Source organism: Wolbachia endosymbiont (group A) of Yponomeuta plumbellus (assembly GCF_947251575.1).
Lineage (GTDB): Bacteria > Pseudomonadota > Alphaproteobacteria > Rickettsiales > Anaplasmataceae > Wolbachia > Wolbachia pipientis.
Genome location: NZ_OX366353.1, coordinates 865,072 through 980,414 on the forward strand (window position 1 = coordinate 865,072; position 115,343 = coordinate 980,414).

A 115,343-nucleotide genomic window follows, 5' to 3' on the forward strand; every position below is an offset into this window, starting at 1 on the left:
GGAATTTACCCTAACATTATAGCTGCGGTAATGGTGGGAATAGTTGCGCTCATAGCTGCAATAATAATGAGTAATTTAATTCAGAAGTATATAGAAGAAGCACTTGAAAAGAAAATGTTTATTGAACTCGAAAGTGAGAAAACAAGTGAGTGCAGTTCTATTTTAAGTGATGTTGAAGTATCATCTAATGATGGTGAAGAGCTAGCAATATGATATACGCTACATCTTTTTCTGAAGGTTTAAAACCAGATCCAGAGCTTAAAGTATCAGAGTGGGCGAATGAGTATCGAGTTTTAGCGCCAACTGCAGCATCAGAGCCAGGTAAATGGAGAACAGAAAGAACTCCTTATTTAAAAGAAATCATGGATTCACTATCTCCTTCTTCACAGGCTGAAAAAGTAGTATTCATGAAAGGAGCGCAGATTGGAGGAACAGAAGCTGGTAACAATTGGATTGGCTATATTATCGATCAAACACCAGGACCAATGCTAGTAGTACAGCCAACAGTTGAAATGGGAAAGCGTTGGTCAAAAGGAAGATTTGCACCGTTAATAGAGAGTACGCCATGTTTAAAGAGTAAAGTAAAAGACCCAAGATCAAGAGATTCAGGGAATACTGTACAAAGTAAGGAATTTCCAGGTGGAATAGTTGTGATTACTGGAGCAAACAGCAGTGTAGGTCTCAGGTCTATGCCAGTAAAGTATCTCTTTCTTGATGAGATTGATGCTTATCCAGGAGATTCAGGAGGAGAAGGAGATCCAGTACTGCTTAGTATTGCTCGAACTAATACCTTTGCAAGGCGAAAGATTTTTTTAGTGTCAACACCAACGATTCATGGAATAAGCAGAATTGAGAAAGAATTTGAAGTAACAGATAAGAGATATTTTTTTGTACCATGTCCGCATTGTAATTATTACCAAATATTAAAATGGTCACAAATAAAATGGGAAGATAAAAATCCAAATACAGCACACTATATATGTATAGAATGTGGTAAAAAGATAGAAAATCATCAAAAGACAGGAATTCTTGAGCGTGGAGAATGGAGAGCTACAAATCCAATAAAAGGTGAGAAAAAAGGATTTCATCTTTCAAGTCTTTATAGCCCAGTTGGCTGGTATAGTTGGACTCAAGCAGTAGAGGATTTTCTCCATGCGAAAGAAAGTGAACAATTACTGAAAGTTTGGATAAATACTACGCTTGGAGAAACCTGGGTAGATAAAGGAGAAGTACCGGACTGGAAGCAATTATTTAACAGGAGAGAATTTTTTCAGATTGGCACAGTACCAAAAGGCGAAGTAGTTCTCACAGCAGGAGTAGATGTTCAAAAAGATCGCTTGGAAGCAGAAGTTGTAGCCTGGGGAAAAGGCAGAGAAAATTGGTCAATAGACTACCGAGTATTTGAAGGAGATACAGGAAGTGGAGAAGTATGGGGAAAGCTTTCGGAGCTCCTCAATCATCATTTTATCGGTGAAAATGGGCTTGAGTATATGATAAGCATGATGGCAGTAGATGCAGGATATGCGACACAAGAAGTATACAATTGGGTGAGAAGTCATCAAGGCTCTGGAAGAGTAATGGCAGTAAAAGGTGTAAATAAAGCACTAGTGCCACTTAGCAGCCCAAGTAGAGTAGATATAACAGTTGGTGGTCAAAAGCTAAAGAGAGGAATAAAGCTATGGCCAGTAGGAGTATCGATATTAAAGTCAGAGCTTTTTCAATTACTTAATGTTTTAAAAGAAGGTGAAGAAGCTCCAGCAGGATATTGTCATTTTCCCGAATATGCACCTGAATATTTTAAGCAGCTAACAGCAGAGCAATTAGTCAGCAAAGTGGTAAAAGGATACACCAAACAAGAGTGGCAGAAGGTAAGAGAAAGAAATGAAGTATTAGACTGTAGGATTTATGCAAGAGCAGCATCGATAGCACTGGGAATAGATAGATGGCCAGAGAGTAAATGGAATAGTTTAAGTGAAAAACCAGAAAGTAAAAAATCAAAGAAAATAGTGAAAAGCAAATGGATCAGCGAGTAGTAAATGTATAACGAAGATTATCTAATTCAAGTCGAAGAAGCGATAAAGAAACTGCAAAATGGAGAGAGAGTAGTATCAATTGCATATGGTGACCATATTGTAAGATATGCTGAAGTAGATATAAATGATTTACTAAGCTTAAGACAACGAATTAAAGTTGAGCTAAAGATTGCTGGAAAGAGGAAAATTGTTTTTTCAACGAGTAAAGGAATTTTATAAATGCTGCTAAAAACCTTCAAGCAATTATTTAACAAACCAAAAATCAAAAGTTCTGCTTGGGATGGAGCAGGTTCAGGAAGAAGATTTTTTCACTTTCAACCAGAGTTAGGAAGTATAAACAATTTGCTGTCTCAAAGCCTTGAAACTTTACGTAGTAGGTCACGTGATATGGTGAGAAAAAATCCATATGCAGCAAATATTATTGATACAATAGTAAGTAACTCTATTGGAACAGGAATAAAGCCGCAATCAAAAGCAAGAGATGCAAAATTTAGGAAAAAAGTGCAAGAATTATGGCTAAGATGGACAGATGAAGCAGATAGCTGTGGAATAAGTGATTTTTATGGATTACAAGCTCTAGTATGCAGAAGTATGATAGAGGGTGGAGAATGTTTTGTACGTTTAAGAACGAGAAAGCTGGAAGATAGATTTTCTGTGCCATTACAACTGCAAGTACTTGAGTCTGAACATTTAGACAATAAAACAAATCAAACTTTAGCAAATGGTAATGTAATAAGAAACGGGATTGAGTTTAACAAGCTTGGGCAAAGAGAAGCTTATTACTTATTTAAAGAACACCCTGGTGAAAATACCTTTGGAGAGTCAGTAAGAGTCCCAGCAAACGATGTTTTACATATCTATAAACCACTGAGACCTGGACAAATTAGAGGGGAACCTTGGCTTTCTAACGTGCTTTTAAAACTTTACGAACTTGACCAGTATGATGATGCAGAATTAGTGAGAAAAAAGACAGCAGCAATGTTTGCTGGATTTATTACAAGACTCGATCCAGAAGCAAATATCATGGGAGAAGGTGAAGCAAGTGAGCAAGGAGTAGCACTATCTGGCCTAGAACCTGGTACTATGCAACTACTTGATCCAGGTGAGGATATAAAGTTTTCAGAGCCATCTGATGTAGGAGGAAGCTATGAAGCATTTATGAGACAGCAACTGAGGGCAATAGCAATAGGCACAGGGATAACATACGAACAACTAACAGGAGATTTAACCGGTGTTAATTATTCATCAATCAGAGCAGGACTGATAGAGTTTCGTCGTCGATGCGCTATGCTGCAACATAACATTATGGTATTCCAATTTTGTAGACCAGTATGGAGTAGATGGCTAGAGTTAGCAGTACTTTGTGGAGAACTCCGTATAGATGAAAAAGTGGCAAAAGCAGCGAAAGAAGAAGTAAAATGGATACCACAGGGATTTGATTGGGTGGATCCACTGAAAGATCAACAAGCACAACAGATGGCAGTAAGAAATGGATTCAAGAGTCGAGCGGAAGTAGTATCAGAAATGGGTTATGATGTAGAAGAAATTGACCAAGAAATAGCAGAAGATCAAAGACGTGCAAGTGAACTGGGCTTAAGTTTTGATTCTGACGTTACGGCCAATCAAGAGGTGATATGAAACAACAATGGCTAAACAGATGTAATGGTAGAACCAAGGAGTTTTGAGTTACTGTCACTACAAACAGGAAAGCAGCCTATCTTTAAAAATATAAAACATGCAGTAAGAAATAGTGAAAGAGGAATAATACCGATACATGGCATTTTAACTAAAAAACCTGGTGCATTTGATGAAATGCTCGGAATGACATCATATGAGCAAATAGAAGAACAAATTACACAAGCATTAGCAGATAGTAGCATAGAGACAATTATACTGGAAATAGATAGCCCCGGAGGAGAGGTAAACGGTATATTTGACCTAGCTGACTTTATTTATGAATCAAGAGGAAAAAAGAGGATAATAGCGATAGCAAATGATGATGCATATTCTGCTGCGTACGCTATAGCTTCTAGCGCTGAAAAGATTTTTCTCACCCGCACTTCAGGAGTTGGGAGTATAGGAGTAATAGCAAGTCATATAGATCAAAGTGGATTTGATGAAAAATGTGGAATAAAATATACCACAGTGTTTGCAGGAAGTAGAAAAAATGATTTAAATCCACATGAGCCAATAACTTCTGAGAGTTTAGAAAATCTAAAAAGCGAAGTGAATCGTTTATATGAAATGCTGGTTGAGCTAATAGCACGCAATAGAAACCTTTCTGTAGAGGCAATCAAATCAACAGAAGCAGGGCTATATTTTGGCGAGAAAGCAGTAGAAATAGGTCTTGCAGATGGAATTACAATTCTTTCAGAGTTTAAATATATTAATAAAAACAGGAGTATTACTATGAACGAACAAACTATAACTGACCTAAAAGAAGAAACTAATAATTTAACTAAGTATCGTACTGAAGTTCTTGAATTAATACGTTTATGTAATATATCAAAGATGCCAGAAAAGATAGGAGAATTTATTGAGCAGGGTGTAAGTGTTGAGCAAGCAAGGGAGGTTTTAATGGAATTACTTGCAGAAAGAACAAAGAAGACAGAGATAATAAGTACAATACCACAGAATTCAGGAGAAGAGTTGATGATGCAGGTAGCGAAAAGTCGTAGGCATTTAAAATATATAACAAAAGGAGAAAAGCAAAATGAGTACTATAACCGAACAAAATAATCTGAGTGACTTATTAAAGTATGAGGCATCAAGCCTGTATTCAAGAGATCAAATAACAGTAGCAAAAGGGCAGAACCTAAAGCTTGGTACAGTAGTGGCTCTCGATAAAGATAGCATGGTTAAGATAATAAATCCAACTGCCACAGATGGTACACAAACAGCGATAGGTGCAATAGTAAGTGATGTAAATGCGACAGAAAATGCCAAAGCAGTAATCATTACACGTATAGCAATGCTAGCAGATCATGCAGTTGTATGGCCAGCAAATATCACTGAAGAGCAGAAAGCTGCAGCAATAAAGCAACTTGAAGGACGAGGGATCATTGTCCGCAAGGGAGTGTAACTTAAATTAATAAGGGGGAAAAAGAATGCAAAATCCATTTACAAATACAGCATTTAGTATGACGGCACTAACAAATGCGATGAATATATTGCCGGTAAATTATGGACGAGTTGAAAATTTAAATTTGTTTCCAAGTAGGTCAGTAAGATTTAGACATATTACCATAGAAGAGCAAAACGGAGTATTAAGTTTACTACCAACGCAGTTACCCGGAGCACCAGCAACAGTAGGAAAAAGAGGAAAAAGAAAGGTAAGAACATTTACGATTCCACATATTCCACATGATGATGTAGTGTTACCAGAGGAAGTACAGGGAATAAGGGCATTTGGATCAGAGAGTGAACTTAAAGCGCTGGCAGATGTAATAACCGATCATTTGCAATTGATGAGGAACAAACATGCAATAACATTAGAGCATTTGCGAATGGGAGCGCTGAAAGGAATAATTTTAGATGCTGATGGGTCAGAATTATTAAATCTGTACAACGAATTTGAAATCACGCCAAAAGTAGTAAATTTTGCACTGGGAACAGCAACAACAGATGTAAAACGTAAGTGTCTGGAAGTATTGCGGCACATAGAAGATAATCTAAGTGGTGAATATATGACCGGAATTCATGCCTTGGTAAGCCCTGAGTTTTTTGATGCACTAACTTCACATACTAAAGTGAAAGAAGCATACGAGAGATGGCAAGAAGGAGCAGCGCTTCGAAATGATATGAGATCAGGATTTACGTTCTGTGGAATTACATTTGAGGAATATAGAGGGCAAGCAACTGACCCTGAAGGAACCGTAAGAAGATTTATTGAGAAAGATACAGGGCACTGTTTTCCACTAGGAACAGCAAGCACATTTACAACATATTTTGCACCAGCAGATTTTAATGAGACAGTGAATACTCTTGGACAGCCACTATATGCAAAGCAAGAACCAAGGAGGTTTGATAGAGGGACTGATTTACATACGCAGTCAAATCCTCTGCCAATGTGCCATCGTCCGGCCGTTTTAGCGAAAATAGTAACAACATGGTAGGGTCCCCACATAGAAAACTCTATTTATGACCTTAAAAATATACCATAAAAATATAAGATATGCAATATGTTTAAAATAATATGTAAAGACTTTTAGAAAAAATGGTATGCAGAAAAATATAAAGAGATTATTTAAAGATTGTTTTGCCCATTTAGGAGAGTTAGCTTTGTATGAGTCGAAAAATAAGGCGTACATGGTACAAGTATTAAAGCAAGAGCCAGATAAATTATACGAGATTGGTGAAGGGCAATTTGTAGGAGAAACTTTAGCGTTAGAAGTAAGTGCGTTTGATGTGTTAAGGCCAATTGTAGGAGATATTTTTGTTATAGGTGACCGTAAATATAAAGTATATTCTCCACCGCTGCAAGATAATTCAGGAATGGTATGGAAAATTCGAGCGTCAGGAGTATAAATGCGTATTAACACCGGTAGTATTATACAAAGTATAGATGCTGAAAGGAAAAAAGTGGAAAAAGCGACAGTGAGTGCATTAAACAAAACAGCAATATGGCTAAAATCAAAAGCAGCTAAGGAAATCAGTGAGGAAAAGCAGATAAAATTAAGTTTGATAAGAAAGAGATTAAGAATTTTTAAGGCAAAAACTAGCAGATTAGAAGTGTTAATTAGAGCAAATCTCTATGACATTAGAGCATCGACAATTGGCAAGATACAAAAAACAAGAAGAGGATCGAAAGTAGGAAAGCATGAGTTTATAGGAGGATTTGCAGCAGTTATGCCAAAAGGAAATAGCGGTATTTTTAAACGTGTAGGAAGAACAGCACTACCGATACAGGAGGTTAAACTACCACTTGAACCTGAGGCTTCAAGGATAATAGAAAATCTTGTTAATTATGAAGTTAAAAGGATATTTGAAAAATATTTTACACATAAGTTATTTTATGACGGCATTTTGGACTAATTTACATGAGGCAATCTGTAATACGCTAAAGGCAGAGATACCAGCAATTCAAACTTGTGAGGTTTATCCAGCAATAAGGAAAGAGTTAGCAGCTCCAGCGGTATTTATAGAATTGTCAAGTCTAGAGCAAGGAAAAGATCCAGGAACAGAGGAGCTAGCGCTGAGAGCAAAATTTGAGGCACGAATAGTGATCGATAGCACAATAGAAAATGCCCCTATTATTGTCAGATCATTAGCTGCTGAGGTTGCCAGAGTAGTAAATAAAAATACTTGGAACGTGAAAAATGTTTCACCAGGAGAATTTATATCAGGAGGAGGAGATGATTTTAGGCCAGAGCTCGATGCATATTTAGTGTGGATGGTAGACTGGGCGCACGAATTGCATGTAGGGCGATCGATTTGGGAAGTGAGTAAAATAAAACCTCATTTAATCGATGTGAATGTTGGAAAGTAATTTTGCAATTTCAGAATTGCGGAGGAAATTGGCCAACATTGTCCGTATAGGCATTGTCGAAAAAATAGATTATGAAAAAGCTAAAGTAAAAGTTAGAATAGGTGAACTTGTAACAGATTTTCTTCCATGGATAACAAATAGAGCTGAAAGTTGGTCACCACCAAATATTGATGAACAGGTAATAGTATTATCACCATTGGGAGAATTGTCTTTGGGGGTGGTGTTACCGGCAATATATCAGGAAAAATACCCTCCTCCAGAGAATAAAAAGGAAGTAAATAATGTAAAATTTCAAGATGGGACAAGATTTACATATGATAAAGAGAAACATCATTTAGAGATTGAAGTAGTAGACAAGATAACACTGAATGTTGGGGAATCAAGTGTAGAGATAACAAAGAGCGAAATAAAACTAAAAGCAAAAAGAGTAAATCTAAATTAGGGAAAGGAATGAATAAATCAGTTATACGCCTAGGAGATCACTGTGAAGGAGCGTTGCTGCATTTTTGTATAAGTGGAAGCAGAGATGTATTTATAAACGGAAGACCTGTCTGTAGGCAAGGAGATAATTTTAGTGAAGGAAAAGTAATGACACAAGGGTCGAAAGCAGTGTTTGTAAATGGGTTTGGAGCGGGAAGAGTAGGAGATATAGTTTCATGTGGGTTTAAAGTAATAAAAGGCAGTGAAAACGTGTTTGCAGGCTAAAAATGGAAGGGATGGACTCCAAAACAGGAAAAGAATTAGAAGGAATAGAACATCTGAAACAATCAATAATTGATATACTGACCACTCCTATTAACAGTAGGATAATGAGAAGGGATTATGGGTCAAGATTATTTGAATTAGTAGATAAGCCAATAAATAGAGATTTAACTTTGGAAATCTATTCAGCAGTAGCAGAAGCTCTACAAAGGTGGGAGGAAAGATTTAAGCTAGAAAAAGTAAAAATGACAGAGGTGAAAGAAGGAAAAGTAACGCTTGACCTAGAAGGATTATACTTACCAAGCGGGAAAAACATTCATTTTGATGAAATTGTAGTTTAAAGATGCAGCAGCTAAATATTGTAGAAAAGCCAAATTTCGAGGAAATATTTTCAAGAATGAAAGAAGAGTTAGTCCGTAGAGATGAAACCTTTTCAGGATTAGTAGAATCGGATCCAGCAATGAAAGTTCTGGAAGTAGCAGCCTGGCGTGAACTTTTACTCAGACAAAGGATAAACGAAGCTGTAAAGGGTAATTTACTTAAATTTGCAACGGGAGAAGATCTTGATAACTTAGCTGAATTTTATGGAGTAGAGAGAGAAAAAGAAGAAGAGGATGAAAGATTTAGAAAGAGGGTAAAAGCAAAAATAGCAGGTTGGTCAACAGGAGGAAGTAAGGAATATTATAAATATCATGCACTGTCAGCAGATAGTAGAGTAAAAGATGCACTAGTGGAATCACCTATACCAGGGAAAGTACAAATTTCAATCTTATCAACACAATTATCCACAACTGGCATAGTGTCAGAAGAACTACTAGAAATTGTAAAAAAGCAGGTTACTAGAGATGATACAAGGGTTTTAACAGATACGATAACAGTAATTGGTTGCAATATTACGGAAATAGATATTCACAGCAGAATGAGCATGAGTCCTGTAATATCAGAGGAAGAAATCAAGAAGCAGTTTATTAAGAAGTTTGAATTAGCAAAAAGATTAGGATGGAATGTTACAAGATCTTGGATAATAGCAAACCTATTTGTAGAGGGTGTAGAAAACGTAGAATTAATCGAGCCAAAAGAGGATGTTGTAGTATTGGGGAATGAGTGTGCAGTGCTTGGCCACGTCAAGTTAGATAGGATTTAAAACGTATTTTTTTGTTTTGTGGAATCGTACCAGTGAGGGGATTGCGTTCAATAAGTGGTTTAAGGTTTACTGGATAAAAATGCCCAATGTTAGGGAGACGAAAGTATTGATTTTCTTCCAGAAGTTGTAACTTGTTTTTTAAAGTATGGATAGTATGGTCAAATATTATGGAAAGTGTTTTCGATATTAAGAACATCTTTATTTTTGATCAGTTCTGAAATGATCTCTTGCTTACTCATAAGCTACCTAAATAAAGGAAATTAAAGCAACTTGAAAGAAAAGACAAATGAAAAGTTTATTACCGCCAAACGCAACAAAACAGGAAAAAGCGCTAGTAGATGCGATAGATTATAAGGTTGATCCAAGCTGTATTAGAGGATTTAAATTTAGATTGGAAGAAGAAACATTGCCGTGGATAATAGAAGAATATGGTTTAGAAGAAATACTATGCTGGGTAAAAGATAGAAGAAAAGCAGTAGTAGAAGGAGTAAAATTTCAAAGACTGAGAGGAACTCCAGCATCACTAAAAATAGCACTAAAATGGGCAAATATAGAAGATATTACAATTATTGAAGAGCCACCCGGTAAACACTTTTTGAGTTGCAAGTAGGGATAAAAGAGGTACCAAATGACTTCTTCGTAGATGCAGTAGTAGAGCTGGCAAAACTATCACTGCCTGTAAGATCCAGATTAATGAGGATTTTTAACGATTATTATAATGTGCAGAGATTTATATTGGATGAGAGTTTATTTGGAGATCTTCTGTCTGATTATTCAGGGGTAAAAATAGAAAAAGATGGACCAGTGTTATCATTTGGAAGAGTAAATTTTTTCAGGTCTAGTGGTCCAGTTATTAAGATTATAGAAAACTATCTACGCGATCATTATGAACGAGCTTTAAGCAATGATATATATCGCCTAGATGTAGCAATACTTGGAGAAACCGAGCCTCACACAAAGAATTATAACGGTATTTATGAAAGAAATCATTTGTGGTACAACTTAAAAGCACTATATCCATTACCACAGAGTTTATTACCATCGATTAAATTTGCAAAAGCGCAGATAGTATTATCAGACAGTTGGGATTTAGGAGACATAAATACGTGCTTTCCAGTTAGTAGCGTAGAAGAAAGAGGAAATAAATTTGTATTGGGAAGCGATAAACTTTCAGGGCAATATTGGAATTTAAAACACAAGCCAATTTTAGAAAGATTTAGCGTTACTCACAACTATAAAGCAAAAAATTATACAGATCAGAAGGTCAGAAAATATGTTTTAGCAGAACACAACGTTTACTATAAAAATGATTTAGAGCAAAAAGACTCAATACACGAATTAGAAAATTACATTTTAGTATTTTACCCAGGAGTACTAAAGTGGCATGAACATCGACATTTGCACAGAAGTTGGAAAAATAGTCAAGTAATATCTCTAATAAGTTAAGTACTTATATTTAGATCCTCATATATTATATTAACAATAGTTTAAAGTGTATGAAATAAAAAGAAAAGGACTTGCTTTCTTATGCTAAAAAGGACATGAATTAAATAGCAGCAGGTAAACATAAGAAATTTATCTGGCGCTAGAAAAGCTAATTTTGTGAGGTAAGTATGAAGTTTAGCGAAGAAAAGAGAGAATCTTTTAGTAAGTTTTTTAAAGAAGTATCAAGTAACGGGTTTAAAAACATTAATAAAAGAAATGAAGAAGGAGAGACGATATTGCACCAAGCAGTAGAAATCTCTGATTACAAAACAGCGAGGTTATTAATAAAAAAAGGGGCAGAGGTAAATGCAAGAGATAAAAATGGTTATACACCACTACACTGTGCAGTATTTGCGAAAAGCTTAGAAAATGTAAAAGTGCTGCTAAGGGAAGGAGCAGAAGTAAATGCCACTCAATATGTCACTGGATGTACGCCACTACACTCTGCATGCAAAATAGGAGGAGCAGGAGTTGAAATAATAAAAGAGCTAGTAAAAGCAGGAGCTGAGGTTAATCAACTGAATAAATATGGTGCAACACCAATGTATTACATTTGGGAAAGTGAAAAGTATCGTCTATGTGATAGCAAAGAGAGTGAAAGGGCGAGTAAATTTCTGAGAGAAAAAGGAGGAATAACAAAAAGTAGAGAACTGACGTGCTATGGAATAGAGAGGATAGTGGAAGAAATAGCAGACATGCTGAATGGGAGCTATATGCCGGAGCTAAAAATAATAGAGATAGAAGAAATAAGAAAGAGAGACAAATCACTAATAAAGGAAGAATGTGAAAATTTAGCAAGCAAAATAATGAGCCAAGTAAATGAGATGATAGATGAGGTGGTGAAAAGGAGGGCTTAGAAAAGGGATTTAAATTCAAAGAAAAGGTGAGGTAAATTATGTTAAAGTTTGGCAAATTTAATAAGTCAGCAGAAGAATTATTAGAGAACTCACATGAAAATATTTATGCAAGAGACGAGAAGGAACTGCATTATGCGGTAGACGCAAAAACAGTGGAGTTATTAGTCGAAAAAGGAGCGAATGTGAATGCTAAAGATATAGAAGGATACACAGCACTGCACCTAGCGGTAACGGAGAAACGTCTAGAAATCGTGAGGGAATTGATAAAATCAGGAGGGAATGTAAATGCGGAAGAATATGGAAATAAATGCACACCGCTGCACCTTGCATGCATGATAGGCGAAAAAGAGATAGTGAAAGAATTAGTGAAGGCTGGAGGAGAAATAGAACAAGCGGATAAATTTGGAATGACAGCAATGGATTATAGTAAAGAAGTAACCGAGGTATTAAAGAAAGAAACAGACAGAATTGAAAAGTTATTTATGAAAGGCTAAAAATATGGAGAAAGAAGTAGAAAAGAAAGTAATGAATTTAGAGAGAAAACCTTTGAGTGAGCTGAGAAAAACGTGGAAGAAGGTATTTGGGGAAGAGGCACCTAAACATTCAAAGAAATATCTGATACCAAGATTAGCATATAGAATGCAGGAGGAAGCGTATGGAAAAATGTCAAGAAAAGGAGCAAAAAGACTAGAATATCTGGCAGATCGGCTAGAAAAGGGAAAAAGAATAAGTAGCGATAAATTACCAGTAGAAGGGACAGAATTAATACTAGAGAGAGGTGAGGAAACGCATGCAGTAATGGTAACAGATAAGGGTTTAATCTACAGAGAAGAGTTTTATACATCATTGTCAGGAGTAGCAGGAAAAATAATGGGAATGAGTTACAACGGACCTTTATTATTTGGAATGCGTGATAAAAGTGGAAATTGAGGAGAGAGAATGCTAAAAGAGGTAAGGTGTGCGATATATACAAGAAAATCAAATGAAGATGGTCTAGAGCAGAAGTTTAATAGCCTTGATGCGCAGCGAGTAGCATGTGAAAAGTACATAAAGAGCAAAGAAGGCTGGGTAGCATTGGCCAAAAGGTACGATGATGGAGGTTTCTCAGGAAAGAATTTAGAAAGACCAGCGATAAAGGAATTGTTTGAAGATGTAAAAAAAAGGAGAAGTAGATTGTGTAGTAGTATATACGCTAGATAGGCTATCAAGGGAAACAAAAGACAGCATAGAAGTAACATCATTTTTTAGAAGGCACCGAGTAAATTTTGTAGCAGTAACGCAGATATTTGACAATAATACGCCAATGGGAAAATTTGTACAAACGGTATTGTCAGGAGCAGCACAATTAGAAAGAGAGATGATAGTAGAGAGAGTAAAAAATAAAATAGCAACATCAAAAGAACAAGGACTATGGATGGGTGGAACTTTACCGCTAGGGTATGATGTAAAAGATAAGGAATTAATAATAAATGAAAAAGAAGCAAAGACGGTAAAACATATATTTGAGAGGTATATGGAGCTGAGATCAATGGCAGAACTGGCAAGGGAGTTAAACAGAGAAGGTTATAGAACAAAATCAGATATCTTTAAAAAAGCGACAGTAAGGAGAATAGTAACAAATCCAATATATGTGGGAAAAATCAGACATTATGAGAAAGAGTATGAAGGAAAGCATGAAGCAATAATAAAAGAGGAAAAATGGCAAAAAGCGCAGGAATTGATAAAGAATCAACCATATAGAAAAGCAAAATATGAGGAAGCGCTACTTAGGGGAATAATTAAGTGCAAGAGTTGTAATGTGAACATGACGCTGACATACTCAAAAAAAGAAAATAAAAGATATCGATATTACATATGTAACAATCACTTAAGGGGAAAAGGTTGTGAATCAATAAACAGAACTATAGTAGCGGGAGAAGTGGAAAAAGAAGTGATGAAGAAAGCTGAACAGCTATATGAAAAATGGGGAAAAAAAGCGGAAGAGTGGAAAAATTTAAGTTTTGGAAAACAGAAAGAAGTAGTGAAAAAGTTAATAAAAGGAGTAATGGTAAAAGAAGATGGAATAGAAATGGGTTCGGAGGATAAGGTGGAATTTATACCAATAATGAAGAAGAAAGGAAATAAATGTACAGTGATTGAGCCAGAAGGTAAAACAAACAATGCGTTACTGAAAGCAGTGGTAGGAGCCCACCTATGGAAACGTCAGCTAGAAGAGGGAAAATATGCAAGCGTAGGAGAGCTAAGTGCCAAAATTAATATAGGTACAAGACGCATACAACAAATTTTAAGGTTGAATTATTTAGCACCAAAGATCAAAGAAGACATAGTAAATGGGAGGCAGCCAAGGAGTTTGAAGTTAGCTGACTTGAGGGAAATACCGATGCTGTGGAGTGAGCAGATGAAGAAATTTTGCAAATTAGCGATTTAAAAATCACACGATTAATACTTTACTAATACAAATTAGCTACATAAGAGATACAAAGAAAAAAATAATATGAGAAAACTAATTACCGGAAAAACTAATGAAGCAGATATAACCTATGAGTTGCCATTTGATCAAGATCAGTTAACAAGCAAAGATAAAAAGGAGCTTTTTAAGCTATTAAAAAGGATACAAGAGGGTAAAAGTATCAGTGAAAAAATTAGTAAATCCTTTCATGATACACGAAAGATTCCGTGGATACTAATAGTTGATATATATGAACGTAGAAGAGACGTATTCACACTATTACATTATGCTAGATTTTGCAAGAATAAGCAAGCTGAGAATGATCTTTTAGAAGAAGCTAAAAAACATGGGCTTTTTAAGGAGTTTAATCGTACGAAAATAGTCTCGGACTACTTAGGAAGTCATGGAGAATTAATACGTACATATAGTACTGTTAAAGATGGTGTAGTAAGGGTAGAAGGTTTTGAGCCTTGGGATGATAAGGAAGTGATGAATCCAAATATGACAAGTGACAAAGAAGAAAAAAACTCGTTAATAGAAACTATTATGGAAGGATCAGTGGCTTATAATATTTCAGAAGATATTGAAGAAGTTTCGGATAAGAATAAAGAAAATTTTTATGGAGAACAACAAGAAGAAACCGCAGAAACTGGCACTCAGCCGTGCAAGAAGATTAATAATGGTGAAGATTATGAAAGGAATGAAGAAAATCAAGGGAATTTCGCTAACTCAGGAAGAACGGTGGTAAAAGAGCTGAATGCTTTAAGAATCTTTTCTTCTAACCCTTGTGTTAACGATAAATCTTTCAAAATTGCAGATGAAGAATCATCAACAAAAGCAATGCAACGGAGAGCGATTCTGACTGGTGCCGTTGGGGTGGTGCTACTGGTAAGTGGTATTGTATCACATATTATGAAAATGCCTACTATAGGAACAGTTGGAGTGATTGCTGGATTGGCATGCATAAGCTTTGCGTTGTACAGTACCCTAGAACCGAGTACAAAGCTAGAGAAGGTAGAAGAGCTCTTCCGATCCAACGCAAGAGAACATTCCTAAAAAACACAGATATTAAAATAATTTCCTAAGAAATACTTCTAATTTACTAACCAAGTACTAAACCTGCTGCTATTTTCCTCAAGGCAATCCATCAACTTAATAGGTATATTGTTTACACTACTCATCTTCGTAGTCAGGATATTGTGGAGGAGCCTCTCCTTGCTTTTTAGTAACTTTTGGATATCTTGTTCCAGCTTCTGCTTCAATAATGCCACAACATTCTACTAAAAATTCCCAATTATCGCCATAATCAAAAAGAAAAATCATTTTTTTATCTGGCTCAAAAACCTTGTAGATATAAGAATTTTTGACGCTTTTTTCATTAGGCATAAACTATAATCAGTATTATAAAATAAAGTGTATACTTCATTACTTTCATAAATATCGTTTATGTTACTATAAAAACCAAATTAATGATCTAACTCAAAACTAAAGACCTTTATGATAGTTTCTGCAAATTTATAAAGACAGCTTTCAATTCCATCTCACGGTAGATTTTTTTGTCTAGAGAAACTTTAAATAAGTATACTTTCTTTTTCTTATCCACTTAATTTATCTTTAACTTACATTAAATTAACCAATAGCAAAAAACAACACAAGTCAAACATAACCTTACCCACATATCTTACCCTATTCGGACTATTAGGAGAAATGCTATACTTTAGAAAAAGCTTAACTGAACTTTCATTCGTTCTGACAACACATACTTACTTTTAATGACCGATGATATGGTCGTTGCTGGAAATAGGCGTTCTTAGGCCTTGAAGATGACTGTTTACTTTCGGCAAATCGTCTAAATCATGCTCTATTTTTTGTGTTTCCATCTCAAATTTAAATCCCAATTTTTCACAGAATTTTTGAAAGTATTCTCTAATAATAGAGAGCAAGTTTCTATCTCCTTCTTTATAATTTTTTAATTCCTTGGGAACAGTGAGTGATAATTTACCGTCTTTATAGGTTACACCATCTTTTCCATCTTGAGACTCAAGTGTAAATTCCAGTGAGGTGGATAGATCACATATTTTTTCCCCTGGATTATCAAATTTGATTACAGGTATTTCCATATCAGACTTTACTCTTATGTTATTATGGTCAGTGTAATCAATATTCATTACTTTGTCAGGGTCTTGCGTTGTTAATCGATAATTGCTAAGTGCAGAGTGATATTCAATAAATATACCTGCTAAGTATCCTGCTTGATTACAATTAGTAACTAGTTCTTCTAAGATAGGGGCACTCGGAACTTCTGCTTCAGCATATTTAAACATTTCCTTAAAAACTTCCTTTACAAATGGTCGGTAGTTCTTATTCTCATCTCCTACTTTGAGTAATAGATGCATATGCTCTCTTCCAGCATTGTAAAATCTCTCAAAATCTCTACCGTACGAATTGGTTTTCTGATAATCAGGAATTTCAGGATTTTCACAATGACTTTCCCACAATTCACTTAACGCGTTATATGCAAGTTCTTTTTCAAGATCCTTAAGGACTGAATTAACAAAAGCCCTGCCATGATCTTTATCTATTTCTCTTTGTTTTTTGCTTGCGGCTTCAGCGCTATATATATCATAACTATTAAAAAGGTTGCTTTTGCGATATTTCGCTCCTTCCATTAACACAGAGGTTAAAACTGTATCTATAATCTTTCCATTAATAACAAAGTTCATTCTTGGAAGATCGAAATACATTGTTTCACCAGAGTGTGCTGATTTATTGCTCTCGCCAGCCTTTAATTTACTAAAGCTAAATTCTTTAATTTTAACCTTCAACGTAACTATTGGATTTGCTTCTGTCATAGTCCGTACTTATTAAAGCCCCTAAACTTGATTATAACATAAGAACCATTAATAGATTATTAACAACACCTAAACGCAACAAAGGCCTTACACCATCTGTACAACAAATACGCAAAGACAATAGAACTTTATTATATTCTATCTATAATGATTCAAAATAGCAAGCCTCAAACTAGAAGCCTGCTACCACTTACTGGTTACTTTACATCAATCTTCTTGATGTGTTTCTCTGACTTAGGTATGGTTACATGTAATACTCCATCTGAAAAACTAGCAGATACTTTATCTCGCTCCACATTTACTGGAAGCTGAATAGACCTATAGAAAGAGCCATAGTACCTTTCTCGATGATAAAACTGCTTATCTTTTGACTCGTTATCACATGTCTTTTCACCCTTCACTATTAAGCTATCGCCAGATATACTAATATCTATGCTTTCTTTGGAAATACCTGGTAACTCTAATGAGAGGCAATAGCTTTCCTTTGTTTCATAAAAGTCACAAGCTGGTAATAGACTGTTGCTTCTTCTGGAAAGCTCTGGATTCCATCCTGTAAAGAAGCTATCAAATATGTCATCAACGGCCCTTTGTAACCCTCTTACACTAAAGTTATCACGGTTATTGTTTTTATTTGAATGAACTATATTACTCATGTTGTACCTCCTTTCACTAATATGTGCATTATGTAATCATTCCACTTGTTAGTTTCAATACCTTATACCAAATATCATAAATAAGTAGGCAAATAACTCACAGAACAAATAGTTTTGATCGAACTTTCCGTAATATTACGAATGAATGCACATATAGTATCCTCCAATAAACTAATATCAATTCCTAAAAATAAATAGACAAATAAAGAAAAATTTCTAAAATAGAACAATTTAAGAATTAGTGAGGAGTTATGGCAGGAAAAAGTAAAGCAATAGGAGAAGAATGATATAATAAGTGTAACCTGGAATTAAAGAAGCACGGAATAAGAGGAGAGATAGGAAGAAGATTACAGGCAATAATATCTGGAAAAGAATATGGAATAACAAAAGTTGCTCAAATATACCGAATTACTAGAACTACATTGATGAAGTGGATTACAAGATTTAAGGAAGGAGGAGTCGATGCGTTTAAAATACAACCAGGACGTGGAGTAAAGCCGAAGTTGAGCTACAAGCAGCAAGAAGAAATTAAAAATGTCATAGCAGAAGAAGGAGCCAACCTAACGGCTAAGAAATTAAAAATCATAATTGAGAAAATGTTTTCTATTGAGGTAAGTAAGTCTACAGCACATGGACTGATGCAAAAGTTAGGTTTTTCGTATATTACTCCAAGGCCTGTGCACAATAAACAGGATAAAAATAAACAAGAAAAGTTTAAAAAAAAATCTTAATGAAACTATTGTCACGTATCCCGAAAAAGAGCTATTTTTCTTCGATGAATCGCGGTTTGGCACACATTCAAAGATTGGACACGGGTGGTTTAAAAAAGGCATTAGGACACAGGTTAAGGTGAAATTAGGTAGGCAAAACTTTTATCTCTATAGTGCAGTTAATCCTAGAAATGGAGAGACTTCTAGTTTATTCGCACCAAACGTCAATACTGATTGTATGAATATATTCCTTGAGCAGATGTCACAATATTTAGGAACAAGGGAGGCATTTCTTATTGTGGATTGTGCAGGATGGCATAGATCCAAAGGTTTAAAAATACCACAAAATATTACCTTAATCTACTTACCTCCATATTCACCAGAGTTAAATCCAGTAGAGCGTTTATGGCAATATTTGAAAGACAATCTCATTAAAAATAGAATATATGACTCTGTTAGTTTATTGGAGGATACTATATGTGCATTCATTCGTAATATTACGGAAAGTTCGATCAAAACTATTTGTTCTGTGAGTTATTTGCCTACTTATTTATGATATTTGGTATTATACCTAAATTTTGGATTAGTGATAAAAAAGCTAGAGGAAGAATGGACTATGGATTTGTCGAATTGGACTTTGAATACTTGATATCTTCTTTCCAGATAGATTGAAAACGAAGTTGTATAAAAAATGCTGCTTTGAATGGTTATTTTTGAAATATTTGAGCCTGATTTTTAAATTCCCCTTTCATTTACTAACTGATTGCAATAAGCTTCTTTCATAAAGCTAGATGGAACATATGATTTTTCTATTGTACAATCTGACTGTTTCATAGTTTTAGCTAGCTCTTCAGAAACGTCACTGTTTATTTCAAAATAACCATCTTCTATGCCTATAGAAACATTTTTTCCTCCTAAAAGACAGCTCCCCCCTAAACTTGATTTATCCTCCAACTTACTAAAACGTGCTATGCTTTCTTCGTTGGCGAGCTTTACTTCTATTTTATTATTATCTCTATCACTAGGAGATAAATAAACACTGACCTTCCCAAAGTAAGTAGTAAAAGACATTTCAATTCTACCCTCCGAAATGTCGGTGTAATTCCTAACTCCTTCTTCATTTTCAACTCTAACTATACTTTCTCCAACTTGAAGCATACCAATTTCCAGACCTAAATTTTTAGCTTTTTTATTGTTGAATATTCTTGCAACTTCGACAACACTATCTTTTGGATATTTTATACAAAAGTGTCCATTGTCCATCTCTAACTCAAAATCATGATCATCAGTTTTTACACTTACGTCTACGATACTTTTGTACACCAAGTCCTTAAGTTCTAAAAGTATTTTTTCTCGTTGATCTAGAGCGTATCTATCTGAGCAAATTATGTTCACGAAATCGCCATGTTCTTCATCGCTAAATCTATTTAAAGACGCACCTCTTGATACTATTTGCAATATCTTTTTCTCATCTAAAAATCCATAAATTCGGGTAGTATCGTAAGAAAAATATAGCTTTTGCAATGTATCAATTATGCGATCCACTAAAGATATATTAGCTTTATACGGAAGAGTGAACATTACTCTTTGTTTCAGCGCCTCGCTTACAATTTTATCAAGTCTTTTATTGCACTCTTCATAATCCTCTTCATTACCATAGTTACCCAAAGCATCCAATTCATCATGAATATTATCTATTTTTTGCCAAATACTTTCATATTTTTCTCTTTCTCTTTCTCTTAATTTTACTTTTGCTAAGGAAAAAGAATCTTTTTTACGTATTATGTTTGCATTGTAGACTAGTTGACCGTAGGTCCTACCAACAATTTCATCATAATCAAAGCAATAGCTAACATTATAGTCACTTTCACTAGTTGATTCCTGATCATTGCTACTTTCATCGTCATCTTTATTCCATACTTCAATATCGTAATCAGTGTTTTCAAGGTTTTTGTCTTCACTTGTTCGATAATCTTGATTGTTTTCTACTTTTTCGTACAGCCAGGTTGATTTTTGATCATCGCTACTTTCATCGTCATCTTCATTCCATACTCCAATGTCGTAGTTAGTATTTTTAGGTTTTTTATCTTCACCTGTTTGATAATCTTCTGCTTCTCTATATAGCCATATTGATTCCTGGTCATCATTATCATTGATACGCCTCATTTCCACTTTTGTTGTAGACTGAGGTCTTACTATTTCTTTTCTTACGTTTTCTTTGTTTAATTCATCTTCAAGAGACACTTCATTACTAATATAGAAGTTTTTCTGTTTTAAACTCTCATTTTCATTCTGCAATGAACTAAATTCTGCAAACAGTTCTTCACGCTCTGATAAATAAACATAGAGCTGGCCTATTACATCATTAAGTTCCTTATCTTTTTCTAATATCTGGTTTTCATAATTACTCTTCAAATCCTCTATACTGTCTACCAGCACTACACTTTCTTTTCTTAGTCTACTTGAGTTAGATTCAACCAAATTTAACCTTTGCTGTAACTCTTCATTTTTTTTGTCTATCATCTGTATTTCACTCTTCATATCTTCTAATTTGCTGTCCAAGTTTCCTATTATGTCATTTTTATTCTTCACGTCCAATAATACTTTTTCTATTTCTTGTTTTAGCTGTTCAATTTCTTGGCCATTTTTAGTTAATTCTCTTGTTTTTCTTTGTAATTGAGCTTCAAGCTCTTTAATTTTCTTTTCTAGGATCTGATTTTTCTTGCTGAGCTCACTCACTTCTTGATCATACTCTTCCGCTATACCTTTATAGCATTCCAAGAGCTTTTCATTTTTCTTGAGATCAAAGTTTTCTTGTTGCAGCCTTTCTATTTCACCATCTGAATTATCTATTACTTGGTTACCCTCACTACCAATCTCAAATATCTCTTCAGAAGTAATCGTAAAATCTTTAAATACGCAAGGCAAAGTAGTGTCTTCAAGGTTATTACTATCAAATGAGTTATATTGTACTACCTGCCTTGAACTAGGCATACTTATACCTTTCTATTAACAAAGGCACACAATGCATTATATTTACTATATACGCAACTGATTTAAACATAATTTATTTACTAATTCATATTGTGAATTTTTATAAAATAGGTTTATATGCAAAATATTATAATAACGTTAAAGCACGTAGCTAATACCATTATTAGTACAGTATAAAGGGCCTTTTTGCCTATAATTGAAGAGTTTAAGCAAATTCATAATATACCTCATTTATCTTCTAATAACGAAAATTTGTATCGAAACAGATAAGACCATAAGTATGAAATTCAAAGAGGAATGAATCAGTTAAATCAAGAATAGATGTTGTGTTATAGTAGTGATTATGCTAATTATTGGGTCGTTTGGTTAAAAGGTAATTGTGAAAAGGGGTAAGAATTTGACTGAAGATAAAAAATTAGCATCTGATATTCTAAAAGAGGTTGCAGGTACTGGTACTGCTGATAGTGATAAAGTGACATTGTTTGACATTAAAACAGCTTTACAAGAACGTGGTTTTGGTATTTTAATAATCATCTTCTCCTTGCCGCTATCGGTGCCTATACCGGTTCCACCTGGTTATACAACTATTCTTTCTATACCTTTAATCTTGTTTTCATTACAACTTCTGCTTGGGTTTCATTCTCCCTGGATGCCACGTTGGTTGGAAAGGAAATCCTTTAAACGTTCAACATTAGCCCTTGTGGTTAAAAAAACTTTACCTGCATTAAAAAAAATAGAAAAGTTCATGAAACCGAGAATGTCTTTTATCTTCTGTGGGCCAGGTGAAAAGATTTTGGCATTTATAATGCTGGTTTGCGTATTGGTGATAGCCAATCCGTTTCCGTTGACTCACTTCATTCCAGCAATCGGTACGACTCTTATTTCACTTGGTATTATGAATAAAGACGGGCTTGTCTCGATACTTGGAGTGTTGGTATCCTTGTGTGGAATATTATTTGCTCTTATTGTAATAGTAAAAGGTCCACAGCTTATAATTAGTGCGTTTTCTTTTCTCAAGAGTTTTGCATACGGTTAATCTTGAGCTATTAGCAAATTAGATATTCTATAGAAATACCATGGCAACCAGTGTGGAAGCAAATTCTTTTGTTTACTGTTTGTGTCTCAAAAGCATAAAAAAGTACGTACTGTTGTGAGAACAATTTAAACAAAAGCGGCGTTTTAAAAGTAAAAGCTTGGAATTTTTACAACAAAGTTAGGCAAAACAGTTCATATGTAGATTTAGCGAAAGTAAGGCAATATAGGTGATTTCAGCGTATAATAAAATCACCATATAAAAAAGTTCGTATGTATCGTTTGGAAGACCAACTGATCCCAAAAAAACTTGTTCTCACGCTTGTTATTTTAAGTTGCTGAAAGTGGTTGTATCGGTTAGGTTATTAGTAATATATTTTACTAAATTAATACCAATTCATTTGAGGATAAAAAGGAAAACTAAGGTAAATTTATAGCAAAAAAGGTTTGTGCTCATCTTATGACAAAGATGCAATAGAAACTCTCATGGAAAAGAGGCAAAGATTGTGGAAGTATATAGAAAAAGCTTTATGACGCTCAACGAAAAAAGGGAGGCGTTTGGCTTGCTGATGTTGCAGGTGATGATGAATTGAATTAAAAATTTTATATATAATGTAAGTGTAGTAATATTAATAAATATCAAATATTTATACTGCATTATCATCTAGCATACTAACAAATTAGAGGTAATTTATGAACGAAATACAACAAAGAGAGTTAAATGAACAACTTTTTAATGCTGTTGTACAGGGTAATATAGGGCAAATTGAGGAGTTAATAGTAGCTGGAGCAGAGGTTAATGCGGTAGATGAGGGTGAAAAAGCTTTTTCACGTCTTTCTGCTTTAAGTAATACAAGGGAAAGAGGGGTAGTAGAGGCAGCGAATATTCAGCAACTTAGACTCACTCCTTTACATTATGCTGTTTTAAGTGGCAGAGAGATGGTAGAGCTTTTAATCGGAGAGGGGGCGCATATTGATGCGATAGATGATAATGGCAATACTCCTTAAGTTGGGCTGCTGAACATAGCCAAAAAGGTGTGATAGAGTCTTTACTTGAAAAAGGAGCGAATATTGATGTGATAGATGGTGATGGCAATACTCCTTTAAATTGCGTTATTATCTCGAATAAAATAGACAATGCTGAGTTAATAGTAAATCACATAGCAAAACTGGAAGCTACTGGCTTATATGTCAGTCCAGAGAATATACAACTTAAAGCTCAGATAATGCCAGAAATAGAAAAAAAGAATATTTCTACATAATCATAAACCATTGATTGATGCTTTATCGACGCATTATGGAAGTAATTTTCAAGCAATGACATTTACTGGTATAAAGAACAGGAGTACGAAATAATACACTAATTTACTTTGTAGACTTCGAAGATGTTACAACAAGACATGTTCCTACACTGAAAGTCAAGACATTTGCAGAGATGGTTAAAAATAAAGATATAAATAGTAACCTTGAGTGCCCAAGCACTGAACAAACTCAAGGAGCTAGTCATTCTCTTAATTAAAGAAGGATACATGGAGACCTGCTGCGAAAACAAGAAGAGGTGTTCCTCGCTTGTATGAAGTATTTTTAAACGTGGTTTTTTTTAAGATCATAATTACCACAAAAACTGGGCTTTCCTTTTGCAGCAGGTCTTAAGCCTCCGCAGCGGACCTTCCGATTCCAAAGCAACTTCTTCTCTGTTGCATTTATTGGTTTGTGGAATAGTAGAAATATTGTTTTAATATCTACATAAAGACATACATATAATTAAGAAAAAGACAGAAGAAAAGAATATAAGAAATTAGAACTGACAAGCAAAAACTTGCTTTTTTATTAAATACGTGTACAATTTAGGCATGTGTTTTTAATTTTGAGGTATAGGTATGATAGACTTTATGAAGAATGAATTTGAAATAATATTGCAGGGGATAGAGGAAAATCCAAGTATATACAGCAATAACACAACTACAAGAATAGCAAATGAATTACAAGAATATAATTCAAGAAGGTCAAGCGAAATTAATGAATCTAGTGAATCTATTCACCACAAAATGCAGCTATTGGATGAAAACTATAACAGAGAGACACAGTTATTGAGTGAAAACTATGGCAGAAAGATACAGTCGTTAAACTACCAGTACAATAGTAAATTGTTACAGGAGCTGCATAACAATGCCAATAGTAGTAAATCCAATTATGATTCTAGACATGCTATACCTGATTATGATTGGGAATATGAAAGGTATAATAATAGTTTGAAAGATAGCGAAGCAAAATTTAATATGGAATTCAAGAAATATGAGAATGAGCTCAGAGAGTTAGAGCAGGAGCGTTGTAGTATAAAACATATAATGCATGAATGTAATCAGTGGAAAAAACATGGGTTTGATATAAATTACATTTTCAAAGTACAAGATGATTCTAACCATACAAAAGAATATACATTATTACATTTTGCTGCAAATTTTGGGGATATAAATGTTACAAAATTACTGTTAGAAGGAGGAGCAGGTGTTGATATAAAAGATCAAAACGGAAATACTTCTTTGCACTTATCCGCATCCAATGGCTATATAGACATAGTAGAACTTCTAGTGAAAGAAGGATCAGACCCTAATGTAGTGAATAAAGACGGAAATACTCCTTTACATAGTGCTTTCTATAATAATTGCACAAAGGTAGTTAAGTATTTAATAGGAAAAGAACCAAGTATGAAAGAAGTTGTAGAGCATCTAGTGAGGTGTGTAGTAGAAGATAGAGCACATACGTTACTAAAAGGTCGTACTCCTTTACATTTAGCTGCTATTTATGACTGCACAGAAGTAGCAGAGTCTTTACTGAAAAAGTGGGAAAATCCTTTGTTAAAAGACACTAATGGTAAAACTCCAAGAGAGTTAGCCACAGATGAAAGTTTAATACAGCTTTTCGGGGAAGCAGAAATAAAACAACAAGAATATAATGCAACCAAGTGGGGTCTTGTTAGTGGCGGATCAACAGCAGTATTAGGTATAGCTGCGACAACCATTTTTGCAACAGTATTTACAATTGGATTTCTGCCTATAGTAGGGGCGGTTGCTGCAGCCACAACACTTGCGTTAGCGGTTGGTGGGACTACATATATGATATTAAAGCCCAGTGCTAAAATAGAGAGAATCGAATGTGAAGAAACATACATCTGCAGAACTTAGGCTTGTTGAAGTTTAGCTCCTTGTGTATGGAATATGCAACTACTATCGGCTTGATGTGCATCCCCAAAGTGTAGTGGTATGGGCGGTATCTGACTCATAGACGTCGTTTCAATTATTAAATATGTTAAAGTACAAACATGAATGAGTTAGAAAAAGTTTGTTCAAGCTATATGAAAAAGTGAAAAATCTAGGGGTAGTGTGCTGCAAAACCTACCCATTCCAAGAAAAAATCTTCTCACGCTAGCTGATTTTTGTTGCTGGAAATGGTTGCATCATTTAAATTTATTAATGTTATACACTGCCAAATTAATAATTGCTCATTTCATAACCTCCTTCAACTTTACCCAACTCGACACATATACTTTTTGAAACATTGCTGCAAGTAGAAAAAACAGGTTACCCACCTTAACTTCTTTAAAATTGCTCACATCTCTACTTGATGCATAAGGTTTTTATTACACTCCTCTCATCTACCGATTAGCTCTACCTACCGCCTTTACCTTTGCTAAGGTCAGAAACACGACTAGCTTCAGGACCTTCTAAACTAGACTGTGGCAGGTCACCAAAATTACTGGAATCACTAACACCAAGCGATATAGGTGCTTCTACTAATCCATACCCTCCTCCCACTCTGTGATATCCTAATTCTAGATAAGTACGTAGTAATGGATCAATTTGTTCTCTATTTTGAATGTATGCTTGCAATTGCACACTTTGAAATCCCGGATCATTCCTGAATAATTGTGAAATGCCCACTCTTATGTTCTGAAAGTAATTTCTATCTCTGTTTGGGTGGCCTCTTCCAAGAAAATCGCGTATTATATTTATGATATTCTGCACTTGCCCAACAGGATTTTCGTTTAGAACTCGATTAATATCACTAGCATTTTCTAATGCCCATAAACCACAATTCCAACCATCTGTTTGCTGACTAACAGAAACATTATTAATCCTGATATTATTTCCTAAGTTATTTTGAATGATATCAGCAATACCACCTGGAACAGCAGTAGCAGTTGAATCAGCATAGTACCCAACATAGTTCCCATTTTGACGTTCAATCACTAGTGTAACCCAATGAGCATTATTTAAAGTAATGATTAAGGTTAAACGCTGTTGTTCTTCATTTTCCCTAAATTGATTTAATACTCTAACAATGTGCTCGTTACCGTCATTCCTTGCCAAATTAGCTACTTCAAAAGTGTGATTACCTTCAGTACGAAGCTGATATAGCAATCTTGCAGCACGGGCTATATCAATTTGTTGAAGCCAGTAATCATAATGTCCATTTCTCGTCGCAAATTCTAGCGTAAGTAGATCATTTACTTCTATCCGTTGATTTCTAAGAATATCTCTTATTTGTCTTCTTATCTCTTGTGCTGTAGGAATGGAATTATCACCTCTCCTTATTCTTGACTTTAATGTTTCTATTACCTGTGCTCTAGTACCTTGCAAGTAACTAAATGGAACGTGCAGATTATCATCTATATCAAGCAAAAAAATCGAGTTCTGTCCTGGTTTTCTTTCCGTGTAAAAGCGCCTGAAATTTTCACGAGCCTGATCTGATAATAGACCCTCTGGTGGATTTTCATCAATAACACTTTCAGGTCCCACTAATACTCCTGGTCTTGAGTCACGACCACCACGATCAAGTCTATGTACATACTCTTCTCTTCCTATTCCTTCTGGAATAGATATAAGACCTTCTACTCTCTCTGCACCTGCATTAAATATAAGAGGAAGTAAAACCACCTCATTTCCAGAAGTAATAGGCACATATCCTCTCTGCTTGTTTATAAGTTCTTTTATTTGATCTTTTGCGTTATTCTCCTTTTGTATTATTTCTTCTGCATTACCAGCAAATCTTAATATATATCCAATTGGATGAGTATCTGCTGTAGGTTGCCTTAATAATAAAAGGTCTAATCTCTGTTCTGTAATTCTTGTGAGTATTGCCCTTTCTCCTTCTTCTTCCTGACCCCTTTTCAAACTATATGTTTGACCAACTTTATACATAGCAAGCACTTTATAAGGATTATCACTAGCATAAAATGTACCATGTAGTATAGAACGAAACTTATCCTCACTATTAACATTTATTGCGTCCCTAAGTGGCATCAATGCTCCAGAGATCTCTTGAAATAGTTCTCTATGCTGACCTACATTTTTCCAGCCATCATTCATAACCCTTTCTGAAATACCATGTACATTTTCAGCATTAGGTACTTGTACAAGATCACCATCAAGAAAATTATTTGCATTATTATTTTGGTAATCGTGATATAAACCAAGGTCATTTGGTTGATCAATATCTAGCTCAAATTGGTCATTAAGTGTGCATGAAACTTCCCATACATGAACATTATTTCTATTAACATTAAGAGCTTGTAAATCGATAGCTTCTTGCTGTTGCGCATCGTAAGCTCTAATATGAAGTGTAACTATATTATAACCCTGAGCATAAGAGACCATAGTTAAAGTATGTCTTCTTAAATCTCCATCACCGTATCTAAATATATACTTTCTTACACGTACTCGATCTTCTCCTTCTTCCAGCTCTAAATACTCTCTATCAAAAGCACTACTTCCAAAAGCAAAACCAGTTATACAATCAAATATTCTGTTATAATTCTCTGCATTTCTTGGTATTTCACCAGGAAGATGTTGAGGCAAGAAATCTCTAATATTCTCTCCAACCTCTTCATCTTCTATATACTCAAACAATCTTTGTACTAAAGGAAACCTGCCCTGTTGAAGCCCTACTGTATCAACCCTAAAAGGAATTCGATTTAAATTAAAATTTAATCCAACACAGACAGTATTTCTTGATTCAGTATGGATAGGTATAAATGAAGAATTGTGTAACCTTCCAGCGTAGCCTATGGCACAGTTTAATGCAACATCTGACGGTGTGTCAAATATAGCAAGATTAATAACAATAGGAATATTTTCTCTTTCTGCTTGATGATGTATAAGAAATGCAACATGTGAGTTTCTAGGAGATAAGTCAAGATCGATGCCTATTGTGTAGCGATGACTAAAATTTGCTAAAAAACCTAATAAAAACCCGTGACTCTCAAATTTTTGATTGCGATTTTCAATATTATTTTCTAGCGCTTGTCTGCAATTATCATAGATGTCAGTTATATATGGCAAAACTTCCCTGTGCATTCTACGTTCTACATTTTGTCTTTGGTTATTTGCTAGTATTTCCATAAAGTTGTCAATCCTTTGTTGACCTTGTGCTACCTGTGCAAAATTGACTGATCTATCAAGTTGTCTGAGCTGATTTTGATTGAGTTGTCTTCCTTTTATTTCCTGAATTGTCAATCTGTGATCTCCTAAGAGTTGTCTAAGAAGACTAATCTCAGATGCTGAATATTTGGCAAATTTATCTCTACCCCTAAAATCCTTTTCACGAATCACCTCGAATACTGTTGCAATTGCCTCTCCCTGACTCTTGCCTTTTCCATGCATGCATACTTTATATTGCTCAAAATCTAGGTCTCCTTCCCTTAAATCTGGATTTTGCTGTATAATCTTTTGTATTAGAGCATTTCTCTCCCTTGTACTAAACCTTAACCCATCACTGTTAGGGCGATCAGAAATGCTGTAACACTTGACAACTCGCTGTCCGTCACGACTACGAGTTAAAACAGCAACCTTTAAGTTTCCTGTATTTCTATTCCTACCACCTGTATCAATACCATGATTATCAAAACGAAAATAGACTCTCTCATTTGCATCCAAGATATCAGCATCATGTGCAGTAGCAAACATGCTAAAAAAGAATACAGGAAGGAAACGACCTGCACTTACATGATACAAGAAAGATGGACATTGATCTAAAAAAGATTCAAATCCTTGTCTGAATCCTTCAAGATCTCCATCCACCAAACTCCTAATAAGTCCATCACCATTACTCATACAAAATACCCCTTATTTACTACGACCAGAAACACCAAGAGTTCATAAGTAGATTACTTATTACCACTAAGCGTAAAGACGCTTTTTTTCTTATAAGAAGAAACACCACTTACACTAGGAGTTCCAAGCTCAGACTGCGGACCATCATCAACTGGCAAAGTTGTTTCCTTACTACCATGAGCTTTAGATCGTGACCGTAAATTATTCCAAGGACCATCACCTACAGGACCAAGAGGTAGAGTTGTTTTCTCTAACTCAGAGAATAACTCTTCTGCAAACAAACCGTAATCTACGTAATCCTTCATTCCTTCCCTACCGCATAATCTAAGGTTTTTTATTATCTTTTCCTTAAAGAACTCAAACTTTTCAGGAAAGCAATCTTTAGCAAATAATATTACATCTAATATTTCTTTTTTCTCTACTTCTTTTTCCTCATCAGACTTATAAATGTCTTCTCGTTTCCAGTTAATTATTAACCCTGCAAGCATGTCCTGTATAGGAACTATACAATTAGAAATATTAACAGAAATCTTTCTGTATTCAATAAAGCAGTCACATTTCCAAATCTTCATAATAAGAGATCTAGCTTGAACATTTGATTCAGGATTTTTCAACATTACATTTGAAAGTGAGTAAAGAAGGAGGTCATACTCATCCTGTGAGAGTATTTCCTTTGAATGATCACCTCGTGCTGAAGCTTCCTCATAACACCAGCACTGTACCAAATCATGAACCGTATCAAAAAAACATGACTCTATTAATTCAGCAAAAAGGGAATATATTCCTTTATCTTTCTGCGATAATTTCTGTAAAAGAGTATCTTTATCAGCTATATTCCTTACACAAAAATCTAAAATAGGAGCATCTTTCTCAACAGATTGAGGACGAGAAAGAGCAATAATAGCTTCTGTAAGCTTCTTCTCTTTATCTTCTTCTTTTAAATGATTATAAAAATACTCTACTCCCTCACTCCACCTAAGTTTTACAGCACTGTCAAAGCCTTCTACTGCATCATACTTCTTTAATTCCCCAGATTCTCTATCGATCCAGAAATCAAATACAGGACCTTTCCTTCGAATGCCACCCAAAAGCGAGTTTCGTATGTACTCATCAGTTATAGGATTACCTCTACTATCAAGTTCATCAGAAGAAAATCCATTTTTGTAGGATTCAAATGCTTTTTGAAAGAGTGGATGAATTTTATCTACCACACAGTAACTACAAGCCATCTCATATTTGCGAAGTGGATTATCTATTCCACCTATTTTTTCTTCAGTAAACCTTTGACCTAAAGCAGCATTATCCAACCTTACACCTGACCAGCAACCTTCATCTTGGAATACATTGTGCAAAAACTTCAACTTATCACCCTTAAAGTATTTTATGTGCTCCATAAAGTTATCTTGAAGGACTCCCACCCATCTCTTGATAGCTGACTTCCTCCCGGCAGCAACTGCTGGATCTGGATGTTTAATAGCTTCCTGTAATTTTTTGGACATCGTAGCCCGAAGCTCTTTCTGTGTTGGCATTAACCCCTCCTATTAAGTATTTATATAAAAAAGGCATTGTACATACATTAGAATGGATTGCAACATAAAAATTACTAGAATAGAGGACTTAATAAAAAAACGTTATGGCTAAAACTTTTCTTCTTGAATGTCCTTAATGTAATCAATAGAAAGGCCGATCATTTTAGCTATAACATCTATAGAGACACCGGCCTTAAGTGAATTCTTTGCAACTTCGATTTTCTCTGCTTTTCTGCCTTCGGCTCTGCCTTTTTCATGTCCGATTTGGATGGCTTCTCTATTTATGAGCTGTATTAGCTGTGGTGTTGTGTAGCAGATTATCCAATCTGGTGCTTCTCTGCCATTTTCCCACTTAGCAAATCTCATCTTTTCCTTGAGATAATATCTCCTATAAGCTTCCACAGCACTGCTGCATTTATACTGATCCGGCAGTGCTTGTATAAAAGCTTGCATATCAGTTGATCGAAAAATGAGTAAATCCTTATTACTATCACACCAATTTATTACTTCCTCTGATTTATGCTTCCTTTTGTATCGCTGTGTATACTCTTTACACAATTCTTTTCCATACTCTATCAACCAACAAAAGTTTCCTTTCGATTGCCTAGCCCACAAAGAACAAGGATGATTGCTGTGAGTGAGTTTATATGGAACTTCTATATCCTGATCTATGACACTAACAAAAGGATTTGGCGCTTTTAATGCTATTGAAAAAACATTACTTAATAACTGAGCAGTTTCTAATGGCATTTTTACTATATGCTTATCACATAACATTTTTGCCGCAATCTCTGGGTTTTCATCTAGTACAAAGATGTTCATCTAAACATCCAAAGATAGAATCAGCTTAAGTCTTTAATTTCATTAGCTGTAAGACCAGTAGTTTGAGCTATAATATCAATAGAAACACCTGCTTTTAGTAGATTCTTTGCGACCTCAATTTTCTCTGCTTTTCTGCCTTTTTCATGTCCGATAAGGATGCCTTCTTCTCTACCTTTTTCAGTAGCATCATCAAGTTTTTGAGCGAGGACAGCCTGTTCATCAAGAATACGTTTTATTTCCTGTTCATAGGCAATAAATTCTTTCTCTGACCAGTTGAATCTATTTAGCTCTTCATAGGGCTTTTTAATTATTACATCACTACCTATTATTTTTTCCAGCTCTTCTTCACTAGTCTCATCTGCATATCGAAAAAAATAAACCCATTTTTCAACTATATTTTCCAACTGATCTTCCTTATTCTTTGGAAATTTTGGCAACTCAATAAATATAAAATAGAAATCTTTTAGATCATGCTCATTAGTGTCTTCATCTCGAATAGTATGCTTTGATTTATACTCAGACTTGTCCGGAAACAGGATACAATCTGCTATAGCAATGAAGATAATTTCCTTAAGGTCTTGGTATTGATCACCTTTATCGGCTTGTCTTGAATACGCTTTAGCTGCATAGTATTGGGCACGTTTTTCAAAGCCTTTAGTTTTAGCGACCTGCATCTCGACGATCACTTGCACCCCATCTTCATCTCTACAGAGAACGTCAATAATACTTTGCTTTTTAGCAGCAATATCAGGGTCTTGAATAGTACTTAGAAACTCTATATCCTTTATTGCACTTTTGTCAGTGAAGCCAAGGATATCATTGAGGAAGTGAATAAGAATATCTTTATTTTTTTCAGTACCGAAGATACGGCGAAAAGATATATCATTTTTGGGGTCGAGAAACTTCGAAAGAGCCATGAGAAAAAAACCTAAAAAGCATTAATAATTATACACAATTGTGAAGAAATGTTCAAGTTTTTTATTTTTTTAAGTTTTGAATGCGTTGATGAAGAAAACGGCTGTCAGAGATCATCTTAGAATAGCATCCTCTACTTTAGACGTCCTTTTGTACATCTTTTATCAACCATGCTGTAAAGCACCTTACAAGCCCAGGAAATGGATGACAATGAATTTGGAGCTGTAGGAGACATCAAAGATACGCTTTTTGGTGTATAAAAATACGAATCTACAACGACATCGTTTAAAGAAATTAGCAGCTATTAATATCTTATACTTTTTCATAAAAAAATAAACAAAAAAAAATTGAAAAATTGATTTGACTTCACCCGTAAGCTATGGCTTCATGCCAATACTGCTAAGAAAATAATAGTAAACATTTAAAAATAATTTATTATTAGTGAAGGGTGTATTATATGAATAATTAGAATAAAAGTAAAGAAGAAAATAAACGTAAAAAAGAAATAGAATTCAGAATCTTGGAAAGCAAAGGGAAGGCTCTGCTTGATCGTGAAATAATAGAAACATTTCTGAGTGCAGTGCATGATAGGGCCCAGGCTCAAGCAATTGCTAAAAACCTAGTGGATACTTGTACAGGGATAGGAAGGATTTTAGGTCGCGAAATGGATGAGCTGAAAAGTATAGAAGGTGTAGCAGACTCTACAGTTTCAATGATTTTTTGTGTCAAGGAAACTTTGACTAGGGTATTAAAGGAAGAGCTAAAAAAAGGGCCGATACTAGATAACCTAGATAAGCTTATAGAATATTTAAGGGTAAGTATCGGCTATTCAGATAAGGAGAATATTACAATAATGTATTTGAATCAAGGGTGCCATTTGATAGGGGAAGAAGTATTTGCTGGCAGGCGCCTGTCTATACAAGGGAAATAATAAAAAAAGCATTATTAAAAAATACAACATCAATCGTAATTTCACATAACCATCCCGGCGGAAGTGAAAAACCATCTGAAGCTGATAAAACCATGACTAAGAGTTTAGCTTTAGCGTGTCATAGTGTAGGTATCAAATTTCTTGATCATATTATCATTACAGGCGACGATTATTTTAGTTTTCGACAAAACGGATTGTTGTAGAGTTTTGGGCATCTGCTGTAAGCCTCTTTTTTATGTACATTTTTCTCGCAGTTGAGCTGCAATCTAACGAAAAGAAAATTGCTACTTGTTGATTTGAGGCTTTCAGTGATGAAGAAGGTATAGGAAATAATAGCGTTTATTTTTCTCTCATGATTAGTTTATTAAATTCCTCCTCACTTAAAATTTCAACACCTAGCTCCAAAGCTTTGTGATACTTTGACCCTGGATCTTTACCTATAACCACAAAATCCGTATTTTTGGACACACTAGAGCTAACTTTTACACCTAAAGATTCGGCTTTTGCTTGCGCTTCCTTTCTTTTCATTCCTGATAATTCTCCTGTGATGACCACTGTTTTGCCGCTAAGAGGGGAATTTAGCACTTACAGGCTCAATCTTTAGTTGAGAGGCGAGATTCTTTACCATTTCAACATTATCCTCATCAGAGAAAAATTCCTCCAAGGAAGTTATGGTCTCTTCGCCTACGCCTATTATCATTAATTTATCAGGAGCTTCTCTATCATAAGGTAATTGAGCCATCCAATTTTCATAAGATTGATAATGTTTTGCTAGTAATTTTGCTACGTGTGGTCCGACCAATTTAATTCCCAAAGAAGTTATAAACTTTTCAAGCGTTACAGTTCTTTTGCTGTTGATAGAGTGCAATAAATTAAATATGGATTGTTTATCCCATCCCCTTTGTTCACTTAAGTTGAAATTTTTGAGTTTTTCTTCGAGAGCAAAAATATCAGATATTTTCCTTATCAAACCAAGGTCATAAAGGAACTCCACTTGTTTACCGCCAAAACCTTTAATGTCAAGAACTTCCACAAAATGTTTTAACTTTCCTATTCGCTGTGCTGGGCAAACGTTTTCTCCGGTACATCTAATCGTAGCTTCCCAGTCATCAACTCTACTGCCACATTCCGGGCAAATATCAGGAAAAACAAACTTTGGTGCTTTTCGAGAACGAGCACTTTTATCTACATCTATAATTTTAGGAATCACATCTCCTGCCCTTTTGATTGTTACAATATCTCCTTCCCTTATGTCCTTACGCTTAATTTCATCCTTATTATGCAAATTTACCCTTGTAATGAGAACCCCTCCTATATTTATTGGAATTACTTTTGCAACCGGATTCAATTTACCCGTTTTGCCTACTTGTATTAATATTTTGACTATCTTAGTTTTTCCTTGAGCTGCAGGAAATTTATGAGCTATAGCTCCTCGAAGTAGTCTTTGCCAAACTTTTTCCCGTTTTTTAGTCGTTCACTATCTAAAGCAAATCCTTTGATAATAAAATCCTTCAAAACTTTTGTAGCCCATACTCTGAATAATGTTGCTTTTTTAGAATTAACTCGATAACCAACAGCTATAATTGTATCTAAATTGTAAAGTTGTGTTGGGTAATTTTTACCGTCTGCAGCGGTTACCTCAAAAGTGGAAACAACTTCTTTTTCCTGTAATTCACCAGATTCAAATATGTTCTTGATATGCTTACTAATAGCTGGCAGTTGTACATCAAATAATTCAGCCATCCTTTTTTGCGTAAGCCAAAGATTTTCATCTCTGCATAAAACTTCAATTTCTATATTTCCACCTGGAGTAGTATAAAATACAATCTTATTCTCATCCATTATCTATCTCCTATAACTTACAAACAAACCATTGATCATCAATAGGAATTTAACCAATTAATTGTCTCTACTGCAACTAAATTCTTTAAAACGTCTTTAGAGGGCTATTATAACTTATTAATGAGCTAGATAGAGGGGAAGTATCTGTTTTATCAAAAATTCATGTGACCTCTTCTCAGCTCCAGTAAACAGTTATTTCCAAAATGGAAACAACTCAAATAGTAAGGTGTCTAGGAGGTCGGACTTCCGTTTAGCGGGTTCTTAAAGTTTAGGCTCTTTTTAATTTCTTAGCTGCATTCAAATTATTTTAACTTTTTTTCAGAAAATCCCGGAAAAAGTGGTGAGAAATCCGGAGTATAGGGGCATTGAGTGTAGATGTGCTTCAAACACAAAAGCTTAAATTCGGCAAACAAGAAAAGATTGAAGAAAGCAAAAGAAATTTAGGTTTTTGGTAAGTTACGTAATTGAGAAGAAACAGCTTTATATTTTTTTAGATGAGGCAAAAACTTTGTTTTAAAGCTAGATGTAACTTTAGGGTACTAAAATACTACCATTACCAAAGAACGCATATAATGCCCCTTAGAACTCGAATAAATGGCATTCTTAGCAATTCTATTGCTGTATAGTAAACTCACAGGTGAGTTTAGCACGTTTTTTACGCTTTGCAAAGAAAAATTAAAAAAAAGTGAACAGTTTTTGTAAAATCGGTGAATATATATAATAGCAAGTCCTAACTAAGGTAGTAGCATAAGATTCTTGTCATTGGCCAATAAAAATCCATTCATAGCGTATTTTGAAGGAACCAAATGATATTTAGTGCTACTTGCAGTTTTAAATTATAGCAAATGTCAATCTTAACACTAGACCTCGGCAAACAAACCGGCTGGGCTATTCTTACAGATGGAGTAATTCAAAGTGGGAGCAAAAACTTTCATGGTAGCCGTTTCAGCGGAGGTGGAATGCACTTCTTAAATTTTCGTAGGTGGCTCAATGAGATGAGGGAAAGATTTTCAGATATTGAAGCAGTGTATTTTGAAGAAGTGAGAAGACATTTAGGTACTGACGCTGCACATTGTTATGGTGGTTTTTTTGCCATTTTAACTGCTTGGTGTGAAGAGCATCATATACCATACAAAGGTGTTCCGGTGAAGACGATAAAACGTTTCATAGCAGGCAAAGGCAATGCAAGTAAGGGTGAAGTTATTGAAGCTGTAAGGGGCAAAGGTTTTTTCCCTCAAGACGATAATGAAGCTGATGCTTTGGCATTGATGTTCTATGTTAATAATTTTAGTAAAGATTTTAATATGCTAGATAACACATAGGAAGTGGGTCCTTTCGGCCAGACTGGCGGACTTGGGAGCGAAACACCGGGCCCTCTCTAGCGTCAGACGTATTTTGATTATTAACTTTTTAACAAGTTATTAAGAATTTAAACATAGCAATTATATGAATTTAGCAATCCACTATTACCCCGTTGAAAATCTTGTCGAATACGATCGTAACCCTCGCAAGAATGACGATGTAGTAAACAGAATGTGTGCCTCTATTCGGGAATTTGGTTTTCGTATCCCAATAGTTGCAAAAAGCGATGGCACTGTGGTTGATGGTCATTTACGCCTCAAAGCAGCAAGAAAACTGGGTATGGAGAGTATTCCCGTAGTCCTCAGTGATAACTTAAGTGAAGCCCAAACCAAAGCTTTTCGTTTACTTGCCAATCAATCAGCTAACTGGGCAAAGTGGGACGATGATCTTTTAAAAGTGGAAATTCAAGAGTTAGAAGATTTGCAGTTTGACCTTAAAATGACCGGATTTGAGCTGGAAAAGGTTCAACGTTTTCTTGATGATTTAGATGGAGAAAACAGTGAAAAAGAAGATTTTTCCGACTTAGCCGGTGATAGCAAAAAGGTAAAAATAACAAAACCAGGGGATCTATGGATTTTAGGTGGTCATCGAATCTACTGTGGTGATAGTTGTCTGGTTGAATCATTTAAAGCGGTATTAGACGATAAAATGGCAGATATTACCGTGTGTGACCCTCCGTATAACTTAGCATATGGTGACAGTCAGGAAAGAGAAGACAAAAAAATACTAAACGATGATCAAGGTGAAAAATACGAACTTTTTCTGTATGACATTTGTTCTCACGTTTTAGCGTACACCAAAGGTGCAATTTACATCTGTGCATCATCATCCGAGCTGGCAACGCTGCAAAAGGTATTTGAAGAAGCAGGTGGTCGTTGGTCGACATTTATAATTTGGGCAAAGAATCATTTTACGCTAGGAAGATCTGATTATCAAAGACAATACGAAACAATATTCTACGGTTGGAAAAATGGCAATAAGCGTGAGTGGCATGGAGGACGTAATCAAAGTGATCTCTGGTTTTACGATAAGCCAACGTACAACTCACTGCACCCAACGATGAAACCAGTGGAGTTAATGGAGAGAGCGATAGTAAACAGCAGTAGACCAGGGGACATAGTTCTTGATCCATTTAGCGGGTCTGGGAGTACGTTGATTGCATGTGAGAGGACAGGAAGAATCTGTAGAACGATAGAGCTAGATCCTACGTTTGTAGATGTGACCATAAAACGTTGGCAAGTATACACGGGAAGAGAAGCGATACTTTCCAATACTGGCAAAACCTTTGCACAAATTCAAGAAGAAAAACGGTAAAAGAAAGGAGAAAAAAGTGGAAGGAGGAAAAATCACGCAGACGGAATGGGCAAGGGAACTGGGAGTTTCAAAGCAATACGTCTGTTATTTAGTAAAGAAAGGAATAGTTGAGCTGGAGGATGGTGTATTAAATAAGACTTGACCTGACACTTTAAAAAAGTAAGTTAAAAATAATAAAAATAAAGGAGTGTTAGATATGAGTACAATACAGACAAAAATATTAAAACCAAAGCTAGGATTATTAGAACTAGCAAAACAACTAGGAAATGTGTCTCAAGCATGCAAAGTGATGGGATACTCAAGAGATACATTTTATCGCTTTAAGGAGTTATATGAAAATGGAGGAGAGGAAGCATTACATGAAATAAGTAAGAAAAAAACCGCTATTAGCAAACAGAGTTTCCGACGATATAGAAAGAGCAGTGATTGGTATAGCAACAGAATTTCCAGCATATGGGCAAGAAAGAGCTGCAAATGAACTGAGAAAAAGAGGTATAATAATTTCTCAGGGAGGAGTAAGGTCTGTATGGCTAAGAAATGACCTTGAAACTCTCAAAAAGAGACTTAAAGCACTAGAGACAAAAGTAGCTCAAGACGGAATCATTTTAACTGAAGAACAACTTGCAGCTTTAGAAAAAGTGAAAGAACAAAGGGAAGCTCATGGTGAAATTGAGACGCAACATCCAGGTTATTTGGGTTCTCAAGATACCTATTATGTGGGCAATATCAAAGGTATAGGGCGCATTTATCAGCAAACTTTTGTTGATACTTATTCCAGAGTTGCAATGGTTAAACTTTACACGGACAGAACAGCTATTACAGCTGCAGATCTTCTCAACGATAGAGTTATTCCATTTTTTGATGAGCAGAAAATTCCATTATTACGCATTTTAACTGATAGGGGTACGGAGTACTGTGGCAAGCCCGAAAATCACGCTTATCAGCTTTATTTGGGCATAGAAAACATCGATCATTCTAGAACTAAAGCCAACTCTCCACAGACTAATGGCATATGTAAAAGGTTTCATAGAACCATGCAAGATGAGTGTTACAATATCATCTTTAGAAAGAAAATCTACAGTTCTTTGGAAGATCTACAGATTGATGTTGATCATTGGTTGCGTTCTTATAATGAGACAAGACCTCACTCGGGTAAATATTGCTATGGCAAAACGCCTATGCAAACTTTTCTTGATAGCAAATATATTGCTTTTCAGAAAAATATTAGTAGCATTACACAAGAGCCTGATATTAGTTTTGACTACCTCAATTCTTCTGTCAGTTAATTCTTGTCTGTCAGATCAAATCTTGTCTTTTACAGGCTGAACAGATACAAATAAGACAAATTTCTCAAAAAATCTTTTAAAATGTTAACTTAACATCACCATCACTTCATTATAGAGAACGGCCTACTGTTTCTTCAAGACTTGAAGCTTTTCTCATTTTTTCGCGCTTTGCCCAAGGGCCCACTTTTGTTGCATCAGATTGACTAATTGTTTCAGAACGAATCAACTCTCCAGATCTAGTAAAAAAACCTCGTTCAATAGCATCACGTACTGAACACCCACCAAGCAAACATTTTTCCCCTATTCGTTCCTCACAATTCTGTAATTTTTTCCACTTTTCTTGATCTTCTACTTCTACCTTTATTAGATTTTGCTTATCAGGGTATAATCTCACTTCCAACTCTCCCAAGCCAGTATCGAAAGTCAATACTATATTACTACCATCTGCTAGGCCTACATAATTCCTTATAGCGTTTTCCGTTATAATTTCTACCTCACTCTTACCTATCTTTATTATATTTCTTCCGTATTGTACACCTTCCTGAGTGATACCTAAACCCCTTGCTCCATTTGTAATCTTTGCAACATCTACTTTACTATCCTGTGAATATTCAAGACAGAGAGTAGAGTTGTCGATTTTTACGTCTCTTACCTTACCACTTGTTGCGCTTTGAACGATTGTTATGAAATCTAAAGCACGATTCTCATAATCTGCATAAGCGTTTTTCATATTAGCTTTGTGGCTTTCAAACTCTTCCAGTTCGTCAATTACATATATACTGCTTATGTTGTACAAAATTGCCCCTTTTGATATCAATTGACATACTATACCACTAGCAACCTCTATATTCCTTGAACCTTCGGAACTCTTTCTTAATTCACTAATCTTTCTTATCACAAAATCTGTAAAACTATATTCCTTTTCATATACCTTTCCGTATATACTACCCTGGTTAGGAAAGTTCAGCCTTACCCCAAGTTCTATAGCTTCGTTTACAACGCGTTTTAACTCATCTATATCTTTGGATTTATTTACCCTACCCAAAAATATTTTCAACTTTTCCGACTGATCTAATATTAAATCATCCCATAGAGTTCTAAGCTTAGGCAAACGTTTTTTGTCCTTCCACTCTTCGTAATCAATCGCTCCTGCTTCTAGCAGCAACTTTTTTGCTTCTTTGAAATGAGTTTCATTACCATAACAAGCCTCCCTAATCTTTTGAAAAACTCGAGACTTTCCTTCGCAATCACGGAGATTGAGAATCTCTTTAAGACCTTCATTTCCTTTGTGCTGATTGAAAAACTTTCTTAGTCGATTAGTGTTAAAGCTATGACCGCAAACACCTTCTAAATCATTTTTTGCTTCCAATTGCTCCTGAGTTAAAAAGATCTGTTCTAAAAGATTCACTTCAAAAGGTTTTTTGTTAATAATTACAATGTCTAGAGGAGTTTTTCCTTGTCTGTCAGGTTGACTACGTGCTCCTTTTTTCAGAAGCAAAGGTATATTTAAAGTATTATAATAAGCAGCATAGTGCAAAGGTGTTTGCCCTTCACTGTTAACTATGTTAGGATCAGCACCAGATTTTAAAAGTAAAGTCATAAATGCACTAACTGCACAACCTATGTCTTTTTCCACTGCTAAATACTCCATACCTTGTATTACATGTAGTATTGTCAATTTGGATTCTCCCCTTTGAAGATTGAGAACAGCTTTTAGATCATCACCTTTGTTATCGTGTAAAAAGTCCTCAAACCTTGTAATGTCACAAAATGGAAAGTCTGTAAGAAGATTTAACAGTGCCTTATTCAAATTTTTTTGGTTATCTTTTAAATCAGGTACGTTGAAAGACCAATCAGATATTAAATTTTTGAATTTTTCCCTTTTAATAATAGAGGTCAAAAGAGCTGTTATCACTAAGCAGCAACGAGTATTTAATTGACTCATACTTATCATCTACCCGCCCCTCCTTCTGTTCTACCTTTACCTCCTTTAAATACTCTGTATCATCATCTTTAATGCGTTTAGCTAGATCCTTTAAAAATTCAATATCTCTGTTTTCCAGTAAAGGGAATGCTCCCTTCTTCATGAGAATCGAGACCATTTGTGTACTTCGTCCAGCTAAGTATAATGGAGTGCGCCGTTTTTCATCTAACGCATTAACATCAGCCCCATTGTTTATAAGATACTCTACTATTTTTATTTTTTGGCTCAAGACAGCATGATGTAGAGGAGTGCTTCCGTCATTATACTTCTTATTAACACTTGCTCCATTTTTTATTAGGATCTCTACCATTCTTGTGTTCCCTTGTGAGATAGCATAATATAATGGATCACGATTGTACGCATCAATTGTGTTAACATCAGCTCCTCCTTTTATAAGGGTTTCTACCATTTGTTTGTTGTTTTTTAAAACAGCAAAACTTAATTGGCACAATGTACCTGGATCTACTTGTTTTAATCTCTCTTCTATTTTACTAACTACATTACTCTTACTTAAACCAACATCAGCGTTAGCAGTACTTAATACTTCCTGCAATTTATTCAATTCCATAACTCCACCTCGGTTAAAAATACTACGCACCATTTTTACACGCATGACATAAAATGCAAGAACTAATATGACATGCAACATTCGTCCTTAGGCATTTGAGGTAAGCTTTGCCTATTCACTTCACATTCATTTAGCCTACTACTAGGCTTTAATACTGCATATGTAATGCCACCAGCAATGGCCCCAACAATCAATGCAGCAGTAGCTGATATTGATAAACTAAGATGAATAGCAATACATCCAATAGCTACACTTGTCAACATGGTCATTATGCCTACACAGAAACTGGTCTTTATTGCTCTATTAGTTATAGTTAGGTGTTTATTTTCTGTCACTTTTTGATACTGTATCACATTTTTATTGTCAGCCAGACTTCCCGAGGTTTTGGGACACTCCCTTACTCGAAGACTAAGATACTTAACTATATCTTTGTAACCATTGGAATCCGCCAAATCGGAAGGAGTCTCACATCTAAAGTTTTTTACATCAATAGTAGCCTTTTCTTCCTCTACAAGATATTCAACTATATCGTAGCGATTCATTCTAGCAGCTTCATGTAATGGAGTATCGCCATTTTTTTTGCTTACTACATTAACATCAGATCCCTTTTCTAACAGAGCTTTAACTATGCCTAAATAGCCCACCTCACAAGCAATATGCAAAGCAGTGCATCCTTCTTCGTTTCGTGCTTCAAAACTAGCTCCTTTGTCTAACAAAAATTGAACTACTTTCAAACGACCACATCCAGCAGCTTCATTTAAAGCAGTATCGCCGTCATAGTTTGTTGCATTAATATCAGTACCTTTGTCTAATAGAGCTTTAACGATTTCTAAGTAACCCTTTCGAGCAGCAATATGCAAGACACATTTGAAACTATTCTTTCGTATGTCAGCATTATTCATTTTGCCCAATAAAAACTGAACTATTTTCAAGTTTCCCCCTATAGCAGCACAATGCAAAGCAGTGCAGTCTTGATAACCTCGTATCTCAAAACTAGCACCTCTTTTTAACAGAAATTGAACTACTTCTAATTTGCCTGCTTCAGCAGCAATATGTAAGGCAGTGTCACCATTATATTTTTGCGCATCAACATCAGTACCATTATCTAGCAGAAATTGAACTACGTTTAAGTGACCCATCTGAGCAGCAATATGCAGCGCAGTAGCGCCTTCATTGTTTTTTACCTCAACAGTAGCCCCTTTTTCTAACAGGGCTTCAACGATTACGAAGTGGCCCTTGCTAGCAGCAAAATGCAAAGGCGTGTTACCATCGTTGTCTTCTGTCTCAACGCTAGCTCCTTTGTTTAATAGATCTTGAACTTTCTCTAAGGAACCATGAAAAGCAAAATTAAGTAAGTCAGTATGTATATTACTTTCGTGTACACAATGCTCATCTGTTTTTAAGTGACTATCGAGCGTAGCTAAATATGAATACGTAATATTTTGATTAACTTGATAAATTGGTATTGTCTGTGTTGCATAAAAACCTTGTTCTTTTGACCGCTTTTCTATTCCATCAACCATACTGTTCTCTTCTAAATCTGCTTGAATATTTATTGGATTAGATACTTCTTCCAATTGATTACCCATAACACTACCTTAACTTAAAAACTTATGTTTTAATTATTACACAATTATTATAATTAGCAATAGTTTTATATTTTTTCAGAATTACAAATTTATTGTATTCAGATATAGGAAAATACCTTTTGTCTCTAAAAAACATTGCAACCAAGTATTACAAAGATTTCAATTATTTACTTCTTCAAAGATCCCAAAAAGATCGTATCTTTGTGAGAACAAGCTACGTAAAAGTAGGGTTATGAAAATAGGAACTTGCAATCTTTGCAACAAAGTCAGGGAAATTAGTTCGTATGTGGATTTAGCGAAAGTGAGCCAATGTAGCTGGTTTTGGCATATAATAAAATTATAATATAAAAAAGTTCGCACAGATCATTTGGTAGACCATCCCATCCCAAGAAAAACACTTCTCACCGCCCCTGGTTTTGGGTCTTGGAAATGGTTAATTTGCTTGAGATTTTAATAATATATTTTGCTGAATTAATATTGATTTACTTGCGGAAGAATAATTAAGGTAGACTTATAAAAAACAGAATTAAAAAGTGAACAAAAGACTGTATATTAAGCCTTTTACTGAAGACTACTTTAGGTTAGAAAATTTTTCTAAAATAGTAATTGACAAAGTTTTAAAGGTAGAGCAATATGCCTAAAATATATTAAATCTTGTTAGGGCGGTAAGTATGGATTACAAAAATGTACAAAAGGTATTACTAACATCTATCAAAGAAAACGATCCTCATAAAGGATTCAAGGAATTAGAAATTAAGAGGTATTGTATTACATATCAGACGTTATTGCGTGAATGGGATAGGACAATAATAACACCATTTATTAAGGAAATTTTAGAAAGCGAAATTTGTTGGAAAGCCGATGATACCTTAGGTTATATTAAACTCGATAGGTATGCACTAGGGAAAAAATTGTTAGACTTGAAAACTGAAGATGAACAGAAATCTCTTCTTGATTCCTTTGACCGTTACAGAATTGCCTGCTGGTGTTGTTTTGAAGACGAGATAAGAGCTATTTTTGAGGAATTTAAATTAACATTAGGTAATAAGCCAGTAGAGAGTTTAGTTAAGGGATGTGATAACGGGGCTTTAATGGTCTACTGGTCACATGCTATGAATAACCAGGAACATCAGTTAGAATTAAATAATGAGCATCCATACGTTTACGCTTTTAAATGTGCAATGCTGGAAAAGCATGTTGAAGCTTTGGAATTCTTCTGGAATAAGTTACAGTCAATTGGTTCTGTATCCCCAAAAAGGAAAGAAGATTTATTAATGGAGGTAGCATATAATAAAGGGCGTTTTTCCACTGACGATGTTGGTATGGTTGATTTCTGTCTACGTTACCTTCATGAAGATAAGTATCATGAGTTATTGAAAAGGGATTTTAAACAACATGGGTGTTATTATACTTTAAGTATATTAAGAAGAAACCATTCTTTCGAAAATGCTAGAAAGCTATTTGAACATTTAAAGCCAGAAGATTTATCTCCTGAAGCTTATAGTACATCAATGTTTTCGGCATTAAACTCGCTTGTTTCTGCACCAGATGATAATTTTATCAAATCTGGTAGTGATATGCTTACCTCTATGTGGAATAGTCCTGGCTTTGAGTCTCATAAACAACACTATTTAAATAAGCTAAGCGAACAACTCTCATCAACCAGAGATTTGGTTGCTTCTCTTATTAAGGGAAATAAAGCTGTTAAAATATTATCTGAAATTGTTAACTCCCTTAGCCAAGAGCAAATGTACTCTATTATGGAAGAAGATAAATCAGAATATGAGCTGTTTATGAGAGTTAGAAACACGCAATTGCATCGTGGGGCAGGTGATACTCAGTTACCAAGTTCATCATTAGATGTAGAAACTATACAGCAGAAGGTAAGTGGTGTTAGAGGCGGAGTGTAGAGTTTCTCTTTTGGAAAATTCAGTTACTTGGACTTATAATGAAAGCATGCAAAGAGTTTAAATAAGAGTAAAAATTGTAAAAGGTTAAAATCAGGAGGAGGTTATGGTTGATAACAATCAACAGCAAGAAAAACCACAAGGTTTCGAGTTAATTGAGTTGCTTTTGGGGAAAGTAGATTCTTCAACTTCTAATGCAGTAGATCAATCTTTTGAAGCAAGATATCAGTCGTTGGTTGATCAAATACAATCTTATTTACATTCTAGTGAAAAGCCTGGCTTTTTTCCTCATCGATTTTTAGGTTCTTTTTCCAGTGTATTAGATACTAAACTTAATGACAAGTTAGGCATAAAGAAATTGCACTTTCGTTTTGAGGGGGCGAGAACTTTAAAAGTTGTAGCAGAAACAGAATCCAAAATACATGTTTTTATTTTCACTGAAGATATAGAAGCTCAACATTCTAAACAAACAAATACTAAGAATTTCGAATTCACCACAGGTGAGTGGAAGAATGTGATGGGTAGAGATTATACTAAATCAGATGCGCATAAGCTTCAAATTGATGTAATAAAAATTTTAAAAGATAAGTATGAGTTAGTAAAAAGCAAGCCTAAATCAGACAAAGATGTTAAATCAAAGAAGTTATACTTATATCTGAAAAGGGATGGTGTGCTAGAGTATAAAGCTAAGAATGTATATGGTAATGTTAAAACAATCGAGGTTAGTCGTGACCAATTGAAAGGCAAGGTTTTCGATGAAGTCAAGCAGTTTCTAGGTAAGCAAGGTAAAGATCTTAGTGATGATGCCAGGAAGGAGTTATCAAGAATCACGTCAGCAAAAGGATATACCTTAAAGAGTGATGGAGAAGATGAAAAAATAAACATTAAGGTAGAAAGTAAAAAGAAGATTGTAGATCAACCCATCGAGCCTATAGTGAAGTTTCAGGAAGTGACAAAAAGGTTGGGTAAGTCTGTTTATTTAGAAAGTTATATTGAAAAGCTTGCTAACCCAGATGCAGAAATAGATCAAGTTCAGGAAAATCTTAAAGCCATTCTAAATTATATTAAAAAAATTCATACCAATTTAGACTTACAAGCTAATGTTTATGGCATTAAGGCTCGTGAAGCTGATCAACATGGTTTTGTAGCAGGAATATTCGATAATTTTCGATATCGTGATAATACCAAACTCTATTTGGAACAATTTGCTGGAGGGGGTTACGCTGATATTGTTTTGCTTGTTCGTGGGCCTAATCGTGCTGTTGATTCAGTTCCAATTCTTATTGAACTCAAGGCTGGAACTGAAGGACAAATTGATCCAAGTGATGCACTTGAGCAAGCTAAAGATTATATAAAAGGTTTTAGAGCAAATAAGATGAGGATTTTAACCAATGCAGATAATGCCATTGCTGTTGGGTTAAATTTAGATGACGCGGAACCGTTTAAAACTGAAGTACAACCTATTAAACAACCACCAGCTCCTTTGATGGAGGAATTTGTAAAATTAGCTCAAAGATGGAATAATCAACAAATTTCTGAAGAAGATTTTAAGCAGGAGATAGCAGGTTTGTTATCAAGTGAATACCATACTTTTCCAGCAAATAAAGAAACAAAAGATCATTACTATTTCAGTAGAGATATGTTAGGTCAATCAATTTTAATCAACAAGATTGGTCAAGATCGGGGTAACGTAAAAAAATATATATACTCATATGATGAGTACCCGCTCGAATGGTCTCGGGGAACAGAATACACTTTATCTAAAAGCCCGGTTATGACATTAATATTTGTTCAAGGTAATGAAGGGCAAGAGAAAACAGCATTTATTTTTCATATACGAGAGTCCAATACAAAAGAATTCTATGCTAATAAAAAAATTCCAGTGCTGGACATACCTGGAATAGGAATAGTAGGTAATGTCATAGAAATTAAAATGAGTCTCAAAAAACATGAGACAGGGTCAAATTTTGAAGAACTTTTTGAGATAAAGCAAATAAGTAACTATAGTCCAAGTGGCACCGTTCAGCAATTTAGAGGTAGTTTTCTTGAGATACCTCATGCTGATGAATTAAGGGCAAAACTTGATCAAGCAATCACTTCTCAACATGCTTCTGACGGTGAGGGTTCATTGCAAGCGTATAAAGTGTTGCTTACTGAAGTAGCAGATACGATTTACCCTATTAAAGATTTGATTACTAATGAAGCAAGGTTACAAGCTGTTCTTAATGGTTTACTTAGTAGTTACAGTGATTTGAAGCTAAAAGAGACTTCTACAAAACAACAAGATTCTGCAAAGACTGTAATTATACCTGAATTTCAAGTAGGAGCAGGTGGTCGTGTAGATATGGTAATTCAAGGTATTGGTCCTTCACCTCAGGGTACTAAAGAATACACTCCTATAGCGCTAGAATTTAAGCTTATAGATAAAAACTTAGATGAAGAAGGAATGAAAAAAGAAGTTGATAAATTAACAAAAGAACAAAATGTTAGATATGCTAAAGGGGCGGCACTGAAAGCAATTACAGATAGTGATAAAATGTTTTTCATGGGTGTGGTTGTTAATATGAAGGCTAAAGATAAAAATTCTTTAATATTAACGAGTGATGAGTTTGTTTCTGCTATAGTAGTTCATAGTTCTATTGACATAGCTAAGAGAAAACATTTAGAAGAAATACAAGAGGTAACTCAGAGACTCAAAAATATTGGTATACAAGAGGAGAATTTACGTACATTAGAATCTGCAACAGCAGAAAAAGATTATCATTATTGGCTTCAACAACATGATATAGCTGATATTGCAAGAATAAAATACGATTATGGAATTGATGGAGCTGACACATTGTTTGAAATAGTGGGATCACCAGAACATATAGTTAATCAATTGCAACAGTTTCAGAATAGCGTAACAACAAGAGGTGAAAGAAGGCCATTAACTTTAATTGTTAATTTAGATAATAATCACTGGGTTACGTTGGTCGTCTCCCATCAAAATGGGCAGTATAATGGATACTATGTAGACTCGTTGGGTAATAATGTTCCAGATAATATTCGTCAAGTTTTACAACAGGCTCAAATTACCGTTAATGATGTTTCTGTTATTCAACAAAGAGATGGTTATAATTGCGGCTTATGGGCGTTAGAAAACGCTAGAGATATTAATACTGTGTTGCAAGGAAATAGATTAAGTAATATTCCTGATGAAATACGTAACCATTTGCGAATTCAAAGAAGAGAAAATCATTTTATACGTATGAGAGAAGGTATTTCAAACACATTAAGTATAGATCCACAACGTATAGCTAACTTAGAGGCTGTACTTGCTGGGACACAACAACCAAAATTCGACCTAAATAGTTGCGTAGGAGGAGGTAGAAGTAGAAGAAGTATTAATCCTTGTTTATTTTCAAAGGGTGATGTAGAAAAGTTTAGTAAAGGCAAAGTGGATGAAAATAATGCAGACAAAATTATAATTGATAGCGAAAAATTTCTAACTTATGTTAAAAGTAGTCAAGATGAAGCGAAAAATGCTCAGTTAATAGAGTTTGTTGGGGACAAAAGTATTGAAGGGGATCATAAGTACTTACTTGATAAGGTAACTGAAGATCAAGGATATGAACGTTATATTCAGAATGAACGTGTTAAGAATTTGCATGGAGATATCTCACAGCAAGCTAGCAGCGCAACAAAAGGCTCAAAATTAAAAGGCAGGTTAATGAATGCTGCTGGTGGGATACAATTAATAAGAGGGATCCATGGTGCTATCGTATCTTGCAAGGAAGGGACAGCCACAGATTGTGGATTAAATCTAGGCGGAATAGGATGGTCTTTTGCGTCTCAACCAATTGAGAATGTAATGGTTAAAATTACTCCAAAAGTTGTAGCATCAGCTGAAAAGGTTGTAGGAAAAATTGTATCAGGCACTCTGGGTAAACAGACAAAATTTGCTATTCGGATTGCAGGTGTAAAGTTTGGAAGTACAATAGCAAAAGGTACGGCAGGAGCTATAGCTGGTGTTTTTGATATTGTTGATATAGGTATGTCAGCAAGTAATCTTGTTGATTGTAAAAAAAGAGAGGATAGTGATAATCCATGTGGAGAAAAGGAAATAAGAGATAATATAGCATCTATATCTTTTTCTGGTGTGTCATTTGTTTCTGGTGTTGCTCTTACAGCAGCAAGTATGCCGGTAGTTGGTATTGCAGTTGGGTTTGGGCTCATGGTAGGTTATGGAATTTATAGTGGTGTTAGCAATATCGTGGAGTACGAGAAAAAGTATGATACAACCCATGATGAAAATTGGCGTATTTTTTGGCATACATTTGTTTTTCAACCTGTACCACAAGATGTACAACATCTTGCAGCAAGAAAGGAAATGGTTAATAGTCTAGCTAAAGGAGCTTGGAAAGCTTTAAATAATGACCCTAGTAATGTTGTTGCTTATGGTATTGGTCTTGGAAAAATAAACGGTAATACTCTTCGTCCAGATTATGCAACGATTATGATGAATAGGAAAAATGCCAATACACAAGATCTTTCGCGTGTTATACCTGATTATATTGAAGGTGCTAGCATGATTTGTTTGCCACACAGTACTAGTCAAGATTATGAAAAGGGTATTAAAAGCTCAGTTCCATCGGCTAAGTACTGTTGTGATAATGCAATGGTTATTAGCCATGATAAGAGAGTAAATATGATGCAAAAGGACAAAACAATTATTTATGATTTAAGCAATGTGGACAGAGGTACCGTCGTTGGAAGTAACGAGTGGAACAATAATTTTCTAATTGGCTCAGGTACAGCAAACATAACTGGTGGTAGTAATAAGGTAGTAAATAGGTTTGTTGTAAATAACGTTGACTTCTCAGGTAAAATTATTGGTGAAAGTAACTCTGTTAATATACTTGATTTGAGCCAATTGAAAGATACAGTTATAGGAGTGAATGTTAACTATCGTTTTAAGCCTAGTGCCTCTGGGTCATTAAAGGCAAGAGTAAATGGTCGTTGGCTAATCAATGATCAAATTGATAATAATGGCATCTTTAATTACTACTATGTTGGAAGAAAGAACAAGGTGGATGAGATTTCGTGCATGGGTTACTCTGAACACTTTACAGGAATCGATGATCGTGACGTTATCATAGATAGTAGTGGTGGTTCTAATAAAAATGAGAAAGATGTAGTTGAAAATTGTAAAAAAGTAATTATTTCGCCGTATACTACAGTTAAGGGTGGAAAGAGCAACTATACTTTTTACGTAAAAGCTGCAGACTACAAAGGTAAGGGTTTATATTCAGAAATTGATGTAGATGGAACAGGAACTGTAATTTTTCCGGAAATTGATTTATTAGATGATTGTGATCAAATAACTTACTCTACAAATAGTAATACTTTATCTTTAAAAATAAATTTTGGTAAAAACAATCAAATTACTCTTGATGTAAAAAATTATGTCGAGCAAAGCAGTAATAAACCTCACTTTGCACTAATAGACAAAAATGGTAGTAATATTGTTCCTAAGATTGAAAGATCAGACTCATCAACTATAAAAATTACTTCATTTGAATTACATTCAGAACATTCCTTAGATAATTTTGACGATGTTGCAAGTCATTATAAGAAAATTCTAAACAATAACAAGGATTACAAAGTCTTTAGTGTTATCAGAGATAGAGTACAGAATCATGGTAATAGTGCAGTTCCACATATGGTTTTTGGTTCTCTGGAAGATGATGTAATAAACTTCGATCAAGGAACTATGTTTGCTAGGGGAGGAGGAGGAAGTGATGTGTATTTTATTAGCAATGATATAAATAGTAGAGAAGTTAAAATTGATAATAACTCAAGTGATAAAAAACTAGATACACTATTTATGTCGGCAGTTGAGAAAGATTTTTCAATCCAGCAATGTGATCTGTATTTAAAATACAATAATAGTAACATTCGAGTGAAAAATTACTTTCAAGATCCTAATTATAGGCATCTTATAGTTATGAACAAAAAAGGAGAAACTTTTATCCCCAATATACAATCAATGTTTTGTTCTCCCTCTTCTTCGGGAAAGGGTAAATTAGTTCCTTTTTTCCACTCTACACAAGCTCAAAACATGTTTGTGTTACCTAAAGATTTTCAAGGTGATCATGTAGTAATAGATTCCCGTCTTGAAGATATTGAAAAATATAAAGATAAAGATGACCTCTTATTAATAAGAGAAAGGAGAGAAAATGAAATTCCTTTTATTATTAGAATAGAAGGGTTTTATACTAACCGAAATAAATGGAAAAATATTTCTTATTCTTTATGGAATAATAATGACCTTTTCCTATCTTCTGGGTTGTTGGAGAACGTTGATAATGTAATGGAGTATAAGGATAAACTTAGAGATAATTATAAAAGAATTGTAAAAGAATACATTATGGATTTTAGTAATCCTACTAATGTTATCCAGCATAACCAAAGGTCGGAAAAAAGTATCTCTACTTTTATAGGAAAAGACGAAGAGCGCATAGGAGTAATGATATTAAAGAATATTACTCCTGGTCAAGTTGAAATTTTCAGCAATGGTGCAGATCTGATATTTCGCGATAAGATGTCTAATCACACGATCAATATAAAAGATTGGGATAATAATGAATTTCATAGAATTTCTACGTTGGAGTTTGATCTAGGTTTAGAACCAATAACGCTCCGTAGATTAGATAGGTTTAGTTTATCTGAGGTAAGAAAAATACAAGCTTTAATTAATAAAGCTTCAGAAAATTACCAAAATAGAAGTAAATATACTCCTAAAGTAGAAAATGACTTTAAATGTTTAATATCAGTTGACGATTTTGAAAGAGAAAATAGAGACCCAGCACATCAATGTCTTGGTTTTCCTTCACTGCAAGACCGGGTTAGCTTTACAGAAAGTTCCTGTAATTTAGAACAAATTGAGGAATTAAAAAATAAAACGCCAAGTAGTAATCAGATTTTAACATTGCTTGAAAAGTTAGAAAATGATCTTTTGCTGAATGGTTATGATTCAGACATAATAGATCAGTGCAATAAGCGGATGATAACTTCAGGATTGGGGGTATTAAAACCATTGGTAAGCACAGCAGTTTATGAAGGTAAAGAGGATGAAGTTAAAGTTCTTCTTGATAAAGCTGCTAAAAAAAGTACTGCTGATGTTGAACATAAAAATCAGTGTTCACAGAACTGGACAGCTTTGAATTATGCTGTTTACAACGGTAATGTGAAATTAAGCAAAAGTGTATTTAAATCATTTTTAGAGAAGAAAGGTGACATTAATGCCTTAACTAGTTGCAACGATGATAATTGGGCACTTTTACACTATGCTGTTCATTACAGCAACTTTGATATGGTTAGTTTTCTTGTAGATAAAGGTGCTAACATTGAAATTAGAAGTAAGGAGGGTCAGACACCCCTGCATTTGGCTGTTGAAGAAGCCAAGCAAAATATAATTAATCTTCTTCTTGATAGAGGTGCTGATATCGAGGCTAAAAACAACGATGGTAGAACACCTCTGTACTTAGCTGCTTACAATAATGACTCAGGTGTAATTGAACTTCTTTGTAACAGGATCAAGACTAAAAGTAATGACGCATCTAAAATGATAAAACAGGTTGGATTTTTAAAGAAGGAAGTTGTTAACCAAGCAAATATTCCATCTAATGCAAAAAGATTGGTAGAGTCTTGTATAAGTAGTTTAAGAGATTCAATAAAAAGTGCAGCCAAAAAGGTGCTAAAGGAGGGTATACTGCATAGTCGTAGTGCTTCGACTATTGAACTCATAGATAAGGTTTATAATTTCGATGAAAGGTTGTTTAATGAAGCAATTAAGGAAGCTGTAAATGACACATACGCGGGTGTAGGTATAGAAGGAATATTAAGGTTTATACGCAGTCACCATTATATTGGTCGGTTTATTCCAGGTTATATAGCTGCGTTTGACAAAATACCAAAGAATGATGGTGCAATGTTCAAATTAGCTTACTCTATTAGAGAGACCATGACAACGCCTAGCGTCAATTCAGAAGAGAAATCTGATCTTGAAAAGCTAAAAAACAAATTACCAGAATCAGTGAGAAATGCAGTATTTTCTTCAGAGATATGTATTAAAAATGTTGAGTATGGAAGGTACTTGTACTCACCTAATAATGATTGCATGTACCACTTAAACAAGTGTGACAGGGATAGGCGGTATGTGTTCACTTGGCCTTCAAATGGAAATAGTGATCAATTTAAGTGGAAGGTTGAGCTCAATGGCGATAATGTGTATTTAAAGAATGTTGAGTATGGAAGGTATTTGTATTCGCCCAATGATGATTGTACATACCACTTAAACGATTGTGACAGGGGTAGGCGGTATGCGTTTACCTGGCCTTCAAATAGCAATAGTGATAAATTTAAGTGGAAGGTTGAGCCTAATGGTGATAATGTGTATCTCAAGAATGTTGAGTATGGAAGGTACTTGTACTCACCTAATAATGATTGCATGTACCACTTAAACAAGTGTGACAGGGATAGGCGGTATGTGTTCACTTGGCCTTCAAATGAAGAGGGTGGTCAATTTAAGTGGAAAATTGAAAATTGTGGATCTACTCGCAAGAGACGTAGCATACGAGAATTAAATGGTTATAATCAAACTGCAGTGGACTATCAGTTAATATTAACTGAAGAAAATAGTCAGCAAATAGCAAGTAGAATATCTGCTATAGTGGAAGATGTTGAAAGGCATACCTTTTTAAATCAGTCAAAAAATAAGTTATATTTAGATAGTTATTTAAATAATAGAGGGAGAAGCAATGCTGCGGATTCTATGAGGAGAGATGTATGTAATGAACTCAATGCAAGTGAGAGAAGAAATATTGTTCTAAGCGGAAACGATGTATGTGTAATTACTTCAGGTTATGAAACACTTGATATTGAAAACTTCCCTATTCAAGAAGTAGTGATTAATGATGATGTCAATGGAAAGAAAAGTTTAAGAAGTACATTAGACCTACATCAGTTGGTGCAGCAGATAAATAGGGATTTGAGTATAAAACCGATACCAACAGTTATTAAAGGCAAAAGTGATTTATTAATTAAGTTATCTATATCAGCTACCGGCTTGCAGCAAGATGTAATAACAGTTAGGTTGAAAGATGCCCTTGTAAATAAGTGGTATAAAAAATTACAAATTATTTTTGATAATGCACCGATGGAAATCGATGATAGTTTAGGTTTAAAGTCTTCGTTCTTTATTTCTGATGAGAAAATTATTGTAGTAACACCTCAAGACGTGGAAGAAAAGAATAAACTAATCATATCTAAAAAAGCAGGGCAGTATACCTATCTTCATGATAAATATGATCTGATAGTTACCAATGCCTTTAATGCTGATATAGAAGCAAGTGAGTTGTGTATTATACATTTTAAAGATTTTTATAAAGAACTTAAAATGGAAACATTATCTATAAAATTTGCTGACAAAGAAATATTATTAAGTAACGAAATAGATAAAATACGTAATTCAGATAGTATTGATGAATTAAATAATGTGAGTTCTATTATTAATTCACAAAAGAATTCTATACCTTTAGAGGCTCCAAACAGTGGAGACATAAATGCTCAAGGTAAACTTGGTAGGACATCTTTGCATCTTGCTTCTGGAGCTGGTGAATGGGATAAGGCCAAACTTCTTCTTGACAGAGGTGCTAATACCGAAATTCAAGACGAGTTTGGTTACACACCAATATTTCTTGCTACTCAGTCAGGTAAATGTAGTATAGTAAAACTACTCCTTGATAGAGGTGCTAATATTGATGCTCAAGATAAGGAAGGTAAAACACTTTTACACTTTGCTGCATCAGGAAATAATTTGGATATGGTTCAATTCCTTCTTGACAGAGGTGCAAGTATCGAAGTTCAAGACGGGCGTGATTGGACACCGATACTTTATGCTGCTCAGTCAGGTAAATGGGGTGTGGTCAAGCTTCTTGTTAGTAACGGTGCAAAATTTAATAATGAGATAACGTATCAGGGAACGCCTTTACATTTTGCTGCTCAAGAGGGTAATCTGGATATAGCTCAATTTCTTCTTGATGAAGGTGCTGACATAGAGTCTCAAGACGACCATAATAGAAAACCTCTACATCTTGCTGTTGAAGCAGGAAGGTTGAACGTAGTAAAACTTCTTCTTGATAGAGGCGCTAGTGTCAATGCTAAAGATGAGAATAATAAAACACCTTTAGACTTAGCTACTAAAGGAGATATGATAGAAATTTTGAAGAAGGCGGAGTTGGATCAAGGGTTATTAATTAATGCAAGGGATGGTAATCTTGATAAAGTAAAAGATCTTATTGCTCAAGGTGCTAATTTAGAAGCTAAAGATAATAATGATAATACTCCTCTACATAATGCTTGTAATAATGGTCACTTTAACGTAGCAAAATATCTTATCGAAAAGGGAGCTAGTTTAAAGGCTAAAAATAAAGACAATAAAACACCTTTAGAGTTGGTTGAGCAAAAGGGTTACACAGATATAGTGGAAATTTTAAAACAAACACAATTAAATCTGGATAGAGAATTATTGATTGCTGTAGAAAAAGAAGATCTTGGTAAAGTTAGAGACAATATCAGACGAGGTGCTAATGTTAATGCTCAAAGTAGTCTGGGTTGGGTCTCTGTGTTCTGGGCAATTCAAAAGGATAATTTAAATATAGTTAAACTTCTCATAAATAACGGTGCTGATATTAATGCCAAAGATAATGAAAGTTGGATGCCTCTTCATTGGGCTGTTCAATTGGGTTCATTAGATGTAGTTAAGTATCTTGTTGAGAGAGGTGCTAATATTAATGCTTTAACTGCCGACGGTAGAACACCTTTAGACTTAGCTGCTCAAAAGAATCGCGTAAATGTAATAGAATTTTTGAAAAAAGCACAGTTAGATTTGGATAAAGAATTATTGACTGCAGTGCAAGATGGAGATCTCAATAAAGTGAAGAGTCTTATTAGTCGAAATGCTAATGTTAATAATAGAGATAAGTACAGTTGGACACCACTACATTGGGCTGCATACAAAGGTCATTTAGAAGTTGCAGAGTTTTTGGTAAAGAAAGGCGCTGATATTAATGCTGCAGATAAAGGCCCTTATGGTAAAAAGTCTATACATGTTGCTGCTGAGAATAATAGTAAAGATATCATAGAGTTTTTTCTTAGCAAGGGAGTAAGTATTAATGATACTGATAAACAAGGTTACACACCACTGCGCTATGCTGCATGGAGAGGACGTTTAGAGGTTGCAAAGTTTTTGATAGAAGAATACGCTAATTCAATATTTAAATACAATAATGGTAGCACTCTTCCATGTAATGCTTCTTTAGGTAATCATTTAGATATAATTAAATGTTCTATGGGTGAGAAAAATATTTTAGAAATCAGAGATAATGGCGGTAGAGTTCCCCTACACTATGCTGCTTACAATGGTAAGCTAGATGTGGTAAAGTATTTTGTAGATGAAGGAAAAGTTGATGTTAATCTAAGAGATAATGATGGGCAGGTACCATTGCATTCGGCTTCTTGGAGTGGTCATCTGGATGTAGTAGAGTATCTTATAAGTAAGGGAGCAGATATTAATGCTAAAGACAAGGACGGTAAAACACCTTTAGATGTTGCTACTGATCAAAAACACAATGATGTTGTAGGTTGTTTACAACAAATACTGAATGAACAATTGTTGGCTGCGGTACAAGATGGTGATTTTAATAAAGTAAAAGATCTTGTAAATCAAGGTGCTAATATTAATATTAAAGATAATGATGATAAAACTCCTCTACATTATGCTTCACAGTCTTTTCATCATTTAGATATTGTGAAGTATCTTATAAGTAAAGATGCTGATATCGATGCTAAAGATAATAATGATAGAACTCCTCTAGATGTTGCAGACTCAAGTATAATCAAGATTTTGAGGCAGGCATACTTAGATAAAGAATTGTTACTTACTGTGAAAAGTGAAGATGATCTAAAGACAATTAATAGTCTTATTGCTAAAGGTATTAATGGAGGCGAAGATAGGCATGGTGCATATTATTTTGCTTGGGAAGGTAATTTGGACACAGTTAAGCTTATTGTTGAGGGAGAAGGTAGCGTTAATGTTGCTGATAAATATGGCTGCACATTACTACACTGGTCTGCATTGAAAGGTCATTCAGATATTGCTAAGTTATTGGTTAATAAAGGAGCTAATGTGAATGCTAAGGATATACTTGGCAGGACTCCTATGCACTTTGCTGTTATGAATAATCATAAGGATATTCAAGATGTATATGGTAGAGGTTCTACATACACTACTGCTGAGAGCAATGATGAAGAGGTTATACAACTTTTTCTCATGAGAGGAGCAAGTATTAACGAAGCTGATAAAAATGGCGAGACGCCACTACACTTGGCTTCTTGGGGTGGTCATTTAGATACATTGCAGCATCTTATAAATAATGGTGCTAATATTGGTACTAAAGATAGTAGTGGTAAAACACCTCTAGATATTGCAAAAGACAAGGGGCACAATAATATTGTGGAATATTTAGAACAAAAGCTCAAGGAAGAAAGAGAAAAACCTGCACAACGTAAACGCCGTCATCACCATGGAGATCATGATCATCATCGTAGTCACTTATCACGTAATCTTCTTGCTATAGATTCAAGTGGTCAACCTGAAATAGCAGCAAGTAGTAGCACAAGACCATCTTCTTTGTTTGGTTCAGTAAAGAATTTTATAGGTGAATTGTTTTATTCTCAAGCTGAATTACCTGCGGGAACATCAAATACTACAAATTCAATCTCACAAGTTGATGCAAAAATGGATGTAAACGGTACGATAATGTTACTTGACTTATTAATTAGAAAGGTTAAAGGTCAAAAGTATATTTCTACAGCAGATCAGTCTATATCTCCACTAGAGGCACAGGGATATGCACTCAATATTACAAAGGGATTTGAGAAAGTAGTAGAGCAAGCTGCATTAAAAAGTGGCATATCAATGCACCGGTTAAATATTGATTATATGGGAATGCAGAAAGAGATTACTAGAAAAGTCATGAGTGGTAAATTTAATGAAATTTCAGGGATTTTAAAATTGTATGTAGAGAAAGCATGTCCTGGTAGGGAAGCAGGGTGCCCTGGTAAATTAAGTCCGAAGAAATTTGAAAAGTTTATAGCTCAATTTAATAAGGGTCTGCTAAATCAATCAATAGAGCAGATATTACACAACAGAGATAGTACATTAGAAGTTGATGGTACAAAAAAACAGCAGATGAGTTTAGAGCCTCAAAGTTATTTAAGTAATGCTTCAGTTCACAGCCATTCAGAAGTATCAACTTGTCTTTCTGAGATAGGAGTAACCAAACTTGGAGGTAATCTCAATAGGTAAGTTATAATATAAGGGGTGGAGCTATAATATGCCAAGTAGTGGAAAATTTAAAGTGAGGGTAGCCAAAATAATTAGGGAAACCAGTAGCAAGTTTGATGATCCTAATACTAAAATGGATGAAGTAGACATTAAATGCTAAATGTTTGATGTGTTTTCCATATTGAGCTTACAGCACGTAGCTTTGATGTAGAAGTTTGGGTAACGTTATGATAGTAATTTATATAATTCTGTGTGCTATCTTTATAGCTGTTTTAGACAGTTCATTAGACTCTTAATTATGGGGTATGTTTAACTTAGGAAAGATTTTCATAAATGTTGAAAAGTAAAATGAATAAGTTGTAGTATTTATGTTTTTTCCCTGAGTTGTAAAATTTCAGAATGAGAGAGACCGGTAATTTGTGATATGATATCAGTAGAGACACCGGCTTTAAGTAGGTTTTTTGCAACTTCAATATCCCTTTCTTTTCGACCTTCAATTTTACCTTTTTCATGGCCAATTTGTATGCCTTCTTGTCTACCTTCTTGTTTAGCATCATCAAGTTTTTGCTCGAGGATAGCCTTTTCTTTCTGTACACTCAATATTCTTTCCTCATATGCGATCAAATCCTTTTCATTCCAGCGGAACCTGTCTAATTCATCATATGCTAGCTTTATTATCGGAGCTTCTGCTGCTATCTTTTTCAGATCTTCTTCAGTTGTTTCTTCTGCGTATTTAAAAAAGAAACACCATCTCTCTGTAGTATTCTCTAATTGCTCTACCTTATTTTTTGTAAATTTAGGCAACTCAATAAAGACAAATTGTAAATCTTTCAAGTAATGCCCATTGGTTTTGATATCGCGTATATTATGAGTAGAAATATAGTCAACTTCTTCAGGCAGAAGGTTACAATTGGAAATAGCAATAAAGAAGACTTTCTGAAGATGAATGTAATTACCAGATTTATCTAATTGCCGAGAGTAAGCTTTAGCAGCATAAAGTTGAGCACGTTTCTCAAAGCCTTTATCACGAGCGAGTTGCATTTCGATAACAAATCTATTACCAATAGAGTCTTTGCAAAGAACATCAACAATGCTTTGTTTGTCAGAGGCAATTTCAGGATCCATAATGGTACTAAGGAATTCAATTTCCATTATTTGATCAGAAGTAGAAAAACCTAAGATATCGTTGAGGAAGTGAATTAAGATATTTTTATTCTTTTCAGAGCCAAAGATCTTTTTAAAGCTCAAGTCATTTTTGGGATCAAGAAATTTCGAAAGAGCCATGACGAATTAACCTAAAAAGCATTAGTAATTATACACAATTGTGAAGAAATATTCAACTAAAATTCAAACATAGAAAGAAGCATCCCTTTTGTATATCTTTATTTGGTAGTATTAAACTGTATAATATTTATGGCAAACATCTCAATAAGGTATCAGATAGCACAAAAAGTAAGGAACTGGAGGTTAAAGCGAGGATATACTCAAAAAGATTTAGCGAAGAAAGTCAGTGTAACGTATCAAGTAGTACTACAATATGAAAAAGGAATACGTAAAATTTCGATTGAAAAGTTGTATGCTATAGCAGAGATATTGTCGATTGGTATTGTAGACCTAATTCCTGTATCAAATGAGAAAGCCTGCTTTAAAAATGAGGAACTAAATCTAATAAGAAAATATAAAAAGATTAATGATCAAGGGTTACGTAAGATGTTTTGTTTACTAACCAATTTTGTTCAAGTTAGTGAAAAAAGTAGTAAAAAAGCAGAGAAAATAAAGATTGCAAAAGGTTTGGTAAAAGCAGGAGTTTCTGTTGATATTGTTGCAAAAACAATTGGTCTCTCTGCTGATGAATGCGTTGAAGAAAAAGGAGGTTCTATTTACTGCCAAATAGGAAAGAAGATAAAAGAATGGAGGGCAGTACGGGAATATACTCAGAAGGATTTAGCAGAGAAAATGACTACAACACGTGATGAAGTAAGTAACTATGAGCAAGGAAGGGTTGCTGTTCCACTTGATAAATTATATGAGATAGCAAAGGCATTATCGATTAATATCATGGACCTACTTGAGCTAACAGAAGATGCAGATGATAAAGTGGTACCTGATTTAATAAAAGAATACAAAAAGATTGAAAGCCAAGAGCTACGTAATGCACTAATAAAATCTCTGTTTGAAAGCATACAAATTTGTGAGGGGAAAATTAGAGAAGAAGAAAGAATCAAAATTGCAAAGGATTTAGTGAAAGGAGGAATTTCTATTGATATTATTTTGCAAGCGGTAGGCCTCTCTTTAGACGAAATTCAACAAGTTTAAAATAAAAAAATCATCATATATTAATATCTTCACCTATTCATGAAAAAATAAGTAAAAAAAGATTGAAAAATTGATTTGACTTCACTCGGAAGCTATGGCTCTATGCCAATGCTGATAAAAAACAGCAGTAAATATCTAAAAAAAGTTTGTTGTTAGTGAAGGGTAAATTATATGAATAAAAGTAAAGAAGAAATCGAATTCAGAATATTAGAAAGCAAAGGCAAAGCACTACTTGATCGTGAAATAATGGAAACGTTTCTAAGTGCAGTACATGAAAGACCACAGGCTCAAGAAATTGCTAAAAATCTGGTGAATACTTATACGGGAGTAGGAAGGATTTTAGGTAGAGAAATGGATGACCTGAAAGTTATAGAAGGAGTGACTGATTCTGCAGTAGCAATGATTATGTGTGTTAAGGAAACACTAGAAAGGGTGCTCAGAGAAAAGCTTAAGAGTGAGCCAATAATGGACTTACAAGGGCTAGTAGAGTACTTAAACGTAAGTATAGGCCACTCAGAAAGGGAATGTGTAAAAATACTGTACTTGAATAAAAGGCGTCAACTAATTGGAGAAGAATCCTATATTGGTGAAATGGAAAAAGCACCAGTATACATAAAGGAAATTACAAGAAAAGCATTAATAAAGAATGCAACATTAGTAATAATGTCACACAACCACCCTGGGGGAAGTTTAGAACCTTCAGAAGAAGATCAAGAAGTAACAAAGAGCTTAGCAGCAGCATGTAGTACTGTAAGCGTAAAATTGTTTGACCATATTATCATCACAAGTGGAGGCTATTTCAGCTTTCGAGAGAACGGATTGTTATAGTAGAAAGTATTTGCAAATCTACTCACTATAATTTATAATGAGTAATATAATGTATAATAATAAAGTTTATTGTACGCTTAAAAAGTATTTTTAATAGTGGAGGTAATATGGGTAATAAAATAATCGTACCTTTTGGTGATAAGGAAGGAGGTATCTACGAGTTAAACGTTGATCTTGATAAATTGTCAAAAGGTGAGATGTTAAATGCTATTGTAGGAATTGGTCGTACTAGCCAGCAGCCTACTTTTGTAAGCAAAATTAATAAGGCTAAAAAACCTGGAGAAGTGCCCTTCCCTAATAGAGACGTTCAAATCAACTACGGAAAGGGACTTGATTACATATATGGTACAAAACCTGTAAGTGATCAAGAAGATAAAAATCCATTTGCTTCAGCTTTGAAAAAAATAAAGCCAAGTGCAGAAAAGTTGAGCTGGTTTAAGAGTGCTGTGGTAAGAGCAAAAAGTCCAAATGAACTGCACAAGGTTGTAGACGAAGCACTAGCTGCTGGAGCAAGGCTAAATGCATGTAATGATGGAGAATGGAGATTTTGCTCTCCCTCTCAATAGGGTTAAAAGACTGAACAGTATCTTTGGAATTATATCCCGTATTTACAAGGTTAGTCTAAACTCTCAACCTAATTTATAGTCTTGGAGGCAATTTTATGCAAGCAAATGCTGTTTTAGGTGTGGACATTTCTAAAAAGAAATTTGATGTTTGTTTATTGGTAGGCAACAAAGAACGGTACAAAGTCTTTCAAAATAATCATGATGGTTTTGAAAAGCTTGTGGCTTGGTGCAATCATCATGGAGCAGAACTTATTCATCTGTGTCTCGAAGCAACCGGTTGTTATAGTGAAGATATAGTTAATTTTATGTATGACTTGGAGCATAATGTAAGTGTGGTAAACCCAGCCCAAATCAAAGCTTTTGGCAGAAGTGAGCTACTTAGAAACAAAACAGATAAGTCAGATGCTGCCATGATTGCTAGGTTTTGTATTGCTAACAAACCTAATCTTTGGAAACCTGCTCCTCCCGAAGTTAGGCGTTTAAGAGACCTTTATCGTTGTTTGCAAGCATTTAAAGATGACAAGCTACAACAGATGAATCGCTTGGAAAATAAAAATACGGATTCCCATTGTAAACAAGCAATACTTGAGGTCATTGCTACAATAGACACACAAACTGCTGCTCTAGAGAAAGAAATTAATGAACATGTTAATAACCATTTGCATCTAAAAAATATAACAGAAAAGATCAAGACTATAAAAGGCGTAGGACATCTTACAGCTGTTGCTGTTGTTGCAGAAATGCCATCAGTTGATAATTTTGATAATGCCAGACAATTCACAGCTTTTGCTGGTCTAAACCCAGAACATTATCAATCAGGATCATCCGTAAGTAAAAAAAGTCGAATATGTAAAATAGGATCTGAGCGTATTCGCAAAGCTCTTTATATGCCAGCTATAGTAGTCAAGAATCATAATTCTTACTTTCAAAAGTTTTGTCAGCGTTTAGCAAGTAAAGGAAAATGTCCAAAGGTTATAATTGTTGCTTTAATGAGAAAACTAATGCATGTATTTTTTGGTATTCTTAAAAATGATCAACCATTCAATGGTAATTTAGTGAGATAATTTTGACAGTAAAAGCTTGGATCTTATGCTCAACTGTTTAGGATGTAATTTAACATGTACTTTGAGTTATAATATGTATCATTTTGATTTTAACTGAGCTCTGTACTTTGTAAAACTATTCTCAGAAGATTAAGAAGATATGGTCCTATAACTGTGGATAAATACGTCCACACACACTTAAAGTATTTATCCACAGTTACACTAATTTATAGAAAATGCAGATAAATTTTTTGTTGTTTTATAGCTAAATAACTTGTTGACAATAAAGACAGTATCTCCACTACGGCCTTACTGGCATTAGCTTCGCTACGGCTTCACCCTCTCCTATAAGATATTTTAGCTCTAATACCTTACATTATAAAGATACAAGCTTCGCGGAATATGTGATACTGGGCACACATTTTCATAAATTTGATAAAGCTGATCGTAAAAAGCTAATACGAAAATTAATGCTAAGCGGTGCAGAGTTTCATGATACTCTACTACAGAATAAACTGATAGGTGAAATCTATGATGAGCTACAACCAGAAGTTCAACCACAGATAGATAAGCAACTAGAAGAACTAGAGAAGGCTGGCGAAAGTGCTGTGCAAGAAGGAGAATTAATAGATGTTGAGATAGATAATACAACATCGTATATAGAATTTTCTGGGAATAGTAAGGTAGAGGTAGCCAAAATACTGGAAGCAAACAGAAAGTTAGGAAGTAATATCTTAAAAATTGGTAATGATGCAGTTGAAGTTAAAAGTGAGAAGGGAGGTATAAGAAACTATACCGATATTTCAGATGGCAGCTCTGTCATGTTAGAATTTCCTACGAGCATTGGTAAGCTAAATATTGTGTTGTACCAAGAGGCAGATCAGGTGCAAGTGAGAGTAGAAAATAAGGAAATGTGGGCTGAGTTACAAAAAAAGAGACGAAGAAATAGGAAAAAACTGCCTTTTTGGGGGAGATGGTATGAATAAGTATTGCTTGGTTGGAAGCAAGAGAAGATAATGACTTCTCAGAGTGGATAGGTGGCAGGTTGGATGTTTTTCTGAAGCACTTTCTGCCCAGGGAGTAGAAAGAAGACTTCGTGGGGGAGATTAACTGCCCCTGCCACCGAAAATCATCGTGAGGCTCACAAAATGTGATGACCTCGTATAGGAGTTTGGAACAACCGGCAATATTCTACCCTGATATATTGAAATATGCAATTGGAGGAAAAAATATGCGTCACATTGGAGTCGATTTACATACCAATAGTTTTACTGTTTGTTACTTACAGGAAGGGAAACCTGAGCATATTCAAACGTTTCGCTTAAAAGACTTGGATAATTTCACCAAAGATCTTCAAGAAACAGATGAAGTAGCCATAGAGGCAACAGGTAACAGCTGTTTCTTTTATGATGCAGTTTCACCTTACGTTAAACGCATAGTAATAATTGCTCCTGGGCAGTTTGAAGTTGTTCGTCGCTCTGTGAACAAAACAGATAAGCATGATGCACGAGCTATTGCTTTCTTTCTCAGCAAAGATATGTTGCCTGAGGCAAGGTGCAAAAACAAACAATGCCAGCAGTTAGCTTCTCTTCTTCAAATGAGAGATCAGTTAGTAAAGTCACGGGTATCTTTAATCAATAAAGTTCATGGTCTTTTTAATTACCATGGAATAAAAATTAAAAAAGAAGTACTTACAACTAAAGTAGGATTTGAACGTGCTACTCAAAAGCATAATTGGGATCCTTTAGAAAAAGTTGAAATTGAAGTGATTAGCTATCATTTAGAAGCTATCCGAGAAAGCCTTAAAAAGCTTGAAAAGGAAATTATAGCTTTCGCTAAACAACTTCCTGGGTTCAGCAATCTTATCAGCATAAAAGGAATAGGTCCAATTTCTGCAGCTGTTTTTATTGTAACAATTGGAGACATTAATGATTTCCGTAGACCTGAGAAACTTACTGCATATTTTGGAGTTGTACCAAGAGTTTCTCAATCTAATCAGCAATGTACAATTGGAAGAATTACCAAACGAGGGTCAAAAATAGCGCGTACTTCTTTAGTTCAATGTACTTGGATTGCTGTACGTTACAGTCCTTACTTGAAAAGCTTTTATGAACATATAAAAAAGAAGCGTGGTTCTGCTAAGGCTATAACTGCTACTGCTAGAAAATTTCTTATAACTATTTTCTACACTCTTTAAAATAACTGGGTTTTTAAAGATTTTACAAAATTTGAAATTTCTACTGGACAATAATCATAGGAGTAAAACAAGCTAAAATAGCTGTGGCAAAAAACCTACTTAAAGCCGGTGTCTCTACTGATATCATATCACAAATTACCGGTCTCTCTCATTCTGAAATTTTACAACTCAGGGAAAAAACATAAATACTACAACTTATTCATTTTACTTTTCAACATTTATGAAAATCTTTCCTAAGTTAAACATACCCCATAATTAAGAGTCTAATGAACTGTCTAAAACAGCTATAAAGATAGCACACAGAATTATATAAATTACTATCATAACGTTACCCAAACTTCTACATCAAAGCTACGTGCTGTAAGCTCAATATGGAAAACACATCAAACATTTAGCATTTAATGTCTACTTCATCCATTTTAGTATTAGGATCATCAAACTTGCTACTGGTTTCCCTAATTATTTTGGCTACCCTCACTTTAAATTTTCCACTACTTGGCATATTATAGCTCCACCCCTTATATTATAACTTACCTATTGAGATTACCTCCAAGTTTGGTTACTCCTATCTCAGAAAGACAAGTTGATACTTCTGAATGGCTGTGAACTGAAGCATTACTTAAATAACTTTGAGGCTCTAAACTCATCTGCTGTTTTTTTGTACCATCAACTTCTAATGTACTATCTCTGTTGTGTAATATCTGCTCTATTGATTGATTTAGCAGACCCTTATTAAATTGAGCTATAAACTTTTCAAATTTCTTCGGACTTAATTTACCAGGGCACCCTGCTTCCCTACCAGGACATGCTTTCTCTACATACAATTTTAAAATCCCTGAAATTTCATTAAATTTACCACTCATGACTTTTCTAGTAATCTCTTTCTGCATTCCCATATAATCAATATTTAACCGGTGCATTGATATGCCACTTTTTAATGCAGCTTGCTCTACTACTTTCTCAAATCCCTTTGTAATATTGAGTGCATATCCCTGTGCCTCTAGTGGAGATATAGACTGATCTGCTGTAGAAATATACTTTTGACCTTTAACCTTTCTAATTAATAAGTCAAGTAACATTATCGTACCGTTTACATCCATTTTTGCATCAACTTGTGAGATTGAATTTGTAGTATTTGATGTTCCCGCAGGTAATTCAGCTTGAGAATAAAACAATTCACCTATAAAATTCTTTACTGAACCAAACAAAGAAGATGGTCTTGTGCTACTACTTGCTGCTATTTCAGGTTGACCACTTGAATCTATAGCAAGAAGATTACGTGATAAGTGACTACGATGATGATCATGATCTCCATGGTGATGACGGCGTTTACGTTGTGCAGGTTTTTCTCTTTCTTCCTTGAGCTTTTGTTCTAAATATTCCACAATATTATTGTGCCCCTTGTCTTTTGCAATATCTAGAGGTGTTTTACCACTACTATCTTTAGTACCAATATTAGCACCATTATTTATAAGATGCTGCAATGTATCTAAATGACCACCCCAAGAAGCCAAGTGTAGTGGCGTCTCGCCATTTTTATCAGCTTCGTTAATACTTGCTCCTCTCATGAGAAAAAGTTGTATAACCTCTTCATCATTGCTCTCAGCAGTAGTGTATGTAGAACCTCTACCATATACATCTTGAATATCCTTATGATTATTCATAACAGCAAAGTGCATAGGAGTCCTGCCAAGTATATCCTTAGCATTCACATTAGCTCCTTTATTAACCAATAACTTAGCAATATCTGAATGACCTTTCAATGCAGACCAGTGTAGTAATGTGCAGCCATATTTATCAGCAACATTAACGCTACCTTCTCCCTCAACAATAAGCTTAACTGTGTCCAAATTACCTTCCCAAGCAAAATAATATGCACCATGCCTATCTTCGCCTCCATTAATACCTTTAGCAATAAGACTATTAATTGTCTTTAGATCATCTTCACTTTTCACAGTAAGTAACAATTCTTTATCTAAGTATGCCTGCCTCAAAATCTTGATTATACTTGAGTCTGCAACATCTAGAGGAGTTCTATCATTATTATCTTTAGCATCGATATCAGCATCTTTACTTATAAGATACTTCACAATATCTAAATGATGAAAAGACTGTGAAGCATAATGTAGAGGAGTTTTATCATCATTATCTTTAATATTAATATTAGCACCTTGATTTACAAGATCTTTTACTTTATTAAAATCACCATCTTGTACCGCAGCCAACAATTGTTCATTCAGTATTTGTTGTAAACAACCTACAACATCATTGTGTTTTTGATCAGTAGCAACATCTAAAGGTGTTTTACCGTCCTTGTCTTTAGCATTAATATCTGCTCCCTTACTTATAAGATACTCTACTACATCCAGATGACCACTCCAAGAAGCCGAATGCAATGGTACCTGCCCATCATTATCTCTTAGATTAACATCAACTTTTCCTTCATCTACAAAATACTTTACCACATCTAGCTTACCATTGTAAGCAGCATAGTGTAGGGGAACTCTACCGCCATTATCTCTGATTTCTAAAATATTTTTTGCATTTGCTACAAAATACTTTACTATATCCAGATTACCACCATAAGCAGCAGAATGCACAACGGTCATCCCATCACTATACTTAACATTCAAGCTAGCCCCTTGATTTACAAGATCTCTAACCTCATCAAAATTACTATATTGTGCTGCGATCAGTAATTCTTGATCTAGTTGGACTTGTTTTAAATATTCTATAACATCATCGTGTTTTTGGTCAGTAGCGGCATCCAGCGATGTCTTACCACCTTTGTCCTGAGCATTAATGTCAGCTCCCTTTTCTACAAGATACTTTACTACACCCAAGTGACCATTCCAAGAAGCGCAGTATAGTGGTGTTCGACCATATCTATCAACATCATCGATGCTCATTCCCTTGCTGAGAAAAAATTCTATAATGTTTGTATTATTATTTTCAGCAGCAACATGTATAGGTTTCCTACCAAAAATATTCTCAGCATTAATATCAGCTCCCTTCTTGACTAATGATCTAGTATCATTTAACTGACCTTCCCATGCAGCTAAGTGTAGCAGTGTCCAACCATTTTCATCCTTAGAATTAACATCAACATTTTCTCCAAATGACTATTCACAGAAATATTGCAAATAGAAGGCTCTATTACGCTTTGATTAAAACTAAAAGCTCCGCCATTATTGTCTCTAGAGCCAGTACCTGTACTCTGGCTTCTACCTTTTCTTATAGTAGATCCACAATCTTCAATCTTCCATACACCTTGTGTAACCTCGCCCCCTGGAATCCAAGTGAATACGCTTCTTCTATCTTTGTCATGTTTAGCATAATCAGCAGCATATAAATATTCATTATGCTCAATATTCCTTATACTACATTTATCACCCTTAGGCTCAATCTTCCACACACCTTGTGTGACCTGCCCACCTGGAATCCAAGTAAATACCATTCGTCTATCATTATCATAATTAAAATAGTTACCAGCGGCATATAAATGTTCATAAAACTCAACATTTACTATACGAAAGCTATCACCATCAGGCTGAATCTTCCATACACCTTGTTTATCATTTTTCCCAGGAATCCAAGTAAACGCTCTCCTCCTTTCTGTGTCATAATTAAAACAATCAACAGCAGCATATAAATATTCATTGTGATAAGTATTTTTAATACATACTTTTGACGCAAATACTATATTCTTCACTGATTCTGGTAATTTACTTTTTAGCCTTTCAAGATCAGATCTTTTTTCTGAATCAAGATTAGCATAGTTATCAGAACTCACTATCTCTTTAATAGAGTAAGATAGCTTAAATATTCCACTATTATTTAAATCGTTATTTCTCTGCATTATGTTAAACACAGCCACATAACCTGATATACGCTGACTAATATCACCATGACTTTGTACACAACTTAATATTTTTTTTATGTCTAGTTTTCCATACACATCATTTATAACTCCTTTAATTATATCATCAAACAACTTCCCATCTGATCTATAAATTTCATCAGCAAGTTTATTAACTGAACTATATCCATTATGCAACATGCCATCCTTTAGCTTCTCTTTTGCTACACTTTTTATTGAATATCTTAACTTCTCTACAAAAAACTCTGCCCATCTTTTTACATTAGGTGCAGTATCTGCTTGGTTAATAATTTCGTTCTTTACGCCCTCAACTACTCCCATCACCTTATATGGATCATTATTTTTAACCTCAATATTCATGTTCCTATCAAAAAAAAATTTGACCATATCTAGGTCACCACTATAAGCGGCTACACGCAGAGGAGTTCTACCATTATTATCTTTAGCTCCAATATCAGCACCTTGATCCACAAGAAACTTAGCTATATTCAAATTGCCTTGCTGAGCGGCCCAGTGCAGGGGATGGATGTCTTTATCTTTAACACTAAATGCTTCCTATCAAAAAGAATTTCTACTATGTCCAGCCTACCTGCTTGAATAGCAACGTACAAAGGTGTTAATTCATGCCTACTTTCAATATTAATACTTTCAATTTTTCTAATTAAATCTTTAGCTTCATTAATATTATCTCGCACTATAGCATCAAAGATTTGCTCCTTTAATAAAGTCACTTTCTCCTTATTAAAGTCCTCTATAATATCTTCTGAATTACAAGCAGAGAATATGCATTCCGCATTAGAAACCATTGTATCATTAAAAGCGAACATCATTTCTCTTGCAGGCTGATAATTACTCCAATTCTCCACTTTTGCAATGGTACTATTTCCATATGATAGCACTAAACTATCATCAACAATCTCCATATCAAAACCCAATATAGACTTATCTCTAAAATCAACCAACCCAACATCATTCTTGTCAATAGGTTGATTATGATAAATCTGTAATCCTTGTTCATCTGGCTGATAGTATCTGAAAGAGTTAGGATCCATCTCTACATGCTCAAGCTTTAAATTTGTACTGTCAATTTTATAAAGCTTATTGTTCATTTGTAATACAATTTGCTGATGCTCTGGACTTTTAAAGTAATCAACTAAACCAATAGACAAAGACCACTTAGTACCTTTGCTATCAAGTACTGTAATATCTTTTATCTCTAAACTGTCCTCTGTAAGGTCAGAGATTGATTTGTTATAACATTCATTTATATAACTCCTTTCACCTTCTTCTATACCTATACTATCAATATCTGTTACATTCAACCCAGCAAAATCAATAATATTGTAAGGTACGTTCTGATAAGGCACTGCTTTGCTTTTTATTTTTAAATTAAGTCTTATGGGGAATAACGAGATTTCGTGATTTAATGTATCTGGTAGTCTGATAACATACTGATGTTGCCCTTTTTCTCCTTCTACCGTCACATCTTGATAGTGATTACATGCTACCATATAGCGATCATAATTAAGGCTTCCTCCATTATTATGATATTTCTGATAACTACTTGTAACATCAGAATTATTATAGCTAAAATCAACAACTACCTGACCTGAGTACATATCAGCAATTATCACTTTTTCACTAGGTATTCCCATGTGATTTTTGATGACTTCTATTTGAGATATTGGTATGTCCAAATTACTCTTACTAGCAATATCTTTTGCAATTTGGTAAGTGCTAGGCAATTCTTGACCTAGAATACTTGCTTGTATAAATGCTTTTAACTTCTTTTCACTATCCTGTATAACTTCTCCACTAATATCATTGCCTGAATTTTTCAACTTTTGATACCTAATATCCTCCGCCGTATCAAACAAAGACTTGTCTTGTATTGCAACAGATTCTGTTACTCCACTACAGTTTACTTGAATTATTAGATTTTTAAAATCATCGATTTTAGTACTTGAAACAATACTTTGTGTATCATTAGCTAAAAGATCTAAGCTATAGCCGACCTTTTCTATATCTTCACTTATTCCCCACTGTGTGATATTAGCAACTTGAACACTTATTACGTCAATATTCCCCTTTATTTTTCCTGTACTGCCTAAATCACTTACTATCCTAGCACTATCACTGTTTTCATTAATAATAAACACTGTTTGCTTCAATCCTCTGTGATGTACATTTTCTTTGTTGACCACTCTAACTTCATAATCTTTATCTGTGCAGTTAGATGAATTTTGCCAAACTTCCGCGTTTTTTACATTAATTAATCTCGTTTCACAGTGAGTAGTAATATTTTGCTTGTTGTCAGAGTTAGATACATAGTTATATGTGTTAACCAATCTTATGTTATTACTATTACCATAACGTATAGTTCCACTATGCAAATTTGCAGCGATATTATTAGCTTTAGCATTCATTACTAGAGTATTTTCTTTTCCTGCTCCACCTTTGAGGGTACCAGACATAGAATTATTAATAATAAAAATAGTTTCATTGTTTTTAGAGCCAATATAACGTATATTACTACCCTCTGGAATATGCATTACTGCTGGATAATTTGCAGCTGCTGTCAATGTTTTCGGTCCTGAAATGTATAATACTGATCCTTTAGGAAAGGTTTGCTTTTTTGTATTACTAGGATCTTTTATTGTTGGACTAGTAAAAATAAAAGGTTCACCTGAGAGAGTAAAGCTCTCTTGACAGTTTCTATAGGTTTTGCCAGTATTGCAAGGCATATATACCTTATCCAAAGCGTAGGGCCGGAATATACGTTGTTCATTAATTATACCACTACATTGATGTTGTGGTATTAAATGTCCTGATGGGGCCATTACGACTCTCAGCCCGCTATTGTACTCGTCTTGAGTTATATGGGGAAGGTACTTTGCCTCTTTACTAATCAAATAAACTTTTTTCTTTTCTTGTTTTGCAAGAAACTCTTCATATTCTTTAGTACTCTTAAATCTTGTAGCGCCTATGTCATCCAGCTGATAAAATTCTAAGTAGAGAGGTCTAGATATATTTAATGAAGATAAATCAGTTTTTATATTAGAAGTTACATCAAAGGAGATGCCATCATATTTTTTTTCTAATTCACACTCCCACACAGTATTGCAACCAATCCCGCTACCCATACAAATGGCCCTTTCTTTAATGGTAGTAATTACCTCATGGTACTTTTCCTGAATGGAAGAAACATATTGTACAACTGCAGCTATATTAGGGTCAGAATTAAGGTAATTTATGGCATTGCTTTTCACAGTATTTAAATAACCCTTTATCCTTATATAGTCTTCGTATATTGCTTTTTCGGAATTTGAAAAAAATATTTTAGTACGATCGATATTAGATATAGGAATTTGTGCTGCTATTGCTTGCGCTTCCATTGTTCTACTGTATAAGGACTGATGCAATGAAAACACAATATCAGGAACCATAGTAAATACTGACATCCTACCTAAAACTTTGCCTGCAGCAGATAACCCTCTTAAAATCTTAGTAGTAGCACTTACACTTTTTATTGTAAAACTAACTCCTGCACTTATAGGCCTTATACTCATGCTTGCTAGTTTTATACCACTACTAGCTGTCCAATAATAATTTAGTGGATGATGATTACCTTGAGCTATTTCGTTTATACTATATCCAAATTGATAAGCAATAGTTGCAAATGTAATACTTTGAACTATAGGATTACTGATAATCTTAACAAACGTTTGACGTACAGGCTGTGGTACCTTACTAATCAATTTTCCCACTTTACTATTAGGAGAAATACTTACGCTTGTCCTAACATCATCCATAGCATCTAGTATACCATTGATACCAAATACTTGCTTTAAAGCATTATTATCATGTCGTCCAAGTGTTGCTGTATCACTTATACTATCAAGCAAGTCATATATAGCCATCATGGAAAAAACTTTCCACCTTTTGCTCCTTTTATTTTCGCTGAATCAAATTTATCACGATCAAATGCAATTCCTTTTTCTTGAAGGCTGCTTTCTACATTACTAATATAATCTGCAAAAACTTTTTCACCAAGATCATCAAAATGATTTTTAAACGTATCAAAAGTATCTTCCCTAACACCTTTTGCTAGCAAGTTCTGTTTAATTTCCTCTACAATATTAGAGTAATCTTGATTAGTTTGAACATCACCTATATCTTCAATGTATTTTTTATTCTCTAACAACTGCTTATCATTTGATAGTTGATGTAATTTATTATGAATTTTCTCTCTTTCTGCATCTGTAGTAAAATTTTTAATTATATCATCGAATTTTACTTCATAGCCATCGATGCTTAAATAATACTCAATATTTTGTCCTTTTATTTTTTCTTTTATAACGCGATCCTTATCTCTGCCTACTTTTACTAAGATCTCAATACCATCACTATAATCATCTACAAAATATCTTTCTGCATTCTTCATTTCTATAATATCACCTATTATCAATTTTTTATCATTACCATTGTTATCTTTTACTTTTACATATACATCAGTCCTATCAGCATTGCCTATCATATCAAACACTTGCTCACGACCTATATCTACAATTTCATTAGTTAAATCCTTAGCATTATCAATATCAAATAGCTCTTTAACACGTTGCTTTTTTTCTTCCTTTGTAACCTTTTCTTCATCACGTGAATCTATGCATGGTATACCTATATCACGTCTTTTTCTTGTTGCACATTGGCTAAAACTAAAAATGGAGCTATGAACTACCTTAACAGGAGTAAATTCATCTTTACTTACTAAAATAAGAGAATTTGTATTACTCGCCCCTTTGTCAAAAATAACACCCATAAAAGCAACTTTGTTGCCATCTGTAAGCGTTTTATAAGTAACACCTTTTGTATACTCTTTAGTTATTTGATTATTTGCTTCTGTTATTAATGCATCAGCTGTCTTACCTTCCCTTGGTCCTTTAACCTCCAATCCTACCGGATCATACTCTTTAGCACTGCTGGCTTGGTTTGCAAACTTAATACCATGAACTAGCATATCAATGCGTTTTCCCCTACCTGTTTGAAACTCTGTTAATATTAACGCTCTATCTTCTTGTTGTGGTTCTCCTAGCTTGATATCACTATAATGGTCAAATGCTCCATGCAATACTGCCTGAGTATGTGCTTCTTTTTCTATTAAACCTTTAAGAGGTAATATTGCCTCGCCTACTTTGCCAAATAACTTCTTGTACTTACCTATTGATGAAGATTGATCTTGTAAAGAAGCAAGCTGAGATACTAGTACTTCATCAAATGTTTTCTTAAAATCCTTAGGATAAGGAATATCTTTAAAATTACCTTCAAATTTATTAGTTTCTCTTCTATTATACTGCTCTAGGGAAACGGATTCTCCCACTTCCACGCTAAAATACTCTTTAAATTTTGATTTTTTCTTAATGTTAAAATTAAGATTTAGTTCAACTATTTTTCTTTCTCCTATTTCTTGCTGAAGTCGATCAAGAGGAATTCCCTTGTTCATCACATTAGCTCTTCCATCTGTTTCAATAATATTCATTACACAAACTGATTTTTGAGCATTGCTTGGAATAAATACCATTGTTACAGCTCCATGGCTTTGATCCAAGTGAGATGGTTGACCGGCTCCTTGCCCTTTACTTTTCTGATCTTTAAGACGTTGAGATTTAGGTTCAGGTTGAGCTTCGGTAGGTATATTTTCACCGTAAATAAAAACATGCTTTTCAAAATTGCTATTTAAAACCTTAACTTCATTTAACAATAATGATTGTCCTAGCAAAAACCTGCTAAAATAATGATTATCTCCCTTTTCTCCTGTACCAGGAAATGTATGATAAATACGCTCTATATTATTTTGAATTCGCTCTTTCAACTCTCCTTTATCAATTTTACGATTATTGTGCTCATTAATAGATACCAATACCTCATCAAAAAGAGGAGTAATTTCTTGATCACGTGATTTAGCAACAATATTCGAAACAGGAGATGGATGATCAAGGTTTACACCAACGCATAGCATGTCATTTGCAGTAGTTAAATTCTCATTACATTCGGTTGAAAACCTTTCGTGTAATCCTCAGCTTGCTTTAAAGCAGCTGCTGGTGTAGTTTTACTCTTTTCTCCTATTTTACCTTCTTTTAACTCTGCTTTAGTAGCAGCCTTCATCTCTATAATAATAGGAATAGCATTTAATGATCTATCCTTACCACGAGGTACCAGAACAATATCAGCATAACCCCTTCCTGCAAATTGCTCTAGATAAACTCTAAGATTATGTCTATAGCGAAAATTTACAAGAACACCTGCTACAAACCCATGATGCGCTGCTTCTCGTGTTCCTTGAGCATAGGTAAGTGAATTCTTATATTCAGAGTGAATTTTACTAACTTTTTTTAGAATATTTTCAACAGGTTCTTTCACTTTTTTTACATCAGGATTAGTCAGCTTCGCTATATCACTTTCTGGATTACTCCACAACCCTCCTCTTACCTCATGAAAACCTTTGCTAACAGCAGAATTAAGTACTCTCGTATCTATTACTTCGACATTAATACCCTCTTTGTTAATATTATTTCTGGAAATATGTATTAACCTAAAGTCCATTTCTAATACAGAATCTATCGGACCTTTAAATGCATCTTTTATATCTTGAGCTTCAGCTTGTATACTTTTGCCTTTAGGTGGAGTAAGACATTTCTTCAATATCTCTACCAGATCACCTGAAGTAAACTTACAGTTTTTATTATCAGAGTTATGCTCTGAAATAGAAATTAATTTTACATGCTTTTTAACGTCTTCATAAGATTGTATTTTATCATTACTAATAACAGCTACTTTTAATGTACCTGAATCAAATCTAAAATACATTTTTTTAATCTTCAGACTTTTCGCAATTTCTGTATCTATCAAAGTAGAAAAACTTCCTAAAAAGAAATGAGGAAAAAATCCTTCTTTACCTACTGAATGTAAATATGATGGAATTTGATCGATATATGACTGAAACCTTGCTTTGAAAGATTCAAAATCACTTCCTTGTTGAGTTGAAGTACTTGGGCTAGCTCCTGCATTTGAACCTGCTTCTCGAATTAATAGTTCTATTAACTCAAAATCTTGTGTTCTTTCTTCGTTCGGCATAAAACTCCCTGTTAATATATAACTTTTTTTATTTACTTAGACTGGCTATGTGTTTTTCTAACTTCCACTTCAGTTAGATCACCACTTGGGCCAGGTATATTTTTGGGATTAAGTTCTTCATCAGCAGACTTACCATATGCCAAAAACCTATTTAATGAGTTACTATCTTCCTTCCCTAATAATATAGAACGTATATGATCTTTTTTAGAATCCATAAACTCCTTGATTTGCCTAGAATTAGCCTTATCTAACATTGCCCACACTGGCTCCATATAACCCTTCTCAATCAAAGGCACTAAAAATCTTCCTTGAAAGAAAGAATCATTCATCATTTCTTTTTCCAATATCAAAACACAATGATCATCAAAACCCCTCTTTTTCCACATGTGCGTGAAAACATTTACACCTTCATCTAAATAACACTCCGGACAGTCTCTTGTCATGGACTTTACCCAGAGACGGTAATCATCTTCTTTAACATCACTTGGTTCTAAACAATCAAATAATTCTTGAAATTTACCAAAGTTGAGTATATCAATCATAACGTTTAAAGAACCATAATAACCATTCTTCTCTAAATCTCTTTTCAAGAGCTCTCGATATCTATCAGGATTTATCTGATTAAGGAAGAACTCGAATATATCAGGGTAAACGCGAAAATTAGGTCCTGCCGTATAAGCTGCATTTTTCATCAAGATCTCATCTTTCTTCTGAGCACTTAATTCACCTGCAGGCAATGATTTTATCTTATTCCAAAAGAATTCCACTGCTTCTACTTTTCTACGATCTATAGCGCAGTAAAGCCCATACTCATATGGATGACGACCTCTTAAATCCAATTTATCGAGATACCCACTAATGAAATGTGACCAAAACTGAGCTAAAGGACCTTCTCCACAACACCTAACTAAGTGACTATATTCAAGCAAACTGTCATTACCTTGGGCAGACAACTCCTCCTTTCTTTCCTCAAATATAGCTCGTATTTCATCTTCCAAGCAACACTCACATGCAATCTGATATCTTTTTTCTCTAATAAAGGGATTATCTGAATCTGGTGGTGCAATAAGCTTTTTACCTACCATTTGTCTATTAAGCTTAACTCCGTGCAAGCCACTTACTTCTTTCCAAGACTGCTTGTCAGATAGTACTTGTGCAAGAAAATTGTACCACTTTTTACCAATCTTTGTGATTAAACCCCAATGTGCATAGCACCAGCGTTCAATTTGGAGGAGCTTAGATGCCTTGTAAGGATCATCCTCCTTAATAGATGAAAATAAAACTTCCGGAATATCTCCACGGTCCATAATTACCCCTCTTTGCAAATGATGAAAAAATACTTTGATTCTTAACCCTCTCACGTACCATAATGAACTAGCCTCTATCATACTCTAGGCATATTACTCTGTCTTTACAACTTGTCAATCATGATTTTAGAAATTTTTCCAACCCAAAGTAATTTCCGATGAAAGACTCTTAACAGGATCAATTTGTTTTTATATTTTATTTTTATCATACGCTTGTTAATTCTTTCGAAAGTAAAATGCTATTAATTTAGTGACGTACTTTATTAAAAATCAAATAATATAACCAATTTCCAGCGCTCAAAATCAAAGTCGGTGAGAATTGTTCTTTTTGGAATGTATTGGTCTACCACGTGATGCATGCGAACTTTTTAATATAGTAATTTCGTTATACGCTAAAACTAGCCACATTAGACCATTTCATCCATATCTACATACGAACTGTTTTACCCAATTTTGTTGCAAAGATTTCAAGCTTCTATTTTTATAACCTTATTTTACGCAGCTTGTTCTCACAAATATACGATCTTTTTTGTAATTTTAGAAAGAGTCAATAATTGAATTTTTTGTGATGCTAAATGAGAGAACCTTTTGAAAATATTCTACCAATAAAAAAGCTTGTATCTCCTACCTAGCGCTCTCTCTTGCATACTTGAAAAAAACACTCAAAAAGGGAACGTTCAAAAAACTTATACACCAGCCCCACTACCTTTCCCAATTCCTGCACTTGCACCTTGGCTTACATTCACATCATCCAAAACAGTATCTGGATCGACTCCCATTCTTCTTAACATCTCTTCAAGTTTAGCTGTCCTTTGCTCTGCCCTTTGTCTTGCTTGATCTGATTGTTCTCTACTTTGTTCTGATGCTCTAGTTCTAACTTCTATTTCTTCTATGCGCCTCCTTATATCATTTGATTCTTCTATTGCTTTTTTTGTTCTTTTCTTTTCTTTTTCAAAAAAGGTTTCTTTTTTCTCAAACTTTTTTTCAAGCAACTCTGTTAACTGATTTAGCGCAAAAACTGATATACTTCCTATTTCTCTCCTTTTTGGATTGCCACCGTTGTAATACTGACCTACCACCTCTTGTAACCCTTTGCCATTTTCCTTATTATAATAATAATTTACCATAAGGTTTGCAAATTTGAATAATTCCTGACACGAGAGCTTTTTTATATACTCCTTACTTATTTCAGTAAATTCAGTTTCATCTGCTCCTAACACAAATTTCTGTTGCTCAAAAAAATTACCATTGAAGCTACCACTCAAACTGAAACAACTCTCTATATTTTCGCACAACTTGATTATCAATTTGCAGTACGCATTTATCAAATCAGCATACTCCAATATTGGCTCTACAAATATTTCGTCAGGTTGTACTTTATCTTTCTTGTAACTCTTTAATATTTTGTATTGTGTTTCACCCTCTCTTAATAACTTACCCACTTCTAACTTTATTATCTCCAACTCTTTACAATTTTTACACTCCTTACTTAACGATTTTAGATTTTCTATCCAAATCTCTTCATAGAATTTTTGATACTCTTCATTACGTTGTTCAAATTTCTTTCTTATCCCTTTTGTTGAGTCAAGAATGTTTCTTGCTTCTCTTATAGACATTTCCTTATTAAGTATCTTTTTCACAAAACCTAAGTTATTTTTTAATGGCTTTATATAGTGTTCTCTTACTTCTTCCAAATATTGATTCCTTGATTCCATTAACCTTCCTTCTTCCCAATACGCTATATAATGCAACTTATTACATGCAGCTATATTGATTATCTTAAATAAATCTTGACCGCTATTAATTAGATTGACTGAAATTTCTCCAAATAATCTATATATGTAACCATACCCTTGCTTTTCTTTCATTACATAATCATGTACATTATTTAGTGCTTTCAGTATTGCATTAATTCTCTGTTGCATACTATTTGCATTTTGTATATCTGCTTGTACATCTGGATGATACTTTAATGACAGTCTCTTAATATCATTAATTCTATCCTTAGCATATCTATTGTGTTCTTCTTTACTCTTTTTACCCGCTTCTACATCTTTCAGGCTTATATCAAGATTCATCAGTAACCATTTTAATTCAAATGACTCCAGTGCTTCGTTTAAAGTGGTATTAGAATCATTATCAATGTTATTACTTAAAATAACTGCCCTAATCAGACTACTAAACTTATCTGCTATTGCTAGCGTTCCTACTTCTGCAGTATTTCTACTAGTAAGATAAGAATATCCAGCTGCTAATCCTGCTATACCACCTATTGTTACTCCTATCTCCAATGCCGTAAATGTCTTAGCTCCTAATACTCTTTTTCCTATATCTTTCCCAGCATCTAGCACGCATCCCTCCTTTGTTAACTGTTGATAATTGTGAATATATCCATATTTAACAATATACCATTGATGTATTATCACATTTGTAAATACACTAAGCACTAACCTCTGCAAAAAAGAGTAGCTATCGTAATTTATCGCTCTTTCCCACTGTTCTTTAGTAAGCTCAAGATCTTTGATTTTCTTGCTCCATGGCCACCACCAATAAACTCTCATTTCACCAAATGCTTCAAGTAACATCAGGCATTCGTTTTTTGATACCTCACCATCTTTATTCTTTTGTAGTAGTACCTTAGAATCAAAACCCTTTTGTTTGCATAAGTGCTCAAATAAATTAGGACCAAACTCCCATAAAAGTACCCGATATTTTCTATGTTCAGAAAAACGTCTAATTATATTGTTTTGCCATAAAGGTAAACTAACACTACCAAATGTATATTCAGGAAAAATTGGCTCCATTAATTTCTTCCAATTCCTGCACTTGCACCTTGGCTTACATTCACATCATCCAAAGCAGTATCTGGATCGACTCCCATTCTTCTTAATATCTCTTCAAGTTTAGCTGTCCTTTGCTCTGCCCTTTGTCTTGCTTGATCTGATTGTTCTCTACTTTGCTCTGATGCTCTGTTGCTAGCTTCTGATTCTGCTAGTCTTATACTCACTTCATCTCTCTCTGCTTTTTCTACCTCTTCAAACTTGTTTTTTGACCATTCTCCTACATCTGTACGATAATCAGGTCCTATTAATATTTCCTCCCATGCTGGACTCCAGGTTATTGTACGGGAAATATATCTACAAAACCTAGCAATATACATTGATTTAGGCAGGTCATTATAATCATATAAAAGCGTAAGAAAGTTCTTATACAACTTCTTAAGATATGGATTGTTAGATTTTCTTGCTTCCTCCTCTATCTCACTTATATAATCCACTATTACTCTATCACATCCTGTTCTTATTGCTAAGTAACCAACCTCAATACACTCATAAAGTTTAGCATATGCCTCTTCACGATCTTTTTCAGATGGCTCAGCTTTACCTACAAAGAATTCTACAATTGAACCAAAAAATGAAGTATTACGAGAATTGATATTTTCTACGCAAGTTTTCAATAGACTCATAAACTCTCTTTCACCCTGACCACCTATCTCATTTAGTAATGGCACCTTCTCCCCACTTTTTACAAAAGACCCGTCTTCGGAAGGAGTTTCTGATACTAGTTTAAGTAAATCCACTTCTTCCTTTCCTACAATCGAAAAATCAAATAGCAATTTATGAACCTTTCTCATTACTGTAAAAATCGATTTATCTATTAGAGCTTTATATTCTCCCCCCAATCTTTGCAACCTCTCCTTTATTGTAATTGATTGATTTGTTCTAGGATCTATAACACAACTTGCTAATAAAGACGCACCATTGACTATCAACACGCTTATGATATGCATACTAGGTTGATCTTTATCAGCAGCATATTCCATATACTCTTTCAAAAGTTCATGCCGATTGTTTTTCTTTACCTCTTCCTTTATTCTTTCTTTTATTATTCCAACCTTTTGCTCCTTATCTCCCTCTATGTTGTTGAATTCTTGATATAAAGGATGACATCCTTCTTCAATTGCAGCATTAAGTACGTTATCGATTAATTTATCATAAACTTCTTCAATAAATTCACCATTACGTATTCCATTCACTACTTCTTTACTAATACTGGTTAATATCGACCTTAATTTATTATCACTATCCCTTAAACCATCTAGCTTTTTTACTAGTGATTCATTACCTTCATATAGAAGACGAATTGCCTGACCATTTCTAATTCTCAACTGATATTCTTTAGTGATCTTTGTGTACATATCACCATATATTTTATTATAATGATCGGATACATCTAACTTTAATACTGGCTGCAAAGCAAGATTGCTCTTAAACGCTTCAGTAATTTCCTTTAAACACTTATTTCCTTCTGTATAATCATCGCCATCATAAGAGTAAACAAATCTTCCTGCTGGATCAAACATGTCTTGCACGTTGAATACTTGATATTTATTTTCTACAGTTTCATGCTTAAAACCCTTATATCTTTCTAGTATTTCCCTCTCCACATTTTCTAATTCTTTATTTACTTTTTCTACATCATAATTACTCGCTCTTACATCTAAAAGTTCATCAGGCTGTGCAATGTTACTTCTGGTCGGTAACCTGCCATGTATAAGACGGCCGAAGTTTTTGTCTAAAACTTGTTTTTGTGCAGCAATTATATTAATAGGCAACTGATATTTTAAAGTTTGAGTTATTCCAATAACTTTATAAGAAAGTATGGAGTGAGTAAGCCAATCTTCCCATAATTGACAATATTTAGTGCTCAATAATATCTGCAGTAACTTAGGATCATTTCTATCTATCGCTGCTTTTACCTGTTCACTAAATTGCTTGTCAAAAAAATTAGGCATACTACCTCTCTAGGCTCTGTGAACAAAATTTTAGACCAGCCATATAAGTGCTCCAACAAAATTTAAAAATCCCATAAATACTACAGCAGTCTTGTCAAAGCGAGAGAAGATGCGCCTAAAATGCTTTATTTTACCAAAGAAACACTCAATCAGATGGCGCTCTTTATAAACATGTTTGTCATACTCTCTCTGCATTTTTCGGTTTCGTTTTGGTGGAATCACAACTTTGCAACCTTTACTTTTAAGATTGGTAATAAAAGTATTACTGTCATAGCCTTTATCTGCCACTATAGTCGAGTTTGAGATATTTTCTGTTAAAGCTTCAGCTTGTGTAATGTCGTTTCTTTGTCCAGGAGTAAGCATAAATTTCAAAGGATTTCCCAGCGCATCGACAAGTGCATGAATTTTTGTAGAAAAGCCACCTCTACTGCGTCCTAAAGCCTCTTGACCTCCGGAGTTTTTCTTATATCCAGCCGAACAAGCGTGAGCACGAATAATCGTTCCATCTATCATGTGCACTTCTAAATCTGGATCTTGTGTATATTTGTACAGCCTTTCCCAAATTCCCTTTTCACACCACTTTTAAACCTTCTATGTATGCTCCTGTAATTGCCGTAAATCTCTGCCAAAAGTCTCCACTGACAACCACTGCGAACTATGTACCAAACTGCTTCCATAAATATTCTCAACCTTTTTTCATTTTTGCTGTGTATCCCTTTGATTCCTTTTAAGAATTCAAAAATTTGTTTCCATTTTGTTTCTTGTATGTAATATACCATTGGTAGTTTCTCTGTTATTCACGGTTAAACTACCTCTTTTTCCTCTTCTCTCCTACTTCTTCTCTACTTTTTTCTCACAGAAAAATTTTGTTCACAGAACCTAGCTATACAATAAGCATACCTTAACTATCATTAAACCACAAATCAACAACTTTTTTTTGCATAAATTTTTAATAAACAGAAGTGTTTTCTTTTTTGAACGTTCCCTCAGTTCTTCTTGTTACTTTTATAAACGTTACGATGCTAATCCATAAAATTTCTCCACTTGCTCACTCCACAGCATCGGTATTTCTCTTTTGAGCTTTCTCCATAACATAAGAAAAACTAACCCCTTTTTCAGCCAATACCAGGCTAGTTTTTCTTTCAATTCTGAATTTGTTTTCAACTTGAATTATCATTTCTTATTGAAACTACGTTTATGGAATTACTTAAATCATACTACACTATACTAACTTGATCAGAACTCATAAGCACTTCTTTTTGACTAGCCATAAGTTCTTGCAACCTATTTTCCTGCTCTGCAAGGCACTCAAATTTCTCTAATTCTGTATTATTATATTCAATGCATCCAAGCTTTGCTGACATCAATCCAGCTTGCTCCATACACATAAGCTCTAATAATTCTTCATCTTGGTTTGTGTGAAGCATTTTTGCTCGCTCAAGACATTCCGAATTCAATGATTCTACTTCATTTCTAATGGAGTCAATGTCTCTCAAAAAACTTATATTACTCATATAGTCCTCTATTTGAAAAAAGCAAGTTATACAATAAAGTAACTAAAATAATCTAAATTCTTGCGTCATACTTACAACTCTTTTATCAATACTGCTTTATTTCCCAACCTATTCTTTGCACTTCGAATAAACTACTATTGCAAAGGTTCAACCATAAAATCTTTCCATCTGCTCACTCCACAGCATCGGTATTTCCCTCAAGTCAGCTAACTTCAAACTCCTTGGCTGCCTCCCATTTACTATGTCTTCTTTGATCTTTGGTGCTAAATAATTCAACCTTAAAATTTGTTGTATGCGTCTTGTACCTATATTAATTTTGGCACTTAGCTCTCCTACGCTTGCATATTTTCCCTCTTCTAGCTGACGTTTCCATAGGTGGGCTCCTACCACTGCTTTCAGTAACGCATTGTTTGTTTTACCTTCTGGCTCAATCACTGTACATTTATTTCCTTTCTTCTTCATTATTGGTATAAATTCCACCTTATCCTCCGAACCCATTTCTATTCCATCTTCTTTTACCATTACTCCTTTTATTAACTTTTTCACTACTTCTTTCTGTTTTCCAAAACTTAAATTTTTCCACTCTTCCGCTTTTTTTCCCCATTTTTCATATAGCTGTTCAGCTTTCTTCATCACTTCTTTTTCCACTTCTCCCGCTACTATAGTTCTGTTTATTGATTCACAACCTTTTCCCCTTAAGTGATTGTTACATATGTAATATCGATATCTTTTATTTTCTTTTTTTGAGTATGTCAGCGTCATGTTCACATTACAACTCTTGCACTTAATTATTCCCCTAAGTAGCGCTTCCTCATATTTTGCTTTTCTATATGGTTGATTCTTTATCAATTCCTGCGCTTTTTGCCATTTTTCCTCTTTTATTATTGCTTCATGCTTTCCTTCATACTCTTTCTCATAATGTCTGATTTTTCCCACATATATTGGATTTGTTACTATTCTCCTTACTGTCGCTTTTTTAAAGATATCTGATTTTGTTCTATAACCTTCTCTGTTTAACTCCCTTGCCAGTTCTGCCATTGATCTCAGCTCCATATACCTCTCAAATATATGTTTTACCGTCTTTGCTTCTTTTTCATTTATTATTAATTCCTTATCTTTTACATCATACCCTAGCGGTAAAGTTCCACCCATCCATAGTCCTTGTTCTTTTGATGTTGCTATTTTATTTTTTACTCTCTCTACTATCATCTCTCTTTCTAATTGTGCTGCTCCTGACAATACCGTTTGTACAAATTTTCCCATTGGCGTATTATTGTCAAATATCTGCGTTACTGCTACAAAATTTACTCGGTGCCTTCTAAAAAATGATGTTACTTCTATGCTGTCTTTTGTTTCCCTTGATAGCCTATCTAGCGTATATACTACTACACAATCTACTTCTCCTTTTTTTTACATCTTCAAACAATTCCTTTATCGCTGGTCTTTCTAAATTCTTTCCTGAGAAACCTCCATCATCGTACCTTTTGGCCAATGCTACCCAGCCTTCTTTGCTCTTTATGTACTTTTCACATGCTACTCGCTGCGCATCAAGGCTATTAAACTTCTGCTCTAGACCATCTTCATTTGATTTTCTTGTATATATCGCACACCTTACCTCTTTTAGCATTCTCTCTCCTCAATTTCCACTTTTATCACGCATTCCAAATAATAAAGGTCCGTTGTAACTCATTCCCATTATTTTTCCTGCTACTCCTGACAATGATGTATAAAACTCTTCTCTGTAGATTAAACCCTTATCTGTTACCATTACTGCATGCGTTTCCTCACCTCTCTCTAGTATTAATTCTGTCCCTTCTACTGGTAATTTATCGCTACTTATTCTTTTTCCCTTTTCTAGCCGATCTGCCAGATATTCTAGTCTTTTTGCTCCTTTTCTTGACATTTTTCCATACGCTTCCTCCTGCATTCTATATGCTAATCTTGGTATCAGATATTTCTTTGAATGTTTAGGTGCCTCTTCCCCAAATACCTTCTTCCACGTTTTTCTCAGCTCACTCAAAGGTTTTCTCTCTAAATTCATTACTTTCTTTTCTACTTCTTTCTCCATATTTTTAGCCTTTCATAAATAACTTTTCAATTCTGTCTGTTTCTTTCTTTAATACCTCGGTTACTTCTTTACTATAATCCATTGCTGTCATTCCAAATTTATCCGCTTGTTCTATTTCTCCTCCAGCCTTCACTAATTCTTTCACTATCTCTTTTTCGCCTATCATGCATGCAAGGTGCAGCGGTGTGCATTTATTTCCATATTCTTCCGCATTTACATTCCCTCCTGATTTTATCAATTCCCTCACGATTTCTAGACGTTTCTCCGTTACCGCTAGGTGCAGTGCTGTGTATCCTTCTATATCTTTAGCATTCACATTCGCTCCTTTTTCGACTAATAACTCCACTGTTTTTGCGTCTACCGCATAATGCAGTTCCTTCTCGTCTCTTGCATAAATATTTTCATGTGAGTTCTCTAATAATTCTTCTGCTGACTTATTAAATTTGCCAAACTTTAACATAATTTACCTCACCTTTTCTTTGAATTTAAATCCCTTTTCTAAGCCCTCCTTTTCACCACCTCATCTATCATCTCATTTACTTGGCTCATTATTTTGCTTGCTAAATTTTCACATTCTTCCTTTATTAGTGATTTGTCTCTCTTTCTTATTTCTTCTATCTCTATTATTTTTAGCTCCGGCATATAGCTCCCATTCAGCATGTCTGCTATTTCTTCCACTATCCTCTCTATTCCATAGCACGTCAGTTCTCTACTTTTTGTTATTCCTCCTTTTTCTCTCAGAAATTTACTCGCCCTTTCACTCTCTTTGCTATCACATAGACGATACTTTTCACTTTCCCAAATGTAATACATTGGTGTTGCACCATATTTATTCAGTTGATTAACCTCAGCTCCTGCTTTTACTAGCTCTTTTATTATTTCAACTCCTGCTCCTCCTATTTTGCATGCAGAGTGTAGTGGCGTACATCCAGTGACATATTGAGTGGCATTTACTTCTGCTCCTTCCCTTAGCAGCACTTTTACATTTTCTAAGCTTTTCGCAAATACTGCACAGTGTAGTGGTGTATAACCATTTTTATCTCTTGCATTTACCTCTGCCCCTTTTTTTATTAATAACCTCGCTGTTTTGTAATCAGAGATTTCTACTGCTTGGTGCAATATCGTCTCTCCTTCTTCATTTCTTTTATTAATGTTTTTAAACCCGTTACTTGATACTTCTTTAAAAAACTTACTAAAAGATTCTCTCTTTTCTTCGCTAAACTTCATACTTACCTCACAAAATTAGCTTTTCTAGCGCCAGATAAATTTCTTATGTTTACCTGCTGCTATTTAATTCATGTCCTTTTTAGCATAAGAAAGCAAGTCCTTTTCTTTTTATTTCATACACTTTAAACTATTGTTAATATAATATATGAGGATCTAAATATAAGTACTTAACTTATTAGAGATATTACTTGACTATTTTTCCAACTTCTGTGCAAATGTCGATGTTCATGCCACTTTAGTACTCCTGGGTAAAATACTAAAATGTAATTTTCTAATTCGTGTATTGAGTCTTTTTGCTCTAAATCATTTTTATAGTAAACGTTGTGTTCTGCTAAAACATATTTTCTGACCTTCTGATCTGTATAATTTTTTGCTTTATAGTTGTGAGTAACGCTAAATCTTTCTAAAATTGGCTTGTGTTTTAAATTCCAATATTGCCCTGAAAGTTTATCGCTTCCCAATACAAATTTATTTCCTCTTTCTTCTACGCTACTAACTGGAAAGCACGTATTTATGTCTCCTAAATCCCAACTGTCTGATAATACTATCTGCGCTTTTGCAAATTTAATCGATGGTAATAAACTCTGTGGTAATGGATATAGTGCTTTTAAGTTGTACCACAAATGATTTCTTTCATAAATACCGTTATAATTCTTTGTGTGAGGCTCGGTTTCTCCAAGTATTGCTACATCTAGGCGATATATATCATTGCTTAAAGCTCGTTCATAATGATCGCGTAGATAGTTTTCTATAATCTTAATAACTGGACCACTAGACCTGAAAAAATTTACTCTTCCAAATGATAACACTGGTCCATCTTTTTCTATTTTTACCCCTGAATAATCAGACAGAAGATCTCCAAATAAACTCTCATCCAATATAAATCTCTGCACATTATAATAATCGTTAAAAATCCTCATTAATCTGGATCTTACAGGCAGTGATAGTTTTGCCAGCTCTACTACTGCATCTACGAAGAAGTCATTTGGTACCTCTTTTATCCCTACTTGCAACTCAAAAAGTGTTTACCGGGTGGCTCTTCAATAATTGTAATATCTTCTATATTTGCCCATTTTAGTGCTATTTTTAGTGATGCTGGAGTTCCTCTCAGTCTTTGAAATTTTACTCCTTCTACTACTGCTTTTCTTCTATCTTTTACCCAGCATAGTATTTCTTCTAAACCATATTCTTCTATTATCCACGGCAATGTTTCTTCTTCCAATCTAAATTTAAATCCTCTAATACAGCTTGGATCAACCTTATAATCTATCGCATCTACTAGCGCTTTTTCCTGTTTTGTTGCGTTTGGCGGTAATAAACTTTTCATTTGTCTTTTCTTTCAAGTTGCTTTAATTTCCTTTATTTAGGTAGCTTATGAGTAAGCAAGAGATCATTTCAGAACTGATCAAAAATAAAGATGTTCTTAATATCGAAAACACTTTCCATAATATTTGACCATACTATCCATACTTTAAAAAACAAGTTACAACTTCTGGAAGAAAATCAATACTTTCGTCTCCCTAACATTGGGCATTTTTATCCAGTAAACCTTAAACCACTTATTGAACGCAATCCCCTCACTGGTACGATTCCACAAAACAAAAAAATACGTTTTAAATCCTATCTAACTTGACGTGGCCAAGCACTGCACACTCATTCCCCAATACTACAACATCCTCTTTTGGCTCGATTAATTCTACGTTTTCTACACCCTCTACAAATAGGTTTGCTATTATCCAAGATCTTGTAACATTCCATCCTAATCTTTTTGCTAATTCAAACTTCTTAATAAACTGCTTCTTGATTTCTTCCTCTGATATTACAGGACTCATGCTCATTCTGCTGTGAATATCTATTTCCGTAATATTGCAACCAATTACTGTTATCGTATCTGTTAAAACCCTTGTATCATCTCTAGTAACCTGCTTTTTTACAATTTCTAGTAGTTCTTCTGACACTATGCCAGTTGTGGATAATTGTGTTGATAAGATTGAAATTTGTACTTTCCCTGGTATAGGTGATTCCACTAGTGCATCTTTTACTCTACTATCTGCTGACAGTGCATGATATTTATAATATTCCTTACTTCCTCCTGTTGACCAACCTGCTATTTTTGCTTTTACCCTCTTTCTAAATCTTTCATCCTCTTCTTCTTTTTCTCTCTCTACTCCATAAAATTCAGCTAAGTTATCAAGATCTTCTCCCGTTGCAAATTTAAGTAAATTACCCTTTACAGCTTCGTTTATCCTTTGTCTGAGTAAAAGTTCACGCCAGGCTGCTACTTCCAGAACTTTCATTGCTGGATCCGATTCTACTAATCCTGAAAAGGTTTCATCTCTACGGACTAACTCTTCTTTCATTCTTGAAAATATTTCCTCGAAATTTGGCTTTTCTACAATATTTAGCTGCTGCATCTTTAAACTACAATTTCATCAAAATGAATGTTTTTCCCGCTTGGTAAGTATAATCCTTCTAGGTCAAGCGTTACTTTTCCTTCTTTCACCTCTGTCATTTTTACTTTTTCTAGCTTAAATCTTTCCTCCCACCTTTGTAGAGCTTCTGCTACTGCTGAATAGATTTCCAAAGTTAAATCTCTATTTATTGGCTTATCTACTAATTCAAATAATCTTGACCCATAATCCCTTCTCATTATCCTACTGTTAATAGGAGTGGTCAGTATATCAATTATTGATTGTTTCAGATGTTCTATTCCTTCTAATTCTTTTCCTGTTTTGGAGTCCATCCCTTCCATTTTTAGCCTGCAAACACGTTTTCACTGCCTTTTATTACTTTAAACCCACATGAAACTATATCTCCTACTCTTCCCGCTCCAAACCCATTTACAAACACTGCTTTCGACCCTTGTGTCATTACTTTTCCTTCACTAAAATTATCTCCTTGCCTACAGACAGGTCTTCCGTTTATAAATACATCTCTGCTTCCACTTATACAAAAATGCAGCAACGCTCCTTCACAGTGATCTCCTAGGCGTATAACTGATTTATTCATTCCTTTCCCTAATTTAGATTTACTCTTTTTGCTTTTAGTTTTATTTCGCTCTTTGTTATCTCTACACTTGATTCCCCAACATTCAGTGTTATCTTGTCTACTACTTCAATCTCTAAATGATGTTTCTCTTTATCATATGTAAATCTTGTCCCATCTTGAAATTTTACATTATTTACTTCCTTTTTATTCTCTGGAGGAGGGTATTTTTCCTGATATATTGCCGGTAACACCACCCCCAAAGACAATTCTCCCAATGGTGATAATACTATTACCTGTTCATCAATATTTGGTGGTGACCAACTTTCAGCTCTATTTGTTATCCATGGAAGAAAATCTGTTACAAGTTCACCTATTCTAACTTTTACTTTAGCTTTTTCATAATCTATTTTTTCGACAATGCCTATACGGACAATGTTGGCCAATTTCCTCCGCAATTCTGAAATTGCAAAATTACTTTCCAACATTCACATCGATTAAATGAGGTTTTATTTTACTCACTTCCCAAATCGATCGCCCTACATGCAATTCGTGCGCCCAGTCTACCATCCACACTAAATATGCATCGAGCTCTGGCCTAAAATCATCTCCTCCTCCTGATATAAATTCTCCTGGTGAAACATTTTTCACGTTCCAAGTATTTTTATTTACTACTCTGGCAACCTCAGCAGCTAATGATCTGACAATAATAGGGGCATTTTCTATTGTGCTATCGATCACTATTCGTGCCTCAAATTTTGCTCTCAGCGCTAGCTCCTCTGTTCCTGGATCTTTTCCTTGCTCTAGACTTGACAATTCTATAAATACCGCTGGAGCTGCTAACTCTTTCCTTATTGCTGGATAAACCTCACAAGTTTGAATTGCTGGTATCTCTGCCTTTAGCGTATTACAGATTGCCTCATGTAAATTAGTCCAAAATGCCGTCATAAAATAACTTATGTGTAAAATATTTTTCAAATATCCTTTTAACTTCATAATTAACAAGATTTTCTATTATCCTTGAAGCCTCAGGTTCAAGTGGTAGTTTAACCTCCTGTATCGGTAGTGCTGTTCTTCCTACACGTTTAAAAATACCGCTATTTCCTTTTGGCATAACTGCTGCAAATCCTCCTATAAACTCATGCTTTCCTACTTTCGATCCTCTTCTTGTTTTTTGTATCTTGCCAATTGTCGATGCTCTAATGTCATAGAGATTTGCTCTAATTAACACTTCTAATCTGCTAGTTTTTGCCTTAAAAATTCTTAATCTCTTTCTTATCAAACTTAATTTTATCTGCTTTTCCTCACTGATTTCCTTAGCTGCTTTTGATTTTAGCCATATTGCTGTTTTGTTTAATGCACTCACTGTCGCTTTTTCCACTTTTTTCCTTTCAGCATCTATACTTTGTATAATACTACCGGTGTTAATACGCATTTATACTCCTGACGCTCGAATTTTCCATACCATTCCTGAATTATCTTGCAGCGGTGGAGAATATACTTTATATTTACGGTCACCTATAACAAAAATATCTCCTACAATTGGCCTTAACACATCAAACGCACTTACTTCTAACGCTAAAGTTTCTCCTACAAATTGCCCTTCACCAATCTCGTATAATTTATCTGGCTCTTGCTTTAATACTTGTACCATGTACGCCTTATTTTTCGACTCATACAAAGCTAACTCTCCTAAATGGGCAAAACAATCTTTAAATAATCTCTTTATATTTTTCTGCATACCATTTTTTCTAAAAGTCTTTACATATTATTTTAAACATATTGCATATCTTATATTTTTATGGTATATTTTTAAGGTCATAAATAGAGTTTTCTATGTGGGGACCCTACCATGTTGTTACTATTTTCGCTAAAACGGCCGGACGATGGCACATTGGCAGAGGATTTGACTGCGTATGTAAATCAGTCCCTCTATCAAACCTCCTTGGTTCTTGCTTTGCATATAGTGGCTGTCCAAGAGTATTCACTGTCTCATTAAAATCTGCTGGTGCAAAATATGTTGTAAATGTGCTTGCTGTTCCTAGTGGAAAACAGTGCCCTGTATCTTTCTCAATAAATCTTCTTACGGTTCCTTCAGGGTCAGTTGCTTGCCCTCTATATTCCTCAAATGTAATTCCACAGAACGTAAATCCTGATCTCATATCATTTCGAAGCGCTGCTCCTTCTTGCCATCTCTCGTATGCTTCTTTCACTTTAGTATGTGAAGTTAGTGCATCAAAAAACTCAGGGCTTACCAAGGCATGAATTCCGGTCATATATTCACCACTTAGATTATCTTCTATGTGCCGCAATACTTCCAGACACTTACGTTTTACATCTGTTGTTGCTGTTCCCAGTGCAAAATTTACTACTTTTGGCGTGATTTCAAATTCGTTGTACAGATTTAATAATTCTGACCCATCAGCATCTAAAATTATTCCTTTCAGCGCTCCCATTCGCAAATGCTCTAATGTTATTGCATGTTTGTTCCTCATCAATTGCAAATGATCGGTTATTACATCTGCCAGCGCTTTAAGTTCACTCTCTGATCCAAATGCCCTTATTCCCTGTACTTCCTCTGGTAACACTACATCATCATGTGGAATATGTGGAATCGTAAATGTTCTTACCTTTCTTTTTCCTCTTTTTCCTACTGTTGCTGGTGCTCCGGGTAACTGCGTTGGTAGTAAACTTAATACTCCGTTTTGCTCTTCTATGGTAATATGTCTAAATCTTACTGACCTACTTGGAAACAAATTTAAATTTTCAACTCGTCCATAATTTACCGGCAATATATTCATCGCATTTGTTAGTGCCGTCATACTAAATGCTGTATTTGTAAATGGATTTTGCATTCTTTTTCCCCCTTATTAATTTAAGTTACACTCCCTTGCGGACAATGATCCCTCGTCCTTCAAGTTGCTTTATTGCTGCAGCTTTCTGCTCTTCAGTGATATTTGCTGGCCATACAACTGCATGATCTGCTAGCATTGCTATACGTGTAATGATTACTGCTTTGGCATTTTCTGTCGCATTTACATCACTTACTATTGCACCTATCGCTGTTTGTGTACCATCTGTGGCAGTTGGATTTATTATCTTAACCATGCTATCTTTATCGAGAGCCACTACTGTACCAAGCTTTAGGTTCTGCCCTTTTGCTACTGTTATTTGATCTCTTGAATACAGGCTTGATGCCTCATACTTTAATAAGTCACTCAGATTATTTTGTTCGGTTATAGTACTCATTTTGCTTTTCTCCTTTTGTTATATATTTTAAATGCCTACGACTTTTCGCTACCTGCATCATCAACTCTTCTCCTGAATTCTGTGGTATTGTACTTATTATCTCTGTCTTCTTTGTTCTTTCTGCAAGTAATTCCATTAAAACCTCCCTTGCTTGCTCAACACTTACACCCTGCTCAATAAATTCTCCTATCTTTTCTGGCATCTTTGATATATTACATAAACGTATTAATTCAAGAACTTCAGTACGATACTTAGTTAAATTATTAGTTTCTTCTTTTAGGTCAGTTATAGTTTGTTCGTTCATAGTAATACTCCTGTTTTTATTAATATATTTAAACTCTGAAAGAATTGTAATTCCATCTGCAAGACCTATTTCTACTGCTTTCTCGCCAAAATATAGCCCTGCTTCTGTTGATTTGATTGCCTCTACAGAAAGGTTTCTATTGCGTGCTATTAGCTCAACCAGCATTTCATATAAACGATTCACTTCGCTTTTTAGATTTTCTAAACTCTCAGAAGTTATTGGCTCATGTGGATTTAAATCATTTTTTCTACTTCCTGCAAACACTGTGGTATATTTTATTCCACATTTTTCATCAAATCCACTTTGATCTATATGACTTGCTATTACTCCTATACTCCCAACTCCTGAAGTGCGGGTGAGAAAAATCTTTTCAGCGCTAGAAGCTATAGCGTACGCAGCAGAATATGCATCATCATTTGCTATCGCTATTATCCTCTTTTTTCCTCTTGATTCATAAATAAAGTCAGCTAGGTCAAATATACCGTTTACCTCTCCTCCGGGGCTATCTATTTCCAGTATAATTGTCTCTATGCTACTATCTGCTAATGCTTGTGTAATTTGTTCTTCTATTTGCTCATATGATGTCATTCCGAGCATTTCATCAAATGCACCAGGTTTTTTAGTTAAAATGCCATGTATCGGTATTATTCCTCTTTCACTATTTCTTACTGCATGTTTTATATTTTTAAAGATAGGCTGCTTTCCTGTTTGTAGTGACAGTAACTCAAAACTCCTTGGTTCTACCATTACATCTGTTTAGCCATTGTTGTTTCATATCACCTCTTGATTGGCCGTAACGTCAGAATCAAAACTTAAGCCCAGTTCACTTGCACGTCTTTGATCTTCTGCTATTTCTTGGTCAATTTCTTCTACATCATAACCCATTTCTGATACTACTTCCGCTCGACTCTTGAATCCATTTCTTACTGCCATCTGTTGTGCTTGTTGATCTTTCAGTGGATCCACCCAATCAAATCCCTGTGGTATCCATTTTACTTCTTCTTTCGCTGCTTTTGCCACTTTTTCATCTATACGGAGTTCTCCACAAAGTACTGCTAACTCTAGCCATCTACTCCATACTGGTCTACAAAATTGGAATACCATAATGTTATGTTGCAGCATAGCGCATCGACGACGAAACTCTATCAGTCCTGCTCTGATTGATGAATAATTAACACCGGTTAAATCTCCTGTTAGTTGTTCGTATGTTATCCCTGTGCCTATTGCTATTGCCCTCAGTTGCTGTCTCATAAATGCTTCATAGCTTCCTCCTACATCAGATGGCTCTGAAAACTTTATATCCTCACCTGGATCAAGTAGTTGCATAGTACCAGGTTCTAGGCCAGATAGTGCTACTCCTTGCTCACTTGCTTCACCTTCTCCCATGATATTTGCTTCTGGATCGAGTCTTGTAATAAATCCAGCAAACATTGCTGCTGTCTTTTTTCTCACTAATTCTGCATCATCATACTGGTCAAGTTCGTAAAGTTTTAAAAGCACGTTAGAAAGCCAAGGTTCCCCTCTAATTTGTCCAGGTCTCAGTGGTTTATAGATATGTAAAACATCGTTTGCTGGGACTCTTACTGACTCTCCAAAGGTATTTTCACCAGGGTGTTCTTTAAATAAGTAATAAGCTTCTCTTTGCCCAAGCTTGTTAAACTCAATCCCGTTTCTTATTACATTACCATTTGCTAAAGTTTGATTTGTTTTATTGTCTAAATGTTCAGACTCAAGTACTTGCAGTTGTAATGGCACAGAAAATCTATCTTCCAGCTTTCTCGTTCTTAAACGTACAAAACATTCTCCACCCTCTATCATACTTCTGCATACTAGAGCTTGTAATCCATAAAAATCACTTATTCCACAGCTATCTGCTTCATCTGTCCATCTTAGCCATAATTCTTGCACTTTTTTCCTAAATTTTGCATCTCTTGCTTTTGATTGCGGCTTTATTCCTGTTCCAATAGAGTTACTTACTATTGTATCAATAATATTTGCTGCATATGGATTTTTTCTCACCATATCACGTGACCTACTACGTAAAGTTTCAAGGCTTTGAGACAGCAAATTGTTTATACTTCCTAACTCTGGTTGAAAGTGAAAAAATCTTCTTCCTGAACCTGCTCCATCCCAAGCAGAACTTTTGATTTTTGGTTTGTTAAATAATTGCTTGAAGGTTTTTAGCAGCATTTATAAAATTCCTTTACTCGTTGAAAAAACAATTTTCCTCTTTCCAGCAATCTTTAGCTCAACTTTAATTCGTTGTCTTAAGCTTAGTAAATCATTTATATCTACTTCAGCATATCTTACAATATGGTCACCATATGCAATTGATACTACTCTCTCTCCATTTTGCAGTTTCTTTATCGCTTCTTCGACTTGAATTAGATAATCTTCGTTATACATTTACTACTCGCTGATCCATTTGCTTTTCACTATTTTCTTTGATTTTTTACTTTCTGGTTTTTCACTTAAACTATTCCATTTACTCTCTGGCCATCTATCTATTCCCAGTGCTATCGATGCTGCTCTTGCATAAATCCTACAGTCTAATACTTCATTTCTTTCTCTTACCTTCTGCCACTCTTGTTTGGTGTATCCTTTTACCACTTTGCTGACTAATTGCTCTGCTGTTAGCTGCTTAAAATATTCAGGTGCATATTCGGGAAAATGACAATATCCTGCTGGAGCTTCTTCACCTTCTTTTAAAACATTAAGTAATTGAAAAAGCTCTGACTTTAATATCGATACTCCTACTGGCCATAGCTTTATTCCTCTCTTTAGCTTTTGACCACCAACTGTTATATCTACTCTACTTGGGCTGCTAAGTGGCACTAGTGCTTTATTTACACCTTTTACTGCCATTACTCTTCCAGAGCCTTGATGACTTCTCACCCAATTGTATACTTCTTGTGTCGCATATCCTGCATCTACTGCCATCATGCTTATCATATACTCAAGCCCATTTTCACCGATAAAATGATGATTGAGGAGCTCCGAAAGCTTTCCCCATACTTCTCCACTTCCTGTATCTCCTTCAAATACTCGGTAGTCTATTGACCAATTTTCTCTGCCTTTTCCCCAGGCTACAACTTCTGCTTCCAAGCGATCTTTTTGAACATCTACTCCTGCTGTGAGAACTACTTCGCCTTTTGGTACTGTGCCAATCTGAAAAAATTCTCTCCTGTTAAATAATTGCTTCCAGTCCGGTACTTCTCCTTTATCTACCCAGGTTTCTCCAAGCGTAGTATTTATCCAAACTTTCAGTAATTGTTCACTTTCTTTCGCATGGAGAAAATCCTCTACTGCTTGAGTCCAACTATACCAGCCAACTGGGCTATAAAGACTTGAAAGATGAAATCCTTTTTTCTCACCTTTTATTGGATTTGTAGCTCTCCATTCTCCACGCTCAAGAATTCCTGTCTTTTGATGATTTTCTATCTTTTTACCACATTCTATACATATATAGTGTGCTGTATTTGGATTTTTATCTTCCCATTTTATTTGTGACCATTTTAATATTTGGTAATAATTACAATGCGGACATGGTACAAAAAAATATCTCTTATCTGTTACTTCAAATTCTTTCTCAATTCTGCTTATTCCATGAATCGTTGGTGTTGACACTAAAAAAATCTTTCGCCTTGCAAAGGTATTAGTTCGAGCAATACTAAGCAGTACTGGATCTCCTTCTCCTCCTGAATCTCCTGGATAAGCATCAATCTCATCAAGAAAGAGATACTTTACTGGCATAGACCTGAGACCTACACTGCTGTTTGCTCCAGTAATCACAACTATTCCACCTGGAAATTCCTTACTTTGTACAGTATTCCCTGAATCTCTTGATCTTGGGTCTTTTACTTTACTCTTTAAACATGGCGTACTCTCTATTAACGGTGCAAATCTTCCTTTTGACCAACGCTTTCCCATTTCAACTGTTGGCTGTACTACTAGCATTGGTCCTGGTGTTTGATCGATAATATAGCCAATCCAATTGTTACCAGCTTCTGTTCCTCCAATCTGCGCTCCTTTCATGAATACTACTTTTTCAGCCTGTGAAGAAGGAGATAGTGAATCCATGATTTCTTTTAAATAAGGAGTTCTTTCTGTTCTCCATTTACCTGGCTCTGATGCTGCAGTTGGCGCTAAAACTCGATACTCATTCGCCCACTCTGATACTTTAAGCTCTGGATCTGGTTTTAAACCTTCAGAAAAAGATGTAGCGTATATCATATTGCTAGCTCTTCACCATCATTAGATGATACTTCAACATCACTTAAAATAGAACTGCACTCACTTGTTTTCTCACTTTCGAGTTCAATAAACATTTTCTTTTCAAGTGCTTCTTCTATATACTTCTGAATTAAATTACTCATTATTATTGCAGCTATGAGCGCAACTATTCCCACCATTACCGCAGCTATAATGTTAGGGTAAATTCCTACTATCGCTATTGCGCATATTGTTATAGTGACACAGATGATATTGGTATATTTCTTTATTTTTTTGTCTGCTATTTTCCTTTCTTCAAAATATTTATTGCTCAATAAATGAAATGTTGGAAAGTTCTTCTGTCTTCCAAATAACACTATTTCTTTCTCTTTACTCAGTAGTTCTATTAATTTTGCATTGTTCGTTATTATTGCATACTGAAAAACATCCGTGGCATCTGCTCCTCTCTTTAGCAACAACTTTACTACGTTAAAGTGACCATGCTTTGCAGCAACATAAATTCCCGTTTTTCCACTCTCATCTACAGCATCTATTTCAACTCCTTCACCAAGAATACCGTCTATTAGGTCTTCATATCCTTTTCTGGCAGCTAAATCTTGCTAAAATCTTTACTATATCTAATCTATTTGCTTCTTTTGCATAACAAAATGGTGTCTTGCCATTATCATCCTTAATTAAAGGATCTATATCCTCTCGGGTTAGTAATACTTCTACTGTTTTAAGTCTTTCAGCGTAATGTAGTGGTGTTTTATTTTCATAGTCTTGTAAATTAACTCCAGCATTAGGAACATTTATTAAGCATCTTACAATATCTAAACATAAGTCTCTTTCGTCGTAATTACTGCTACTTATAGCTACGTGCAAAGGAGATAATTTCATTGCATTTCTGCCGCTACCAGCTATATTGACATTCGCACCAAGATTTGAAAGTAATTTTACTACTTCTAGCTTCTTGTTGTTTACTGCATAATGCATTGCTGCATGATTTCTCACGTCAAGAACATCTTTATCCGCATTTCCTTCTCTAATTAAAATTTCTACTATTTCTTCATGTCCAGCTCCTGCCGCTAAGTGTAATGGTGTATGTAGTAAAGCATTCTGCTCATTAACATTAACTCCTTTGTTGAGTAAAAACCTTACAGCATTTGCTTCATTCAACATCGCAGCTAAATGAAGTAAGCTATCTTTCTCCAATCCATATTTGTGATTGATTAGTGCTTGTAATATCTCTTCTCTTGCACAAGAGAGCGCACTTTTACCATCATCATCAGTGATCAGTGGATTAATATTTTTCCTGTTCAGTAAGAGTGCAACCATACCAAACTCGTTAATTTCTACTGCATAATGCAGCGGTGTCTTTCCATTTAATCCTCTAACATTTACATCCACTCCTTGCTGATTAATGAGACACTTTATTAATTCTAAACTTAAGTTAGCAGACATTATTTAAAACTTAATATTAGATAATTCTTGTAATGAGTTTGTAATCTCTTCAGTGAGCGTCTTATGAATCTTTTCAGTGTCACTCAGTGATGCAAGCAGTGCTGAAACTCTATTTGGAATATTAAGCAAATTATTACGTACAACTCTTGCTACATTAAATGCATCGCGCTTTACTTCCTCTACTGCTACAAGTTCTCCTATCTCAGCCTTAGCTTTCGCCTCAAGTAGTTTACCTCGTTCCATTTCATTTTTTATTCGAGTTTTTAGCAACATCGTGGAAAGGTTACTTGTATTTTCGTTTTCTGGATTTTTCCTCCTCAGTGGCTGACTTGGATCTCTTATTGCCGCTACTGCTTCATTTGCTTGTTCTCTATTGATCAAACCATCCTCCAACTCAACTATTCCTTTTTTTTACTAAATAACAGACATATTGCTTTGAAAACCCTTTTTCCCTTGCCCATTCTGCTTGCGTAATTCTCACCTTTTTTTCTCCTTTTTTAGCACTGCTCAGCTATAATTTCGTAAGTAGTTAACATTTGAAATATATCTAACGCTAAAGAAGGCCCGAGGTCAGGACCACCAAACCCGCCAGTATGGCCGAAAGGACCCACTTTCTATAGTGTTTTTAATACACTAAAATCTTTACTAAAATTCATAACATAGAACATTAATGCTAAAGAATCTGCTTCATTATCATCTGTTGGACAAAAACCCTTTTCCTGCACTGCTTCAATTACATCAGCTTTACTTGCATTTCCCTTGCCAGTTATAAAACGTTTAATAGTCTTAACTGAAACACCTTGATAGGGAATATTACTTTCCTCGCACCAAGCAGAAAGGTGTGCTAAAAACCCTCCATAGATATGTGCAGCATCAGTTCCCAAGTGTCTTCTCACTTCTTCAAAGTATACAACTTCAATACCTGGAAATTTATACTTAAGTGCATTAAGCCAATTACGAAAATTTAAAAACTGCACTCCACCACCACTAAATCTGCTAACATGAAAACTCTTACTTCCACTTTGCACTATTCCATCATGTAAAATAGTCCAACCAGTTTGTTTGCCAAGATCTAGGGTGAGCATTTCCTTTCAATTGCTGAGTACATATATATACAAGATTTGGAAAATTTTCGTCCAAAAAATCTTCTTCTTAAGCAAATTTTTTAGAAAAAACTTGGTTAAAAATCAGTAAACAGCCATTGCATAATTATTGGTCAAGACTTTCAGATTTCTATCTTAACTATTTAAATAGTCTATTATGTTATTATGGTGTGGTTAGTTTCTTATGAACATTTATCCAAATCGTAAATTTTGGGAAGATGATTTAGAAGTCCCTGTTAACCATTTGCTTGACCGTTTTCACAATACAAAAATACGTCAGTCTTGGATAGATTCACTTTCTGGTAAGCAATTAAATATTATTTTTCAAAACTCCTTTAAAGATAAATTAAATGCTCAACTCTTTGATGATGAAAGTTACGATAATACATCTGTACAATACAAACGTAAAGTGATTGCTAATTATTCCGATTCTCTCGTTACTTACTACTTGATTACCTGTTTTGACCGTGCAAAACTAGAAGTTACTGTCAGTGAAATTGCAAGATCTGCATTAACTACGGAACTCATGAAATCCTACCTTGTAAAAAATAATAATAAATATGATAAAAAGTCTTTGCTGTTTCTACTGTTTCATGCAGATTACAATCTTTTAAAGTCTGTCTATCACTTTGAAAAAATACAAAGAAAGAGTTTCATGTCTTTTGCCTTACAAAAAATACCAAGACGACCAAGTACTCCATTTAAGAACTTTATCTCAGAGGAAATCATACAACAAACACTGAAAGAAGATAACATTAAGAGAAATGACAGTTTCGAGAATCAACTACAAGGTTTCTTCTATCATCAGAATCGTTTATATGTGTTAATACGCAAAGCTAGCGATATAGATTTGTTGTTAAATTCAAACAAAGTCATTCATGGCCATAAGGCAGAGTGGATGATTTTGGATTTTCTACTAAATGGCACTCAGGTAGATCTTGGTGCTAGAAATATTGATCAAGCTATAGAAATAGCAAATAGCATTGCAAGTTGTTACTTTGGTTGCGAATGTATTTTTGTAGATGTGCAGGATAAAAATTTCGCGGAACAGGTGCATAAATTTATAGAAACTTGTATTAATGAATCTGATTCAAATATTCGTGTTTTTGAGTTAAAGTTTCAGTCAAATCGTTTCAATTACATCTACACTAATATCACTTTGACTGTCACTCCATATGATCCTATTGCACCGGAATTGCATGTTTTAAAGCCATTTGTAGGAGACATAGTGCCATTGATAGAGTCGATTAAAGTAATATTTCAAGGCAAAAAGATAGGCTTATTTTTTAAGCGAAGTGATGAGTATATAGCAATTTACTACTCTGAACATCCTCTGAATAAAAGGGAAAGAGAGGATTTTAAAGCATACATAAAACAATTTTATGGTCTTACAATCTTGCCAAGAGCAAATCTCTGATCTTCTTAATTCTGGCAGCTCTTGGGTTAACCCAAATCAAAATTACATCAAAGCAGCAAGGTATTTGTCAGATCTTGAATTAATTCAGATGCAAGAGAGGTCTTACATTATCTGCTCTCGTAGACAAGATAAATTAGATTGGCCAAATATAGTTGATCCATACTGTAACAATGAGATTTTCATTGATGAGGACTTTAACGAAGCATGCGATAATATAATTTGTGAAAATTGTAACCGTGATATTTTACCTAATACCTACAAGAAGCAAAGATTTCACCGCTTATCTGTATATTTTAACCCAGAGAAATTTATGAATTGGTTTGAAGGTCAGCTAAGTGATACAAATTTTATGTGGCAAAAAGTGGAAAGTGGAGTTTATCATGTTGGTGGACAAGGTAAGATTGTAAGTTTAATCATACTTGATTTTTGCACCAATCCAACATTCTTAACGATAGATAAGCTTAAAGCTAATCCAACTGTATTAATAATACTGAGAAAAAATCCATCAAACATACCTCTTGATTTGCCCATAGTAAAAATGGTTGACCTTTTCTTTCAGCATAAGACTTTAATTGAAGTATTCCAAGAAGCAGCACAAAGAGGAGTACTAGAGTTCATACCAAATACTTCAATGCAAATCTTACATACTGCACTTAATCTAATTGAACCTTCTAAAGAGAAAGAATTACTAAAGTTGCAATTGATAGAGGGCTCACTTTACGTAAACAATATAGAGATTCTAAATAAGAAAGCTGTAGCATGTATGAAGGTTTTTCGCATATTATTTGAACAATTTTTGAATGATTGTAAAAAAGAATTACCTCCTGAAAAACACATGTTGCTTAGCATAACTGAAATAGAAAAGCGCCTAAATCTTGATCCAGAAGCAGATCCAGAACATCACATCAGAAAACCACTAAACACAATCCAAAGAACAATAAAAACCACCTTAGCTAAAAAATTAGGACTAAACATCGAACGTAATGATGTGATTCAAACAGTTAGTTGGCCTGGATCATCGCGTAGAGATTATGGTTACCGTATTAACCCTTTTACTGTGGTAGTTCGTTAACTGTGTTGACGAGAAGTAAAAGTAGTATATTTTACCCTAAAGTCACATCTAGCTTTAAAATACAGTTTTTGTCTTATTTAAAGAAATTTGAAAATATAAATTCTCAATTACGCAACTCACCAAAAACCTATCTCGTTTCTTTTGCTTTCTTCAATCTTTTCTACTCTGTTCGTTTGCCGACTTTTGTGTTTGAAGCACATCTACACTCAATGCCCTTCTATAATATATATACCGGATTTCTTGCTACTTTTTCCGGGATTTTCTGAAAAAAAGTTAAAATAATTTGAATGTAGCTCAGAAATTAAAGAGCTTTAAGAACCCGCTAAACGGAACTTCTAGACACCTGAGTTGTTTCCATTTTGGAAAGAACTGTTTACTGGGATTTTAAAGAGATTACATGGGTTTTTGATAAAGATGCTATCTTTCTCATCTTTCTCCCCTATCCAAATCACTAATAACGCTATAACAACCCTCTAAAACGCTTTAAAGAATAGTGTTGTAGTAGAATCGGCTAAAATTAGCAGAGAATGTTTTGATTCCTTTCTTCTCACAGTGAAAACCTCAATCTTTAATCTTCTTGAGAAAATTATCCGAAGAAACAACTTTTACACCTCGCGCTTTTTCAAATGCCTCTCTTGCTACACTAGCATTTTACCACCATCTTTTGCCGCCTCTAAATTCTCATAATAACCCTGTGCATCTTTGATTTTTACTTCATCAATAGTTGCTTGTTCGCCAAGCATGTTGAAAATTAGCTCAATTGGTGTCATATGGTCCCTTAATGGTTGCTTCTTTAGACCCTTTAGATCTTTATGTTCTTTAGTCCTGATACCAAAAGTTGCCTGAGAGATCACATCTGTCAATATTGCATATTCCTTGCCTTCAAGATGCTTATTATTATGGTCGGATATTTTTCTGTTATCCCATTCTTTTGTGAGTTGATTTCTTACAGATATGGATTGCATTCTCCTCTGTATCCACTTGCAACATAATCAGCATAGGCTCGTTTAAATGCCAGCTCTGGATTTTCATATTCTTGTAATCTTTCATACCCGACTTTTGCAAGCCAACGTTTAAACTGCTCAACCTTTTTGGAAGGAACAGACTGTAAGATACGCAATAACCCCTCAACATTTGTACAATTAGCATTCTGTTTACCACCTTTTGTTTTAATTTCAAGGGGGGTGACAAATTGTCCCCATCCTTCAGAAAGCCCTATATCTCTGCTTTTCATCTTTTTTAGGTAATCAGATGGGTTCTTACTACCTGTGAGAAAAGCTATTACCTCTGTTATTACATACCACCACTCTCCATTGTGTAATACTCTAGTTACATTGTTATTATCAAATGCAGTAGTCTCAATATCCCCTTCTTTTAAAGTTAAAGTGTCAATCATATTGAAAATATGTTTATTCTAAAAACCAAATATAAACTAAGTTGCTTTTTATTACTAATAAATAGTGGAAATTTTGTCTCCCTTATGTATGATAAAATTGGAGGCGTAAATTTTGATCTTTGTCTCCATTTTAAGCGGCAATCAAGTTTTACGAGCTTCTGTTTCTTCTTCTATGGCAGTAACTTCAAACTTTTTTCCTTGAGCTACCTCTACAATTTGCTAATTTCATTACTGAGAGTTTTGCAATTAATTGCTCAGAGGTTTGCGATAAAAGTTGTTGTATTCCCATAATAGTCTCCATAACCCCTTATACTCACCATAAGTTGTTCAATCTTTTTTGAAAAATTTTCTTTGCAAAGTGTAAAAAATGTGTTAAACTTACTAGTAAGTTTACTAAAGATGCCTTTTATTTGCGTTTTAGAGGGCATTATAAGCGTTCTTTAGTGTGGCTAGTAAGTTTTACCCTAAAGTTACAGATAGCTTTAAAATGCAGCTTTTGCCTCATCTAAAAAAATTAAGAATATAAAGCTGTTTATTTTGCTTTCTTCAATCTTTTCTACCTCAAGTCTTCATCGCGCTTGCATAAAAGCCTTATTAAAGCAACTAGACCCAGCTCACTTGAAAGTTATTGAGTATTCCGGAAAATCCGGAGATCTGAATTCTTAGTTCAGCTATTAAACTCAGTAGACCAGCGTTATGCGTTTGTTAAAAAAAAGATGAGGGTTAGAGCCTCTGTTAAACTTATGGTAGAAGTAAAGCTATTGCAAAAATAATGTTTCAAAAAGTCTACTAACCATTTGTTCTTTAGGTTCAAAAAATTTTCTTTGCAATCAACAAAAAGCATGATAAACTAATTGTAGGGTTTTTTTCTAATAAATAAAAGTTTGGGGTATTAAGATGCCTCGTAATCGAGTTTTAAGCTACCCTACATGAGTAACTTAGGTCTTGGTGGTATAACTTGTACCCTGAAGTCATAGAATCTTTTTAAAACGCTATTATGGATCATTTGTTTTTCACTGCCTTTACTTTATATTTTTATTATAGGTTGCAACTCCATAGAAAAAGCAAAATTATGAAAGGACATCAAAAAATGTTAAGTTCTTCTCTTAACTGATATATACTATGTACTATAGCATAGTATATATTTATATATATAGATTTTTGCCATCTTGCCAACTTCCCTAAACCCGCTATAGAAGAGGACTTTACCCATGCTATCTAGTTGGCAACTTTTTGCCATCTTGCCATCTTACTATTTCTTTAAACTATTGATTTTCTTATATTTTTATCAATTTTAAGTTGGTAGAATGGCAGATTCTTCAGTTTGCCAACTTGCCATCTTGCCAACTTACTATACTATTTTGCCATCTTGTTTTGTAGAATTATGTATAACCCAAACGTCTGGATTTTCAACTGGTAAGGTTACTCCGTTATTTGGTGAAAGATAATAATCTGGCTTTACCAGCACATGTTGATTTTCAGAAATTTTTAACTCCATGTCTTTAACACATAAATAGCCGTACTTTGATTTAGTGCTTGATACTTTATATCCAAGAGCTTCCTTAAAGAACTTTATGTGGCCAAGAGCTGCAAGATGGCTAATCCTTTCACGGATGCTACGTTCACTTCCAAGGCCTAGCTTTCCCTCAAAATACCTAGCAAAGTGTGCCGCGGTGTAAGTTTCGCCTTTATATGCTTCACTAGCAATTAACTCTAAAATTATATCACATCTTCTTAGACGTTCTAAATCCAATTTAGTATTATAGCTAGACCTTACTATTCTTTCTGAATTTAATGTATCATCAGATTGTACAAACGCACCGTTATGCCAATAAAATGAAATCTTTTCTTCGTTAGATGCAGAATAATTTGACTTCTTACGGCAAAGTACTCGTTCATTACCAGAAGCATCAGCTTTATCTGGCTTTGACAAGTACCAACGAGATCTTACTGTATTACTCCACGCAGTTGAACCACCTGTACCTGTTTTACGTATTATTCCTGAATCAGAAGGATGAGCACATAATAATACAGCTCCTTTTATTACTTTCACTATTTTTCCACAACAACTTTGAATAAATTGTCTCACATGAGAGCGATTGTTTTCATTGCCACCAAATAAGTCTGCTGCTGTATCTAAAACTACTAGCTTTGGTTGAAACAATTTAATATCTTCAAGTAATTCTTCAAAGCAATGAGTTAATTTACCTATATCTTTGTTATCAAATACCATGAGTAGATTATCTTTCCACACTCTCGATAAAAAGCCAATATTATCATGAAAGTCACAGGATTCCATATCTAACTGATATAATCTATTTATAGCACACTGTCTTCGCCACAGCTCTTCTGTATCATCTTCACAAAATACACCATATGTCTTCATCTGCTCAATTTCCATTCCCAACCAAGATTTACCTGTGCTCGCTGCTGTCATTAGTTGTTGAGCAAGTAGAGACTTTCCCATACCACCATCACCGTAGAGAGCCGTAACACTTCCAATAGGAAGCCAATCTTTAACAATCCATTCTCTTTCTGGAGCAATATTAGCCCAAGCTCTGGTATCTATTCTCAACGATTTTTTTGAAGGAGCCTTTTTTGTACTAAGGATGAACTCTTCAACATTTACACCTTCTTTCACGCAATCAGCAGCGTCCCAACCCTTTGGTTTATCTTTAGGTATTTCCAAAATGCAAAGTTCTTCAACTCCAAGACAAGTAAGTTTCATAGCAGATTTTTCAGCGTATTTCTTACCTGGTTCATCATTATCTGGCCAAATAATAACATGTTTACCTTTAAGTGGAGTCCAATCTGTCTTCTCAATAGGTGCATTTGCTCCTGACATTGCTGTTGTTGCAGTTATTCCTTTCTCTATCAGCGCTTCTGCACATTTTTCTCCCTCAACCAGAACAACTTTATCGGACTTTAAAATACCTGGAATGTTGTAGAGTGGTCTTATCTCTGGCGTTCCAAAGTCGGATCTTTTAATATCAAAAGGAAGATATCTCTTTCCACTATCATCATCATAACGATATACTCTAACAAGAGCTTGGCCTTTTTCATCGTAATAATCCCAATATGCAGTTGGATTACCTGCAGTTTTGTCAGTTTTGATCTTTTTAAAATGACCAAGCCATTCAGCTATAGAGTCCATTACTTCAGTAAACTCTGTTCTAGTACTTTTTCTATGCACTTCTGCCCAAAGATCAATTATATCTCCACCTTCTTTTGTTGCAAAATCGTGCCATAGTCCAGCTTCACTACCACTTAATTCTACTACTAGACTTTTTCCTTTATCACCTTGTACATTGCCTACATAAAACTTATCACCACGAAAAGTTCCTCTTGGTAATAGATATGAAAGGCATGATCTGATATTTAATAAAAGCTGAGCTTTTAGCTGTTCTTTTTCTACTAACGGTTTGTAATGTCCATGTGGTGCTGCAGTATTAAAATCACAATAGATACCCATAAAATCTCCAATGTATTTAAAGTTTAGAAATTTGGTTAAGCTGTGGCTATCCAGCGTCCGTTAACCATGTTTATGAATTTTGTTGGTATTGGTTTGCCGTTTTTAAGTTCGTACATCAATTGCAGAGTATTCCTTTCTGGCCTAAATATCATTACTCCAGATGTATATAAACTTCTTAAAACATTAGCACCACTCAATGCTTGAAATGGATTCTTTTTTAACGTGGTTGTTGACACTTTTTTGGTGTAATGTGTAACTATTACTCCAGCAGCAGGATTAGTTATAGAGCGTAGTTCATCAATACTATTTTGCAGAAAAGAGATCATACTCCTATAATCAAAAAGAGAGTCTATCACTATAAGGTCAACTGTTTTTACATCGAGATTTTCCGACATAATTTCTTCTATTTCTTCCACATTCAAGGTTAGTTTTATTTTTTGAGTGATGACTAAGTTTTCTGTCCCTGCATCAAGGGTTTTCTTGCTGATTCTTAGCTTCTGTAAGCGCTCTCTATATTCCATTTCATTCTGTAGATAGAATATCTTAAGTGGCTTTGCAGGCTTCATACCAAGAAATGATACTCCAGCAGCTAAATGTACTAACATGGAAAGAAGAAAATTACTTTTTCCTATTTTGGGAGTTCCGCCTATAACCAAAAGACCGCCTGGAGTTAATATTCTTGGCCCTATTATATCTTTTGGCATTGGTGATTTATCATTTAAGTAGCGTCTTACAGAAAATGCTTTTTCTCCATTGTTTTGTAACGTGGAATTTTTTTTAGCGTTCAACCACTTTTTGGCAGAATCTATGTTACCTTCAACTAAAGTCCAAAGACTGAGTATGTCTCCCTTCTTTTCTTTATAAATGTCATTCCAATTTCCTGCTTTCTCTCCTTTTATTTCAACTATTATCTTATCTTTACCTAAATTTGCCAGATAGAACCTATCTTGATAAAATTCTCCACCCGGAAGTAAGTAAGATACACATTCTTTTATGTTATCAATTAACAATGATTTAATCTCTTTTTGAGATGAAAAACCCATAAAATTTCCCTCCTTTTTAATCAACATATTCTTTAAACGTTTAGAGTCCAGATTGGCGAGTTCACAAACAGTTTCAAAGGATCGTGATCGAATCCATTTACAAGCCTCTTTTTAAGTTTTAGGTTCCTTCCTGCTGCATCCTGAAGAGCTCTAGTAATAACAGCAGCCCATAACTTTCCTTCGTCGTACTTCAAAATGGTAACCAGTCAGATTCAATACCATTGTTTTGTTCTGGAGTAACAACTGTAGCAATTCTGTTTCTATCTCCGTATCTACTGTCGGCTTCAATACCAACTTTTGCAGTAAACTCTAACCCGTTAAAATCAGCTATAGAGTTGATTTTTCTAGCAATCACTGCTTTTTCTGAAGTGTCATTTGCATGAATGTTCCGTGCTGACTCTAAAATACTTCTAAGCATAGAACGACCAGATTCTCCCCAAGTATCTTCTCCTTCAACTCTTGCTTTGCCACTTTTAATACCAATTACTTGAAAAATCTTACGTTTTGCATATTGACCTTCAGTGACGGTAAATTCAGCGTTTAAATAGATGCTGCCGGTAGCATAGCTTTTAGTGAACCAATTTTCATAACCTCCAGGCTTTATTGCCATTTTTACCTTGACTATTGTACCTTTTGGTATTAAATTGCTCTGCAGTTTTGCGTTATTAAAATCAGTTAAAAAATCTGATAACATATTGTCTCCTATAAATTAAGTGAAAAAAAGGAATCAACTCCATTGGTCTGCAAGCTTCCAACGACTATCTATCTTATCAACAAGCTTACTTGCTACACGTTCACCATTACGAAGCTCAAATACTATTTGACGGACAGTGCTTTCCTCATCATGAGCAAACATCACCATGCCTGTGCTATAAAATCCACGTAAAGATCCAGCACCGCTTAGGCCTTGAAATGGATCTTCTTCCAGCATCTTTTTGGACAGTTTTTTTGTATGGTGGGTAAGTATTATGCCCGAATCTGGGTTAATAACATTTCTCAGTCTTTCAAGTGTTTTTTGCAAAAAGAATAGCATAGCGCTATTGTCATTTTCATTGCCATATTCACTTGAGTTGAAGATGTTGCGAAGAGGATCGATTGCAATAATATCAGGTTTAAAACGCTCTTTAACGGTGCTTTTGATCTCATCTATTTCTTCACTGCTGAAAGATAATTGCACTCTTGGCGTGATAATTAAGTTATTGGCAGCTACATTCAAAAGTTCGTTATCCAGTTGAAGTTGTTGCAACCGTTCTTTCATATATTCATACTCAATTTCAGTTTGCATGTAGAAAATTTTCAAAGGTCTACTTGGTGTCATACCAAGAAATGATCTACCAGCAGCCATGTAAACAAGCCAAGAGATCAAAAAGTCGCTTTTGCCAATCTTAGGAGGGCCACCCAGTACCAATAAGCCTCTTTTTGTTAAAATTCTTGGTGAGATTATATCTTCTGGTATTGGCGATTGATCATTCAAGTATTCTTTCACACTGAAAAAGGGAATTTTTTGACCGATATTGAAAAAGCTTTGTTCCATATTACTCCTTTTAAAATTAGGCAACAGAAGCCAAGGTTTTGGCTTTAATTTTCGCAAGTAATTTACCTAAATGCGGTTCTTCAACCATATTCAGGCAGCCACTGCGATCTTTAGCTGGATATCCCCAAGTATTAATAGTCTGACAGACAAATGAGCGAACCTCTGTGCCATCATCTTTCTTGATTCCAACCATACTAATTACTTCATCAACAATACCTGGAATTTCACTAGCAGTTTTTGCTCCTTCACATTGAGGAAGCCAGGTTGAGCGATTGCAATCATCAAGATATTGGCCTAATGTGCCAACTATGATGATGTCTTTATCTCCGATGTGTTGAAATTGATTGAGCCATGCCATCATCTCTTGCGCAAGTATTCCGTAAGCAGCTCTCATGTCTTGCTTTCCACTTCTCTCAGAAAAAGCTTCCGGTTGCATTTTTGCCCATAAGAGACAAAGACGTGATGCTACAGTAATGCTATCAATAAAAATACATCGATATTTAGAAAACTCTTCATTGTATTTACTTGATACGTGCTCATAGTGTTTCTGACTATACGCCTGATCAGATTTTAGTGCAGGGTTCGGACCACCAATTAGGCAGGCAATATCCCGAGCTTGATTCCAAGTACGAACACTAATTGAATCTCCCTGCCAATCTTGAACAGCAAGCAGACCTGCTTCAAAGTCAAGACATAGTGTTGGTTCACTTATAGTCTTTAAGAGACTGGTTTTACCAATACCGTAAGGACCAAAAATTACTACTTTTATGCCTGTAGTTGTTTTCAATCTTTCATTATTGTTTAAAATTTTAAAAGTCATTTATTCACCTCAATGGTATATGTTATATATTCAGGAAAGGTAGAATTTATGTTCAATTTTTCTTTTTGCTCTTGTAGTAGATGGAAGAGAGTTTTATACGTATTTTTCTTACCATAGTATTTAAAGTAGTTCTTGATATGTTGTTCATCTTAGCAACTTCATATAAGTTAAAGTACTTGAGTTGTTCGCATATCTTTTGCATCTTTCTTGGTAGCGTTGAAATCATGTAATCTACATCAGTACGTTTCGCTACTTCATCTTCAAAAGCTTCTGTTTTCTCAATATTGACATAGTTATTAATATTGCGCTTCATACATAGTTGTTTCTCCAATAAGTTATTGGCACGACGTTCAGTTAATCTTGCTACAAAAGTGTTAAAGCTACCTTTACTTTCATCATATCTATCAAGATAAGTCCAAATCTCACAGAAAAGTTCTTGCTCAAGATCTTCATGAGTTTCATGAGCAAAGCATTCAAAAAGTTTTAATCTCTTAGCTTGATACCGTATATTTTGAACAACTATGGCAGTTTTTAGTTTCATAACTTTTCCCTAAAACAATTAATGCTTTAAGGATGAGAACTTATAGGTGCACTTTGTAGGACAGGAGCAAAAATAAATAATACAGATGCAATTTTTAACCTATTGATATTCTATTGTTTTTTTTCGAGAATAATACAGTTCGATTTTTAAATAATACTGCAACAAAAAATTAGGCAAAAATTCATTTTTTTTTGGACAAAAATTTTCCAAATCCTGAATATATATTATATAAGCCTTTCAAACTCATCACAGGTGTCAATTCTTACACAATCAGGAAGAGCATCAATAGCAGCCAGCATAAAAAAGCAATCTATCCATCTTGCTTGGGGAAGTGGTGATGGAAGCTCTGGAAATAGCCATAAAGTAGAAAAAACTTTCGTTAAGGGTGAAATAAAACTTGATCATCAACCTGTTAAAGATGTGAAGGTTGTTACAGGACAAACAATGCATCAGCCAAGTGTTGACTATACAGTTGATAGCAGTACTGGTGTAATAAAACGTACGGAAAATAGCTCTATCACGGCAAATAGTGCAGTTACTATAGAGTATACTGAAAGCACACCACCAGAGCTGATAACTTCTGAAAAACTGCTCAATGAGCTTGGTAGACGTACTGCAGATGAAGTTCTCTTTTGTACTGGTGATGATGATGGAGAGCTTCTAACTCCCACAGGTAGGTTTAAACCCTCAAATGTACCAACCAATAATTTGTACCTTAAATTTACTTTCGATTTCACGGACGCAGCAAATCAAGTTATACGGGAATTAGGAGTTATGGTTGGTACAAAGGTAAAAGAAAAGTTGCCTCCTGGACAGAGATATTTTGAACCACAAGATATAGAAGACCCAGGGATCTTATTAGTTTTAGAGCATACAGTACCGCTCATTAGGACTTCAGCAACCCGGGAAACTTTTTCGTTTGTAGTGACATTTTAGAAAAAGAGAAAAAAAGATGACCTTAAATAGCTATTATAACCGCTTTAATCCTGACAAAGAATACGAAAAAAGCTTGTTCCTGGCAGGAAGAGGTCTACAGTCAGCAGAATTAAACGAGACGCAAGAATATGCTCTCTCTAAGCTTAAAGGCATAGGCGATGCAATATTTCGTGATGGTGATGTTATAACAGGAAGCAATTGTATTATAGATAGAGAAACTGGTAAAGTTACGCTTGAGTCAGGAAAAATCTATCTTCGTGGAGCAGTTAGAAAAGTTGAAAAAGAAGAATTTACTATTCCACTAAGTACCACAGTGCGTATAGGTGTTTATTACCTAGAATCTACGATTACAGAACTTGAGGATGCAAATCTTCGTGATCCTGCAGTTGGTACAAGAAACTATCAGGAGGTAGGAGCTGCAAGGCTTAAAGTTTCCATCATTTGGGGATACCAAGTAGAAAGTGTTACTGTTAACTCTACAAATGGCGAATTTTATCCAATTTATAACATTGAAAATGGAGTACTGATAGAACATTCACCACCTCCACAAGCAAATATAGTAACTACCGCTCTTGCTCGTTATGATAAAGAAGCCAATGGTTCCTACGTTGTAAATGGCCTTGAAGTAATGTGTCTGCAGAGAGAAGAAGGAGACGAAAAGGGGAAAAAAATATTTGTGATTAATGAGGGCAAAGCTCATGTTGATGGCTATGAGATTGAACTTCCTCACAGTATTCGTGTTTCTTTTGATCAAGATCCGGATATAAAATCAGTTGAATCAGAACCACATACTTTTCAGCCAAATAGCCAAAGAGTAATGGAACTGAAGGTTAATGATTTTCCAATAAGTGAAATCAAAAAAGTAGATATAACTGTTCAAAAAACTATTACCATTACTCACGGTTCATATTCAGGAGCCATTGATCCGATACCTGACTCTGCAGTACTTGAAATTATTCAAATTAAACAAGGCAATGTTATTTATGAAAATAGTATAGATTACAAATTAAACGCAGGAAACGTCGATTGGTCATTACCTGGTAAAGAGCCAGCTCCTGGAAGTAGTTACCTAATAACCTATCGCTGCCGCACTCATGTAAGCCCTGAAGATATAAATGAAAAGGGATGTAAAGTAAAAGGAGCAGTTGATAACAGCTTGGTTTTGATAGATTATACCTGGAAAATGCCGCGTTATGATTTAATCACTATAAATGCAAAAGGCGCAATAAGAAGGATAAAAGGCATAGCTCACCCTTGGCGACCATCAATGCCTAAAGCACCTAGCGGACAACTTTTGCTCTGCTACATTCATCAGACGTGGAAAAAAGGCGAAGGGGTAAAAATAGTGAATAATGCTATTCATGCTGTACCGATGAATGAGCTTGAAGCAATGAAAAAAGGAATAAATGATCTTTATGCTCTTGTTGCACAGGAACGTTTACGCAGTGATGCAAATTCAAGAGAACCTACTACCAAAAAAGGAGTATTTGTTGATTCGTTTTTTGACGATGATATGCGTGATCAAGGAATTTCGCAGTCTGCAGCAATAGTAAATAGAGAGCTAGTTCTGCCAATAGATGTAGAAGTTGCAGATATTGAAAAAGGTGGGGAAAGATATCTTTTGCCTTATAAACTTGAACCGGTACTGGAGCAGCTTTTACAGACTAAAGGAGAAAAGATTAATCCGTATCAAGCTTTTGATCCAGTCCCGGCACAAATTACTCTAAATAAAAACATTGACCACTGGACAGAGGTTACCACGAATTGGAAAAGTCCAGTAACAAGAGTATTTAATGTTAAAGAAACGACAGAGCTGCTGTCAAGTACTTCATACGAAACTGAATTTATGAGAGAAGCAGTACAGAATTTTGAAATTGAAGGTTTTGAGCCAAGTGAGAAGCTTAAAGAGATAAAATTTGACGGAATAATTATTCAACCTATAGCATAAAAATATGTTAATAGTTAAC

The 115,343-nt window shown here is 34.7% G+C and carries 87 protein-coding genes and 13 pseudogenes (2 of these 100 only partly in view); 45 read left to right on the top strand and 55 right to left on the bottom strand.

What is annotated here, in order from left to right:
• The 20 genes and pseudogenes from OPR39_RS04315 to OPR39_RS04410 form a co-directional block, all read left to right on the top strand.
• Positions 1-213: pseudogene (locus tag OPR39_RS04315) on the top strand (ankyrin repeat domain-containing protein) (it extends 1,234 nt beyond the left edge of the window).
• Positions 210-2,033, top strand: a complete 1,824-nt coding sequence (locus OPR39_RS04320) for a phage terminase large subunit family protein (protein ID WP_265039195.1) — start codon at positions 210-212, stop codon at positions 2,031-2,033. Before OPR39_RS04315 ends, OPR39_RS04320 begins: the two are co-directional and overlap by 4 nt.
• 3 nt (positions 2,034-2,036) lie before the next feature.
• Positions 2,037-2,252: a gpW family protein gene (locus OPR39_RS04325; protein WP_265039197.1), complete on the top strand. Its 216-nt coding sequence runs from the start codon at positions 2,037-2,039 to the stop codon at positions 2,250-2,252.
• Positions 2,253-3,671: a phage portal protein gene (locus tag OPR39_RS04330; RefSeq protein ID WP_265039198.1), complete on the top strand. Its 1,419-nt coding sequence runs from the start codon at positions 2,253-2,255 to the stop codon at positions 3,669-3,671.
• Between the two features lie 24 nt (positions 3,672-3,695).
• Positions 3,696-4,772 carry a S49 family peptidase gene (locus OPR39_RS04335; RefSeq protein WP_406833340.1) on the top strand — a complete coding sequence of 359 codons (1,077 nt, stop codon included), beginning with the start codon at positions 3,696-3,698 and terminating at the stop codon, positions 4,770-4,772.
• Positions 4,747-5,115, top strand: coding sequence for a head decoration protein (locus OPR39_RS04340; RefSeq protein ID WP_262986414.1), 369 nt, complete (start codon positions 4,747-4,749; stop codon positions 5,113-5,115). The genes OPR39_RS04335 and OPR39_RS04340 overlap by 26 nt, the downstream gene beginning before the upstream one ends.
• A 25-nt stretch (positions 5,116-5,140) precedes the next feature.
• On the top strand, positions 5,141-6,148 hold the full coding sequence (locus OPR39_RS04345; RefSeq protein WP_265039200.1) for a major capsid protein: 1,008 nt from the start codon (positions 5,141-5,143) through the stop codon (positions 6,146-6,148).
• A 106-nt stretch (positions 6,149-6,254) separates the two neighbouring features.
• Positions 6,255-6,560 carry a head-tail joining protein gene (locus tag OPR39_RS04350; protein ID WP_265039201.1) on the top strand — a complete coding sequence of 102 codons (306 nt, stop codon included), beginning with the start codon at positions 6,255-6,257 and terminating at the stop codon, positions 6,558-6,560.
• Entirely contained in the window at positions 6,561-7,067 is a 507-nt protein-coding gene (locus OPR39_RS04355; RefSeq protein WP_265039202.1) for a phage tail protein, read from the top strand.
• On the top strand, positions 7,048-7,521 hold the full coding sequence (locus OPR39_RS04360) for a hypothetical protein (RefSeq protein ID WP_065094331.1): 474 nt from the start codon (positions 7,048-7,050) through the stop codon (positions 7,519-7,521). Before OPR39_RS04355 ends, OPR39_RS04360 begins: the two co-directional genes overlap by 20 nt.
• The gene (locus tag OPR39_RS04365) at positions 7,508-7,963 is read left to right on the top strand and encodes a phage baseplate assembly protein V (protein WP_265039203.1); all 456 of its coding nucleotides are present in this window, start codon (positions 7,508-7,510) and stop codon (positions 7,961-7,963) included. The genes OPR39_RS04360 and OPR39_RS04365 overlap by 14 nt, the downstream gene beginning before the upstream one ends.
• Positions 7,964-7,971: 8 nt before the next feature.
• Complete coding sequence (locus tag OPR39_RS04370) at positions 7,972-8,226, top strand: PAAR domain-containing protein (RefSeq protein ID WP_265039204.1); 255 nt, start codon at positions 7,972-7,974, stop codon at positions 8,224-8,226.
• Positions 8,227-8,228: 2 nt separating this feature from the next.
• Positions 8,229-8,564, top strand: coding sequence for a GPW/gp25 family protein (locus tag OPR39_RS04375; protein WP_265039206.1), 336 nt, complete (start codon positions 8,229-8,231; stop codon positions 8,562-8,564).
• A 2-nt stretch (positions 8,565-8,566) separates the two neighbouring features.
• Complete coding sequence (locus OPR39_RS04380) at positions 8,567-9,367, top strand: baseplate assembly protein (protein ID WP_265039208.1); 801 nt, start codon at positions 8,567-8,569, stop codon at positions 9,365-9,367.
• A 286-nt stretch (positions 9,368-9,653) separates the two neighbouring features.
• Positions 9,654-10,813 (top strand): annotated as a pseudogene (locus OPR39_RS04385) (phage tail protein).
• A 167-nt stretch (positions 10,814-10,980) separates the two neighbouring features.
• On the top strand, positions 10,981-11,709 hold the full coding sequence (locus OPR39_RS04390) for an ankyrin repeat domain-containing protein (RefSeq protein ID WP_265039209.1): 729 nt from the start codon (positions 10,981-10,983) through the stop codon (positions 11,707-11,709).
• A 38-nt stretch (positions 11,710-11,747) separates the two neighbouring features.
• Complete coding sequence (locus OPR39_RS04395) at positions 11,748-12,203, top strand: ankyrin repeat domain-containing protein (RefSeq protein WP_265039211.1); 456 nt, start codon at positions 11,748-11,750, stop codon at positions 12,201-12,203.
• A 4-nt stretch (positions 12,204-12,207) separates the two neighbouring features.
• Complete coding sequence (locus tag OPR39_RS04400; protein ID WP_265039213.1) at positions 12,208-12,639, top strand: DUF2924 domain-containing protein; 432 nt, start codon at positions 12,208-12,210, stop codon at positions 12,637-12,639.
• Positions 12,640-12,648: 9 nt separating this feature from the next.
• Positions 12,649-14,137: pseudogene (locus tag OPR39_RS04405) on the top strand (recombinase family protein).
• A 66-nt stretch (positions 14,138-14,203) separates the two neighbouring features.
• The gene (locus tag OPR39_RS04410) at positions 14,204-15,214 is read left to right on the top strand and encodes a hypothetical protein (protein ID WP_141456727.1); all 1,011 of its coding nucleotides are present in this window, start codon (positions 14,204-14,206) and stop codon (positions 15,212-15,214) included.
• Between the two features lie 117 nt (positions 15,215-15,331).
• Here OPR39_RS04410 and OPR39_RS04415 read toward each other — a convergent pair whose 3' ends face one another.
• From OPR39_RS04415 to OPR39_RS04425, 3 genes are all read right to left on the bottom strand, one after another.
• Entirely contained in the window at positions 15,332-15,544 is a 213-nt protein-coding gene (locus OPR39_RS04415; protein WP_141456728.1) for a plasmid pRiA4b ORF-3 family protein, read from the bottom strand.
• A gap of 383 nt (positions 15,545-15,927) precedes the next feature.
• Entirely contained in the window at positions 15,928-17,010 is a 1,083-nt protein-coding gene (locus OPR39_RS04420) for a hypothetical protein (RefSeq protein ID WP_265039215.1), read from the bottom strand.
• 197 nt (positions 17,011-17,207) lie between these two features.
• Entirely contained in the window at positions 17,208-17,663 is a 456-nt protein-coding gene (locus tag OPR39_RS04425) for an Hsp20/alpha crystallin family protein (RefSeq protein WP_141456730.1), read from the bottom strand.
• A 302-nt stretch (positions 17,664-17,965) separates the two neighbouring features.
• Here OPR39_RS04425 and OPR39_RS04430 point away from each other — a divergent pair.
• Positions 17,966-18,929, top strand: a protein-coding gene (locus tag OPR39_RS04430) for an IS630 family transposase (protein WP_264704656.1) whose coding sequence is annotated in 2 segments (ribosomal slippage) — positions 17,966-18,379 and positions 18,381-18,929 — 963 coding nt in all. Because the reading frame shifts where the segments join, the coding sequence is not laid out codon by codon here.
• Positions 18,930-19,108: 179 nt separating this feature from the next.
• Here OPR39_RS04430 and OPR39_RS04435 read toward each other — a convergent pair.
• Positions 19,109-21,367, bottom strand: a complete 2,259-nt coding sequence (locus tag OPR39_RS04435; RefSeq protein WP_264704374.1) for a hypothetical protein — start codon at positions 21,365-21,367, stop codon at positions 19,109-19,111.
• Between the two features lie 379 nt (positions 21,368-21,746).
• Between OPR39_RS04435 and OPR39_RS04440 the strand changes: the two genes are divergently transcribed.
• The 4 genes from OPR39_RS04440 (at position 21,747) to OPR39_RS04455 (ending at position 25,584) form a co-directional block, all read left to right on the top strand.
• Positions 21,747-22,403 (top strand): exopolysaccharide biosynthesis protein, encoded by a 657-nt coding sequence (locus tag OPR39_RS04440; protein WP_141456732.1) that lies wholly within the window; start codon positions 21,747-21,749, stop codon positions 22,401-22,403.
• Positions 22,404-23,092: 689 nt separating this feature from the next.
• Positions 23,093-23,407, top strand: coding sequence for an ankyrin repeat domain-containing protein (locus tag OPR39_RS04445; protein ID WP_265039218.1), 315 nt, complete (start codon positions 23,093-23,095; stop codon positions 23,405-23,407).
• A gap of 29 nt (positions 23,408-23,436) precedes the next feature.
• Entirely contained in the window at positions 23,437-23,661 is a 225-nt protein-coding gene (locus OPR39_RS04450; RefSeq protein ID WP_265039219.1) for an ankyrin repeat domain-containing protein, read from the top strand.
• A 618-nt stretch (positions 23,662-24,279) separates the two neighbouring features.
• The gene (locus OPR39_RS04455) at positions 24,280-25,584 is read left to right on the top strand and encodes an ankyrin repeat domain-containing protein (RefSeq protein ID WP_265039221.1); all 1,305 of its coding nucleotides are present in this window, start codon (positions 24,280-24,282) and stop codon (positions 25,582-25,584) included.
• Between the two features lie 483 nt (positions 25,585-26,067).
• Here OPR39_RS04455 and OPR39_RS04460 read toward each other — a convergent pair whose 3' ends face one another.
• The 4 genes from OPR39_RS04460 to OPR39_RS04475 form a co-directional block, all read right to left on the bottom strand.
• Positions 26,068-29,511, bottom strand: a complete 3,444-nt coding sequence (locus tag OPR39_RS04460) for a cytoplasmic incompatibility factor CifB (protein ID WP_320109781.1) — start codon at positions 29,509-29,511, stop codon at positions 26,068-26,070.
• Positions 29,512-29,564: 53 nt separating this feature from the next.
• A complete protein-coding gene (locus tag OPR39_RS04465; RefSeq protein ID WP_015588933.1) occupies positions 29,565-31,040 on the bottom strand; it encodes a hypothetical protein in 1,476 nt (491 codons plus the stop codon).
• A gap of 108 nt (positions 31,041-31,148) precedes the next feature.
• Positions 31,149-31,862 (bottom strand): pyrimidine dimer DNA glycosylase/endonuclease V, encoded by a 714-nt coding sequence (locus OPR39_RS04470; protein WP_015588934.1) that lies wholly within the window; start codon positions 31,860-31,862, stop codon positions 31,149-31,151.
• A 20-nt stretch (positions 31,863-31,882) separates the two neighbouring features.
• Positions 31,883-32,779 (bottom strand): Rpn family recombination-promoting nuclease/putative transposase, encoded by an 897-nt coding sequence (locus OPR39_RS04475; protein ID WP_265039223.1) that lies wholly within the window; start codon positions 32,777-32,779, stop codon positions 31,883-31,885.
• Positions 32,780-33,297: 518 nt separating this feature from the next.
• On the opposite strand from OPR39_RS04475, the gene OPR39_RS07270 reads away from it, so the two are divergent.
• Both OPR39_RS07270 and OPR39_RS07275 read left to right on the top strand, forming a co-directional pair.
• The gene (locus tag OPR39_RS07270; protein ID WP_255498673.1) at positions 33,298-33,708 is read left to right on the top strand and encodes a JAB domain-containing protein; all 411 of its coding nucleotides are present in this window, start codon (positions 33,298-33,300) and stop codon (positions 33,706-33,708) included.
• Positions 33,648-33,911, top strand: coding sequence for a JAB domain-containing protein (locus OPR39_RS07275; protein ID WP_255498674.1), 264 nt, complete (start codon positions 33,648-33,650; stop codon positions 33,909-33,911). The genes OPR39_RS07270 and OPR39_RS07275 overlap by 61 nt, the downstream gene beginning before the upstream one ends.
• A gap of 136 nt (positions 33,912-34,047) precedes the next feature.
• Here the strand turns inward: OPR39_RS07275 and OPR39_RS04490 are convergent, their stop codons facing one another.
• From OPR39_RS04490 to OPR39_RS04500, 3 genes are all read right to left on the bottom strand, one after another.
• Positions 34,048-34,293, bottom strand: coding sequence for a BRCT domain-containing protein (locus OPR39_RS04490; protein WP_174516998.1), 246 nt, complete (start codon positions 34,291-34,293; stop codon positions 34,048-34,050).
• The gene (locus tag OPR39_RS04495) at positions 34,274-35,056 is read right to left on the bottom strand and encodes a helix-hairpin-helix domain-containing protein (RefSeq protein WP_174516999.1); all 783 of its coding nucleotides are present in this window, start codon (positions 35,054-35,056) and stop codon (positions 34,274-34,276) included. The genes OPR39_RS04490 and OPR39_RS04495 overlap by 20 nt, the downstream gene beginning before the upstream one ends.
• Positions 35,057-35,130: 74 nt before the next feature.
• Entirely contained in the window at positions 35,131-35,550 is a 420-nt protein-coding gene (locus OPR39_RS04500) for a virulence RhuM family protein (protein ID WP_255498676.1), read from the bottom strand.
• Positions 35,551-36,395: 845 nt separating this feature from the next.
• On the opposite strand from OPR39_RS04500, the gene OPR39_RS04505 reads away from it, so the two are divergent.
• The 4 genes and pseudogenes from OPR39_RS04505 (at position 36,396) to OPR39_RS04520 (ending at position 39,512) form a co-directional block, all read left to right on the top strand.
• Complete coding sequence (locus OPR39_RS04505) at positions 36,396-36,872, top strand: crossover junction endodeoxyribonuclease RuvC (RefSeq protein ID WP_015588906.1); 477 nt, start codon at positions 36,396-36,398, stop codon at positions 36,870-36,872.
• A gap of 124 nt (positions 36,873-36,996) precedes the next feature.
• Positions 36,997-38,226, top strand: a complete 1,230-nt coding sequence (locus OPR39_RS04510; protein ID WP_174517000.1) for a DNA modification methylase — start codon at positions 36,997-36,999, stop codon at positions 38,224-38,226.
• 16 nt (positions 38,227-38,242) lie between these two features.
• A pseudogene (locus tag OPR39_RS04515) lies at positions 38,243-38,362 on the top strand (MarR family transcriptional regulator); the annotation flags it as partial.
• Positions 38,363-38,422: 60 nt separating this feature from the next.
• A pseudogene (locus OPR39_RS04520) lies at positions 38,423-39,512 on the top strand (IS481-like element ISWpi2 family transposase).
• Positions 39,513-39,621: 109 nt separating this feature from the next.
• Here the strand turns inward: OPR39_RS04520 and OPR39_RS04525 are convergent.
• From OPR39_RS04525 to OPR39_RS04535, 3 genes are read right to left on the bottom strand one after another with little or no spacing between them, the layout of a single operon-like run.
• On the bottom strand, positions 39,622-41,466 hold the full coding sequence (locus OPR39_RS04525; protein ID WP_265039225.1) for an ankyrin repeat domain-containing protein: 1,845 nt from the start codon (positions 41,464-41,466) through the stop codon (positions 39,622-39,624).
• Positions 41,396-42,145: an ankyrin repeat domain-containing protein gene (locus tag OPR39_RS04530; protein WP_265039227.1), complete on the bottom strand. Its 750-nt coding sequence runs from the start codon at positions 42,143-42,145 to the stop codon at positions 41,396-41,398. The genes OPR39_RS04525 and OPR39_RS04530 overlap by 71 nt, the downstream gene beginning before the upstream one ends.
• Positions 42,127-43,653: an ankyrin repeat domain-containing protein gene (locus OPR39_RS04535; protein WP_265039229.1), complete on the bottom strand. Its 1,527-nt coding sequence runs from the start codon at positions 43,651-43,653 to the stop codon at positions 42,127-42,129. Before OPR39_RS04535 ends, OPR39_RS04530 begins: the two co-directional genes overlap by 19 nt.
• A 671-nt stretch (positions 43,654-44,324) precedes the next feature.
• Between OPR39_RS04535 and OPR39_RS04540 the strand changes: the two genes are divergently transcribed.
• Both OPR39_RS04540 and OPR39_RS04545 read left to right on the top strand, forming a co-directional pair.
• Positions 44,325-45,563, top strand: coding sequence for a hypothetical protein (locus OPR39_RS04540; RefSeq protein WP_265039231.1), 1,239 nt, complete (start codon positions 44,325-44,327; stop codon positions 45,561-45,563).
• A 103-nt stretch (positions 45,564-45,666) separates the two neighbouring features.
• Positions 45,667-58,974 carry an ankyrin repeat domain-containing protein gene (locus OPR39_RS04545; protein ID WP_265039233.1) on the top strand — a complete coding sequence of 4,436 codons (13,308 nt, stop codon included), beginning with the start codon at positions 45,667-45,669 and terminating at the stop codon, positions 58,972-58,974.
• A gap of 345 nt (positions 58,975-59,319) precedes the next feature.
• Here OPR39_RS04545 and OPR39_RS04550 read toward each other — a convergent pair whose 3' ends face one another.
• On the bottom strand, positions 59,320-60,237 hold the full coding sequence (locus OPR39_RS04550; RefSeq protein WP_265039234.1) for an Rpn family recombination-promoting nuclease/putative transposase: 918 nt from the start codon (positions 60,235-60,237) through the stop codon (positions 59,320-59,322).
• Positions 60,238-60,366: 129 nt separating this feature from the next.
• On the opposite strand from OPR39_RS04550, the gene wmk reads away from it, so the two are divergent.
• The 7 genes and pseudogenes from wmk to OPR39_RS04585 form a co-directional block, all read left to right on the top strand.
• Positions 60,367-61,269, top strand: coding sequence for a WO male-killing family protein Wmk (gene wmk / locus OPR39_RS04555; RefSeq protein WP_265039236.1), 903 nt, complete (start codon positions 60,367-60,369; stop codon positions 61,267-61,269).
• A 171-nt stretch (positions 61,270-61,440) separates the two neighbouring features.
• Positions 61,441-62,097 (top strand): JAB domain-containing protein, encoded by a 657-nt coding sequence (locus OPR39_RS04560; protein WP_265024375.1) that lies wholly within the window; start codon positions 61,441-61,443, stop codon positions 62,095-62,097.
• Positions 62,098-62,204: 107 nt separating this feature from the next.
• A pseudogene (locus tag OPR39_RS04565) lies at positions 62,205-62,645 on the top strand (hypothetical protein); the annotation flags it as partial.
• A gap of 113 nt (positions 62,646-62,758) precedes the next feature.
• Positions 62,759-63,727, top strand: coding sequence for a transposase (locus OPR39_RS04570; protein WP_141456909.1), 969 nt, complete (start codon positions 62,759-62,761; stop codon positions 63,725-63,727).
• A gap of 365 nt (positions 63,728-64,092) precedes the next feature.
• Positions 64,093-64,678, top strand: a pseudogene (locus OPR39_RS04575) (hypothetical protein); the annotation flags it as partial.
• A 259-nt stretch (positions 64,679-64,937) separates the two neighbouring features.
• Positions 64,938-65,903, top strand: a complete 966-nt coding sequence (locus OPR39_RS04580) for an IS110 family RNA-guided transposase (RefSeq protein ID WP_265039439.1) — start codon at positions 64,938-64,940, stop codon at positions 65,901-65,903.
• A gap of 59 nt (positions 65,904-65,962) precedes the next feature.
• Positions 65,963-66,088: pseudogene (locus tag OPR39_RS04585) on the top strand (Rpn family recombination-promoting nuclease/putative transposase); the annotation flags it as partial.
• A gap of 345 nt (positions 66,089-66,433) precedes the next feature.
• On the opposite strand, the gene OPR39_RS04590 reads toward OPR39_RS04585, so the two are convergent.
• The 32 genes and pseudogenes from OPR39_RS04590 to OPR39_RS04745 form a co-directional block, all read right to left on the bottom strand.
• A complete protein-coding gene (locus OPR39_RS04590; protein ID WP_265039441.1) occupies positions 66,434-68,974 on the bottom strand; it encodes an ankyrin repeat domain-containing protein in 2,541 nt (846 codons plus the stop codon).
• A complete protein-coding gene (locus tag OPR39_RS04595) occupies positions 68,962-70,275 on the bottom strand; it encodes an ankyrin repeat domain-containing protein (protein WP_265039238.1) in 1,314 nt (437 codons plus the stop codon). Before OPR39_RS04595 ends, OPR39_RS04590 begins: the two co-directional genes overlap by 13 nt.
• A complete protein-coding gene (locus OPR39_RS04600; RefSeq protein WP_265039239.1) occupies positions 70,272-73,703 on the bottom strand; it encodes a hypothetical protein in 3,432 nt (1,143 codons plus the stop codon). Before OPR39_RS04600 ends, OPR39_RS04595 begins: the two co-directional genes overlap by 4 nt.
• A complete protein-coding gene (locus OPR39_RS04605) occupies positions 73,703-75,802 on the bottom strand; it encodes a hypothetical protein (RefSeq protein ID WP_265039242.1) in 2,100 nt (699 codons plus the stop codon). Before OPR39_RS04605 ends, OPR39_RS04600 begins: the two co-directional genes overlap by 1 nt.
• 14 nt (positions 75,803-75,816) lie before the next feature.
• Positions 75,817-76,917, bottom strand: a complete 1,101-nt coding sequence (locus tag OPR39_RS04610) for a hypothetical protein (protein WP_265039244.1) — start codon at positions 76,915-76,917, stop codon at positions 75,817-75,819.
• Between the two features lie 32 nt (positions 76,918-76,949).
• The gene (locus OPR39_RS04615; RefSeq protein WP_141456899.1) at positions 76,950-78,305 is read right to left on the bottom strand and encodes a hypothetical protein; all 1,356 of its coding nucleotides are present in this window, start codon (positions 78,303-78,305) and stop codon (positions 76,950-76,952) included.
• A 605-nt stretch (positions 78,306-78,910) separates the two neighbouring features.
• Positions 78,911-81,028 carry a DUF1631 domain-containing protein gene (locus tag OPR39_RS04620; protein ID WP_265039247.1) on the bottom strand — a complete coding sequence of 706 codons (2,118 nt, stop codon included), beginning with the start codon at positions 81,026-81,028 and terminating at the stop codon, positions 78,911-78,913.
• Positions 81,028-83,019 (bottom strand): hypothetical protein, encoded by a 1,992-nt coding sequence (locus tag OPR39_RS04625; protein WP_265039249.1) that lies wholly within the window; start codon positions 83,017-83,019, stop codon positions 81,028-81,030. Before OPR39_RS04625 ends, OPR39_RS04620 begins: the two co-directional genes overlap by 1 nt.
• A 30-nt stretch (positions 83,020-83,049) precedes the next feature.
• A protein-coding gene (locus OPR39_RS04630) for an IS5 family transposase (protein ID WP_265039251.1) occupies positions 83,050-83,798 on the bottom strand; the annotation gives its coding sequence in 2 pieces (ribosomal slippage) (positions 83,050-83,603 and positions 83,603-83,798; 750 coding nt in all).
• 235 nt (positions 83,799-84,033) lie between these two features.
• Entirely contained in the window at positions 84,034-84,183 is a 150-nt protein-coding gene (locus tag OPR39_RS04635) for a hypothetical protein (protein ID WP_265039253.1), read from the bottom strand.
• A 53-nt stretch (positions 84,184-84,236) separates the two neighbouring features.
• The gene (locus OPR39_RS04640) at positions 84,237-84,533 is read right to left on the bottom strand and encodes a hypothetical protein (RefSeq protein WP_265039255.1); all 297 of its coding nucleotides are present in this window, start codon (positions 84,531-84,533) and stop codon (positions 84,237-84,239) included.
• Positions 84,534-84,680: 147 nt separating this feature from the next.
• Positions 84,681-86,160, bottom strand: a pseudogene (locus tag OPR39_RS04645) (recombinase family protein).
• 9 nt (positions 86,161-86,169) lie between these two features.
• Positions 86,170-86,601: a DUF2924 domain-containing protein gene (locus OPR39_RS04650; RefSeq protein WP_265039213.1), complete on the bottom strand. Its 432-nt coding sequence runs from the start codon at positions 86,599-86,601 to the stop codon at positions 86,170-86,172.
• Positions 86,602-86,605: 4 nt separating this feature from the next.
• Positions 86,606-87,061: an ankyrin repeat domain-containing protein gene (locus tag OPR39_RS04655; protein ID WP_265039211.1), complete on the bottom strand. Its 456-nt coding sequence runs from the start codon at positions 87,059-87,061 to the stop codon at positions 86,606-86,608.
• A gap of 38 nt (positions 87,062-87,099) precedes the next feature.
• On the bottom strand, positions 87,100-87,828 hold the full coding sequence (locus OPR39_RS04660; protein WP_265039209.1) for an ankyrin repeat domain-containing protein: 729 nt from the start codon (positions 87,826-87,828) through the stop codon (positions 87,100-87,102).
• A 167-nt stretch (positions 87,829-87,995) separates the two neighbouring features.
• Positions 87,996-89,155, bottom strand: a pseudogene (locus tag OPR39_RS04665) (phage tail protein).
• A 286-nt stretch (positions 89,156-89,441) separates the two neighbouring features.
• Positions 89,442-90,242 (bottom strand): baseplate assembly protein, encoded by an 801-nt coding sequence (locus tag OPR39_RS04670; protein WP_265039208.1) that lies wholly within the window; start codon positions 90,240-90,242, stop codon positions 89,442-89,444.
• Positions 90,243-90,244: 2 nt separating this feature from the next.
• Positions 90,245-90,580 (bottom strand): GPW/gp25 family protein, encoded by a 336-nt coding sequence (locus tag OPR39_RS04675; RefSeq protein ID WP_265039206.1) that lies wholly within the window; start codon positions 90,578-90,580, stop codon positions 90,245-90,247.
• A 2-nt stretch (positions 90,581-90,582) separates the two neighbouring features.
• Positions 90,583-90,837 (bottom strand): PAAR domain-containing protein, encoded by a 255-nt coding sequence (locus OPR39_RS04680; RefSeq protein WP_265039204.1) that lies wholly within the window; start codon positions 90,835-90,837, stop codon positions 90,583-90,585.
• A gap of 8 nt (positions 90,838-90,845) precedes the next feature.
• Entirely contained in the window at positions 90,846-91,301 is a 456-nt protein-coding gene (locus OPR39_RS04685) for a phage baseplate assembly protein V (protein ID WP_265039203.1), read from the bottom strand.
• Positions 91,288-91,761 (bottom strand): hypothetical protein, encoded by a 474-nt coding sequence (locus tag OPR39_RS04690; protein WP_065094331.1) that lies wholly within the window; start codon positions 91,759-91,761, stop codon positions 91,288-91,290. The genes OPR39_RS04685 and OPR39_RS04690 overlap by 14 nt, the downstream gene beginning before the upstream one ends.
• On the bottom strand, positions 91,742-92,248 hold the full coding sequence (locus tag OPR39_RS04695) for a phage tail protein (protein WP_265039202.1): 507 nt from the start codon (positions 92,246-92,248) through the stop codon (positions 91,742-91,744). The genes OPR39_RS04690 and OPR39_RS04695 overlap by 20 nt, the downstream gene beginning before the upstream one ends.
• Positions 92,249-92,554, bottom strand: a complete 306-nt coding sequence (locus OPR39_RS04700; RefSeq protein WP_265039201.1) for a head-tail joining protein — start codon at positions 92,552-92,554, stop codon at positions 92,249-92,251.
• Positions 92,555-92,660: 106 nt separating this feature from the next.
• A complete protein-coding gene (locus OPR39_RS04705; protein ID WP_265039200.1) occupies positions 92,661-93,668 on the bottom strand; it encodes a major capsid protein in 1,008 nt (335 codons plus the stop codon).
• A gap of 25 nt (positions 93,669-93,693) precedes the next feature.
• Positions 93,694-94,062, bottom strand: a complete 369-nt coding sequence (locus OPR39_RS04710; RefSeq protein WP_262986414.1) for a head decoration protein — start codon at positions 94,060-94,062, stop codon at positions 93,694-93,696.
• The gene (locus OPR39_RS04715; RefSeq protein WP_406833340.1) at positions 94,037-95,113 is read right to left on the bottom strand and encodes a S49 family peptidase; all 1,077 of its coding nucleotides are present in this window, start codon (positions 95,111-95,113) and stop codon (positions 94,037-94,039) included. The genes OPR39_RS04710 and OPR39_RS04715 overlap by 26 nt, the downstream gene beginning before the upstream one ends.
• Before the next feature lie 24 nt (positions 95,114-95,137).
• A complete protein-coding gene (locus OPR39_RS04720; protein WP_265039198.1) occupies positions 95,138-96,556 on the bottom strand; it encodes a phage portal protein in 1,419 nt (472 codons plus the stop codon).
• Positions 96,557-96,772: a gpW family protein gene (locus tag OPR39_RS04725; RefSeq protein ID WP_265039197.1), complete on the bottom strand. Its 216-nt coding sequence runs from the start codon at positions 96,770-96,772 to the stop codon at positions 96,557-96,559. It lies immediately after the preceding gene.
• A 3-nt stretch (positions 96,773-96,775) separates the two neighbouring features.
• On the bottom strand, positions 96,776-98,599 hold the full coding sequence (locus tag OPR39_RS04730) for a phage terminase large subunit family protein (RefSeq protein ID WP_265039195.1): 1,824 nt from the start codon (positions 98,597-98,599) through the stop codon (positions 96,776-96,778).
• Positions 98,596-100,042, bottom strand: a pseudogene (locus OPR39_RS04735) (ankyrin repeat domain-containing protein). The gene OPR39_RS04730 and the pseudogene OPR39_RS04735 overlap by 4 nt, the downstream one beginning before the upstream one ends.
• Positions 100,043-100,045: 3 nt before the next feature.
• A pseudogene (locus OPR39_RS04740) lies at positions 100,046-100,523 on the bottom strand (hypothetical protein).
• Between the two features lie 133 nt (positions 100,524-100,656).
• Positions 100,657-101,127 (bottom strand): RuvC family protein, encoded by a 471-nt coding sequence (locus OPR39_RS04745; RefSeq protein WP_265039193.1) that lies wholly within the window; start codon positions 101,125-101,127, stop codon positions 100,657-100,659.
• A gap of 202 nt (positions 101,128-101,329) precedes the next feature.
• On the opposite strand from OPR39_RS04745, the gene OPR39_RS04750 reads away from it, so the two are divergent.
• Positions 101,330-102,562: a hypothetical protein gene (locus OPR39_RS04750; RefSeq protein ID WP_265039257.1), complete on the top strand. Its 1,233-nt coding sequence runs from the start codon at positions 101,330-101,332 to the stop codon at positions 102,560-102,562.
• Positions 102,528-103,634 carry a hypothetical protein gene (locus OPR39_RS04755; protein WP_265039258.1) on the top strand — a complete coding sequence of 369 codons (1,107 nt, stop codon included), beginning with the start codon at positions 102,528-102,530 and terminating at the stop codon, positions 103,632-103,634. The genes OPR39_RS04750 and OPR39_RS04755 overlap by 35 nt, the downstream gene beginning before the upstream one ends.
• A gap of 638 nt (positions 103,635-104,272) precedes the next feature.
• On the opposite strand, the gene OPR39_RS04760 is transcribed toward OPR39_RS04755, so the two are convergent.
• The 8 genes from OPR39_RS04760 to OPR39_RS04795 form a co-directional block, all read right to left on the bottom strand.
• On the bottom strand, positions 104,273-104,599 hold the full coding sequence (locus OPR39_RS04760; protein ID WP_265039259.1) for a hypothetical protein: 327 nt from the start codon (positions 104,597-104,599) through the stop codon (positions 104,273-104,275).
• A complete protein-coding gene (locus OPR39_RS04765; RefSeq protein WP_265039260.1) occupies positions 104,581-105,030 on the bottom strand; it encodes a BRO-N domain-containing protein in 450 nt (149 codons plus the stop codon). The genes OPR39_RS04760 and OPR39_RS04765 overlap by 19 nt, the downstream gene beginning before the upstream one ends.
• A 1,351-nt stretch (positions 105,031-106,381) precedes the next feature.
• A complete protein-coding gene (locus tag OPR39_RS04770; RefSeq protein WP_265039261.1) occupies positions 106,382-108,502 on the bottom strand; it encodes an AAA family ATPase in 2,121 nt (706 codons plus the stop codon).
• Between the two features lie 35 nt (positions 108,503-108,537).
• Complete coding sequence (locus tag OPR39_RS04775; RefSeq protein ID WP_265039262.1) at positions 108,538-109,545, bottom strand: helicase RepA family protein; 1,008 nt, start codon at positions 109,543-109,545, stop codon at positions 108,538-108,540.
• 190 nt (positions 109,546-109,735) lie between these two features.
• The gene (locus tag OPR39_RS04780; protein WP_265039264.1) at positions 109,736-110,239 is read right to left on the bottom strand and encodes a hypothetical protein; all 504 of its coding nucleotides are present in this window, start codon (positions 110,237-110,239) and stop codon (positions 109,736-109,738) included.
• A 33-nt stretch (positions 110,240-110,272) separates the two neighbouring features.
• Positions 110,273-111,079, bottom strand: coding sequence for a helicase RepA family protein (locus OPR39_RS04785; protein ID WP_265039266.1), 807 nt, complete (start codon positions 111,077-111,079; stop codon positions 110,273-110,275).
• A 16-nt stretch (positions 111,080-111,095) separates the two neighbouring features.
• On the bottom strand, positions 111,096-111,899 hold the full coding sequence (locus tag OPR39_RS04790) for an ATP-binding protein (protein ID WP_265039268.1): 804 nt from the start codon (positions 111,897-111,899) through the stop codon (positions 111,096-111,098).
• Positions 111,900-111,951: 52 nt separating this feature from the next.
• A complete protein-coding gene (locus OPR39_RS04795; RefSeq protein ID WP_017532023.1) occupies positions 111,952-112,440 on the bottom strand; it encodes a sigma-70 family RNA polymerase sigma factor in 489 nt (162 codons plus the stop codon).
• A 252-nt stretch (positions 112,441-112,692) separates the two neighbouring features.
• On the opposite strand from OPR39_RS04795, the gene OPR39_RS04800 reads away from it, so the two are divergent.
• The 3 genes and pseudogenes from OPR39_RS04800 to OPR39_RS04810 form a co-directional block, all read left to right on the top strand.
• On the top strand, positions 112,693-113,376 hold the full coding sequence (locus OPR39_RS04800) for a hypothetical protein (RefSeq protein ID WP_265039271.1): 684 nt from the start codon (positions 112,693-112,695) through the stop codon (positions 113,374-113,376).
• A gap of 16 nt (positions 113,377-113,392) precedes the next feature.
• On the top strand, positions 113,393-115,324 hold the full coding sequence (locus OPR39_RS04805; RefSeq protein WP_265039274.1) for a DUF4815 domain-containing protein: 1,932 nt from the start codon (positions 113,393-113,395) through the stop codon (positions 115,322-115,324).
• 4 nt (positions 115,325-115,328) lie between these two features.
• A pseudogene (locus OPR39_RS04810) lies at positions 115,329-115,343 on the top strand (hypothetical protein) (it continues 1,170 nt past the right edge of the window).

Coding starts and splice junctions, on each gene's coding strand:
- OPR39_RS04320 (WP_265039195.1), top strand. CDS start 210: ATGATATACGCTACATCTTTTTCTGAAGGTTTAAAACCAGATCCAGAG.
- OPR39_RS04325 (WP_265039197.1), top strand. CDS start 2,037: ATGTATAACGAAGATTATCTAATTCAAGTCGAAGAAGCGATAAAGAAA.
- OPR39_RS04330 (WP_265039198.1), top strand. CDS start 2,253: ATGCTGCTAAAAACCTTCAAGCAATTATTTAACAAACCAAAAATCAAA.
- OPR39_RS04335 (WP_406833340.1), top strand. CDS start 3,696: ATGGTAGAACCAAGGAGTTTTGAGTTACTGTCACTACAAACAGGAAAG.
- OPR39_RS04340 (WP_262986414.1), top strand. CDS start 4,747: ATGAGTACTATAACCGAACAAAATAATCTGAGTGACTTATTAAAGTAT.
- OPR39_RS04345 (WP_265039200.1), top strand. CDS start 5,141: ATGCAAAATCCATTTACAAATACAGCATTTAGTATGACGGCACTAACA.
- OPR39_RS04350 (WP_265039201.1), top strand. CDS start 6,255: ATGCAGAAAAATATAAAGAGATTATTTAAAGATTGTTTTGCCCATTTA.
- OPR39_RS04355 (WP_265039202.1), top strand. CDS start 6,561: ATGCGTATTAACACCGGTAGTATTATACAAAGTATAGATGCTGAAAGG.
- OPR39_RS04360 (WP_065094331.1), top strand. CDS start 7,048: ATGACGGCATTTTGGACTAATTTACATGAGGCAATCTGTAATACGCTA.
- OPR39_RS04365 (WP_265039203.1), top strand. CDS start 7,508: ATGTTGGAAAGTAATTTTGCAATTTCAGAATTGCGGAGGAAATTGGCC.
- OPR39_RS04370 (WP_265039204.1), top strand. CDS start 7,972: ATGAATAAATCAGTTATACGCCTAGGAGATCACTGTGAAGGAGCGTTG.
- OPR39_RS04375 (WP_265039206.1), top strand. CDS start 8,229: ATGGAAGGGATGGACTCCAAAACAGGAAAAGAATTAGAAGGAATAGAA.
- OPR39_RS04380 (WP_265039208.1), top strand. CDS start 8,567: ATGCAGCAGCTAAATATTGTAGAAAAGCCAAATTTCGAGGAAATATTT.
- OPR39_RS04390 (WP_265039209.1), top strand. CDS start 10,981: ATGAAGTTTAGCGAAGAAAAGAGAGAATCTTTTAGTAAGTTTTTTAAA.
- OPR39_RS04395 (WP_265039211.1), top strand. CDS start 11,748: ATGTTAAAGTTTGGCAAATTTAATAAGTCAGCAGAAGAATTATTAGAG.
- OPR39_RS04400 (WP_265039213.1), top strand. CDS start 12,208: ATGGAGAAAGAAGTAGAAAAGAAAGTAATGAATTTAGAGAGAAAACCT.
- OPR39_RS04410 (WP_141456727.1), top strand. CDS start 14,204: ATGAGAAAACTAATTACCGGAAAAACTAATGAAGCAGATATAACCTAT.
- OPR39_RS04415 (WP_141456728.1), bottom strand. CDS start 15,544: ATGCCTAATGAAAAAAGCGTCAAAAATTCTTATATCTACAAGGTTTTT.
- OPR39_RS04420 (WP_265039215.1), bottom strand. CDS start 17,010: ATGACAGAAGCAAATCCAATAGTTACGTTGAAGGTTAAAATTAAAGAA.
- OPR39_RS04425 (WP_141456730.1), bottom strand. CDS start 17,663: ATGAGTAATATAGTTCATTCAAATAAAAACAATAACCGTGATAACTTT.
- OPR39_RS04435 (WP_264704374.1), bottom strand. CDS start 21,367: ATGCCTAGTTCAAGGCAGGTAGTACAATATAACTCATTTGATAGTAAT.
- OPR39_RS04445 (WP_265039218.1), top strand. CDS start 23,093: ATGAACGAAATACAACAAAGAGAGTTAAATGAACAACTTTTTAATGCT.
- OPR39_RS04455 (WP_265039221.1), top strand. CDS start 24,280: ATGATAGACTTTATGAAGAATGAATTTGAAATAATATTGCAGGGGATA.
- OPR39_RS04460 (WP_320109781.1), bottom strand. CDS start 29,511: ATGAGTAATGGTGATGGACTTATTAGGAGTTTGGTGGATGGAGATCTT.
- OPR39_RS04465 (WP_015588933.1), bottom strand. CDS start 31,040: ATGCCAACACAGAAAGAGCTTCGGGCTACGATGTCCAAAAAATTACAG.
- OPR39_RS04470 (WP_015588934.1), bottom strand. CDS start 31,862: ATGAACATCTTTGTACTAGATGAAAACCCAGAGATTGCGGCAAAAATG.
- OPR39_RS04475 (WP_265039223.1), bottom strand. CDS start 32,779: ATGGCTCTTTCGAAGTTTCTCGACCCCAAAAATGATATATCTTTTCGC.
- OPR39_RS04500 (WP_255498676.1), bottom strand. CDS start 35,550: ATGGATGAGAATAAGATTGTATTTTATACTACTCCAGGTGGAAATATA.
- OPR39_RS04505 (WP_015588906.1), top strand. CDS start 36,396: ATGTCAATCTTAACACTAGACCTCGGCAAACAAACCGGCTGGGCTATT.
- OPR39_RS04510 (WP_174517000.1), top strand. CDS start 36,997: ATGAATTTAGCAATCCACTATTACCCCGTTGAAAATCTTGTCGAATAC.
- OPR39_RS04525 (WP_265039225.1), bottom strand. CDS start 41,466: ATGATAAGTATGAGTCAATTAAATACTCGTTGCTGCTTAGTGATAACA.
- OPR39_RS04530 (WP_265039227.1), bottom strand. CDS start 42,145: ATGTTGCATGTCATATTAGTTCTTGCATTTTATGTCATGCGTGTAAAA.
- OPR39_RS04535 (WP_265039229.1), bottom strand. CDS start 43,653: ATGGGTAATCAATTGGAAGAAGTATCTAATCCAATAAATATTCAAGCA.
- OPR39_RS04540 (WP_265039231.1), top strand. CDS start 44,325: ATGGATTACAAAAATGTACAAAAGGTATTACTAACATCTATCAAAGAA.
- OPR39_RS04545 (WP_265039233.1), top strand. CDS start 45,667: ATGGTTGATAACAATCAACAGCAAGAAAAACCACAAGGTTTCGAGTTA.
- OPR39_RS04550 (WP_265039234.1), bottom strand. CDS start 60,237: ATGGCTCTTTCGAAATTTCTTGATCCCAAAAATGACTTGAGCTTTAAA.
- wmk (WP_265039236.1), top strand. CDS start 60,367: ATGGCAAACATCTCAATAAGGTATCAGATAGCACAAAAAGTAAGGAAC.
- OPR39_RS04560 (WP_265024375.1), top strand. CDS start 61,441: ATGAATAAAAGTAAAGAAGAAATCGAATTCAGAATATTAGAAAGCAAA.
- OPR39_RS04570 (WP_141456909.1), top strand. CDS start 62,759: ATGCAAGCAAATGCTGTTTTAGGTGTGGACATTTCTAAAAAGAAATTT.
- OPR39_RS04580 (WP_265039439.1), top strand. CDS start 64,938: ATGCGTCACATTGGAGTCGATTTACATACCAATAGTTTTACTGTTTGT.
- OPR39_RS04600 (WP_265039239.1), bottom strand. CDS start 73,703: ATGGCTATATATGACTTGCTTGATAGTATAAGTGATACAGCAACACTT.
- OPR39_RS04605 (WP_265039242.1), bottom strand. CDS start 75,802: ATGCTATGCGTTGGTGTAAACCTTGATCATCCATCTCCTGTTTCGAAT.
- OPR39_RS04610 (WP_265039244.1), bottom strand. CDS start 76,917: ATGCCGAACGAAGAAAGAACACAAGATTTTGAGTTAATAGAACTATTA.
- OPR39_RS04615 (WP_141456899.1), bottom strand. CDS start 78,305: ATGATAGAGGCTAGTTCATTATGGTACGTGAGAGGGTTAAGAATCAAA.
- OPR39_RS04620 (WP_265039247.1), bottom strand. CDS start 81,028: ATGGAGCCAATTTTTCCTGAATATACATTTGGTAGTGTTAGTTTACCT.
- OPR39_RS04625 (WP_265039249.1), bottom strand. CDS start 83,019: ATGCCTAATTTTTTTGACAAGCAATTTAGTGAACAGGTAAAAGCAGCG.
- OPR39_RS04640 (WP_265039255.1), bottom strand. CDS start 84,533: ATGAGTAATATAAGTTTTTTGAGAGACATTGACTCCATTAGAAATGAA.
- OPR39_RS04650 (WP_265039213.1), bottom strand. CDS start 86,601: ATGGAGAAAGAAGTAGAAAAGAAAGTAATGAATTTAGAGAGAAAACCT.
- OPR39_RS04655 (WP_265039211.1), bottom strand. CDS start 87,061: ATGTTAAAGTTTGGCAAATTTAATAAGTCAGCAGAAGAATTATTAGAG.
- OPR39_RS04660 (WP_265039209.1), bottom strand. CDS start 87,828: ATGAAGTTTAGCGAAGAAAAGAGAGAATCTTTTAGTAAGTTTTTTAAA.
- OPR39_RS04670 (WP_265039208.1), bottom strand. CDS start 90,242: ATGCAGCAGCTAAATATTGTAGAAAAGCCAAATTTCGAGGAAATATTT.
- OPR39_RS04675 (WP_265039206.1), bottom strand. CDS start 90,580: ATGGAAGGGATGGACTCCAAAACAGGAAAAGAATTAGAAGGAATAGAA.
- OPR39_RS04680 (WP_265039204.1), bottom strand. CDS start 90,837: ATGAATAAATCAGTTATACGCCTAGGAGATCACTGTGAAGGAGCGTTG.
- OPR39_RS04685 (WP_265039203.1), bottom strand. CDS start 91,301: ATGTTGGAAAGTAATTTTGCAATTTCAGAATTGCGGAGGAAATTGGCC.
- OPR39_RS04690 (WP_065094331.1), bottom strand. CDS start 91,761: ATGACGGCATTTTGGACTAATTTACATGAGGCAATCTGTAATACGCTA.
- OPR39_RS04695 (WP_265039202.1), bottom strand. CDS start 92,248: ATGCGTATTAACACCGGTAGTATTATACAAAGTATAGATGCTGAAAGG.
- OPR39_RS04700 (WP_265039201.1), bottom strand. CDS start 92,554: ATGCAGAAAAATATAAAGAGATTATTTAAAGATTGTTTTGCCCATTTA.
- OPR39_RS04705 (WP_265039200.1), bottom strand. CDS start 93,668: ATGCAAAATCCATTTACAAATACAGCATTTAGTATGACGGCACTAACA.
- OPR39_RS04710 (WP_262986414.1), bottom strand. CDS start 94,062: ATGAGTACTATAACCGAACAAAATAATCTGAGTGACTTATTAAAGTAT.
- OPR39_RS04715 (WP_406833340.1), bottom strand. CDS start 95,113: ATGGTAGAACCAAGGAGTTTTGAGTTACTGTCACTACAAACAGGAAAG.
- OPR39_RS04720 (WP_265039198.1), bottom strand. CDS start 96,556: ATGCTGCTAAAAACCTTCAAGCAATTATTTAACAAACCAAAAATCAAA.
- OPR39_RS04725 (WP_265039197.1), bottom strand. CDS start 96,772: ATGTATAACGAAGATTATCTAATTCAAGTCGAAGAAGCGATAAAGAAA.
- OPR39_RS04730 (WP_265039195.1), bottom strand. CDS start 98,599: ATGATATACGCTACATCTTTTTCTGAAGGTTTAAAACCAGATCCAGAG.
- OPR39_RS04745 (WP_265039193.1), bottom strand. CDS start 101,127: ATGCTCACCCTAGATCTTGGCAAACAAACTGGTTGGACTATTTTACAT.
- OPR39_RS04750 (WP_265039257.1), top strand. CDS start 101,330: ATGAACATTTATCCAAATCGTAAATTTTGGGAAGATGATTTAGAAGTC.
- OPR39_RS04755 (WP_265039258.1), top strand. CDS start 102,528: ATGGTCTTACAATCTTGCCAAGAGCAAATCTCTGATCTTCTTAATTCT.
- OPR39_RS04760 (WP_265039259.1), bottom strand. CDS start 104,599: ATGCAATCCATATCTGTAAGAAATCAACTCACAAAAGAATGGGATAAC.
- OPR39_RS04765 (WP_265039260.1), bottom strand. CDS start 105,030: ATGATTGACACTTTAACTTTAAAAGAAGGGGATATTGAGACTACTGCA.
- OPR39_RS04770 (WP_265039261.1), bottom strand. CDS start 108,502: ATGGGTATCTATTGTGATTTTAATACTGCAGCACCACATGGACATTAC.
- OPR39_RS04775 (WP_265039262.1), bottom strand. CDS start 109,545: ATGGGTTTTTCATCTCAAAAAGAGATTAAATCATTGTTAATTGATAAC.
- OPR39_RS04780 (WP_265039264.1), bottom strand. CDS start 110,239: ATGTTATCAGATTTTTTAACTGATTTTAATAACGCAAAACTGCAGAGC.
- OPR39_RS04785 (WP_265039266.1), bottom strand. CDS start 111,079: ATGGAACAAAGCTTTTTCAATATCGGTCAAAAAATTCCCTTTTTCAGT.
- OPR39_RS04790 (WP_265039268.1), bottom strand. CDS start 111,899: ATGACTTTTAAAATTTTAAACAATAATGAAAGATTGAAAACAACTACA.
- OPR39_RS04795 (WP_017532023.1), bottom strand. CDS start 112,440: ATGAAACTAAAAACTGCCATAGTTGTTCAAAATATACGGTATCAAGCT.
- OPR39_RS04805 (WP_265039274.1), top strand. CDS start 113,393: ATGACCTTAAATAGCTATTATAACCGCTTTAATCCTGACAAAGAATAC.